The sequence below is a fragment of the Bacteroides sp. 2_2_4 genome (assembly GCF_000157055.1).
Lineage (GTDB): Bacteria > Bacteroidota > Bacteroidia > Bacteroidales > Bacteroidaceae > Bacteroides > Bacteroides ovatus.
The window spans coordinates 291818-375251 of the sequence record NZ_EQ973362.1 but is presented as its reverse complement, the minus strand read 5'-3'; the positions used below and the strand labels follow the sequence as shown (position 1 = coordinate 375251).

Annotated in this window: 53 protein-coding genes, 1 tRNA gene and 2 pseudogenes; 20 read left to right on the top strand and 36 right to left on the bottom strand. The window is 42.8% G+C overall.

Annotated elements, in window-relative coordinates; all coding sequences use genetic code 11:
• Positions 1-306: 306 nt before the first annotated feature.
• The 19 genes and pseudogenes from BSCG_RS09705 to BSCG_RS09790 all read right to left on the bottom strand — a co-directional run bounded on the left by BSCG_RS09705 (position 307) and on the right by BSCG_RS09790 (position 24467).
• Positions 307-576, bottom strand: coding sequence for a hypothetical protein (locus tag BSCG_RS09705; protein ID WP_004313893.1), 270 nt, complete (start codon positions 574-576; stop codon positions 307-309).
• A complete protein-coding gene (locus tag BSCG_RS09710) occupies positions 573-854 on the bottom strand; it encodes a hypothetical protein (RefSeq protein ID WP_004313895.1) in 282 nt (93 codons plus the stop codon). The genes BSCG_RS09705 and BSCG_RS09710 overlap by 4 nt, the downstream gene beginning before the upstream one ends.
• 20 nt (positions 855-874) lie before the next feature.
• Positions 875-1918, bottom strand: coding sequence for a DUF4373 domain-containing protein (locus BSCG_RS09715; RefSeq protein WP_004313897.1), 1044 nt, complete (start codon positions 1916-1918; stop codon positions 875-877).
• Positions 1915-2229, bottom strand: a complete 315-nt coding sequence (locus tag BSCG_RS09720; protein ID WP_008776523.1) for a helix-turn-helix domain-containing protein — start codon at positions 2227-2229, stop codon at positions 1915-1917. Before BSCG_RS09720 ends, BSCG_RS09715 begins: the two co-directional genes overlap by 4 nt.
• Before the next feature lie 38 nt (positions 2230-2267).
• Positions 2268-2525 (bottom strand): hypothetical protein, encoded by a 258-nt coding sequence (locus tag BSCG_RS09725; RefSeq protein WP_008776522.1) that lies wholly within the window; start codon positions 2523-2525, stop codon positions 2268-2270.
• A complete protein-coding gene (locus BSCG_RS09730; protein WP_032849599.1) occupies positions 2522-3784 on the bottom strand; it encodes a site-specific integrase in 1263 nt (420 codons plus the stop codon). Before BSCG_RS09730 ends, BSCG_RS09725 begins: the two co-directional genes overlap by 4 nt.
• 184 nt (positions 3785-3968) lie before the next feature.
• A tRNA-Leu gene (locus BSCG_RS09735) sits at positions 3969-4050 on the bottom strand.
• 73 nt (positions 4051-4123) lie between these two features.
• Positions 4124-5158, bottom strand: a complete 1035-nt coding sequence (locus tag BSCG_RS09740; protein WP_008649432.1) for a S41 family peptidase — start codon at positions 5156-5158, stop codon at positions 4124-4126.
• Positions 5159-5203: 45 nt separating this feature from the next.
• A complete protein-coding gene (locus tag BSCG_RS09745; RefSeq protein WP_008642868.1) occupies positions 5204-6064 on the bottom strand; it encodes a DUF3316 domain-containing protein in 861 nt (286 codons plus the stop codon).
• Positions 6064-8709: a DNA gyrase/topoisomerase IV subunit A gene (locus BSCG_RS09750; protein WP_008776520.1), complete on the bottom strand. Its 2646-nt coding sequence runs from the start codon at positions 8707-8709 to the stop codon at positions 6064-6066. The genes BSCG_RS09745 and BSCG_RS09750 overlap by 1 nt, the downstream gene beginning before the upstream one ends.
• A gap of 135 nt (positions 8710-8844) precedes the next feature.
• Positions 8845-10172, bottom strand: a pseudogene (locus tag BSCG_RS09755) (MFS transporter).
• A 101-nt stretch (positions 10173-10273) separates the two neighbouring features.
• Positions 10274-12025 carry a RagB/SusD family nutrient uptake outer membrane protein gene (locus tag BSCG_RS09760; protein WP_004309594.1) on the bottom strand — a complete coding sequence of 584 codons (1752 nt, stop codon included), beginning with the start codon at positions 12023-12025 and terminating at the stop codon, positions 10274-10276.
• A gap of 22 nt (positions 12026-12047) precedes the next feature.
• Positions 12048-15590 carry a TonB-dependent receptor gene (locus tag BSCG_RS09765; protein ID WP_004309595.1) on the bottom strand — a complete coding sequence of 1181 codons (3543 nt, stop codon included), beginning with the start codon at positions 15588-15590 and terminating at the stop codon, positions 12048-12050.
• Between the two features lie 23 nt (positions 15591-15613).
• Positions 15614-16600: a FecR family protein gene (locus BSCG_RS09770; RefSeq protein ID WP_004309596.1), complete on the bottom strand. Its 987-nt coding sequence runs from the start codon at positions 16598-16600 to the stop codon at positions 15614-15616.
• 224 nt (positions 16601-16824) lie between these two features.
• Positions 16825-17763: a glycerophosphodiester phosphodiesterase family protein gene (locus tag BSCG_RS09775; protein WP_004309597.1), complete on the bottom strand. Its 939-nt coding sequence runs from the start codon at positions 17761-17763 to the stop codon at positions 16825-16827.
• A gap of 13 nt (positions 17764-17776) precedes the next feature.
• Entirely contained in the window at positions 17777-18658 is an 882-nt protein-coding gene (locus tag BSCG_RS09780) for a PL29 family lyase N-terminal domain-containing protein (protein WP_004309598.1), read from the bottom strand.
• Between the two features lie 12 nt (positions 18659-18670).
• The gene (locus tag BSCG_RS09785; RefSeq protein ID WP_225483921.1) at positions 18671-21091 is read right to left on the bottom strand and encodes a PL29 family lyase N-terminal domain-containing protein; all 2421 of its coding nucleotides are present in this window, start codon (positions 21089-21091) and stop codon (positions 18671-18673) included.
• 30 nt (positions 21092-21121) lie between these two features.
• On the bottom strand, positions 21122-21445 hold the full coding sequence (locus BSCG_RS30495) for a phosphodiester glycosidase family protein (protein ID WP_008776514.1): 324 nt from the start codon (positions 21443-21445) through the stop codon (positions 21122-21124).
• Positions 21435-24467 carry a PL29 family lyase N-terminal domain-containing protein gene (locus BSCG_RS09790; protein ID WP_008776513.1) on the bottom strand — a complete coding sequence of 1011 codons (3033 nt, stop codon included), beginning with the start codon at positions 24465-24467 and terminating at the stop codon, positions 21435-21437. Before BSCG_RS09790 ends, BSCG_RS30495 begins: the two co-directional genes overlap by 11 nt.
• 301 nt (positions 24468-24768) lie before the next feature.
• Between BSCG_RS09790 and BSCG_RS09795 the strand changes: the two genes are divergently transcribed.
• Positions 24769-25356, top strand: a complete 588-nt coding sequence (locus BSCG_RS09795; RefSeq protein ID WP_004309601.1) for an RNA polymerase sigma-70 factor — start codon at positions 24769-24771, stop codon at positions 25354-25356.
• A 108-nt stretch (positions 25357-25464) separates the two neighbouring features.
• Here BSCG_RS09795 and BSCG_RS09800 read toward each other — a convergent pair whose 3' ends face one another.
• From BSCG_RS09800 to BSCG_RS09875, 16 genes are all read right to left on the bottom strand, one after another.
• Positions 25465-26808 carry a Gfo/Idh/MocA family oxidoreductase gene (locus BSCG_RS09800; RefSeq protein WP_004309602.1) on the bottom strand — a complete coding sequence of 448 codons (1344 nt, stop codon included), beginning with the start codon at positions 26806-26808 and terminating at the stop codon, positions 25465-25467.
• A gap of 87 nt (positions 26809-26895) precedes the next feature.
• Positions 26896-27135: a hypothetical protein gene (locus tag BSCG_RS30905; protein WP_004309603.1), complete on the bottom strand. Its 240-nt coding sequence runs from the start codon at positions 27133-27135 to the stop codon at positions 26896-26898.
• Between the two features lie 3 nt (positions 27136-27138).
• Positions 27139-28464, bottom strand: a complete 1326-nt coding sequence (locus BSCG_RS09810; RefSeq protein WP_008649446.1) for a Gfo/Idh/MocA family protein — start codon at positions 28462-28464, stop codon at positions 27139-27141.
• A gap of 1 nt (position 28465) precedes the next feature.
• Positions 28466-29236, bottom strand: coding sequence for an FAD:protein FMN transferase (locus tag BSCG_RS09815; RefSeq protein ID WP_032849614.1), 771 nt, complete (start codon positions 29234-29236; stop codon positions 28466-28468).
• A 51-nt stretch (positions 29237-29287) separates the two neighbouring features.
• Positions 29288-30697 carry a putative oxidoreductase C-terminal domain-containing protein gene (locus BSCG_RS09820; RefSeq protein ID WP_008776510.1) on the bottom strand — a complete coding sequence of 470 codons (1410 nt, stop codon included), beginning with the start codon at positions 30695-30697 and terminating at the stop codon, positions 29288-29290.
• Between the two features lie 4 nt (positions 30698-30701).
• On the bottom strand, positions 30702-31706 hold the full coding sequence (locus tag BSCG_RS09825) for a Gfo/Idh/MocA family protein (protein WP_008776509.1): 1005 nt from the start codon (positions 31704-31706) through the stop codon (positions 30702-30704).
• 6 nt (positions 31707-31712) lie between these two features.
• On the bottom strand, positions 31713-32504 hold the full coding sequence (locus BSCG_RS09830) for a glucosamine-6-phosphate deaminase (RefSeq protein ID WP_004305159.1): 792 nt from the start codon (positions 32502-32504) through the stop codon (positions 31713-31715).
• Positions 32485-33672 (bottom strand): N-acetylglucosamine-6-phosphate deacetylase, encoded by a 1188-nt coding sequence (gene nagA, locus BSCG_RS09835; RefSeq protein ID WP_004305156.1) that lies wholly within the window; start codon positions 33670-33672, stop codon positions 32485-32487. The genes BSCG_RS09830 and nagA overlap by 20 nt, the downstream gene beginning before the upstream one ends.
• Before the next feature lie 17 nt (positions 33673-33689).
• Positions 33690-35006 carry a sugar MFS transporter gene (locus BSCG_RS09840; RefSeq protein ID WP_004305154.1) on the bottom strand — a complete coding sequence of 439 codons (1317 nt, stop codon included), beginning with the start codon at positions 35004-35006 and terminating at the stop codon, positions 33690-33692.
• 7 nt (positions 35007-35013) lie between these two features.
• The gene (locus tag BSCG_RS09845) at positions 35014-37218 is read right to left on the bottom strand and encodes a beta-glucosidase family protein (protein ID WP_008776508.1); all 2205 of its coding nucleotides are present in this window, start codon (positions 37216-37218) and stop codon (positions 35014-35016) included.
• A gap of 23 nt (positions 37219-37241) precedes the next feature.
• Positions 37242-38810: a glycoside hydrolase family 26 protein gene (locus BSCG_RS09850; RefSeq protein ID WP_008776507.1), complete on the bottom strand. Its 1569-nt coding sequence runs from the start codon at positions 38808-38810 to the stop codon at positions 37242-37244.
• Positions 38811-38851: 41 nt separating this feature from the next.
• Positions 38852-40549, bottom strand: coding sequence for a DUF5018 domain-containing protein (locus tag BSCG_RS09855; protein ID WP_008776506.1), 1698 nt, complete (start codon positions 40547-40549; stop codon positions 38852-38854).
• Between the two features lie 19 nt (positions 40550-40568).
• A complete protein-coding gene (locus BSCG_RS09860; protein ID WP_004299618.1) occupies positions 40569-42203 on the bottom strand; it encodes a RagB/SusD family nutrient uptake outer membrane protein in 1635 nt (544 codons plus the stop codon).
• A 12-nt stretch (positions 42204-42215) separates the two neighbouring features.
• Entirely contained in the window at positions 42216-45365 is a 3150-nt protein-coding gene (locus BSCG_RS09865) for a SusC/RagA family TonB-linked outer membrane protein (protein WP_004305146.1), read from the bottom strand.
• Positions 45366-45533: 168 nt separating this feature from the next.
• Positions 45534-46721 (bottom strand): alpha/beta hydrolase family protein, encoded by a 1188-nt coding sequence (locus BSCG_RS09870; protein ID WP_008776505.1) that lies wholly within the window; start codon positions 46719-46721, stop codon positions 45534-45536.
• 108 nt (positions 46722-46829) lie between these two features.
• A complete protein-coding gene (locus tag BSCG_RS09875) occupies positions 46830-47975 on the bottom strand; it encodes a xylose operon transcription regulator XylR (RefSeq protein WP_008642910.1) in 1146 nt (381 codons plus the stop codon).
• Positions 47976-48207: 232 nt separating this feature from the next.
• Here BSCG_RS09875 and BSCG_RS09880 point away from each other — a divergent pair, with 232 nt between their 5' ends.
• The 3 genes from BSCG_RS09880 to BSCG_RS09890 all read left to right on the top strand — a co-directional run bounded on the left by BSCG_RS09880 (position 48208) and on the right by BSCG_RS09890 (position 50985).
• Positions 48208-48714, top strand: coding sequence for an HU family DNA-binding protein (locus BSCG_RS09880; protein WP_004299627.1), 507 nt, complete (start codon positions 48208-48210; stop codon positions 48712-48714).
• A 103-nt stretch (positions 48715-48817) separates the two neighbouring features.
• On the top strand, positions 48818-50359 hold the full coding sequence (locus BSCG_RS09885; RefSeq protein WP_008776504.1) for a glycine--tRNA ligase: 1542 nt from the start codon (positions 48818-48820) through the stop codon (positions 50357-50359).
• Positions 50360-50370: 11 nt separating this feature from the next.
• The gene (locus tag BSCG_RS09890) at positions 50371-50985 is read left to right on the top strand and encodes an FKBP-type peptidyl-prolyl cis-trans isomerase (RefSeq protein ID WP_004299631.1); all 615 of its coding nucleotides are present in this window, start codon (positions 50371-50373) and stop codon (positions 50983-50985) included.
• A gap of 352 nt (positions 50986-51337) precedes the next feature.
• On the opposite strand, the gene BSCG_RS09895 is transcribed toward BSCG_RS09890, so the two are convergent.
• Positions 51338-52372 carry a LacI family DNA-binding transcriptional regulator gene (locus tag BSCG_RS09895; protein WP_008776503.1) on the bottom strand — a complete coding sequence of 345 codons (1035 nt, stop codon included), beginning with the start codon at positions 52370-52372 and terminating at the stop codon, positions 51338-51340.
• Between the two features lie 179 nt (positions 52373-52551).
• Here BSCG_RS09895 and BSCG_RS09900 point away from each other — a divergent pair, with 179 nt between their 5' ends.
• The 16 genes and pseudogenes from BSCG_RS09900 to BSCG_RS09975 form a co-directional block, all read left to right on the top strand.
• Positions 52552-53484: an aldo/keto reductase gene (locus tag BSCG_RS09900; protein WP_004309617.1), complete on the top strand. Its 933-nt coding sequence runs from the start codon at positions 52552-52554 to the stop codon at positions 53482-53484.
• Positions 53485-53499: 15 nt separating this feature from the next.
• Positions 53500-54423: an amidohydrolase family protein gene (locus BSCG_RS09905; RefSeq protein ID WP_008776502.1), complete on the top strand. Its 924-nt coding sequence runs from the start codon at positions 53500-53502 to the stop codon at positions 54421-54423.
• 38 nt (positions 54424-54461) lie between these two features.
• Positions 54462-55754 (top strand): L-fucose:H+ symporter permease, encoded by a 1293-nt coding sequence (gene fucP / locus BSCG_RS09910; RefSeq protein WP_032849598.1) that lies wholly within the window; start codon positions 54462-54464, stop codon positions 55752-55754.
• 25 nt (positions 55755-55779) lie between these two features.
• Positions 55780-56796 (top strand): zinc-binding alcohol dehydrogenase family protein, encoded by a 1017-nt coding sequence (locus tag BSCG_RS09915; RefSeq protein ID WP_008776500.1) that lies wholly within the window; start codon positions 55780-55782, stop codon positions 56794-56796.
• A 295-nt stretch (positions 56797-57091) separates the two neighbouring features.
• The gene (locus BSCG_RS09920) at positions 57092-58690 is read left to right on the top strand and encodes a glycoside hydrolase 43 family protein (RefSeq protein ID WP_032849613.1); all 1599 of its coding nucleotides are present in this window, start codon (positions 57092-57094) and stop codon (positions 58688-58690) included.
• 96 nt (positions 58691-58786) lie between these two features.
• Positions 58787-61372 carry a xylan 1,4-beta-xylosidase gene (gene xyl3A / locus BSCG_RS09925; RefSeq protein ID WP_008776498.1) on the top strand — a complete coding sequence of 862 codons (2586 nt, stop codon included), beginning with the start codon at positions 58787-58789 and terminating at the stop codon, positions 61370-61372.
• A gap of 432 nt (positions 61373-61804) precedes the next feature.
• Positions 61805-63531: pseudogene (locus BSCG_RS09930) on the top strand (glycoside hydrolase family 43 protein).
• A gap of 25 nt (positions 63532-63556) precedes the next feature.
• A complete protein-coding gene (locus BSCG_RS09935; protein ID WP_008776495.1) occupies positions 63557-66001 on the top strand; it encodes a TIM-barrel domain-containing protein in 2445 nt (814 codons plus the stop codon).
• 20 nt (positions 66002-66021) lie between these two features.
• Positions 66022-67998, top strand: coding sequence for a glycoside hydrolase family 97 protein (locus BSCG_RS09940; protein ID WP_032849597.1), 1977 nt, complete (start codon positions 66022-66024; stop codon positions 67996-67998).
• Between the two features lie 134 nt (positions 67999-68132).
• Positions 68133-70604 carry a TIM-barrel domain-containing protein gene (locus BSCG_RS09945; RefSeq protein WP_008776493.1) on the top strand — a complete coding sequence of 824 codons (2472 nt, stop codon included), beginning with the start codon at positions 68133-68135 and terminating at the stop codon, positions 70602-70604.
• Positions 70605-70640: 36 nt separating this feature from the next.
• Positions 70641-71972: a glycoside hydrolase family 43 protein gene (locus BSCG_RS09950; protein WP_008776492.1), complete on the top strand. Its 1332-nt coding sequence runs from the start codon at positions 70641-70643 to the stop codon at positions 71970-71972.
• A gap of 216 nt (positions 71973-72188) precedes the next feature.
• Positions 72189-73922 (top strand): glycoside hydrolase family 43 protein, encoded by a 1734-nt coding sequence (locus tag BSCG_RS09955; protein WP_008776491.1) that lies wholly within the window; start codon positions 72189-72191, stop codon positions 73920-73922.
• A gap of 119 nt (positions 73923-74041) precedes the next feature.
• On the top strand, positions 74042-77185 hold the full coding sequence (locus tag BSCG_RS09960) for a SusC/RagA family TonB-linked outer membrane protein (protein ID WP_004309630.1): 3144 nt from the start codon (positions 74042-74044) through the stop codon (positions 77183-77185).
• A 14-nt stretch (positions 77186-77199) separates the two neighbouring features.
• Positions 77200-79101, top strand: coding sequence for a RagB/SusD family nutrient uptake outer membrane protein (locus BSCG_RS09965; protein WP_004309631.1), 1902 nt, complete (start codon positions 77200-77202; stop codon positions 79099-79101).
• A 31-nt stretch (positions 79102-79132) separates the two neighbouring features.
• Positions 79133-81943, top strand: coding sequence for a SusC/RagA family TonB-linked outer membrane protein (locus BSCG_RS09970; protein ID WP_004309632.1), 2811 nt, complete (start codon positions 79133-79135; stop codon positions 81941-81943).
• A 44-nt stretch (positions 81944-81987) separates the two neighbouring features.
• Positions 81988-83434: RagB/SusD family nutrient uptake outer membrane protein (locus BSCG_RS09975; protein ID WP_008776488.1), on the top strand; the 1447-nt coding region annotated here is incomplete at its 3' end.

The window sequence follows — 83434 nt, the reverse complement described above, 5'->3', positions numbered from 1 at the left end:
TATTACCTTCACTTGCTATCACATACCTGTCGGGATCCCGGCTCCATCAACTTGATATCCCCGTTAATTGCTAGCAAATTAGTTGCTCCGGAACGAACCGGGAACAAGAATCCGCTAGCAGAATCCGGCAGCCGGATTCTTCCAGGATGAAACTGTTGCTAGCATTATTCCCGATCTGTAGCACACGATCCGGAAGAATCCGCTAGCACTTTTACGCAGCTCGAGCACACGATCCGGAAACATCTGCTAGCAAATATTTCATTGGCCAAGATCTTCCGGAGCGTATTTTGCTAGCAATCGTTTCCCCTACTCTTTCTCCCTGCCCGCTTTCTCCAACCTGTCGAGTGCCGACAGAAAACCCCGCACGGCTTCGCCTTGCTCCTGGTACCTTCGTTTCAGTTCTCCGTGTTCCTTCGCTTCCTGCTTGTAGTGGGTACAGAAACGGGGGTACTCCTGCACAACGTGTTTGATTGCTTCGCTGGCCGTTCGCTTTCCTGTAAGATTCTTCAAAATTTCAAGCTGCGTGACTTCCTCGGCAGTCAACCGTAGCGTGATGGTGCTTACTTTTTCGCTCATGATCGTTCACCCCCTTTCTCGCCATCGGAGGCGGACGGTTCCAGCGAACCGATGGTTTCTCCGACTTGTGTTCCTTCGCGCCCCGCTTCCGTTTCCACCTGTTGTTTCCGGTTCATCACTTCCGCCCGCCGGTATGCTTCCGCATACGTCTGGCAGTGTATTCCGTATCTCTCGATAGTGATGCCTGCGGCTGTCACTTCGTGCGCCACGCACCACCCTGTACGCATTTTGCGGGGGTAGTAGAGCGGCGTGTCGGTTGCTTTTTTGTTTTCGCTCATCGTTGTTGCTTTTTGTGAGGCTATGAAGCCGATTTGTTTTTTATTTCGTCATCTCCGTGACTGCTGTCCGCTATCACCCCCACGGCATCCCGTAGCCGCTTCAACAGGAACAACCGGGGCATCCGCAGGCGTTTGTTTCCATGCATTTCGCCTAGAATTTGCCATACGGGATTTCCTATTTCGCCGTGTCCGGACAGTTTGAGCACCTCCTCAAGTTCCCGGGGGGAAAGATTGTAAGGGCTTAGGGCCTCTATCAGCCCTTTGGGATTGCGTGGCTTTTGTTCGTGCGCCGCCGCCTCCACTTGTGGCGGGCGTTTCCCGGTAGTTGTGGAAGCAGTATTGCCACCTGTTGCAATGGTCGTTTCAGGCTTGTTTCTCCCCAACGGAGTGGAAGAAAGCAAAGCTCTCGCTTCCTCCTCCGTGAGTTCTCCGATAGTCGGTAGGGGGATAGAGGAGGACTTTTCTTTGTTTTCTTTTTCTTTGCTTTTCTTTTCTTTGTCGATTTTTTCCGGAAGGTTTCCAGAAGTTTCCGGAAAGTTCTGGAAATCTTCCGGAAGTTTCTCGAAAGTAGGTTCTACTGTTGTCGGTGACACCGACACGTCCGGTATGTTTTGCCCGGTCGGTTCCGCGGCTGTCGCAGCTTCAAACAGAGGCATAGTGACGGGTTCCTTTATGGGCTGCTCCGGTTCTACGAGAAGAATATCCAGCGGGATATACATTTTCTTCTTCGCCAGCTTGCAGATGTCTATATATCGGCTTTGAATGGCCCGGGAGGTGAGAATACATTTCATCTTCCACACGACGGGGTCAAACAGGCAGATTTCAGCGCAATAGTCTACGATCTCTTTCACCCGTTCCTCGTTCATGCCCCAATAGTCGGCACAGTCGAAAAGCTGATCTTCTGTCCAGCGGATATACGAACCGTCGACACGGTAGATTTCGTTCAATGCATATTGGTATACGGCATAGCCGTCGCACCCGTATTTCTTTTTCAGGCGTTTTATTTTGATGTCCTGAAAGCGGTCTGTTTCCGCTTTGTAATAGGAAAATCCGTTCTTGCTCATATTCTTCTGCTGTAATTAGATGCCAGGTAATTCATGATTTCTTCTTTGCTGTATAGGAAAGTCCCACCCAGTTTATAGAACGGGATAGCTCGCTCCGCGCGCAGGTTTCTCAATGTCGAGTTGCTGATGTTGAGCAGCTTGCATACATCGGCCGATCGGATGAATACAGCATCTTCGGGCACGGTGTCAAGCATAACGGGCGTAACGGGCTTGTATTTCGATTTTTCAGGGTCTTTTTCCTGTTGGGGAGTTCCGGCTGTATCTGTCTTTTCAGATTTCACGATTCTCATGCTGTTGGTTTCTGTTTTCATAATTCTGCTTTTTATATGGTTAATATTCATTCAAGTGATTAATGTTCATTCAGGTATTCAAAAGTAATCCGGTCGAGGTCCTTCAGTTGGTTACTGTCGAGAGCGTAGATCGTCTTTATAATCCACCCTTTCAGGACAATTTTCCGGTGTCCTTCCCTGCTGCCATAATGCCGCAACGCATCACTAACCGCCTTCTCCATTTCTGAATAGGTGATGAAGCTTTTCTCATACGCTATCATGCTGTCGATAGCTTTCAGTTCCAGTTCTTCCTGATTGATAATTACGGTTGCTTTCATTCGTTTGCGGCTTTATTATTGGGTGATTTATCTTCTTTATGTGAATACATATCTTTGAGTGTTGCCATATCGCGCATTACCTTCGTATCGACTACTCGTGCATATACCTGTGTCGTTGTGATTTTGGTATGTCCCAGCATTTTTGATACGGTTTCGAGTGGGATTTCATGTTGCAGGGTGATTGTCGTTGCGAACGTGTGGCGGGCAACGTGATACGTAACTCTGTCTTCTACTCCGGCGAGTTTGGCTACTTTTTTGAGATAACGGTTCATGATCTGATTGCTGACATATGGGAATAGCGGCTGGTTCTTTTTGCCGCCTTTGTGGTAGGTGTCATATCTATTGATAATTTCCAATGCAGGTTCTAGTAATGGCAATGATACACGGACACCTGTTTTGACCCGTTTGTAATGCAGCCACAGGCTTTTGTCTATGCCGATAACGATGTTCTTTTGCGTTAATCGTGTCATATCTTCGTATGAGACTCCGGTATACACGGCAAAAATGAACAAGTCTCTGACAATGCCCAGATTAGGAGGTAGTATTACAGTGGAAAGTCGTTTTACGGCTTCTTCGTCCAGTTCGTTGATGTCGGTTTTTTCTTTATGTGCTTTGAGTGCTTTTACCGGATTTCGATTTATCCATTCGTTATTGAACGCCATTTCCATGACTTTTTTGAAGCGTTCCATGTGTTTCAATGCTCCGTTAATATCGCATCGTTTCATGTTGTCCTGTCGCAAATAACCTTGCAGATAGGCGAAAAACTCATTGACAAAAGCTGCGTCGATGATACTTATATCGTAGTCGGCCACTTTGTGTTTGATTCGCACGTAGCTTAGTAGATATTTCAAGGTAACTCCGTATTGGTAGCATGTTGACTGGGAGAGTTTTTTCCCTTCCATAATCATGTGATATTCGAACAGCGTTTTAATGGTAGAATATTCGTTATCCTCTGATTGGAACATGAGTTTAAAGTTCTCGATGTTGAGGGGATAGTTCTTTTGCCGGAGCTTGTTACAGGTTTCTTCAATTTGCAGTTTTAAATCTTCGATATACCTGTTTGTTTCCTTGTCTACAGCTGTTTTTCCGAGTGACTTTTGGGCGACTGCCGACCATGAAGCGGGGGAGATATGACAATTCGTCGGAATTTCGTATCTTTGCCCCATGATTGTAACTCTGCAGAACAGAGGTGACAGACTTTCATTTGTTCGACTTTTCCGTAGCCAAAACAGAACGTTGAAAGTTTTTTTTCTTTCCATACTTGATTTTTTTTGGTGAATCCTACTTTGAATCCAAAAAATCAAGATAAAAAAAGGAATCCTGTCACCGAGAATGGCACCGAATTGTTGTTAGCATTTTTCGGATAACCAGCGAAGAGGACACAAAAAAGCCCCTAAAATGTCCGTTTTAGGGGCTTTTTAACTGTAAATACAGTGTAGTTTGTGCGGCTGATAGGACTCGAACCTACACGTCTCACGACACCAGATCCTAAGTCTGGCGCGGCTACCAATTACGCCACAGCCGCATGTGTAGCTTTTTTGTTTAGCGGTGCAAAGATAGGAAGATTTTCTGATTTGGCAAATAATTTGGCAATAAAGTTATTCACTTAAGATTTCGAATGCTTTTTCAATCAGAGTGTCTTTGTGCTTAAGTTGATCTGATTCAGACATATTGATGGCAATGTCCGGCTCAATACCTTCTTCCAAGGGTTGCTTGTTTTTGTCGAAATGCGGACTGGCGGAGAAACGGACGCTCCATCCATTAGGTAATTCCGATGAGAAGGGAAGTCCCGAACCACCTCCGGTCCAGTCACCTAACTGGATGATTCTTTTCTCTTCGTTGTCCTTGTTTAAGCTGCGCATCGCATTCACAAAATCATTGGTGGCACTATAACAACGACGATTGGTCAGAATGATTACTTTCTTCTGCCACCGGATGCTGTTGGATGGTTCCAGATAGATCGGCTCCATCTTGGAGAAATCATTATGTCCCGGTCCGGTTTTGTGCTGTATATATCCGGTAAGTGTTTTCTCGTTGGTAAACCGGGCGGCAATGCGGGTGGAGTTGGTCAGGTTTCCGCCTCCGTTATCACGTACATCGATGATTAATCCGTTGCAGGTGGCCAGGTAGAGGAGAACTTCATCCAAGTTGCCATCGCCCACTCCGGAACTGAAACTTTCATAACGAATATATCCTATATTATTATCGAATATTTTATACTTTAAACCGGCGGATGTATAGTATCCTGTGCTGGCACTGCCCAGATAAGTTTGATAGAGAATATCTTCCCGGTAGTTCCAGTCGTAACCCTGATACCATTCATCGTAGAAAGAAGTACGTTTGGCAGAGGATAGATTGACATGTCCGTCTTTTAAAATGTATAGCATCTGGCTTAGGATGTCGAACAGGTCGTCATTAGACATTGTCGGAATAATCAGTGGGCTATATTTGTCGTGAACGGCATCCCAGTCAATACCTTTTGCTTCCAGAAAACAATACTGTTCGTCGATGATCTTCCATAGTTGTTCGAAGTTTCCTACAGGATCATTGGCGTAGTCTTCTTCTCCGATGCAACCGGTCAATACCGGAAGACAGCAGAGCAGCCAAAGCATTTGTCTAATCTTATTTCTCATTCTTAATTGATCTCACTTGAAGTTTCAACATTAAATTTTGTTCTCTTAGTAGGCTCTGACCGATGAAGGCAAAGCTGTTCCTTTTTTGTTTCGGATACGGTATAGGTCTTTCACAAATCCTACCATGAATACGTGCGAGTAGGTATGTGTCTTGATATTGTTTACATTGGATTGTTGCAAATCAGCCAGATAGCTGAATCGCATTTTTGTATATCCTATCGGTAAGTCGACCGAGAGCATCTGCCGCAGTGAAGGCTGGTTGTGCAGGGAGGTGAACTTTATCACTCCACTCGAATTTCCCAGAGAGAATATCTCGTAGTAAGATTGTCCGTAGTGCGGTGAGAACATTACTCCCATCACCGGTAGATTGACTTGATAGCGTAATACCATCGGGTACCGTTTGATTTTCAAATGCCAGATAGCCATTCCGGAAGCATCCAAATTGACGTATGCCCGTGCGGATGCCGGATTGTTGGTGTTCCGGAGATTATAGACAAAGCCTCCGTTGGCATCTATCAATCCTCCGGCTAATAATTTGAAATTCTCCGTCAGTCGAAACTGGTAGTGTAATCCGTAATTCCAGTTGACTAATCCGGAGAAGGTGTTATTGTTATCGGCACGGTTATGGGTATAACCGATGTCTGCCTGAAAGAAATTCTGCACAGACACATTTCCATCGAATAACTTAGTCATCCGAATCGTCTCGCGGGAAATACGGAAGTCAATTCCTTTGTATTCCTGCGGTGAAAGATAGGTGTCGAATACGTTGGTAAATCCTACACCGTACATGGTGGCACGTGTTACATACCGATGGGTTTGCAGACTGTCAATCTGCGCTTGTAATCTGGTGCAAAGGGCGAACAGGATGCATCCTGTCAGCCCCAGATATATTAGTTTTTTCTTCATCAGAATAATTTCATCTGCCCGGTGATCTCATCAATAATATCGCCTTCGCTCTTATCACTGTCCGGGTCCAGATTTTCCGGTTCCTCTTCCGGGCTTTCCTGCTGCTCTTGTTCAGGTTCGGGGAAGCGGGTCGGTTCAAGTTCGTTGATCGTATCCACGGTATAGGTCGTGATGCGTTTTCCTTTGGCTTTGAACCCTTTGACAGCTATGAATTCATCTGCATCGATATCCAACGGATCACGGAAGCTGTCGTGTCCGCCAAATATAACTTCCAGACGCGGATAGTACTCATCGGTCAGCAAGATGAGACGGTTATTCTTATTCTCTCCCAGATAGTTCTGTTTGCGGTTGGAGGCCTCGAAGCAGAAACGTTTCAGGTACGGGTAATTCTGTTGATCGGCATCATAAAGTGCAGCGGTCCATACCTTATGGGGATCGAATTTCTCAACGATGCTCACATTGTCTTCGTAGTGATTGCTCAAATCGAAGTTGGTGGTGTAGAAATCACCATTGTTCAGTACAACCAGTATGGAGTCGTCACTTTGGAATTCTCCCAGGTATTCGCCGCGTCCATCATAGTTGAGGCGAAGTATGTCACGGTCGAACCAGACTTTACGTCCACCGAGAGTAGAGCCGCCTTTCTGTTTCAAGGATATTTTGTGTACCGGCAAGCGGGTGAGAATTATCCCCCGTGCCTGGCGTCCCTTGATACTGACTTCGCTGAAGTCATGCTCGAAGATGATGCGGCGTACACGCGGGTTCGGCTTCAATGTCACTTTGATAATTTCGGCTTCTCCGTTCGGGTTGGCACTGAAATAGGTAATTCGTGAATCGGGAGTTCCCAGTGTCACATCATATTCGCGGTCGCGGACCACGGAAGTTACGGCGAAACGTTTTACGTAGGTCGTTCCTTCTTTTCCGTCGCGGTAGGCTACGTTGTAGATTGTACGTTTATCGTTCTTCTTGAATACATTGACATAAAGAACGTTCTTACCGACAAATTTCTTATCGGCAACGGGGGTGACGATATATTTACCATCACGGAAGAAGATAATGACATCGTCGATATCCGAACAGCAGGCTACGAACTCATCTTTCTTCAAGGTCGTTCCGATAAATCCTTCTTCACGGTTGATATAGAGTTTCTCGTTTGCTTCTACTACTTTGGCTGCTTCGATGGTGTCGAAGTTTCGCAATTCCGTGTGGCGCGGGAAATTCTTGCCGTATTTGTTCTTCAGCATCTGATACCAGTTGACGGTATAATCCACGATGTGAGCCAGGTGGTTATCAATCTCGGCAATTTCCTCTTTCATCTTGGCGATCAGTTCATCTGCTTTGTCTGAGTTGAATTTCAGGATACGCCCCATTTTGATTTCCATCAACTTGAGAATATCTTCTTTCGTAACTTCACGGATAAATGTCGGATAGTAAGGTGTCAGACGTTCGTCGATATGTGCACAGGCTGCATCCATGTCTTTGGATTGCTCGAACTCTTTATCCTTATAGATGCGTTCTTCGATAAATATCTTTTCGAGAGAAGAGAAATGCAGGGATTCCAGAATTTCTCCTTTCTTGATTTCCAGCTCCTGCTTCAGCAAATCCATCGTATTGTCTGCCGACTTTTTCAGGACTTTGCTCACAGTGAGGAAATGTGGCTTACTGTCATCGATAATACAGCAGTTGGGCGAGATACTTACTTCACAGTCAGTGAAAGCGTACAGAGCATCAATCGTTTTATCTGATGAGGTGCCGGGTGCGAGGTGCACTAATATTTCTACGTTGGCAGCCGTATTGTCGTCTACCTTACGAATTTTGATCTTTCCTTTATCAACAGCTTTCAGGATAGAGTCGATCACTGTCGAAGTCGTCTTTCCGTATGGAATTTCTGTGATAGCAAGCGTTTTATTATCAATCTTGTTGATCTTGGCACGTACTTTCACGGCTCCGCCACGCTCTCCGTCGTTGTATTTGGCTACATCGATAGAGCCTCCTGTCTGGAAATCAGGATATAGTTGGAATTCCTCTCCGCGTAAATAGCTGATAGAGGCATCACAAAGTTCGTTGAAATTGTGTGGTAAAATTTTTGAAGAAAGTCCCACGGCGATACCTTCCACTCCCTGTGCTAATAATAACGGGAATTTCACAGGAAGAGTGACCGGTTCCTTGTTTCGTCCGTCATAAGAAAGTTTCCATTTGGTAGTTTTGGGATTGAAGACAACATCCAGCGCAAACTTGGACAAGCGTGCTTCGATATAACGGGGAGCAGCTGCGCCGTCTCCGGTGAGGATATTACCCCAGTTACCCTGACAATCGATCAACAGGTCTTTCTGTCCCAACTGTACCAGGGCATCTCCGATAGAAGCATCACCGTGAGGGTGGAACTGCATGGTGTGTCCCACAATGTTAGCCACTTTATTATACCGTCCGTCGTCCAGACGTTTCATTGAATGTAAAATACGTCGTTGCACAGGCTTTAAACCGTCATTGATATGAGGCACGGCACGTTCCAGTATAACGTATGAAGCATAGTCCAGAAACCAATTCTGGTACATGCCTGTTAACTGATGCTTTACGTTTTCGTCCCGCGTGTCCGCCGGTTTGTAGTCTGAATGTCCTTCCGTTATCTCGTTGATTTCGTCACTCATATATCAATCTTCGCTTTGCTTTAACAACAAATTATCTTCCTGAACATCAAAAAAGGGGATGTCCACGCAAAAATACGAAATAAATTCATATGAGGACGAAAAGAACTCACGTTTTTTATGATACTGACAGTTCTGTTAATCCTTTGATTTCACATTCCATACCAATAAAGCAAAAAAGACGGAGAGTAATGCGGCTCCGATCCAAAAAATATTGATATAAGAAAAGTCATAGATTTCTTTGCCATCGACAATGCTTTTATGCCCTCCTATGAGAATACCGCTCATAATATCCTGTATACCTGCCCCGATGTAACTGGCAATACCTACGATTCCTAATGCTGCACCTGAAGCGTTCCGGGGAGCAATGTCAACTGCCATCAATCCGCCCAAGAAACAGAGGAGTACTCCGATCGCAGTACCGAACAGTACCATGGATAACGCGTCTACCCAAAAGTGGACACCCGGAACTAATAGAAACAGACAAAGTGCCATTACATTCATCAGACCGAAGATGAGTGCAGGAGCATTTCTGCGCCCACTGAAAAACTTGTCGGAGATGACACCGGAAAACATTGTACCGATAATTCCACAAACCGAACCGATAGAAATGATAAAACTGGCGTCCAGTGTAGAATATCCTTTCTGGGTTTCCAGATAGAAGACTCCCCAGCTGTTTACGGCATAGCGGCTGACGTACATCAATGCACTCGAAATGGCAAGTATCCAAATTGCGGGCATCATTAGAGCTTGCCGTTGTGCCTTGTTGAAATCGGCAGCATCACCTGTTTCACTTTGCATTTGTGGATGATTGACGGCAGGCAGCCCTTCACTTTCCGGAGAATCATGAAAGAATCTCCAGACGATTAATGCCCCGATTATTCCGATACTTCCGGCTCCAATGAAACCGTATCTCCATCCTAAAGCACTGACAATGGAGGCGACAATAATGAAAGTCATTGCTTCCCCGATGTTGTGGCTTGCCGACCAGAAGCCATAGAACGATCCCCGTTTCTTATTTTCAAACCAACGGGATAATCCGACTACGCAAGAAGCAGTCCCATTGACTGAAACCATCCGCTGATTCCCCATAATATGGCGAATAGAATGAAAGAGTGGGTGAATCCTAGGCATAAGTTTGCCAGGGCTGTAATTAGCAGTCCGGTGGACATGAAACGCCTGATATTGCTGCGGTCTGCCAGAAATCCGTTAGTGAATTTTCCGATAGCATAGGTGAAAAATAACACTGCTCCGATAATACCGAGCTCTGTTTCTGAAAAGATTCCTTCTTCAACAATCGGTTTCTTTACTACATTCAGGCTTAGCCGACAGACATAATAAATACCATATCCGGCTGTGGCGGAAAGAAAGGTAGCCCACTGCAATCTTTTAAGTTTTTTCTTGTCTTTTTTAAGAGGAGTCGCAGGAGTGCTGATGTGATAAAATTTGATAAGTTGTTTTAACATGGTGGTAGGATTTGATAGCCTAGTGAAAGGCGATAGTAATGGGAAGGTGTATCGATTATCTTCCGATACACCTTCTGATGAAGAAATAAATAAAGAGTTAGTTAGTAGCTTAGTCCATCTTCCCAACCCGGATTTTGGGTTAGAATGCCTTGTGTAAGTACGCGCTGGTCAGCAGGGATAGGCCATAAGTAGTCTCTTTCCTCTTTCCAGTCTTTGCCATAAGTAACTTTGGGGAATCCGATAATATAACCGGATGTTCCGTTGGAGAGATAGATATCCTTATCCAGTTTCTTTTTATTATCACATTGGGAGGTCGCTGTGGTTTCGTAGATTTCCAGATCAGGCTTCCCGTCACCATCCATATCGTATGTTCCTACTCCGGGAACATAAATACCGTAGTAAGGTACGTAATGATTGAACATTTGTTTACCTTCTTTCCAACGGAATAAATCCCATTGTCTCAACCCTTCCATTACTAGTTCAATTGTACGTTCGCGACGGATTTCGAGAATGACGCCCTTATTCGTTCCCTGCTCAACATTCGGATAGCAAGCTGCCAGATAAGGATCAGGGTTACTGTTGGCATCCGTAAGATTCAGATCCGGCATTTTAGCCCGTTCTCGAATTTTATTGATAGAGATATCCAGGTCTTCTTGTTTGAGTGTTCCCAGTTCGGCTTTGGCTTCGGCATAATTCAGGTAGACTTCCGCTGCTCGCATCAAAGGCCAATCGGAGGTACTTTTAGCGGCTCCGTCATGATCTTTGGTACCTACAAATTTGATAGGTCTGTAGCCGCAATAAGCAGTTAAGTCATTGGCGGTCACGGTTGTTTCTCCTTTTTGGATATAGTTCGGACAAAGTACGGTTTGTTGCAGGCGTGGATCGCGGTTTTTCACCTCGTCTGTGTAAAACATTGTTTCATATCCTTGTTTATCAGTGAAACGTGTTCCGTCCGCCATCAGGTAGTGATTCATAAACCGGCGGGTAAATCCCATTTGCAGGTTAGCGATGCTGAATTGTACGGAGTGTGATAATTGCAAACCTTCGAAGTTATAAGCTCTTGCCAGTACGACTTCTGTGGTTTTGGCGTTGTCGGCACAGAACATATCTCTGTAAGGTTCCGTTCCTTCTTTATACAGGCTGAAGCCGCTTTCGTCAATAAACTGCCGGGCAGTGCTTGCTGCAATTTCCAGGTATTTCTCATAATTATCCAGTCCATGGTATTTCCGATAAGTCCCTTCATAAAGTGCAGCTTGACTGGCAAATGCCAATGCCGCCCATTTAGTGACTCTTGTGTTCCGAGTTTCTGTGCTTTTGGTCGGCAAACTGGTAGCGGCATCTTGGAAATCTTTGAGTACTTGATTCATCACAAACTCGCGGGAATCCCTGGCTTTGACTAATAATTCCTGATCTTCCGAACCCAGCACTTGATCGTACCAGGGTACATCTCCATAACGGCGTACCTTTACGAAATAGAAATAAGCTCTGAAGAATTGGGCCACTCCATTATATTGATTGCGGGCGGTTTCATCATCACAGTTGGAAGAATGTTGCAGGAAGTAATTAATGTGGCGGAGTTTGGTCCATGACCATCCGGTTTCGCTGGCAGCCGAACGGGTTCCTTCAATTACCTGTCCCATGCCTTTGTCGATCATATCATCTGCATTTGTACCGGCTGAAGCATCTGGCTCGTCCAGTAAGGTATAAAATTGATTGGTCCATAATTCCAGATCGGATTTGTTTTGAAAGTAATTCTCTGGTGTCACTGCATTTTCCGGTAGGAGTGTCAGGTCACAGCTATTGAATAGGGCTACGGCCATTCCCAGAATTATTATTTTGTTGATAGCTTTCATACTATATCTGATTAGTCATTAATTAAAAAGTTATATCTACTCCAACAGTGTAAACACGCGGGTAAGCATATCCCGAACCCGTGTTGGATGAGTAAGTGCTACTGGAGATTGCCAATTCCGGGTCGATAGTTTTGTTATGCTTCTTCAGAGGCGACCAATAGTATAGATTTTCTCCCGATACGTAAACACGAACCTTTTCAAAAATACGTTTACTGATAGGCAGTGTATATCCAATAGAGAGATTCTTGAAACGCAGATAAGCGATATTCTGTATATATCGGTCGTTTACGGTGCCGAGTGAACCGCCTGAATAGGATTGATAACCTCTGATACGTGGGAAGAAAGCATTTCTGTTGTCTTCTGTCCAGCAGTCTTCCGGAAATGATTTTTCTACAAATGAGGTAGAAGGGAAAGAATATGGTCCCCAGAATGAATTTGCTCCCTGTGAGGTGGTACTATAAGATGGGTACCAGTCTCTTTTACCAATTCCCTGGAAGAAAGCGGATACGTCGAAACCGTTCCAGCTCGCATCCAGACGGAAAGAATAACTGTATCTGGGAGTTGTGTTTCCAATGATTTGTTTATCACCAGGATCGTCTACTGTTCCAGCTCCGGCCCCAATCACATTGTCACCGTTTAAGTCAGCAAAGCGTACGTCACCGGCACGCAGATAACCGTCGACCTTACTGCTATAAACACGTCCGTTCACGACTTTGTCATTGATCTTTGCCTGATATTCTGCTGCTTCCTTATCTGTTTTGAACAATCCGTCTACATGGTATCCCCAGATTTCTCCCATCTTCTTGCCTACATAATGGTCGGAGATCAGTTTGTCCGGATTATTGTATTTGGTGATTGTCCGTTGGTAATCTCCCAATGTAGCTTGTATTCCATACCTGAAAGGTTTATTGGCCACTTTGAACGAGTCGTTCCATGAAACGGATAATTCCCATCCGTTTGTCCGTAAGTCGGCACAGTTGGCTTTTGGGGTGGAAGCACCGTATACATCCGGTAACGTCAATGAAGTAGTTAGCATATCTGTTGTTTTACGAACGTAATAGTCGGCACTCATACTTAAACGGTTTCTAAGGAATGACATATCCAATCCGACATTGTAGGTTGTAACGGTTTCCCAAGTCAGTCCGGAAGAAATCGGGTTGGAAATCTTTGCGTAATATGCTTTGCCTTCTCCGTCGAAAGTATAGCTGAACTGATTGTCCGAAGTGATTGTCTGCAGATAAGCGTAATAATCTACCTGCTGGTTCCCCAGGCTACCGACGGATGCGCGTAACTTCAGGCTGCTCCACCAGTCGCTTACCGGTTTGAAAAAGTTCTCTTCGGAGATTCTCCATCCGGCAGATACTGAAGGGAAAACTCCCCATCTGTCTCCTTCTGCGAACCGGGAAGAACCATCGGCACGACAGGATACTTCGAGCAGGTATTTACCCATGTAATCATAATTGATACGGCCGAAGAAACCAAGCGTTTTATAGGCGCTGATATCTTGTGATACGGTAAGTACACTTTCAGGAGTTACTGCCGAGAAGGAGTCGAGGTTATCATTGGACAGGTTAGTCATAGAAGTGTTTTTGTTGACATTGCGGTAAGTCTCATACTGGCTACCTGCCACTATTTTAAGATTGTGTTTCTTTGCCCATGAATGTTCAAATGTTGCATAATAGTTCAACATGTGAGTAACAGGGAAAGATTCGTCTTCCTCATAATTATTAAAGATACTTCCGGAAGTGAAAGTTTGTGTCACTCCCTGACTGCGTGAATACTCAAATGAATTGTTGCGATAACGGTACAATTGCTTTCTTTGTTGGTAACTGTAGTTGGCGGTCAGAGTCAGTCCCTGTAGTAACGTAATGTCAATCTGATTGACAACGGACAAGAGTGTTCTGGATTTGCTGTTATGACCTCTTCGTGACGTTAGGTATCCGCCGTCACCGGCTCCCAAGGGAGAGTTGGCATAAAGTTGGTTGGTATATTGCACAATCGTTCCATCCGGATTGAAGGGGACGAATGAGGGACTGATATTTGATTCTAGGCGGGCAATAGTCATTGCGTAGTTGGAAGTACCGTTATAATTGTAATTGTTATTATCCAGTCCGATATTTGTCGACCATTTGATCCATTTGTTTAGTTGAGCATCCATTTTGGCACGGAACGAATAATCCTTATAAAGGTCTTTGTCGATGTTGAACATACCATATTGCTGGTAGTAACGTCCACTGATATAGTAATTCACCTTTTCGCCACCTCCGGTGATAGAGACATTGTGTTCCATCTGTGGGCGGGTACGATTGTAGAAGTATCCATACCAGTCCGTATTTCCATAATAATAATATTTCCCGTCTTCTCCGATTTCCACCCATGGACGTTCCGGATTCTCAGTCATATCATTCCGGCGGTCATAGAGTTTCTGGAGCTCTTCATCTTCGTACAAGTACATATTCACGCCATTGTATGCATGGTAGAACTTGTTGGCGAAAGTGACATAATCGTATCCGGTACGGATAAAATCAGTGGAAGTCGTGTTCTGTGTCCATCCAAATCGACCGTTGTAGCTGATTTTGGCTTTTCCTTTTGTTGCAGCACTTCCCGATTTGGTGGTGATAAGTACCACACCTGCAGAGGCCTTTGCTCCATAAATGGCACATGAAGATGCATCTTTCAATACGGAAATCGACTCGATGTCATTTGCATTGACTTGGTTCAGTGGAACTTCTACACCGTCGCAAAGTACTAATGGCGTACCGCCATTGACAGAGATCCCTCCGCGAATGTTTAATGAATAGCCGGACTCGGGAGAACCGGTGCCGAAAGTCAGATTTACAGACGGATCGGCTCCTTGTAATGCATTGGCGGCAGATACTACCGGGCGGTTGTTCAGTTCTTTGCTTGAAATGGTGGATACAGCACCTGTCAGATTACTTCTGCGTTGGCTACCATAGCCCACTACAACTACTTCGTCAATCATCAGACTGGAAGGTACCAGACGGATTGTCTTAGTCTGACCGTCTTTTACATGAACTGTCGCTACCTCATAGCCTACATACGAAATATCAATAGTCGAAGGAATGGAAGTCTCCAGAGAGAACTTTCCATCCAAGTCGGTAATTGCTCCCTGTGCGGTTTCTTTGTTCATCACCGAAGCACCGATAACGGGATTTCCTTCTTCGTCATAGACAACCCCGGTGATTGTCTGCTTCTTTTTCTCATCGGACTTTTGCTGGCTGGTATCGGACTTTTTACTGATGATGATGCTATGTCTGTTGATGGTATAGCTAACATTCTGTCCCACGAATATCTGATCCAAAACGACCTTGATAGGCGCATTATTGGCATTGATTGACACCTTCTTACTCATGTTGATCTCGGAAGATTTGATTACAACTGAATAATTCTTGGTCTTATGTAAAGCTTCTATCGCTTCTTTTACAGTAACATTCTTTAATTGTAAGGTTATGTCTTGTGCTAGAATAGGTTGAGAGAAAAATATCATCACACAAGCAAACCAGATTGTCGATATATATTTTTTATAAATATTAGTTTGCTTCATATCAGGTTATACTACTGCTAAATTTATGGAGTTGCAGAAGTAATCATGATTACTTCCTGACTCCGGGTTATGGACATTTGTCCGTCTGTATTGAGATTGGATAAAATCTCGTCAAGAGTTTCCCCGTTAGTGAAATAAGCAATGTACGTGTTGTCGCTTAACTTTTGATCTAATATGATGATTCTGGTATCGAAATAATATTCCAGTTCCTTCACAATATCACTAAGGGGAAGATTACTGAAATAGAATCCTTCGCTTTTTGACGGACACTTGTACAGATTGGCAAGGAATGTTTCACGAACAATTTTCTGTGAGGCACGGTTGTACTGGATCATTTCTCCTTTTTTCAGAATCTCATTAGGATGAGTCGGAGTTTTGAACAGTACCGAACCTTCTACGAGTGCGACTTCTACCGTCTCAATATTCTCGTAGGCACGGAGATTGAACTTTGTACCCAGTACCTGCACATGGACGTCACCGGCAGAAATGATAAAAGCCTTGTCCGGGTCCTTTGCCACATCGGCAAAGAGCTCTCCACTGACAAAGATTTCTCTTTTATCTTCTGTGAAGTCGGAAGGATAAATAACCCGCGTGCCTGAATTGACGTGGAGCTTCGTTCCATCCGAAAGAGTGAGTGTTTGATGCATACCGTGTGGTACGGTGATATCATTCCAGTGTGTATTTGCCTTCTTGTCAAGAAGTAAATATCCGGCTAAAAACAAAAGTGGTATAAAAAGGACGGCTGCTACACGCTGCATCCAGCGGATTGAGTGCTGAAGCCTTGGGCGTAGTATGCGAACCTGTTTGGGTTGAATAGCTTTTTGAAATTTCTGAAAGGCTTTTTGAGATAACTCATGGTCCTCTATTTGAATTTCAGAGATAATCTCACGGAAACTCTGGTCCATCAGGTTATTGTCATTTTCTGTCAACCACTTTTGGATTTCTATTTCTTCCTCGTGAGAACACTTATCGTAGAAATAATCTTTTAATATGTCGTTAGTTATCTTCATAGCGTATTTGTTTAAAGTACAAAAATGCATTTTTTTTCTTTATCTGTGAGTATATTATGTTGATTATTTCTGAATAAGATATTCTATTGGGGATAGATTCGTATTCTTAATCTGATCTCATATTCATAAGCACTTGTTTTTATTTAATATAGTGAAGTCAGAAGGAGCAATATAAAATTTCTCATGTTTCTTTATCTGATAAATAGAGTAATAACTTCGAGAGGCTAATCGTGGCGTCCGATTTTCTTCAGGTAGCTGATTAATAACTCTGGTCGGTCCGTTTGTATGATGGATGTACCGAAATCTAGCACCTTTTGGTAAACTTCTGCCCCGTGTTCAAAAGCGTAGTCATCGTATATACCAGCTTCTTCACCTCCGCAGAGCGAGGCCCAAAGGGTGTTTACCCAGATTTTGGAACCTTGGGCAAGGATATCCTTCATACATTTTCTTACTTCCGGAGTTTCTTGTTGCCAGCATACTTCATAAGCCAAAGGGACGATTTTTTTGTCCATATATTGGCGGAATAATTCCTGTCCGCTTGGTTTGTTAATATCAATAATGGGCATGTACATCATAGCGTGCTTATACTTCTTTGCCTGTGCATCTACAAAATCTACCGGTTTTTTGCCTTTAATCAGGATTTGTTCTGTGACTCCCAGTTCTTCTGTAATAGCCATCACTAAATCATAATATTGATACCCTTGGTCTATATTAACCACTATACGGTCTTTGCAAACAGCCAATGCTTCTTTTAAAGTCGGCATCTTGTATTTGGTAGGGCAGTTATGTCCAGTTTTCAGGAAACAGTTTTTGATATAATCGTAAGTTACGTCGCTGACTCTGCCTTTTCCTGTAGTAGTCCGGTCAATGGTACCGTCGTGGCAGAGGACAAGTACACTGTCGGCTGTTAGCTTCAGATCCAGTTCCATAACATCAACTCCCATTCGGATAATTGATTCAATGGCGGGGATCGAGTTTTCCGGGTAATCTCTCCAGTCTCCCCGGTGAGACACTACTACTACATAGTCTGTTTTCGGGTTGTGGATGGCTTCTACTATCTTTTGCGCATTTGTCTTGCCCGAAGTGACAGGAGTGGCTGCAAAAGTGCTTAGAGTCAGCAAGAGCAGAAGTCCGGCGAATAAAATTCTTTTTTTCATATTCATATCATTTTAAGGATTAATTCTTTTTGAATAAAAGAGGGCGAAGCACAAGATGTTGAAGATCGTAGGCTGTGATGATGACATGGCCTTCGTCAAAATCATTCTCGAATGTCACTGTAAGAGTATGAGTCTCTTTGTCGAGTGTTGCTTTAACGTTTACTGCCTGAGCAATAGTAATTATCGCGTCTCCTGCTGATGTTCCCGTCACTTCATATTCAATTTTCAGAGGACTGGCAAGGTCAGTCACCTTGGTAACCGCTTCAGCTTTCAACTTGAGATTCAGTGAATTGAATACTTCCAATGTAAGGGTTTCTCCGTTACCCAATGTGATATTGAGATATCCATCGTCAGTTTTGGATATATTCTTAAAAATGGCAGTCGCGTCGGTGGTAGCTGTAATAGGAGTGCCTTTGCTATCTTTAAGGACTTCACCGTTGACTGTCCAGTAACCGTCGGCGTTTACCCCCATTTCGGGGGTATAGCCGCAGACTGGGACTTTTTTCCCGGCATCATCAGTGAGCCAGTTTGTTTCATTGTCAATGGTTGTAGTCCAATAATACAATTGGTCATCATCGCTGAGGCGTACACCTAGTATCGGAGCTTCTATTACATCTTCCTGGGTTGCTACGACGACTGCTTTTTCTTCATTATTGCTATCTTTGTAGGTAATGACATATTGTCCATCCGAGTTCCGGGTAACGGAGGTGATAACATTTCCTTCCGTCAGATAGCTCAGCTTTGAAATATCTTCGTTGAGTTTATTCGCTTTTGTTTGAAGAGCAGTTATTCGCTCTTTGAAATCATTGAGCTTATTCTGAATCGCGGAGTCGTCATAATCCCCACAACTGGTTAGCAGGAGGGAAAGAAGCAACGAACAGAAAAAATATATTCTTTTCATATCTTGTGTCTTTTAGAAATTAATACTGGGATCGAAATTCTGGTTTGCATGGCAGAATGCATTCTCGTTGGTGGCATCCGGTGCAGAAGTGGGATCGTCCTTATACTTGCTGTAATCACCGACATAACCTCCGCATACACAAGCTTTGCAATTAGTCCAGGTTGCAGTAGAAGCACCCGAATAACCACATAACCACCCCGGACCATGTCTGTTGGTTCCATTTCCTTCGGTAAATACATCTCCCAGAACAGCCCCTTTGTTTACACAGCCGATAATCTGTATGTTGGAGTGACCGATGATACCTCCGGTGCGGACACTTAGGTGAGTCATGACATTTCCATAATTTGTGCAGGACTCTACTGTACATTCTGGTTTCGTTTTCAGGTCATCCGTACCTCCCACAATTCCACCCATACGTTTGTAATTGTAGGTTATGCTCGCTTCTTTACCTTCGAATTGTCCTACCTTATCATCTTCGATGGTTCCTCTATTGTCGCAGTTGTAAATGTTGCCATACATCAGTGTTGCTACAATTCCGCCTGTTCTTCCACTCGGACAACTAATATCACCATAGTTAGTACAGTAATTCAGTTTGCCACCTTCTGCTTTAGCCATGAAGGCGCAGATTCCGGCAGTCTGCATGCCCGTACCTCCATTGCCTGTATTACTGATGTGTCCTGTGCGGACAAATCCTCTGTTGGCACAACCTTGTGCTTTGGATTCTCCTCCGATCGTCGTATTTATAATAGCACCTACCAGACCGGAAAGTGCGTTAAATTCTCCAGATTTATTATCGGCTGTGAAGTCGATATTATAATAGTTAGTACAGCCCTCTATTACTGAATTTTTGGCGAAGCAAACAAGAGGAGCGATAACAGTATATTTAGGTGCTGTTCCGCTCATGATCCAAATAGTAGTGGTACCAGCATCTCCTAAAGCCAAATTCTTGACCGTTGCGTTTTCTATTGAACCGAACAGGCCGTATGCCAGCCCTCCGTTCGTTATATCTGCACTGCAATTCAGATTCTTGATGGCGTAACCTTGTCCGTTGAAGGTTCCGGTAAACGGATGTACGGAAACGTAAGGTTCGGCAGTTGTATAGTTGGAAGCATCTATGTCGCCTATCGGTGTCCAGCTGGTCACGGATGACATATCAATGTCATTCAGCAAAACTACTTCTCCGGCATCATTCTGCCAACGGGAAGTATTTGTTCCATTATTAACGGCTTTCGCAAAGTTAACCAAATCAGTGGCCGTACTGATTCCTCCCTTAGCTTCCACTTCTTTTGCTTCCTGTATCACATCAATGCTTGAAGAAATATTATACAGCGAGTTGGAGAATGTTATTTTTCCGGTACGTTCGTCGCCTGTTTCATTGGCCAGAATGGTGAAAGCGTGTGTGGTTGTAACCAGTGCGCGGGTCCCGTTGTAGGTGATCCACTCATTTTCTGTATTGACTTGATAGGATATGTTCGCAGATATTTGCATCTCAATATTCATTTGTGTACCTTTAAGTTGGATAGGTCCTACATGACCTTGATATATTGGTTCGTCCAGAATAGCAGTACCATATGTGAAGTATATCGGTTTCAATACGGTATTATTACCAGCACTTGCCAGTAACAGGATATTCCCTTCAGTTGCCCCTTCTTTCATGGTGGCGATAAGGGTGGAAGAGATCTTGTCTATTTTGACTTCCATATTGTAGGCAGTAAACAAGTCTACATATGCATTTTCCGACTGTGTACCATATATTTCGTATGGGATACTTACGGGAGTGGTATAGTCTGTTACTGCGTTGTATACCGGACTGTTGAAGCGGATGCTGAGTGCTTCCTGCAAACTCATCCGCAATTCCTGACCGTCTGCCAGAATAAATACGGCTTCTCCTGTTTTATCATCGATATAGGCTGATTTGAATAACATATTACTTAAATCATTAGCCAATACACCGGTACTACTACCGTTCACACTCCAGTAACCATTCTCGTTTATTTTAACGTCAGGCATCGTTCCGCCAATCGGGAATTTCTTTCCGTCACCGTCAAGGATGAATGTGTAAGTCTTCCCCTTATCAGTAGTCTGTGCCCAGTAGAATTTACCGTCACTATCTTGCTTTGCTGTGATGATTGGGAATTTGATAACATCTCCTTGGGTGGCGATGGTAACGGTGTGGGTTTCCCCACCACCGTCGCTGTAAGATATTATGTAGTTACCATCAGCATCCTGACTGATTAAAGTGATAAACGAACTTCCGAGCACTTTGGACAGTGAGGCCATTTGTGCAGTCAATGTTTCGGTTTGAGCTTCATAATCTCCAATCGTTTTTTCTATTTCGTTGAGGTCCTGCCAAATTCGTTCGTCGTCGTAAGAACTACAACTTCCTAGAAAGCAGGCAGATATAAATAATGATATACTTATAAACTTTTTCATATATTCAGTGATTAACATTCGTTTGATTCATTATTCAAGTACTCTGACATGCAGATAGTTCATGCAGCTTCTTTCACCATTCGCATCCGACACATGATTGATTACATTTCCGATACCATTTTCATAAGTCCACATTACCGTAGAACCTCCTCCATCGAAACGGATTACATCATATAACCCCAACTTTTTGCAGACACGATAAGCTTCATAAAAATCAAGTCCTCTGTCGTTATCTGTTCTTCCGTCTACACAGAATATAATTACCTTCGATTTATCTTGTGTCATTCCAAGATTAGTAGTCGGGTTGATTGTCTCTGCATCTTCTTTCTTGGGAGGAGCGGAGTTATATACCATTGTATACGTAGCGATACATGCTGGAATTATGTACTTTAATCGGATCGGTAGAACTACCTATTTTAAGTTCGGCACTAATTTGTACTTTATCTCCTGTTTTCAGACTTTGAGCCAGTTCATTGGCTTTGTCACCTGTCACTTGCAACACCCATTCATTTTTATCTATTACGTATGGAGCTTCTACAGTAGTGCTTCGCCCGTCAATGATTTGGGTAATTGTAGCTTCAAAATCACCGGAATTAACCTTCAATGGTTGGTTATTTTTGCCTATGATAAACAAAGCTTTGGTTCCTATTGGGTTGGTCAACCCCGGATGAGGCTCTTTCACATATCTGAAAGTATATAAATTTGCATCGTATGATGGCTTGCCATTCAAGCGGACAATGGTGTCATTGACTGAATAATATTCATATTCTTTGGTTCCGACTTTCAATTTACCAGTAAAGTCTCTCTTTTCGAAACTGATGGAACGGTTATCAAAGAAGGTGAATCCCCAGACATGATTGGTCAAAGTGGAACGCACATACGGATTATTGACGAATACAGGTTCTCCTTCTTCAATATGCATTCCTCTGGGGAAACCGTCGTGAGAATTGAAAAAGCCGGTATTGATACCTACGACGATATTTCTTCCTTCTCCTCTTCGTCTGACACAAGTCTCTGACAATGTTTCGCGAAGAATTTTACCATTATTAGAGTTGTTGTTACCATTAGGATTCGGGCAGATCTCATCTGCCATGACTGTTTCGAACGTCACTTTCGGATTGTTCATATCAATCTCGATAGCATAGATATTCTGATTGAAATTGGTGAAAGAATAGTGTTTGTATACGATACCCGATGCCAATTCGCGGTCTTCGGTCACCTGCCAGTCATAGTATGCTTCATCCTGATTAGAGAAGTTATTAGCTTCTTTGGAGAAAGCTCCGTGGCGGACGGCATTGCTGTAAGTGGCAACCGGAGCATCTTCCGGATTGTTCTTGTAAACACTGTAATCTCCGATTTTGCCTCCGATGTGGCAGTCTGTGATATAGTCTGTGCCAGTTTTTGTACCGCTATAGCCACAAGCCCATCCGGCTCCATGTTTGTTGGCTCCGTCTGCGGTTGCATCCGACAGAATGATTCCGTTGTTTGTACATGATTGAACAAATCCGGCGTTGTGTCCGACGAATCCGCCTGCACGACTTCCATTTTGAGAGTAGACGTTTCCGTTGTTAATACAATTCTTGAGGTATTTATCTGTGTTGATTCCCCCTGCAAGTCCTCCGATACGTTTCACATTATATCGTTTGGAGTTTGAGGCAAATACATCGTTCACGTCATCCTGAATAAGTCCTTCGTTAGTGCTGTTTTCAATCGTTCCTTCCTGTAAAGTTCCTACGATTCCTCCGCCACGTCCGGAAGGTGCACTGATATTTCCTTTGTTGATTGCATATCCGATATAGGCTTCATCAATTTCTATATATCCCGCAATTCCTCCTTGGTTGAAAGCGGAATAGGCCCCGGAGCCCGTGTTGACAATATTGCCGCAAGTCAGGTTGCCTTCATTTATACAGCCATTTGTTTGTGTTGTGTCGCCTATTTTATTTCCATACAGTACACCAGCCAAACCTCCCATTCGAACACCGATATTAGCGGCGTTTGTTCCTTCAAAGGATAAGTTTATTTTATTGGTGCATGCCAGTATGCTTCCTTCACAATAGCCTACCAATCCGCCAATAGCTGCCCCTTGCGGAGCTTTACCTGTAATGGTGGCATTACCGGAAACCACTAAATTTCTGATAATTCCCGAACTGCCGAGTGAATTAAATAATCCGTGGGCGATATTGCCGTCTTCAAGATTATACGTACAAGTTAGGTTGTTAATTGAATGTCCTTTACCGTCAAATACCCCGTTGAAGGTTTGCTCGCCGATTGTATAAACTACTTTTGTATTAGCACTGGTAGTATTACTTGTAACTTTACTTCCTACACCGCTCGTCAGTGTAATATCTTTCATATCGATATCATTCAGTAGGATTACGTTTCCTTCTGTGTCTTTGAATTTACGTAAACTACCTCCATTCGTGACCGCATCTATAAATGCTTTAAAGTCTGTTGCAGTAGCAATGCCTCCGTTTTCGACGATTGGTAGAGTAAAGCGTACCGGCTTGATTAATACATTATCTTCAGTATCATAGAGCATAATCATGGTTACTCCCTCTTCAAAATCATCGGTAAAGGTAATAGCCAGTGTTTTATTGCTGCTATTCAACTTGACTTCTACTCCATCGTCGCTACGTGTGATGAGCACCAGTGTTTGTGCTGCCTTTTTCCCGATAATATTATAATTTAAGGTAAGGCTTTTCGTTCCTTCCTCTATAATAATAGGAGAAATGGCAGGTTGACCTGCATTTTTAAATTCTACATTAAATAGCGTAAAGGTACTGACCGATAGAATTTCTCCGTTGCCTAGTGTTATTGAGGCAGTTCCGTTATCGTTCATTTCCACTTTAGTAATCAGTGAAGCCGTTTTACCTTCGGCCTTAATCGGCTTTTGGTTACTGTCGAGAATCTGCTGGCCATTGATAACCCAATATCCATTCTCATCCACTCGTATTTGAGGAGCGCTACCCGATACTGGGATTTTTTGTTTGTTGGTATCCAACAGGAAAGTTGTTTGTCCTTTGGTGGTAGTAGTCCAGTAATAAGTTCCGGCTTCTTCTTGTATTCCGATAATCGGACTGGAAACCATTTGATCGGTGGTAGCGATGGTGAAGCTATGCTCTACATTGTCACTTCCTTTATAAGAAATGACATAACCGCCATTAGCAGCTTCTGTGACAGAGGTGATTGCTCCTCCTTTCACAATTTGGCTCAACGCATTCGCTTGTAGTTGCAAACTGTTTAGCTTCTCTTTCAGTTGATCGAGATCTTTGTAGATTCCATCAATGTCCTTCCAGGCAGCCGAGTCATCATAGTCATCGGTGCAACTGCCAATCACAGGCATGAGTAGCAAGAATAAAAGTAGAAAATTTCTCATGTTTTTTAAATAATTTGATTCAATGGTTAATAGCGCGCTATTTATAACTCGTTTCTATAATGAAGAACACATCACTTGGAGGGGGTACGTAATCGGATTTGAACTTTTTTTTTAATCATCACTATTTTCAATAAGACTTGAATTTTTCATATTAATTTCATAGTTTTGTCATCAGAAGCATACTATTTCCTGTTTACTCCTCCCTTACATATTACAATATGATGTGATTTTAAATAGGGTTTGGTATATCTTCTATATTATTTATAGCTTTGTTGCCTAGAAATCTTTTTCGGAATAAACGATGAATAAAACTGATTTATCTTCTGTTACTGAAGAACAACTGTTGTTACGGCAGTTGAGAGAAGGGGATATGGGGAGCTATGAGACCCTTTTTCATCGTTATTATCCCACCTTTTTTGCTTTTGCCAGAGGTATGCTGAAGGATGCAGGGGCAGCAGAAGATATTATCCAGAATGTATTTATGAAGATCTGGATACATCGTGAAGCTTTGGATGAAACGATGTCAATCAAGAACTATATTTATGTACTTTCCAAACGGGAGGTTTTCAATTATCTTCGGGCCAAATACAATACCCATGTTGTGTTAACGGAAGACATGATGACATTGGAGCAATCTTCAAGTACGGATGAGCCAACTACAGACTATCGTGAATTGCGTGAAGCAGTACAAAGTGTGATTGATACGATGCCGCCTAAACGTAGGAGTGTGTTTTGTCTTAGCCGTTTCAAATCCCTGACTAACCAAGAGATTGCTGATAAACTCGGTATTTCTATTCGTACCGTTGAGAAGCATATAGAATTGGCTCTTCGCACTTTTAAAGAACAGTTGGGGAGTTTCTTTGCTCTTTTTGTGGGGTGGTTCCTTTGAATGAGGCTGTAGCGACTGCAGGGGGGCTACTTGTATAACAGAAAGAGATATGGTATTTGAACACCATATCTCTAAATAACTTATTAAAAGTGAGAGGAATAAGCTGAATTAAACTCGTATTTCCCATCCTTTTTCATACTCTCTTCCCCAGAGCTTATTAGCCTCCAAATCGTTGAGAATACGGCCGCTTCCCGGATCGATTTGTAATGAATGACCGACGCGCTGAGCGATATTACCCAATTGTACTAGCTGGGTACTGATACAGGCATCTACAATTCCGGAGTTTAACTTAGTACCTTTGCGGATAGCATCAAACCAGTTCCGGAAGTGGAAAGAGTCCAGCTTTTCTGAAGGATTCAGGAGATTTCCGGTTTCAAACTTCAAATCACTCTTTACCTCCTTGATCGTTTTGCCTTTGATATCTGCTATCTTATATTCGTTACCACCACCAATAAAAAGAGTGCCCGTATCTCCATAGAATGCAGTACCGACTCCATATCCGTCTACCGGCATCGTATTGCAACTACGTCCCTCCCAGGAGAAAGATGCTTCGTCGCCAAACTGGAAAGTGATAAGCTGTGTATCCGGCGTCTGCCAATCATCCTGAAAACGATAACGTCCTCCGATTGAATCTACTTTGGTTGGATAATCCACACCTAGTCCCCAGCGAAGCATGTCGACAAAGTGAGTACCGTTATTTAAAGCTTCTCCAGTTCCCCAGTTCCAGAACCAGTGCCAGTTGTAATGAATGAAGTTATCCTTGAAATCGGGTACACGAGGGGCAGGGCCTTGCCACAAATCCCAGTCCAGATAATCCGGTACGGGAATGACTTTACCTGTTCCGATAGAAGGACGGTTGTTGACATACCATGATTTGGCATATCTCACTTTTCCGATGGTGCCGGACTTGATTTCCTCCATCGCTTTGATTACATTCGGGAATGATCTGCGTTGATTGCCAACCTGAACGATTCGATTGTATTTTAAAGTGGCTCTAACCAACATTTCATTTTCTGCCGGATTGTGGCTAGTTGGTTTTTCCAGATAAACGTGTTTGCCGGCTTGCATAGCCATAATGGCTGCTTTGGCATGCCAATGGTCCGGAGTGGCGATTACTACTGCCTCAAACTCATTGGATTCTAACATTTTGCGTATGTCTTTTTCTCCTTTAGGAGTCCGTCCGGTCAGTTTGTGAATCACAGCCTGGCATTTTTCAAGTGCTCTTGAGTCTACATCGCAAATGTAAGTTACTTCACAATCGGGTTGTTTGGCAAATCCTTGCGCGAGAGCACTGCCTCTGGAATTTACGCCAATAACTCCGATACGTATTTTCTCATTAGCTCCCAGAATATCTTGATATCGGCTGGAACCAAACCCTGGAAGTATGCTTCCTAAAGAAAGTGCAGCTGTACCTGCTACTGTTTTTTTGATGAAATCTCTTCTTGTTGTCATAGTATCTATTTTTCTCCAAAATTAGGTTGTTATTAGGATATGTGAATGAGTATTTCCGCCAATTCTCCCTCAAAAAACGTAAATTTCTTATTTTTTTCTTCGGAAAAGACGGATCAGGACGCTAAGAATTCCCCGGGGAATCCATAGGATGAAATAAATGAAAATGCTGATGACAATCACATATCCGATTTGAGAAATTACTTCGATCCATGGTCGGGAATAGACAATGATTGCAATAACATTGACGATAAACGCAAGTATGAAACTTAGAAGATAGATATTTCTTTCTCGTTTCAGCTTTTGGGATGTGATGATAATATCTTTCATGGTTTAGAATTTCATATAAGGTATTTTATATTCGTCAGGAAAGAATATGTGGCGTTGTTCTTCCATGGCCTGATTTCCAAGTAAACAAAGAACCGTTGAACAATATGCTTCTTCAACTATATTCTGTGCTTTCTCTCCGGTGATACATGACTGGCAGAAAGAAGACAGGATAATGTCCGAACCGTCTTTGTCTGCTCCGATCATACTCAATCCACTGTTTACGTGGATATCTCCATCAATGATAAAGTGTGGTGTGTACTCCATTTTTGTTTCTGGTCTCCAACTAGGACCTGCTGTCGGGATGGCGGCAAAGACCTTGTCTTTTACCTGGTCAATCAGTTGCCGGATACCCGAAGTTGAATGATCTTCTTCCAGATAATAAATACCTTTTGCCATTTCCATGGTTCCTTTACTTCCCAGAATCTGGTCTTCCATTCCGTTGAACTTGTTGGAAATCAATGATTCGTATGCGATCTTAACTCCATCCGAGTATCTGTAAGTGACATTGACGCTATCATAAACTTCTCGTCCGTCTTTCCAGTATACAATGTCACCCATTCCCATAATGGATTCCGGCATTTTTTGGGCTGCCCAGTTACAAACTTCCAACTGATGGCATGCTAATTCCGTCATTAATCCTCCGGAGCTCTCTTTGTATAATCTCCAATTAATTTTGCGTTCCAGCTCTGGTGAAGGAACCGGACGACGCCAGTCTGCATTACGGAACCAGTGACAGCGAAGACCTACTACATCTCCGATGAGACCGGAATGGATCATCTGCATTCCCTTGATGTACTTCTCGTCATACATTCGCTGCATACAAAAGTAGAGGACTTTGTCTGACTGGTTGTAAGTGTCATAGATAGCCTTGCACTCGTCAAGGGTACGTGCCATTGCTTTCTCGCAAAAGACATGTTTGCCGGCAGCTAATGCGTCCAATACAATAGGTGCATGCCAGTTTAGTGGTGTGGATATGATGACTCCATCGATGTCCTTCGATTCCAGTAGTTTGCGGTAATCCGTATATGGCTTTGCATCCGGACAAAGTTCTAATGCTTGTTGAAGATTGGGGGCATAATTATCACATACGGCAACAATTTGTGCATGAGGTATTTCTTTGAGGTTATGGATGTGGTATTGTCCTCTGGACCCGGTACCAATCAAAGCGATTCGTGCTTTCTCATGCTTGATCTCTTGTAGTTTCTCCGGAGTACAGGAAGTCAGCCAAGGAGTGGTCGCCAATAATGCGGTTCCTCCGGCAACATATCCCAGGCTTTTGATGAATTGTCTGAGTCCTAAGTCTACTCCTTTTTCTTTATGTTCTTTCATATCATAAATTGTATAGGGTTGCTTGTATATTATTGAACTTTTCTGAAATCTCTTTTTGTTCCTGTTCATTGGCAATCATCCAGACCGTACTAAGAATTTCGGCTTCCAACGGGTCGGGGGACAGGATAGAACTTGCTTTTCGTTGTTTATTAAATATGCCTGTAAGCGGATTCATAATGTGTCCGGTATATTGTAACGTATTGCCGGAAGTGGATAATGCTGTATCCTGCAGATCGAATTCTTTTAGAAGAGACTGATTGTACGGGTTCAGAAAACTGACTTTCCAACAATCTCCATAAGGATGATGTCCTATACCCAGGATCGAACTGTTTCCAAAATTAGCAAATGCATCACTAATATTCTCCTGTTCAATGAATTTTCTTATTTTCTTCAAAGCATATCCTTTGGCAAAACCTCCAAAATCAAGTGAAATATCAGGAGATGTAAAGGAGATATATGAATGTTCATGAAGTTGTATTTGGGAGAAATCTTTTAATGTAATGTCGAATAAGTGTGAAGTGGTCTCATAATAGTATGAGCAAAGCTGTAAGATTGATTTCATCTCTTTACTGATTTGAATCTTGCTTTGAGAAGCATGATTATTAATCTTGGAAACTTCACTATGAGGATCAAAACGATTTAATATTTTATCCAATCGCTCCAGCTCATAGGCGATATCTGCCCAAAGTGTATTCAATCGGTCGATATCGGAATGAATGAGCAGGATATCGAATCGGGTCCCCATGATATGAGGAATGAAGCCATGAAACATGGCTTCATTTTCATAATATTTGCATCTTGTTTCTAACACCTATTGTTTTGTTTATTTGTTTCCTTTCTTTGCCATTTCTACAGCAGTAGTAGTAATGTAATATTTAGCTAGTGTATTTTCATTTTCCCATTCCGGCATATCCTGATTGTGTACATAATGCAGGAAAGCCTTTGCCACTTTGCTGAAATGTTCTTCGTGTCCTAATCGTTTTTCCTGTGGTATGTCAATCAGATAAGTTCCATTCTTTTTGTTTTTGACAGATAAGAACGGATAAGTTATTTGAAGCTGTTCCACTGTTTTTTGCAATTGAGCTTCAAATGTCCGATTGTCAATGTCCGGTTCTTTCTGTATATATAGCTCTTTTACAAATCCATTTTTTTCATCCTGAACGATTTTTAAAGTGGCTTTACTTCCTTTCTTTATGGAAGTAAATGTATCTCCTCCGTTAGTGGGTGGAGTATAATGCCATGTGACTTTTATTCCTATACAAATCCCTTTAACGGTATAGTTGAGACTTCCGTTTGCCATCACTTCCAATACATCGTTTTTTATGTATCGATTAAGATAAGCGGGAAAAGAATCGACTTGTGTCGATTGACTGAACTCTGCTAATGTAATTGGAGTTGCCCAGTGTTTGGCGGCATTCACGGTGACATCCGATTGATAATGAATCGTTTTATCAGGAAAACATTGCCAGTTGATAAGATCGATCAGATGTGTTGTAACATCTGCAATCCCTTCTCCTTGTTGCTCTACATCATAATACCATGCCGGGCGAATTAATGGCTTGCCAGAAACTGTCTTGAAAAAATGATGCACGCTTTCCATTATGACAGATGGATTGTCCGGTGAACCTTTTTGTAAATCTCCGAATAATTCCGTCTGATGCAAAAGCTCTTTTTCTATGATATTGAGGATATCATAACGTTCCGTCATCAGATCGTATAAAAGAAGATTCTTTTCTTTGGCGAGTTGATAGGCTTCTGTCAATAACTTGAAATCCTGTGGATTGATAGCCAGTGGCTTATCGGCAAGGACATGATATCCGGCTTTGATAGACTCCATGATATAGCGCGTCTTTTTCTGATTGTTTCCAGCCAATACTACTACATTACCTTTATGATCGGCAAGCATTTTCTGGAGATAATCATCTCCGGTATATACTTGTTTTTTCCATGTCGTAGGAGATTCCGCCCGCTGGTTATAAGAATCAATGCTTTCCAGATATTGATTGACGCCTGTTCCTTCGGGGGCATATATCCGGATGGTGTCACTGACATCTGTCAATTTCTCTTTTTGAAGCAGGCTGGCATGGAAATGTCCGGGATCGAGTACTACTATTTCCAATTGGGGTAGATCATTTGTCTCCATCCTATTCGCAGCTTGCTTTTTCGAGAAAGAACAAGAAACGACTATAAATAAAATTGCTATAATGGCAGTCCCTTTATATATAGATTTCATTCTCTTACTTTTTATAGGTTTTGATTAATTTCCGGGCGTCTTTCCATCCTTTTTGGTAAGCTTCTTCCAATGTGACAATTCTTCCATTCTCTTCTTTACTCATATTGGATGCTTTCATGAAAGTGAATATTTCAATTGTTTCTTCTCTGGAGATAGGAGAGATTCCTGTTTGAAAGTATTTAAGAATCTGTTCAAGAAGCGCTTTATAACCTTGGTAACCTCCTGCGGCTACTGCTCCTTTTGAAGTATAGGCAGTTCCACCATAAATTTGCGGTCCTTTTATAATCGCTCTGAAAGTTCCGATTCTACCATCTTTCCATCGTCCTACTACTACATCCCCTCTATCTGAAGACATCCGGTTGACTGATTCGCATCCTGTTCCCATAATTGTGTATAATGTTTCTACTCCATGAATGCCATAGAAACCGAAATCCGGATGCGTTGGCTCCACTTTGTGAGGAGAATAACAATCGGCTCCAAGGATTTTGCCAAATTCTCCATTTCTTAATTTCTGGTTTTGAGGAGTAAATCTAAGAGCAGAAGAGGAAAAAACAGGTGCATTGTATTTTTCTGCCATTTCATAAATAGCGATTGCATCTCCTAAAGTAGCTCCGACAGGTTTGTCAATATAGCATATCTTACCTGATTTGAATACCTCGACGGCTTGTTCCAAATGTAGTCTGCCGTCATTGGTTTCCAAAAGGACACAGTCTACTTTTTCCAGTAAATCTGCTATTGATGAGGTGATTTCCACGCCATTTGCTTTGACCTTTTCAATGTATCCGGGGATTCGTTCGTAACTGGATTGAATAGTCTTTGAACCGTACGGATACGCTGCTACTACCCTAAAACCTTTGGAAAAGGTCTCATCCGAACCACTATTAATCAATTCGGTGAAAGCGGTGGAATGGGATGTGTCCAGACCAATAATTCCGATCCGCATAACTTTTTGTGCGTGTATACTGAAGCTGATAGCCAGTAGTATAAGAAGTGAGATTCTGTTTTTCATAATCCTTTATAAATTAATTCTTTCTGCACTTTCCGGGTCCAAATATAACGAAGAATTTTCTTTTCTTCGCAATATGCTGGCCGGACATTTTTCTGAAACTTCACCATAAACAGTCTGATAGACTGCTTGAGCTTTATTTTTGAACGGGACGATACAAAACATCCATTCAGCTTTTAGCAAAGCCGGTATCGTGAGTGTTAAAGCTTCTTTGGGTACTAAGTCTAGTGTCTTGAAGCATTTTTCATTGACTTGCTGTTGGCGACATATTGGGTCCAGTTCAACTACTTTCACAAGTTTGGGATCATTAAAGTCTGCTACATCCGGATCATTGAAAGCAATATGCCCATTTTCTCCAATTCCCAAACAAACGATGTCAACCGGATGCTTAGTCAGCAAGTCTGCATATCGCTGACATTCCTCTTCAAGGTTTTCCGCCAGACCATTCAGATAGTTGACTTTCTTGAAAGGAACTTTGTCAAAGATACGAATTCTAAGGAAATGTCCAAAACTTTGTGGGGCTTCCGGATGTATACCGATGTATTCATCCATATGAAAAGCGTTTATTCTGGTCCAGTCGATGCGTTTGTCATGAATCAGATGACTCAAAAACTCATTTTGTGAGGGGGCAGCGGCGAAAATCATATTTATTTCCGGTTTGCTTTCCAATAAGCGACAAATTTGGTCGCCGACTTCTTTTGCGGCTACACTGCCCATCTCTTGAATGGACGGGAAAATTCGAACTGTTAATTGTTCCTGCTGAAAAACTTTGGTCTTAGTTTCATTTAGTATAGATAACATGGCCTTTTAATATTGTATTATTTATATTTATTTGATTATCAAAAATGACTATGTCGGCATCCTTACCGATTTCTAAAGAACCTTTTTCTTTGTCAATATGAAGAATACGGGCGGGCGTCAGGGTCATCATACGGACGGCGTCAATGAGAGGAACACCGGCTAAATATATCATGGTTCGAACCAGTCGGTCGGTTGTTGCAACACTACCGGCAAAAGCTTTCCGATCCGGCATTTTGGCCACTCCGTCTTCGATAATGACTTTCTGACCGTTGTTGAGGCTACCTAATATCGATTCACCGTCCGGCATACCCGCTCCTCTCATGGCATCAGTGCAGAGGGCTGTTTTATCAACTCCTTTGAACTTGTATACGAATTGGAGCAGGGGTTTCGGAAGATGTATGCCATCGGCAATAATCTCCACTGTCATATCTTCAATCAAGTAGGCGGCTTCTACTACTCCGGCATAGCGGAAAGCATTTTTGCGGGTCACTGATGACATGGCCGAATAAAGGTGGGTCACATGTGTATAACCTGCTGTAAAGGCTTTCTCAACTTCTTCATAAATCGCGTCGGTATGAGCGATGGAGGGCAGAATATGATGTTGTTGCAGAGTTTGCCCTAGTGCTAGAGCACCCTCCAACTCTGGAGCTACGCTCCAACGGATAATATCTTTTGAGGCTTCCAGAATGGCATTATATTCTTCTGCTTGCGGCTTTTTCAGGAAGTTCGGGTCTTGCGCACCACATTGTTTCGGTGAAAAGTAAGGTCCTTCCAAATGTAAACCGATAAACTGCGAACCATTGATATTCATTTCTTTGGCTTTCCGATATACGGTAAACGTCGTCATTAACTCCTCGTTAGTGCTAGTAAGTGTGGTGGGAACCATTGCGGTAGTACCATACTTGGCATGTGTCTCGGCCACTCCGAGAAAAGCTTCGATAGTACCATCCATGAAGTCATGTCCTCCTCCTCCATGGATATGCATGTCGATGAATCCTGGTGAAACATAATTCTGACGGGCGTCTATTACCTTGTCACCGACGAGCGGCTGATAGCTTCCATTGGGAATAATCTGCTCAATTTTTCCATTTTCGCATATCAATGTTTGCCCCATTTTTATGCCTGTTGGTAGAATGAGTTTTCCATTTGTTATGATGAGTCTTTCCATATTATTTCGTTTTTAATTTATTTCCAGGAGTCTATTTTATGACCTTTAACTGCAAAGAAAACCAAATATAAAAAACAGGGAATCAATACCCAATAACCGAAACGCAGACTATACATATCTGCCAGATGACCATATATCAGAGGCAGAATGGCATTGCCACATAATCCCATGATAAGAAGAGAGGAACCGGTTTTGGTGAATTTCCCCAGTCCATGAATGGAAAGTGGCCAGATACCTGCGTAGATTAAAGCATTTGGGAAACCCAATGCATTCAGAAAGAAAATGGAGGCATTGGCATGATGACCGAACAGAGTTACTTCAAAATCTGCAAATACAACTCCGAATGAAAGGAGTAATCCGATGATGGTACAACCTATAAGTGCATTTTTTTGTGAAACATATTTGGGTATTAACAGGATTCCTAGGAGGTAACCAATCATAGTACAGGCCAATGTATATGAGGGAAAAGTTTTAGCTTCAAGCAGGTCCATACCCATCGAATTGGCATAATTGATGATTGTATCAATTGCGATAACCTGTGTTCCTACATGAAGAAATATAGCCACTGCTCCTAAGATAAGGTAAGGAAAGTCGAAAATACTTTTTCTGGTGTGATGGTGGCTACCTGTATCTTCCGTGCTGTTTTCTTCGTCTGTATTGATTTCAGGCAGAATGGAGTAACGGATACCGATACCGGTAAGCAGTAAAATAACGCCTAGAACAGCATAAGGCACAATGACGCGTTGTATTAATTCGTCAAGCATAGCGTTCTTTGTGACTATGTCTAAAGTCCCCGATTCTATAGTGGCAAAAAGCTCCTTGTCGGTAACATTTAATATCAATGCAGCAAATATGAGCGGTGAGACGATACCTGCGAATTTATTGCATATTCCCATAATACTGATTCGTCTGGCGGCACTATCAATAGGACCGATAATAGTGACATAAGGATTAGCGGCAGTTTGCAATATGGCTAATCCGGTGCCGATGGAAAACAGACCGGCCAGAAATATCTCGAACTGACGGGCTAATGCTGCCGGAACAAATAAGAAAGCTCCTAAGGCGGTAAGCATAAAACCATACATAATACCTCGCTTGAATCCCACTTTCTTGAGAAGTACTCCCGAGGGGATAGCCATTACAAAGTAGGCGATGTAAAATGCAAAGGCGACAAAATAGGATTCGAAATGTGTCAGTTCACAGGATATGCGGAAGTATGGAATCAGTATGGCATTGACCCACGACACAAATCCGAAGATAAAGAACATCCCTGCCAGAATTGCAATTGATATGTAGTATGTCTTTTTGCTGCTTATAAGGTTATTGTTTCCCATGTGTTTTTTATTTTTTCAGTTCGAAATCTTTCTGTAATTTGATGTCCCGTGACGATGCGCCTATTAATACTGTAAACATACCTGGTTCGTCTTTCCAGCGTTTACTTTCAGTATCGTAGTATTGTAAGGCGCGGCGCGGTAACTTGATAGTGACTTGTTTGGATTCACCCGGTTTTAAGCCAACCTTAGTGAACCCTTTTAATTCTTTAAACGGGCGTTCTACAGAACATTTGTTTTGATGCAAATATAACTGTGCAATTTCCTGGCCATATCGTTTTCCCGTGTTAGTAATGGTGAATGATACGGCAAACTCTGTGTCCGAGTCTTTCCATACAGGTTTCATCTTTATGTCTGAATAAGTAAAAGTGGTATAGGATAATCCATAACCGAATTCAAATTGGGGGACTACACGGTAAGTATCGAAGTAGCGGTAGCCGACCATAAGCCCTTCCTTGAAACGGACGGTGTCGTTTATACCCGGATATTCTCCAAATACGTGATCAGGCATATCTTCCAGATGCTTACACCAGGTAGTAGTCAGTTTTCCCGAAGGATTGACTTCTCCAAACAATGTACGTGCCAGTGCATTTCCTCCTTCCATCCCTAGAAAACTGCCGTGCAGTAATGCCGTAGCATCATTATACCATTCTCCTATTTCGACGGGGCCACCGGAGATTAGTACCACTACAGTGTTGGGATTAACCTCCAGGATACCTTTTAATAATCTGTCCTGTTGGTAAGGAAGCTTTAAATTCGGCTTATCGTACCCTTCACAGTCAGAACCATGTTCGTGGGAGGTTCCACCTATATAGATAACCAATTCTGCTTGGGCAGCTGTATTGATTGCTTTCTTATATAGCTCTTCATCGGATTTATCAAATTCGTTCGTGAACCAATGACCAACCTTATACGCCTTTTTACTCAATTGATAACCGGGTGCATATTCGATCCGGGCTTTTCCATCTAAAAGATTTTGTAGCCCTTCCAAAGGAGTAACTTCATATTTAGCTTTAAGTTTTGTACTGCCACCTCCTGCTGCAAATACTTCGGTCGCATTTGCGCCAATCACTGCGACATTCTTGTATTGTGCAGGGTCTAGTGGTAGCATATCTTTGGAATTCTTCAATAATACCAATGATTCCTCCGCTATTTCTCTGGCAGCCTTAGTATGGGCAGGTATTGCAAGTTTGGCTGCCATACCTGTAGTGTCATAAGGAACTTGTCCTATTAAATCAAGTCGAATCATCAATTTCAGAATATTGCGTACTTTTTTGTTGACGGCTTCTTCCGGAATCTCTCCATTACGTACTTTCTTCAATAAAGGATCGGCTAAATAATATTTATTGAAAGCATATTTCCCATTTTCTTTGATGCTTGTTCCCATTTCGACATCCATACCGCACAGAGCTGTTCGCTCTGTGTTATGGACTGCATTCCAGTCCGATACGACTAATCCGTCAAATCCTAGTTCATCACGAAGTAAAGTATCAAGAAGATAAGGACTTTCCGTACACCACAACCCTCGAACCTTGTTATATGCCGCCATGGCTGCCATGGCTCCACCTCGTTGTATGGCAGCTTCAAAAGCCGGAAGATAAATTTCGTGTAAGGTGCGTTCGTCTACTTCTACACTCACTTTGTACTGGTTGTATGCCTGGCTATTCAGAGCAAAATGCTTCACACAAGAGGCTACTCCCTGTGACTGTACTCCTTGTATATATGGAACAGCCAGTTCACCGGAGAAGAAAGGATCCTCGCTGAAATATTCCCAATTACGTCCATTGAGTAAGGAACGGTGAATGTTGACTCCCGGAGCCAGGCTCACATGCTTACCGCGTGCTTTACATTCAGCTCCAAGAACTTCTCCATATAGCTGTGCCAGATCACGGTTCCAAGTAGATGCTAAGGCGCTTAATGCAGGTAGATAGCTACATGCGTCGTTATCCCATCGGGCGGATTCCCACCCATTGGCTACTCCCTCAAATCTTACTCCGTGAGGTCCGTCGGAGTAGTGCAGGTCGGGGATGCCAAGCCTTGGAACACCGGTACTTGAAAACATCGTGTTACTGTGCAACATTCCAATTTTCTCTTCCAAAGTCATTTGTGATAATAAACTTTCTATCTGTTTATCAGTACTTGCTACTTTATTACCAGTCAGACAGGAGGAGAATATAATCAGAATCAGCCAGCTATATGGAGTCAGTCTTTTCATACTAGAATACTTGTTGTCTTTGATTATTTTGAATTATTCTTTCTTGTTTCAATTTCACTGTACACAGCATCCGGGATCAAATCAAGCCAGTAAGGATCCTGGACGAGTTCCTTGTACAGTTCAAGTGCCAGAGGGTCACTTTGCAGACGGCGGTCACCATTCTCTGCATTTTCGTGATTCTCCCATACGACGGCCTTGACACGTGGCTCTTCATCCTTCAGCTTAAACCATTCTCTTACCCATCTCTGGTGGTCGCATGTGCTGGAGTATCCTCCTTCACTAATCATGATAGGCTTGTCTGCCGATACCTGCTTGATTCCTTGCATCAGTGTGAGCGGATATCTTCTTTCTTCCGGATAAGTAGCACTAAGCGATGGTGGATAACAGCTTACTCCCAGCCAATCTACATACATATCTCCTGGATAATAGTTTTTCATTGCGTTTGCTTCTGTACCTGGCATGCTTACACTGTTGGGTGACCATACGAAGACATTGTAGGCAGTGACACCCAACTGTTCTGCAATGTTATACATACGTCTCCAAGCCTTGACATAGTTTGTGGGATCTCCGTAATACGGAGTCCAGCTTCCATTCATTTCGTTGGCTGGTCTGAACCAGATAGGTCCCATGTCACGTACTTTTTGGGCAGCTACTTCGGCGAAGTATGATTTGTGAAAATCGTCGAGTTCGCCATTTGCCATTTGTTGGGTGGGAATGACGGGCAGCCATCCGTAAAGGAAGAATCGGTATTTGCCCTGATAGTTTTTTCCCCAGTATTTCTCACGTACTGTTTGCATTTCGCTGAAATTTCGTCCCGGTTCCATATTCTGATACCATAAGATCATAGATAGTTGCTTTCCCACCAATTTTTCAAATAAGGCAACGGCACACTGGTCAGTACTTCCTTCGCGGTCTTCCGGATCGAATCCGTATAATGGTGGGAATGCTCCATGATAACACCCTTTTTCGGGGACGTACTTCATGTCATTATGAAATTCTCCCATTACCTTGATTTCGTCGATGAGCATCATCGTACTGGTGGAAGCTGAAGATTTGAGAGTCGCTTTCACATATCTGCATGCTACATTACTAATGTCTGTTTTTCCCCAAGCGTCCGACTTTCCGTTGCTGTCGGAATAGGTAATTGGTGAGGCTGCTTTTTCCCATTGGCTTTTGTCCTTGCTGGTTGATACTTCTATTTGAGCAGGGAATACAATTTGTGATGTCGGATCGGAAATAGCATGTACTGATACTTCTGTGATATTGCGTAATGATCCCAAATCAATTATTACTTCTACAGTTTGTGCATCCCAACCGACTCCTCTGTTTTTAGTCGAGAGGGTACCGGTCTCCTCATCCGTCAGTTTGGTGCCGGATGTCCAGGGATCGAGAGGGGCTTTATCAGCATAGGCACTGTTGGCTACAACATTCATTTTATAGAATTTGCCTGCCGCCACATTAATAATGCTTTGTTCATTTGGATCTTTGGGCTTATTTGGATCAAAAGTAACTTCCCATGATCTCGTTTCTTCTGCATTGCAAGCGTATATGAGTATTGCAACTGCTATTAACCATAAATTTTTTAATTTCATATTTAGTGGTATATTATAAGGTTGATTACTGGTTGTTTGTATTACATATCAATACAGTCATATTGGTAGCAGGCGATGCCTCCATTAGAGAATACGAGATAAACGTATAGATAATAACCATTTTTGGCAACTTTAAATACGACATCTCCGGTTCCTTCGGTGTTTTGACCGGAATTCTCGAGACCTCCATATATCTTGTCCGGACATACTATTATTTGGTTGTCGAACGAGCCGCTACTAAGATCATACATACGGACAGCATCAGAACCAGTTACGGCATAGTTGAAACTATTTACATGATTGTAAATGATATAAGGTACTTTGTTGAACACGGCATAGTCTACGGCATTGATAATTGTGTTACCCGGAGCACCCGTATTTGCCGCTTTTATGCTATTGTCTGTTCCTTTAAACCAGTAGAAATAGCGTTTGGCAGAAGTATCTGTGACATGGCTGGCCAAGAAATAGTCACTTTGAGTATCAGTGTCATCAGCATAAATCACATCCGCCCATTTAATCCAGTTTGAAGTCAGTAGAGAGGAACTCATAATGACAAATTCCGGACTTTGTGATTGTAAAGTACCATTTATGACACGCCAACGGGCGAATTGCACTTTACTATCCTTTTGGAATACCGGAGTTGTGATAAGGGCATTGGCATCCAAATCTCCTTGGATAGAGATCTTCCAACCAAATCTTATGTTAGTGCCAGTTTTATATTCAATATATTTCTGTGGTTTCTCATTCACTCCATTAGCTTTCCATACAGTGAAAGTACCTCCTGATGGAGTATAGCTGCAGAATAAAATATTATTTCCCCGATCTGCTGTTGCATGGAAGTTTGAATTATCACCGGCAAATTGGCTGATATCCATAGAACCTGCTATTTCTCCGGTCTGGCTATTTAAGTAAATGGCACGATCATTGGCACGTTCGTTGATGACAACATATTTGTCGACTACTGCAAGTCCGGTTACTTTACCCGGTAGCAGAATACCGCTTATTTCAGATAGTCTTTTAGACCATAATAGCTTACCGCTTCCTTGGCGAATACCTGCAACAGTTTTTTGCGGAATATCTTTTTTTACCGTATATGTTGCTTTATCTATACCATTCTGTGCTGTGACAACAATGGTCTGTTCTTGTTCATAGTCTAGTGCTTCTGTTTCGGGGTTGGGACTGCATGTTGCTCCATGTGAGATATCAATGTTAGCTATCTGCTCCCCTACATTATCTATGGTTACTAATGAAATTGTTTTTTCGTTTTCATTAATGACTCCCAATAGCCCTATGGCAGGAATATCGAATTTGGTGATACTACATTCGTTGCTCTTACGGATTTCACCTATTACTTTGAATTCGGTACTAGTCCCGGAGGTCTGATCTTTCACTGTGATATAGTTGTCTTGGGTAAGATCCATATAAAGTAATGGTGGAGTTACACTGACATTATTCGCTAAACTGGCACTCAATCTTACCCGTTTTAGTGCAGAGGTCGGCAATACATTATCCGACAATTTGGGATAATTGTATGGGAAAACAAATGTGATTGAATGATTGGTATAATCTATCTCACCTTTGAAACTATTTTCGCTGCTGTCATCGTTCGGAAACGATGCAGTGATGCTGTTGATACCTTCGCGTTGAATGTCAGAACCCAACTCTTCAGGACTGTGACAACTAGTTACTCCCCATAGAAGAACTAATGCCTGGATGATTGATATAATTTTGTTTTTCATTGTTCTAAGAGTTTTATTGTTATTTCCATTCATCATATTGCTCAATCAATGAGTTATTCTTCAATTCTTCAGACGGTACAGGAAGGACATATAATTTCTTTATAAACTTGCGGTCCTGCCCGTCGCAATCAACATATTCGTATGTATTGGTAGCGCCAATGATTTTGAAGCCATGTGTGCGATAGTTGTTGTATTCAATATGGGCTAATTCCCAACGACGCATATCCCAGAATAAATGACCTTCATAGGCTAGTTCAACCTTTCTTTCATTTCTGTAATCTTTGAACCAAGCCTCGCCTGTAGAGGATTTACCCGGTAAATTCACTTTTACTCTGGCGCGTACCTCATTCATTGCACTTTGGGCTTCCCCGATCTTATTGAGTCGATAAGCTGCTTCTGCTTTGTTCAATAAAACTTCTGCATAGCGAATTTCAACCCACGGTTGGGCGCTTTTCCCATTTTTGACGTCTGTTAGCGTTTCATCTAACAATTTCCTTAAAAAATAACCGGTTGTGGTTTTGCCGTATGAAGTACCCTGTTCCCGGTAAGGCATAAACACACCATTCTTTCCGTCAAGGCTGCAATCCATCTTTTTCCCTTTCCAGGTACATCCTCTATAGATTACAGTTGCGGCGAAGCGAGGTTCCAGTTGGTCGTATGGAGGAGTTTCATCAGTAATGCCATGCCAGGGTGTCCAGTCTATCTTTTCTCCATTTTTGCTTTCATAACATTCTACCATTTCCTGGGTAGGAGTTCCTGTTGAACCATTGTCATAACCATCACATTGTGGTACATAATACCGGTCGAAAAGATGATTAGGCCCGTTGGCAGCATCATAATCAAACTCCAGAATCGCTTCTTTATTATTCCCTTTCCATGCATCTTCATATTTGTCCGTCAGACCATATAGTTTGAGTGCAATTACATTATTAGCAGCATCATAGGCATCCTGCCAACGTTTGGCATATAACATAGCTCTTGATTTCAGTGCATAGGCTGCTCCTTTGGTGATACGCCCTTTATTTGCCGCATCCCATTCCTTGGGTAAATTATTGGCTGCAAAATCAAGATCGTCAGCTATGAATTGCCAGGTTTCTTCAGCACTGCTGCGGGCTTTATTAGTTGATACCGGCAGATCGTCATACAAGATGACACCTCCATGTCTTTTGGCTAACTGGAAATATACAAATGCACGGAAAAAGCGTACTTGAGCTTCCCAAAGCTTATTTCTGTCTGCTGAAAATTCGGAATATTTTCTTTGTAGAGATAGAAATTGGTTTGTTTCTCGGATCTGTTTGTATGCTGTTGAACGTAGCCAGATACTGTATAGACAGTTATCCGGAGAGATAGCATCCGGTGTAAGTACATAAAGATTAGGATGGCCGGCTCTGTGTCCCAGCGTATATGAACCATACTTAAATGCGTCAGTCAGACTTTCTGTAAAACTTCCGTAGAATTGGGCCTCCCCGAATTGACCGTAATCATGCAGGAGGGGATAGAAACTATTCACATATTTGTCAACCTGGGTTTCATCTTGCCAGATGATTTCATCACTAACGGTAGTCGTTTGTTTTACTTCATCCAGCCAGTCGTTGCACGAACTTAAAGTCAGCAACATAAAGAAGAGTGATATATTAATACATAACTTTTTCATATAGCGTATATTTTAGAATGTGATTTTAGCTCCAAGTGTATAAGTCCTTTGTTGCGGATAATATCCATTGTTTACAGCTGGAGATTCCGGGTCGATGTTGTACTTGGACACAGCGCTGAAAGTCAGAAGGTTGTATCCCTCAACATAGAGGCGAAGAGCTTCCACTCCCAATGGACTCAACCATTTTTTAGGGAAATTGTATCCTATTTGCGCTGTTTTTATTCTCAAATAGTTTCCGTTACGATACCAGAATGTGGAGGCCAGCCCGTTATTCAAACTTCTCGGATTGATTTCCAGACAAGGGAACTCTGCATTTGTATTTTCGGGTGTCCAGGAGTTTGCCACCAGATAGACTGGTGCATTGCCATTCTGATAGAATGGACGCGTGAAGGCCGTAGCGCTTTGGATTCCGGATGAACCGGTTGCCGTATATACTCCGGTTAATGCAACATCGCTGCCAAGCCCCCATGATGCTAAAATATCAAAATCGAATCCTTTCCAGTTACCAAATAAATTGAAAGAACCTGTGTGGGTCGGCCTTGAACTTTTACCTACATACCCCTGATCTTGATTGACGGTTATAATACCGTCTCCATTTCTATCCATATACTTGATATATCCGGGATAAGCCGGTCGGTCGGGCATGGTAGCGGAGTTGGCTATCTCTTCCTCACTCTGGAACAATCCCTGGGCAATGAATCCCATTTTCGAACCGATTTGCTTTCCGGTCAGTCGTCTGTATTCCGGTGTGTTTTCAGAGTCACCTGCATATTTGAGCCACCTTCCGTATGCGTATGACCAGATTAATTTGGCTCCATAGCTGAAACTTCCGATTCTGTTCTGATGTGTAAAGGTGACATCAAAACCCTTATAATCTGCTTTATTAACGTTGGCAGTTGAAAAATAATAGCCTCCCATGGAAGGAGTGTGCGAACCGGTTACAGAAGATAATTTGTCATATTCATATTTATAAAAAGCATCCAGTTCCATTCCTAATAATCCATTCCATAAAGTTACATCTATTCCGATATTATAGTTGAGGCATTGCGCCCATGTCAAATTGGGATTTCCCAATACGGACGGATAGATAGCAGTTTGACTGGCTCCGCCTATTACTACAGAATTGGGGGATGTGCTCATCGTATTTCTCCATTGGAAAGGCTGGATACCGCTGGTTGCAGTTTTTCCAATACCTGCTCTTAATTTCAGATTGTCTACCCAAGTAGCATGAAACCATTTTTCATTATTGATTCTCCAGGCAAGAGAGAGACCGGGCAGGGTGACCCAGCGTTTGTTCATACCACCAAACAGATAACTACCATCGTGGCGTAGTGAAGCCTCCAAATAATATTTGTCAGCGTAATTGTAGTTCAAACGACCTACAAAACCGGCTACACGTGTCTGGCTGCTGCTACCCGAAGGTATAGCAGGTTGCTCTTTCCCCTCTTTGGTGAATCCTGTGATTTGGTTCAACTCATCCAACTGAATGAAATCTAATCCGGTTCCCGTTACACCGAGATTGTTGCTATTACGTTCCCGTGTTTCAGCCAGCAATAATATTCCGATCGAGTGATCTCCAAATTTGTTATCATATGTGATACTGGTTTGCGTAGTGAACTCTTGGGCGCGTGATGCCGATTCGGATAATATAGGTGTATCTTTCAAAACACTGTAGTCCTTATGGTAGGTGAGTGTGGTAGTGGCTGCATTAGGTAAATCCATAATCATGACTTCATTCGGCTTGGTCAACTGTTTAGTCATCCCATGAACTAAGTCGTACGCTCCCTGGAATTTTAAACTTAATCCTTTAAGCCAAGGTGTGTCGTATTTCAGACTGAAATTAGACTGCATATATGATTGGTTGGACCTGTTATATCCTGAATCGTATATGGATGCGATAGGAGCTACCGGAGAACCGGAAGTCGGGGTTGAAACATCGTATATTTTCCCATTATATTCATAAGTATCCTGTACATATGGCAAAGCGTAGCATACCTGTTGGGGAATATTCATCCAATCGTCCGGATCGGCAGAAAATTTGGGAGCATCCCGTTTTTCTATACGCCCCGAAACACCTAATGACAGACTAAGTCCTTTAGCCAGCTGTGCGTCGATATTAGAACGAAGATTCATTCGACGGTATTTGAACTTATCTATATTTCCTTTTTCCTCCAGATAACCGATAGATGTGAAGAAACGAATCTTTTCACTTCCTCCTGATGCTGAAATATTATGATGTTGGCGAACACCGGTTCCATATACTTTATCGTACCAATTGGTATTTCCCCATCCGTCGACACCCTCGCGCATTTTGCGCACCATGTCGACAGTAAACACTTCCGTATCACCTTGTAGAAGACGGGCTTTATTGTACCAATAAGCATATCCCGGTCCGTCGAGCCATTCTTGTTCTTCTGCATTCTGGCTGATGCCCACAGTACCTGTATAGCTAATGGTGACTTTATCTGTTTGTCCCTTTTTGGTTGTGACAATGAATGCTCCATTTGCGTCCAGACCATAAACGGCTACGGCTGATGCATCCTTTAATACAGACACAGATTCTATTTCATTCGGATCGAGTCCGTTGAAGTCACTTGCGCTTCTTCTGATGCCGTCAATAACATAGATAATACCACTTTGCCCGCGTATGGATAAGGAGGCATTATCCGCACCGGGTTGTCCACTGGCTTGTACGGCGGAAATACCGGCAACACGTGCACCGATGATATTACTGATTCCCATGGTTGGGGCTTTAAGGATTTCTTTATCGGAGACAGTAGATATGGCGGCGGTCAGACTACCGCGCTTTTGAGTTCCATAGCCTACCACTACGATTTCATCCAGCGAGGAAACATCTTCTTTAAGAGTGATATTGATATTCGTCTTATTACCTACTTTGACTTCCTGGCTGACCATTCCGATATAGGAGAATACCAATACGTCATTCTTATGGGCATTAATGCTATATTTGCCGTCAACATTTGTAATGGTACCGACATTCGTTGCACCCTTGACAGCTACAGATACGCCAGGTAATGGTTCATCATTACCATCTTTCACAAACCCTTTTATTACTTCTTGTGCAAGACAATCGAGAGTGCACATTAAAAGAGTAATAAACAACGAGGTTACTAACCTTGGATTCCATCTGATTTTCTTCATTGCATGATAAGTTTTTAAATATTAGATCGTCGATTTGAAATTTTAATTTCTAACAATAGTCTCTTTAGACCGGTTAACTAGTTAATGATACAAAAGTATTCTGTTTCAAAGACATGTGCGGTGGCAAAAACGAAAAACTATCTTCAAAAAACGAAGAATAATGCATTGTTAATCTTCTTTTGGCGTTTTTCTTTTTAAGAACCATTCGAAGAACTTATATATAGTTTCGTTTGATTCGGGAGTAGGATCATGTTTGGGCCTGTTCGTCATTGCTACTCGATGATGATAACCCAAAAGTCGGTTGACTGCGACAGAGTGATTTAATGGAATCCATCTGTCTACATTATCAGAATAACCTCCTGATACGAGAAATGGGCGAGGAGCCAATAAAGAATGGAGTTCATGTAAATCATGCCCCTCTTTACATAGTCTGGCATAGACACTTGTTGAAGAGTTATTGCCGTTGTTGCTCCAGATCTTTTTCCAGGGTGGGGGATAATACCCCAAGTACCAAGGTTCCCAATAATTGATATAATTATCTTTGGTTTCATCAAAGACGATACCCGGATCACTCCAGGCGGTGCAGGCAAACTTTTCATATAAACAAGAAGCAAACATAGCCCATTTAGCACCGTAAGAGTGTCCCATGATACCAATTCGGGTAGAGTCGACACTTTCGACTCTGGCTAATACTTCCCATGCATTGGCTGCCGCATAAGCAAGTACTGAAAGAGGTTGCATAGTGGAGTTGTTAATAGTCGGGTAATAGAGAGAGTAAGTCTTATCTTTGGTGGTCTGTCTAGTTCCTAATGAGAGAGTAACGAATCCTCTTTTGGTTAATTGGTAGGCGAAATCTCTATTAGCTTTTCCTCCCCATCCGATAGCTGTTTCCGGTTCGTAGAATACTGTGATAACGGCAGGATGTTTCCCTTTCTTATTTGGTTCCAGTAAATAGCCGTAAGTCTGTTCCAGAGGAGTCCAATAAAAACGCACTAAATGTTGTTTGAAATCTTCGCGTTCTGTGGTTTTTATAATCTCCAGTTTTTGATTGGTGATGATAGCCGGCCAATGACCGATCAGGTTCAACCATTTGTCTTTTATTTCTTTTCTTCGTTTTAGCCAGTCGTCTGCGTTTTTGACTGTATCTCCATTGTAAAATAAAAGAGGGTTGCGGTAAGTTCCAAATTTCTCCTGATACAGTGGTGGTGGGGTAAAGTAGGCGGATAGCTTCTCCCAGTTTCTTTTTGTTTGGTTAATCTCTAATCTTTTGCACCCCATTATTGAGGTGATCCCCAAATAAATAATAATAGGATAGATAATCGTTCTTGTTTTTCCTCTTATGGTATGTCTTTGCATAGTATTAATATCTAAAATGTATTTCGAAAAGTATGAAAACAAAGGTAGGTCATTCTCATGAATGATCTTAATGTCAAAACGAAAAACAGTCTTCAGAAAGCGTTTATTTTATCTTTGTCTAGTCTTTTTCTGCCGGTATTCAATAGGTGAACATCCTTTGAATTTTTTGAAAATCCGGGCAATGTTATTATAGTCTGTAAAGCCTACTTCCATTGCTAAATCGGCCAATGGACGGTCGGTTGTGAGCAGTAGATCTGCAAGATGATTACACCGGCAATTCAGAATATATTGGTATATAGAGGTATTCAGTGCGTTTTTGAATTTCACTTCGAAGTTTCTGCGGGATAGCGGAATGTTTGCAAGCAGAGACTCTATGGTCAAATCGGAACTGTAATGAGACTCTATATACTTCACTACTTCCAGAATATAAGGGTCTTTGATATTGTGTTTCTCCGTAGATTGCCGTAATTCGATGCGGATAGGATTGATAACAATATTGAAAGTACCTTCGTGTTCCTTTTTTATTTGTTGATGAATAAGTCTGCCGATAGAATATCCGCCTCTTTCTACTTCGAGCTCTATGGATGAAATGGGAGGGTCGGAAATATTACACATCAGTTCGTCATTGTCCACGCCTAATAAAGCAATTTCTTCCGGAATAGGAATATTCGTCATTTTGCAAGTTTCAGAAATGAATAGGGCGTGCGCATCATCACAGCAAAATAGGGCGACTGGCTTGGGGAGTTGCTGCAACCACTGGCTCGCCTCCATTCTTATCTCGTCTTCCTGCTTATCCGATTCGAAACTGAAAAATTCGCCTCCGATACGTTTCACTTCCTGCCGATACCCTTCGCAGCGTTCGTCAGACCAAACCACCCCTTTAACGCCGAAATAAGCAAAGTTTCGAAACATCCGTTTGGCAAAAAACTGGGCTGCCATTCTTCCCGTACCTTTATAATCACCTGTCAGATTAGAGTAAGTGACGCTCCGGTGATGGTAGTTTTGTAGTACTACCGGAATATTCAGCTCCTTCTGCAAATCGATCGTATCGTTATTCCACTGACCGATAATGGCGTCGGCTTTCCATTCTTTCGCCCATTTCAAAATGCCTTGTTCGCCATGCATTGTGCTATAATAAGAAGGCAGCCGGTAAAAGAGCCAGGGACCGTTTTCTTTGGAGTATTGGACAAGTCCCCGTAGCAGTTTCCTGTCAAATTCGCTTGAATAGTCTATCAATAGAAGAATCTTAATCATAGTTCTATGTTTTTCTTTAGTATAATGTAGGGATGCACAAATATAGAAGAATTCTTTTGTTCTCTCGCAATAAAGACTTAATTTTGTTGCAGCCAACACTTATCTGACACCCGGGTCTCATGAGCACTGACACCCGGGTGTTGGTATGCTTGACACCCGGGTCTCAATGGTGTTGACACCCGGGTGTCAGATAGAACGCGAGTATAAACGAAAAAAGAAAGGAGTATAAACGATGGCAGTGCCTTATGTAGTGAGAAAAAAAGCCGATTTAACATCGGGAGAAAGAAAAGAATTATGGTATGGTGTACCCAAAAAACTGATAGATCCGATTCGGAATAGAGAATTTGCCGAGTACATGGAAAAACGGAGTGGATTTCATCGCGGGCAGATAGATGGTATATTGACGGAAATGGTTGATGCTATCCGTAGTCTGTTGTCTATCGGACAGCCGGTTACTATCGAAGGACTTGGCACATTCCATACGTCACTGACCAGTCCGGGATTTGAACGCCCCGAACAGGTAACTCCGGGAAAGGTGTCCGTTTCACGTGTCTATTTCGTGGCTTGTCCTGAATTTAGCCGGGAAGTGAAAAAAATGAAATGCATGCGTATTCCTTTTAATCTGTATATGCCCGAAGAGATGCTGACCAAAGAAATGAAGAAAGCGGACCGGGAGCAGGAGCGGGAAGAATATGACCGTATGGTGGCACCGGAAATCGATGAAGAAGTTCAGGAATAAGATAAATTAATACCCTCCCTGTCTTATTTATGAGATAAATCCCTATCTTTGTGGCACTTTTTACGAAAAAAGCAAATTCAAATTAATAGATATAGAAAAGAAAATGGCACAAGAAGACGTTTTTAAGAAGCTTGTATCGCATTGCAAAGAGTATGGTTTCGTATTCCCTTCGAGCGATATCTACGACGGACTAGGCGCTGTGTATGACTACGGTCAGATGGGCGTTGAATTGAAAAATAACATCAAGAAATACTGGTGGGACAGCATGGTGCTGTTGCACGAGAACATTGTCGGTATCGACTCTGCCATCTTTATGCATCCTACTATCTGGAAGGCTTCCGGACACGTAGACGCATTCAATGACCCTTTGATTGACAATAAAGACTCTAAGAAACGTTATCGTGCTGACGTGTTGATCGAAGATCAGCTGGCTAAGTATGACGATAAAATCAATAAAGAAGTAGCGAAAGCTGCCAAGAGATTCGGCGAATCTTTTGATGAGGCTCAATTCCGTTCTACCAACGGACGTGTATTGGAGCATCAGGCAAAACGTGACGCACTTCACACTCGCTTTGCTAAAGCTCTGAACGACGGTAATCTGGAAGAATTGCGTCAGATCATTATTGATGAAGAAATCGTATGCCCGATCTCCGGTACAAAGAACTGGACAGAAGTTCGTCAGTTTAATCTGATGTTCTCTACTGAAATGGGTTCTACTTCCGAAGGAGCCATGAAGATTTATCTTCGTCCGGAAACTGCACAGGGTATTTTTGTAAACTACCTCAATGTACAGAAGACGGGGCGTATGAAAGTACCTTTCGGTATCGCACAGATTGGTAAGGCTTTCCGTAACGAGATCGTTGCCCGTCAGTTCATCTTCCGTATGCGTGAGTTCGAACAGATGGAAATGCAGTTCTTTGTAAAACCGGGAACTGAACTTGACTGGTTCAAGAAATGGAAAGAAATCCGTTTGAAATGGCATAAAGCTCTTGGATTCGGCGATGCAAGCTATCGTTATCACGATCACGATAAACTGGCTCACTACGCAAATGCCGCTACTGATATTGAATTCCTGATGCCGTTCGGATTCAAAGAAGTGGAAGGTATCCACTCTCGTACTAACTTCGACTTGTCTCAACATGAGAAGTTCTCCGGCAAGAGCATCAAATACTTCGATCCGGAACTGAACGAGTCTTATACTCCGTACGTAATCGAAACTTCTATCGGTGTTGACCGTATGTTCCTTAGCATCATGAGCGCATCTTATTGTGAAGAACAACTGGAGAATGGTGAAAGCCGTGTGGTTCTGAAATTGCCTGCTGCTCTGGCTCCGGTGAAACTGGCAGTTATGCCGTTGGTAAAGAAAGACAGCCTGCCTGAAAAAGCCCGTGAGGTTATTGACAGCCTGAAGTTCCACTTCCATTGCCAATATGACGAAAAGGATAGTATCGGTAAGCGTTATCGCCGTCAGGATGCTATTGGTACTCCGTACTGTGTAACAGTCGATCATCAGACATTAGAAGATAACTGCGTGACATTGCGTAATCGCGATACCATGCAACAAGAGCGTGTAGCTATCTCTGAACTGAATAATATCATCGCAGACAGAGTAAGCATCACTTCTCTATTGAAAACATTACAATAAACCTTTGACGAATGAGTAAAAAGATCTATTTATTCTCCTTAGTATTGCTGGCTCTTGCATTCACTGCTTGCAGTGAAACGGAAGAGACGGGCAAATATGATAACTGGCAGGCACGTAATGAAGCTTTTATAGATTCAATAGCCAATGCTCATGCAAATACCGCTACACGTGGTCAGTTGGATTCTATTCATATGATTGCATATCCTGGAGTTCCTATCTATTTTAAAAAGAAAACTCCTGTGGGAGATGGGGTGATTCAAAATATTATCCCGCGGGCAACAGATGAGGTTACTGTATATTATAAAGGTTCTTATATCATTTGGGGTAATACTGGTGGTTATGTTGATAAACAAGATAACTTTATAGGGGAAGCGTTTGATGGCTCTTTTACTGAAGCGAATCCTAGCATTGATTTTTCAAGAACTGCGAACTTAACAATTAATGGGCTTGTGACTGGTTTGTCAGAGGTATTGCAACGAAGAAAAATTGGTGAACGTTTGGAAGTGTATGTTCCATGGAAATATGGTTATGGTAGTAGTGATTATACTCCAAAAGGTTCTTCGATTACTATTTTAGGTTATTCAACTTTAGTATTTGATATTCAAATGTTAAAGTGCGAAAAATAATCACTTATTATCATTTGGAATTTATTAAAATAAAGTTCCCTTATTCTAATCCTATTTCATCTATGGCAAAGGATAGAATAAGGGAGCTTATTATTAATATAGCATTGGTTTAGATATGATTTTTATTCTATGAATTATTTCTAAAACTGAAGTATTTCATATATTGTATTTCTACCAGGAGTAATACCATGGAAATTCTTATCTGCAGGTAAGTCATATCCTATAGGATTGTTCCATTTATCCCATACAATAGCTTGATTTGCATTCTTTTCATTTTCATCATCAATCCATAATCCTCATTGTCATGATGTCGTTTGACTACTCCTTATGTTTTTGTTCCTTCTTGCTTATATTACAGAAGATTACATTTTTGATTTTTTATACTACTCTCCCTAATCTGCAAATGTGTTGGAATCGTCACCTGCTTGATAGTCTTATCTCCTTTTATCTGATCGATAAGTAGTTGGCAGGCAGTTTCTCCCATTTTATAGGTCTGATGTGATACTGCTGATAATTTCGGTTCCACATAATTAGCATGCTGCTCGTCTGTATACCCGATGATTGCCACATCATTCGGAATCCGGAGGCCATGGTTTTTGATAACTTCCATTGCTGCGAAAGCCAATGTATCATTCATGGCAAGAATAGCATCCGGAGGCTGTGGAAGTGACAGTAAAGTTTCTGTGGCAATCTTGCCTTCCTCATAATCAATCTTCCGGCAGACTACCAGCTCTTTTTCGATGGGAATACGATTCTCACGCAAGGCTTCCAGATAGCCGTGCTTTCTTCTCTTTACAATATCCAGATGATTGGCCCCTCCGATAAAAGCTACCCGCTCGCTTCCATTATCCAGGAGATGTTGTGTAGCCATCTGTGCGGATTGTGCCCCGTCTGCTATCACCGATGAAAATTGGTCGGTCAGGCAAACACGGTCGAACAGGATAAGTGGCATATTAATGTCTTTCAAGGCGGAGATGTGGGAGAAATCGGTTGTTTCTTGAGACAGACAGGCGATGATGCCTTCCACGCGCATATTGACCAGATTCTCAATGTTTCTTTTTTCGTGCTCGTAAGACTCATGCGAGGTCGTGATAATCACGAAATATCCGTTGGCAATAGCCATATTCTCTATTCCATTCAGAATTGATGCAAAGAAATGAGTGACAATATCCGGAACGATCACTCCGATGATACGTGGTGCATTTTTCCGCAGGCTCATGGCAAAAGGATTGGGGCGGTAGTTCATCTCTTTAGCCAGTGCCTTTGCTTTGGCGCAAAGTTCACGGCTGATTTCCGGACTATCTTTTAGTGCCCTGGATACAGTAGGAATCGATACCCCCAATGCTTGGGCGAGATCTTTGAGTGAAGTATGTTTCCGGTTTTCCATTTGAAAGTCTGCAACTTAGATTCTTTTTACAAAGAAAGCACATTCCCGGAAAATTAAAAGCATCTGAAGCAATATTTTTTACGTAAACCGTTACGTTGGTTTTTCGACCGCTCTCTGCTGCACTGAAACTATTACTGACCTATTTTTGTCGCATACAAAATGATTTAAAACCTAAAAGTATGCAATACCATGAAATCGGAAAGACAGGGATGAAAGTATCATCTCTTAGTTTTGGAGCTTCTTCTTTGGGAGGAGTTTTCCATGATTTGAAAGAAAAAGAAGGCATTCAGGCTGTGTTTACCGCTGTTGAGGCAGGAATGAACTTTATCGATGTGTCTCCTTATTACGGACATTATAAAGCGGAAACAGTTTTAGGGAAGGCGCTAAAAGATCTTCCTCGCGACCGTTATTACCTTTCTACCAAAGTGGGACGTTATGGAAAAGATGGAGTGAACCTGTGGGATTACTCTGCAAAACGTGCGACGGAAAGTGTGTATGAGAGCATGGAACGTTTGAATATAGATTTTATCGATCTGATAAATGTACACGATGTGGAGTTTGCCGATTTGAATCAGGTAGTTAATGAGACTCTGCCTGCTTTGGTTGAGTTGCGTGAAAAAGGAGTGGTAGGACATGTTGGAATTACCGACTTGCAACTCGAAAACTTGAAATGGGTAATCGACCATTCACCAAGCGGTACGATTGAATCTGTGCTTAGCTTCTGCCATTATTGCTTGTGTGATGATAAATTAGCAGACTTCCTGGACTACTTCGAATCCAAAGAAATCGGCGTGATTAATGCTTCTCCGCTTTCAATGGGACTGTTGAGTGAACGTGGTGTTCCTGCCTGGCATCCGGCTCCCAAACCCTTGGTAGAGGCTTGCCGTAAAGCAATGGAACATTGCAAAGCTAAGAATTATCCGATTGAGAAACTGGCTATGCAGTTCTCCGTCAGCAATCCTCGTATAGCAACGACTTTATTTAGTACAACTAATCCGGAGAATGTGAAAAAGAACATCGCTTTCATCGAAGAACCTATTGACTGGGAACTCGTTCGAGAAGTACAGGAGATTATCGGAGAGCAGAAACGTGTAAGTTGGGCAAACTCATAAAACAGCGTCATTCGTATGGACTATACAATTATTGATGCGCACGCCCATCTGTGGTTACGGCAGGATACTGTTGTGGACGGATTGCCTATCCGGACTTTGGAAAATGGCCGTTCGGAATTTATGGGAGAAATCCGGCAAATGGTTCCGCCCTTTATGATAGACGGAGTGAATAGCGCGGAAGTTTTTCTTTCGAATATGGACTATGCGCAAGTGGCTGCGGCTGTCATTACCCAAGAGTTTATTGACGGTATTCAGAATGATTATTTGTCGGAAGTCGTTTCCCATTATCCCAACCGTTTCTTTGTTTGCGGAATGTGTGAGTTCCGCAAACCTGGATTTCTGGAGCAGGCGAAAGAGCTTATAGCCAAAGGTTTTAAGGCTATAAAAATACCTGCCCAACGCTTGTTGTTAAAAGAGGGACGGGTAATGCTGAATAATGAGGAAATGATGCAGATGTTTCATTCTATGGAAGAACGGAATGTCATGCTCTCCATCGATTTGGCTGACGGAGCAACACAGGTTCCCGAAGTGGAAGAGATTATTCAGGAATGTCCCCGCCTAAAAATAGCTGTCGGGCACTTCGGAATGGTGACACGTCCGGACTGGAAAGAACAAATCCGCCTGGCACGTCATCCCAATGTGATGATTGAATCCGGCGGAATCACCTGGCTTTTCAATGATGAATTTTATCCTTTCAAAGGAGCAGTGAAAGCCATTCGGGAAGCGGCGGATTTAGTTGGCATGGAGAAACTGATGTGGGGATCGGACTATCCGCGCACCATTACAGCAATCACTTACAAGATGTCATACGATTTTGTGGTGAAGTATTCCGAGTTGACGGAAGAGGACAAAAGACTCTTTTTGGGAGAAAATGCCCGGAACTTCTATGGATTCACGGATCTCCCCGTACTTCCTTACATCAAGAACATGTCCGAATGATGGAGAAAACATCCTTATCGTAAAACTAGATTTATACCATGAAAAAGAATACATATACAATACCTTTAGCGTTAGTTTTCTGCCTTTTCTTTCTGTGGGCGATAAGCAGCAATCTGCTTCCCACAATGATCCGGCAATTGATGAAGACATGTGAACTGAATACCTTTGAAGCCTCCTTTACCGAGACTGCCTACTGGTTGGCTTATTTTATTTTCCCCATCCCCATAGCGATGTTTATGAAACGTTACAGCTATAAGGCGGGGATTATTTTCGGACTGGTATTAGCAGCAATCGGAGGCCTGCTTTTCTTTCCTGCCGCCATTTTAAAAGAATATTGGGCTTACCTCTGTATCTTCTTTATTATCGCTACGGGAATGTGCTTTCTGGAGACAGCTGCCAATCCGTATGTGACGGTTTTAGGAGCCCCCGAAACAGCTCCCCGCCGATTGAACCTAGCGCAGTCTTTCAATGGACTCGGAGCTTTTATCGCTGCCATGTTTTTGAGTAAGCTCATCCTTAGCGGAGCTCATTACACGCGAGAGACCCTTCCTGTAGATTATCCGGGAGGCTGGCAGGCCTATATCCAATTGGAAACGGATGCCATGAAACTTCCTTATCTGATATTGGCTATATTGTTGATTGCCATAGCTGTCGTCTTCGTCTTTTCAAAATTGCCGAAGATTGGGGACGAAGGAGAAACGGCTTCTTCTGATAAAACGACTTCTTTGGGTAAAACGAAAGAGGGCAGCCAGAAAGAAAAACTGATAGACTTCGGTGTATTGAAGCATTCACACTTGCGGTGGGGAGTGATTGCGCAATTCTTCTATAACGGCGGACAGACGGCGATAAACAGTTTGTTCCTGGTTTACTGTTGCACTTATGCCGGATTGCCGGAAGATACAGCGACTACCTTCTTCGGATTGTATATGCTTGCATTTCTTTTGGGGCGTTGGATCGGTACCGGATTGATGGTGAAATTCCGTCCACAGGATATGCTACTGGTTTATGCCTTGATGAATATTCTTTTGTGCGGGGCAGTGATGATATGGGGAGGTATGATCGGGTTATACGCAATGTTGGCTATCTCTTTCTTTATGTCTATAATGTATCCCACGCAGTTCTCATTGGCGCTAAAAGGACTGGGGAATCAGACAAAGAGCGGTTCGGCATTTCTGGTAATGGCTATTGTCGGCAATGCCTGCCTGCCACAGTTGACGGCTTATTTCATGCATGCCAATGAGCATATCTATTATATGGCCTATTGTGTACCGATGATTTGTTTTGTCTTCTGTGCATATTACGGCTGGAAAGGTTATAAAGTAATCGATTAATAAATTTATTTATCAAACATATCCAATGAAAGCAGTTCAAATTGTCAATCCCTCCGAAATGAAGGTGGTTGAACTGGAAAAACCGACCGTTGGTGCCGGTGAAGTATTAGTAAGAATCAAGTATGTGGGTTTCTGTGGCTCCGACCTGAATACCTTTTTAGGACGTAACCCAATGGTGAAGTTACCGGTAATCCCGGGACATGAGGTAGGAGCGGTGATTGAGGAGGTTGGTCCGAATGTTCCGGCCGGCTTTGAAAAAGGGATGAACGTGACATTGAATCCATACACCAATTGTGGTAAATGTGCTTCTTGTCGTAATGGTCGTGTCAATGCTTGTGAGCATAATGAAACGTTAGGAGTGCAACGCAATGGAGTGATGTGCGAATATGCAGTTTTACCTTGGACAAAGATTATTCCGGCTGGTAATATCTCTCCTCGCGATTGTGCGTTGATTGAGCCGATGAGTGTCGGATTCCATGCGGTATCTCGTGCGCAGGTGATCGATAATGAATATGTGATGGTTATTGGCTGCGGTATGATTGGTATCGGTGCCATTGTACGTGCTGCTTTGAGAGGGGCAACGGTCATTGCTGTCGACTTGGATGACGAGAAACTGGAACTGGCGAAAAAGGTAGGTGCTTCTTATGTGATTAACTCCAAAACAGAAAATGTACACGAACGGATGCAACAGATAACGGAGGGCTTCGGTGCCGATGTCGTGATTGAAGCTGTCGGCAGTCCGATCACTTATGTAATGGCAGTGGATGAAGTCGGTTTTACAGGACGGGTCGTTTGCATCGGTTATGCCAAGAGTGAAGTAGCTTTCCAAACGAAATATTTCGTTCAGAAAGAACTGGATATCCGTGGTTCCAGAAATGCGTTACCTGCCGATTTCCGTGCCGTAATCAATTATATGAAAGAAGGGAATTGTCCGATAGAAGAACTGATTTCGAAGATAGCAAAACCGGAAGGGGCTTTGGAAGCTATGCAGGAATGGACGGCGAATCCGGGAAAGGTGTTCCGTATACTGGTTGAGTTCTGATAAGTTCTTGTAATAAGAATAGTTGTTGATACCTGTTGTTCGGGTATGTAATAAGTGAGAGGAGGCTGAATACAGTCTCCTTTCTTTGGGAGATAGGGTGATGTAACATGAGTAAATATAGATGTAACATTCTTCATTCGATATGTAGCATCACAAAGAAATCATGTAGCATGCTTTTAGCACTAGTTCTGTTTTCATTTCCTATTTTTGTGATGTAGAAGATAACAAGGAACATTTTAAATAATTAGCTTTCAAATAATAGATAATGTAGCCAGTTAATAAAAAAACGATGATTATGCTGAAAACAAAAATCAACACTATTCTGCTGTGTACTCTTTTTACATTGTTCTTCCCGCTATCAGCCGGAGCACAATACCGTAATCCTATTCTTTATGCTGACGTGCCCGATATGTCGGTGTGTCGCGCAGGCGATTACTTTTACATGGTTTCCACTACTATGCATCTGATGCCGGGAGCACCTATCATGCGTTCGCCGGACATGAAACATTGGGAAACTATCAGCTACGTATTTTCTCGCATTGACGATGGTCCTCGTTATGATTTGCTCGAAGGCACTGCTTACGGGCAAGGACAATGGGCATCATCTATCCGCTATCATGACGGTAAATTCTATGTCTGGTTTACAGCCAATGGCGCGCCCGGACGTGGGTTTGTCTATACTGCGACAGATCCGGCCGGTCCCTGGAAACTTCTTTCGCGTCCTCCGCATTTCCATGACGGTTCGCTTCTGTTTGATGATGACGGGCGGGTGTATCTCTTTCACAGTACGGGACAGCTTACGGAGTTGAAAACCGATTTGACCGATGTACTTCCCGGTGGCATCAATCAGCAAATATTTGAACGGGATGCTGACGAACAAGGGCTGTTGGAAGGTAGTTCCGTCATCAAGTATAATGGGAAATATTACTTGCTGATGATTTCTATGGATTGGAGTATTCCCGGCCGTCTGCGTCGTGAAGTATGCTATCGTGCCGATAAGATTACCGGACCTTACGAAAAGCGTGTCATTCTTGAAACGGAGTTTGACGGGCATGGCGGTGTTGGTCAAGGATGTATCGTAGACGGGAAAAACGGTGAATGGTACGGACTGATTTTTCAGGATCGTGGTGGCGTAGGGCGTGTGCCGTGTCTCATGCCTTGTACATGGACGGAAGATGGTTGGCCTATGCTGGGAGACAAGGATGGGCACATTCCGAATGATACCACTTTATCGTATATGTCAATGGATGGTATCTGCGGTTCGGATGATTTTTCCGCTTCCGGGCTTTCCCTCTATTGGCAGTGGAATCATAACCCCGTCGATCAGGCATGGAGTCTTACCGACCGTCCCGGATTTCTGCGTTTGAAAACCTCCCGTGTGGTAGATAACCTGTTTGTTGCTCCCAATACGTTGACCCAACGTATGGTAGGACCGAAATGTATGGGCACTGTCAGTCTCTCTCTGGGGGGGATGAAAGATGGTGACCGTGCAGGATTATCGGCTTTTAATGGTGACAGCGGTGTGCTTACGATTGAAAAGAACGGAAATAAACTGTCTCTTGTGATGAGTGAACAGAAAAGCGTGTTTGAGAAAACGAAGCGTGCCATTAGCCGTGTGGATATGACCGAACAAGCCCGTATACCTCTTAACAAAGAGCTTGTCTACTTGCGTGTGGAAGGTGACTTTACCAATGGACGGGATGAGGCTCGTTTTTCTTATAGTCTTGATGGGAAAGCATGGATACCTGTTGGTCTGCCTGTCAAGATGAAATTTGACTACACCCGTATGTTTATGGGCAGTAAGTTTGCCATATTTAACTATGCTACACGTTCTGTAGGCGGTTATGTAGATGTGGACTCTTTTGATTATTCGTTCTGTGATGCGTCAATGTAACAAACAAATATGTATTTGTAACCAATGAAACATTGTTTTATTGGAAAATAGGCTATTTTTGTTTCCAAATTAATCATAACTAATAAGTATAATATTATGAAAAGAGGTTGGATACCGATTATGGGTGTTTGTTTGGTGTTATCGTTTTCGGCATGTAAGCAATTGCTGCCTTACCAGGACACTTCTTTAACGGCGGAACAACGGGCGGAGGATTTGTTGCCCCGGTTGACTTTGGAAGAAAAAGTATCATTAATGCAAAATGCGTCACCTGCTATCCCTCGACTGGGAATTAAAGAATATGAGTGGTGGAATGAGGCGTTGCACGGTGTGGGACGTGCCGGATTGGCTACTGTTTTTCCCCAGTCTATCGGTATGGGAGCTTCTTTTAATGATTCATTATTATATGAAGTGTTCAATGCCACTTCCGATGAGGCTCGCGTAAAATCGCGTATTTTCGGTGAAAGCGGCGTGCTGAAACGCTATCAGGGATTAACATTCTGGACACCGAATGTCAATATATTCCGTGACCCTCGTTGGGGACGCGGTCAGGAAACTTATGGTGAAGACCCTTATCTGACAGGACAAATGGGAATGGCTGTAGTCCGTGGTTTGCAAGGACCGGAAGATGCCAGGTATGATAAGCTGCACGCATGTGCCAAGCACTTTGCCGTTCATTCAGGACCGGAGTGGAACCGGCATAGTTTTGATGCGGAGAATATAGATCCCCGGGATTTATGGGAAACCTATCTGCCTGCTTTTAAAGATTTGGTACAGAAAGCGCATGTAAAGGAAGTGATGTGTGCCTATAATCGTTTTGAGGGAGAGCCTTGTTGTGGCAGTAATCGCCTGTTGATGCAAATATTGCGGGATGAATGGGGATACAAAGGCATTGTAGTCTCTGACTGTGGAGCGATTTCCGATTTCTATAGACCGGGAACGCATGAGACTTACCCGGATAAGGAACACGCCTCGGCTGGTGCCGTGCGGGCAGGTACAGACCTTGAATGTGGAAGTGAATATGCTTCACTGGCGGATGCTGTAAAAGCCGGTTTGATTGACGAAAAAGAAATAGATATTTCATTGAAACGTTTGTTGACGGCACGTTTTGAACTGGGAGAAATGGACGAACAATCGGCTTGGTCGGAAATTCCAACCTCTGTCTTGAATAGTAAGGAACATCAGGCATTGGCTTTGCGTATGGCCCGTGAATCATTGGTGCTCTTGCAGAATAAAAACAACATCTTGCCTCTGAATACCCATCTGAAAGTAGCTGTTATGGGACCTAATGCCAATGACTCCGTGATGCAGTGGGGAAATTATAACGGTATTCCGGCACATACGGTTACCTTATTGGAAGCTGTCCGTGCCAAACTACCGGAAGGACAAATCATATACGAACCGGGTTGTGACCGTGTGGACGGAAAGACACTCCAAAGCCTGTTTGATGAATGTAGCATAAATGGTAAACCCGGTTTCTTGGCAGAATACTGGAATAATCGTAATCGTGAAGGGGAGGTCGTTGCCACCGATCAGATTTCAACTCCGTTCCATTTTGCAACGACAGGGGCTACTACCTTTGCTCCTGGGGTGGAGATAACAGATTTCTCGGCTCGTTATGAATCTGTCTTTCGTCCTTCGCAGTCGGGTGATGTTGCTTTCCGTTTCCAACTGGATGGTGAAGTGACTCTTATTATAGATAGTGAGCAAGTGGCTCGGAAAATATATGTTAAGAATCCGACGAACCTCTATACGTTACAGGCGAAAGCTGGAAAAGAGTATCATATCGAGATTTTATTCAAACAACGGAATGAAAGGGCTACACTTGATTTTGATTTGGGCAAAGAGGTAGGGATTGACTTGAACCTCGCAGTGAAGAAAGTAATGGATGCTGATGTGATTCTTTTTGCAGGTGGAATTTCTCCAAGTCTGGAAGGTGAGGAAATGCCGGTAGAAGTTCCCGGATTTAAGGGTGGTGACCGTACGGATATTGAACTTCCGGACGTTCAACGTGATTTGTTGAAAGCTTTGAAGAAGGCTGGTAAAAAGGTTGTCTTTATCAATTATTCCGGTTCAGCTATCGGATTAGTGCCCGAAACGACTACTTGTGAAGCGATTCTGCAGGCATGGTATCCGGGACAGGCGGGTGGTACAGCTATCGTTGATGCTCTTTGGGGAGAGTATAATCCCGGTGGACGCCTGCCGGTCACTTTCTATAAGGATGTGAATCAATTGCCGGACTTTGAAGACTATTCCATGAAGGGGCGTACCTATCGATATATGCAACAGCAACCACTTTTCCCATTCGGTCATGGGTTGAGTTATACTGACTTTACTTATGGAGAAGCTAAATTGAGCAAGAATACAATCGCCAAAGGTGAAAATGTAGTATTGACTATTCCGGTAAGTAATGTCGGGCAACGTGATGGAGAAGAGGTGGTTCAGGTTTATTTGAGACGTCCGGGTGATAAGGAAGGTCCCCGTTATACCTTGCGTGCTTTCAAACGCGTTCATATTCCGGCAGGGAAAACTGAATCAGTAGCTATTCCTCTTACCGGTGAGAACTTTGAATGGTTTGATGTAGAGTCGAATACGATGTGTCCGTTGGAAGGTACTTATGAATTACTGTATGGAGGAACTTCTGATAGAAATAAGTTGAAAACGATTGTAATGAACGTACAGTAATACCGCTTTGGAATTTTGTTTATTTTTACAGATAGACAATCCGGATTTATTTATTGAATGAATAAAGAAAGAACGACCTTGTTCCTTTAAAAGGAACGGGTCGTTTCTTTTAAACCAAGCCCCCGTTTCTTTTAAACCAATGGGGGCTTTCTTTTAAAGGAAAATGAATATTTGCTAATTATTGATATTCAGCATTTTATATGATGGAAGATAAAAGTGCTGAAATAATAGGTAATGTAGTTATTTATCTTACCATTTTTCTGTTTTTGGGCTTTTTGTTACATCAGAAAAGAATCATGTTACATGTCTGTGATAAATGTAACCTGTATATAGATGCCTGTATCATGATTGTACATATATGATAAAACCGAATCGATACATTTGCAAACACTACTATGGAACAGGAAATTATAGAAAATAAAAAGTGATAATATGAGAACATTAAAATTGATTTTGTCGAGCTGGCAATCCGTGGGGCTTGTCGTATTTATTATGTTGTTTTTTAATATGGAGGTGAGTGGCAAGGGTAAAATAACAAAAAATGCTCCTGTCTTTACGCAATTTATTTATCAGGGGGAGGATGCTATTTATCAAAACAATCCTTTAAAGCCGGGTGAGTTCTATAATCCTATTTTGCAGGGTTGCTATCCCGATCCGAGTATAACGCGGAAAGGTAATGATTATTATTTAGTGTGCTCATCTTTTGCTATGTTTCCCGGGGTGCCTATTTTCCATTCTAATGATCTGGTCAACTGGAAGCAAATCGGTCATGTGCTGGACAGAACGTCACAATTAAAGGTTGAAGATTGTGGTATTAGTGCTGGTGTATATGCTCCTGCTATAAGATATAATCCCAATAATGATACGTTTTATATGATAACCACTCAATTTTCCGGCGGCTTTGGAAATATGGTGGTAAAGACAAAGAATCCGGAGAATGGCTGGAGTGATCCGATCAAACTTCAATTTGAAGGCATTGATCCTTCTCTTTTCTTTGATGATAATGGCAAGGCATACGTGGTACATAATGATGCTCCTGCTAAAGCAAACGAGCGTTACTCGGGACACCGTGTCATAAAAATATGGGATTATGATGTGGAAAATGATAAAGTGGTTCCGGGAACGGACCGGATCATAGTAAACGGTGGCGTCAATATAGAAGAAAAGCCGATATGGATTGAAGCTCCTCATATCTATAAGAAAGATGGACGTTATTACTTAATGTGTGCGGAAGGAGGAACCGGAGGCTGGCATAGCGAAGTCATTTTTGTAAGTGATCATCCGAAAGGACCTTATCTTCCGGCAAATAATAATCCTATTTTGACTCAACGTTATTTTCCTGCAAATCGGGCGAATAAAGTAGACTGGGCTGGTCATGCAGACTTAGTGGAGGGACCCGACGGAAAATATTATGGTGTATTTTTAGGAATACGCCCCAATGAGAAGAACAGAGTGAATACCGGACGCGAAACTTTTATTCTTCCGGTGGACTGGAGCGGAACATTTCCCGTTTTCGAGAATGGGCTTATCCCTATGAAACCTACATTGAAGATGCCTTCGGGAGTAGAGAACCAAACAGGAAAAACGGTTATTTGCCTAGTGGCAACTTTGTCTTTAAGGATGATTTCTCCGATAAGACATTAGACTTTAGATGGATTGGTCTTAGAGGTCCTCGTGAAGAATTCGTTGATATGACCGATAAAGGATTGCGGATCGTCCCTTTTACCTCAAATATCAATGAAGTGAAACCTACTTCTACCTTGTTCTACCGTCAGCAGCATAATCAATTTACAGCGGCAGCAACCATGGAGTACAAACCGAAAAATGAGAAAGATTTTGCCGGTATAACATGTTATCAGAATGAAAGATATCACTATGTTTTCGGTATCACTAAAAAGGGAAAAGACTATTACCTGATGCTGCAAAGAACCGAAAAAGGACAAGCGAGTGTCCTGGGTGAGATGAAAATAGAAACAGAGAAACCTGTGACACTGCAAGTAACAGCCAATGGAGATGATTATCGTTTTAATTATTCGATTGATGGAAAGGTATTTATGAATTTAGGAGGAACCGTTTCCGGCGATATTCTTTCTACTAATGAGGCTGGTGGCTTTACAGGAGCAATGATTGGACTGTATGCAACATCTGTTGGTAATTAATTAGAAACCTTATTATTCTATAATTATGAAAATACATCATCTATTTTGGGGTATATGTTTATGCTTCAGTACAAATGTTTTATTCGCACAAAATTATCAGAAAACATCGTCGGGTATCAAGACCACAGTGAATGCAGTGGATATAGAAGTACAATTTTTTGCGCCTGCTGTGGCGAGGATAATAAAGTCTCCGGAAGGTGTTGCCTATGAAAAAGAGAGTCTTTCTGTAATTGCAAAACCTGAAAAGGTAAGTTTCAAAGCTGATATAAAAGATAATAAGATTGTATTGAATACCAGTGAACTAAGTGTCAGTGTGGACACCGGGACGGGAATTGTTTCTTATTTCTCAAAGGATGGCAAAGTATTATTGGCAGAGAAATCCGGTATGCAGTTTATCGATTTCGATGATGCCGGGACAAAAACTTATCAGGTTTATCAACCTTTTATATTAGATAAGGAAGAAGCCATTTATGGTTTGGGACAATTGCAAAATGGAAAGATGATTCAGCGGAACATGACTAAAAATCTGCTACAGGGTAACGTTGAAGATGTGTCACCTTTCTTCCAGTCCACCAAAGGATATGGTGTGTTTTGGGATAACTATTCGCCGACTCTTTTTACGGATAACGAAGTTGAAACATCTTTCCGTTCTGAAGTAGGTGACTGTGTGGATTATTACTTCATGTATGGGAAAAATGCCGACGGTGTTATAGCACAGGTACGCAACCTGACCGGGCAAGCGCCGATGTTTCCTTTATGGACTTATGGTTACTGGCAAAGTAAGGAAAGATATAAGAGTCAGGAGGAAGTGGTAGACGTTGTTCGTAAATATCGTGAATTGGGTATTCCTTTGGATGGCATTATTCAGGATTGGCAATATTGGGGGCATAACTATTTGTGGAATGCGATGGATTTTCAGAATCCGACTTTCAATAATCCTCAAAAGATGATTGAGGATGTCCATGCGATGAACGCACACATGGCTATATCTATCTGGTCGTCATTCGGACCGATGACTAAACCTTATAGAGAATTGGACAAAAAAGGGATGTTGTTTAACTTCACTACCTGGCCGCAATCGGGATTGGAGTCATGGCCCCCCAATATGGAATATCCTTCCGGTGTAAGAGTGTATGATGCTTACAATCCCGAAGCGCGTGATATTTATTGGAAATATCTGAATGATGGAATTTTCAAGTTGGGAATGGATGCCTGGTGGATGGACTCTACCGAACCCGACCATTTGGACTGGAAGCCGGAGGATATGGATACCAAAACCTATCTGGGTTCGTTCCGTAAGGTGCGCAATGCTTATCCGTTGATGACTGTCGGAGGGGTTTACGACCATCAGCGTGCAGTGACTTCGGACAAACGCGTGTTTATTTTAACCCGTTCCGGATTCTTGGGGCAGCAACGTTATGGTGCAAATGTATGGAGTGGTGATGTCGCTTCCACATGGGAGAGTTTTAGAAATCAGATTCCTGCCGGATTAAACTTTTCTTTGTGTGGTATGCCTCACTGGAATAGTGATATTGGTGGCTTTTTTGCAGGACATTATAATAAAAGCTGGAATGATGATAGTGCTTCAAAAAATCCATTGTATCAGGAGCTTTATGTGCGTTGGTTGCAGTTTGGAACGTTCAATCCGATGATGCGTTCGCACGGGACGGATGTTTATAGGGAAATCTATAAGTTCGGAAAGAAAGGCGAGCCTGTATATGATGCTATCGAGAAGATGATAGGTTTACGTTACTCTCTGTTGCCTTATATTTATTCTACTTCTTGGGAGGTAAGCAATCGTCAATCGAGTTTTATGCGCGCTTTGATGATGGATTTTGTAGATGACAGAAAGGTGTGGGATATCAATGACGAATATATGTTTGGAAAATCGATCCTTGTGGCTCCGATTACTCATGCACAATATACACCGGAAGCTGTGGTAAAAGTCTCCGAAGAAGAAGGATGGAACAGAAATGGAGCGAAAAAAACAAAAACTGACGCTGCTGTGGATTTCATGGAAACGAAATCTACTAACATATACTTACCGGCAGGAACGCTATGGTATGACTTCTGGACAAACGAGAAACATGAAGGCGGAAAGGAAATTACCAAAGAGACTACACTTGATGTTATTCCATTGTATGTAAAAGCGGGTAGTATTATTCCTGTCGGTCCACAAGTTCAGTATGCAACTGAAAAACCGTGGGATCATCTTGAATTGAAGGTGTATGCGGGTGCGAATGGAAACTTCATTTTATATGAAGATGAATTTGATAATTACAATTATGAAAAAGGAGCTTATACGGAAATTCCAATCTCTTGGAATAATATATCTCGTAAATTGACGATAGGGGCAAGAAAAGGTGCGTATGGGGGAATGTTGAAGAACCGTAAATTTACTGTAACTCTTCAGGACGGGACTCAAAAAAACGTCGATTATAATGGGAAAGCGATTTCTGTAAAGTTTTGATTGTAATAGAATGTGTGATTATGTCAGTAGAAAAGAATCTAAAAAGTAGAAATATGATGAAGTTTTTTATAGTAATGGCTATGCTATTGGGTAGTAGTATTGTAAGTGCAGAAGATAAACAGATAGCAAGTCCTGATGGAAAGTTGGTAGTAACAGTCGCAGATATGGATGGAAGACCCTCTTATTCTGTTAGTTATGACAATGTTCTTTTTTTGAAGCCATCTCCATTGGGAATTATTGCAAATATAGGAGATTTTTCATCGGGGATGTCGCTGGAGAAGAATGTTTCAACCAATAAAATAGATGAAACATACGAGTTGGCTTCTATTAAAAAGAGCAAGGTACATTATGTGGCGAATGAAGCTGTATTTTCGTTTACGCAACAAGGGAAAACAATTTATGATGTTATATTCCGCATAAGTAATAACGATGTTGCTTTTAAATATAAGATGTATCCGCAAGGTGAGACACTAAGTTGCGTGGTTAAGCAAGAAGTCACAGGATTTGTGTTTCCTGACGGAACCACCACTTTCCTTTGTCCGCAAAGTAAACCGATGGGAGGATTTGCCCGTACTTCTCCAAGTTATGAGACGTCTTATACGGCAGATGATGTCGCAGGCAAAAATGGCTGGGGAGAAGGATACACATTTCCCTGTCTGTTCCGTAATGGAGATAACGGTTGGGTGCTTGTTTCCGAAACGGGAGTAAATGGTGGATATTGTGCGAGCCGTCTGTTGGGACACAAAGAAGGGGTGTATACCATTGGATTTCCGCAAGAAGGTGAAGCAAATGGGAATGGTACGGTTTCTCCAGGGATAGCATTACCGGGCGAGACGCCTTGGCGTACTATTACTGTGGGCAAGACTTTGGCTCCAATAGTGGAGACAACGGTTCCTTTTGATGTTGTAAAACCGCTTTATCCGGCAAAAGGAGAGTATACGTATGGACGGGGTTCATGGAGCTGGATTATCGGTATGGATGGAAGTACTAATTATAAAGAGCAACTCCGGTATATTGATTTTTCGGCAGCAATGGGGTATCAATCTGTGTTAGTGGATGCCTTGTGGGATAAACAAATAGGACGTGATAAAATTGAAGAATTGGCTAAATATGGGAAGGACAAAGGGGTAGCTCTTTATTTGTGGTATAATTCGAATGGGTATTGGAATGATGCTCCGCAAACTCCGAGAGGTATTATGGATAATGCGATAGCCAGACGTAAGGAGATGAAATGGATGCAAAGCATTGGTATTCGTGGAATAAAAGTTGACTTTTTCGGAGGTGACAAGCAAATGACTATGCAGTTGTATGAGGATATCTTGTCGGATGCAAACGAGTACGGTCTTTTAGTTATTTTCCATGGATGTACTTTGCCTCGTGGCTGGGAACGTATGTATCCTAACTTCGCATCGAGTGAGGCTGTATTGGCTAGTGAAAATCTTCATTTCTCTCAAGGCAGTTGTGATAATGAGGCCTTTAATGCTACCTTGCACCCGTTTATTCGTAATACTGTGGGTAGCATGGATTTTGGAGGTAGTGCATTGAACAAATATTATAATGCGGATAATGCTCCACGGGGAAGCCGGCGGGTGACATCAGATGTCTACGCACTGGCTACGGCGGTGCTATTTCAGAGTCCGGTACAGCATTTCGCTTTGGCACCGAATAACCTGACCGATGCTCCTGCATGGGCTATTGATTTTATGAAAGAGGTTCCAACGACTTGGGATGAGGTACGTTTCATTGACGGTTATCCTGGTAAATACGTTATTCTTGCCCGTCGTCATGGAGACAAATGGTATATTGCCGGAGTAAATGCGCAGAAGGAAACACTGCAACTTAAAGTTAATTTGCCGATGTTCTCTAATGGAGAAAAGGTGAGACTTTTTAGTGATGATAAGGTATTGCAGGGCGGTGTGAAACAAATAGGAATAGGAAAGAAACAAGAATTGCAACTATCTATTCCTTGCAATGGCGGAATTTTGATTGTTAAATAGTTTGCTGTGAAGAGGATATGGAAGCATATCTTTGATATTTATGTTTCGCAAAAGATAGATTTATAACAGTGTTGTTTATGAAAAAAGAGCATAGGTCAGAAAGTTTTGGTGTGGTATGGTTAATAATATTGTTGATGGCTTTAGCGAATACTTTCACAGCTTTTGCACAGGTTAAGCAGGCTACTGTTCTTGTAAATGGTATTTCTTGTGATTTGGAACAAGGCATATTAAAAGTAGAGTTTGTGACTCCGGATGTGGTAAGAGTTCAATATACGGGGGAAAATACGTTTATAGGAAACGGAACGGATGTTTGTTTGCCACGTGCAGTTGATAATCCTGTTCGTTGGGTATATACCCCAAATCCGGATTGTTATTTATTAAAATCGGATAGCTTGATAGTCAGAGTTGATTTAAGTACTGCTTCTATCACTTATTTGGATAAAGAGGGGGGATTATTATTGCAGGAAGATCAAAATATACCTCGAATCAGTGAAAAGAGAGTGACGAAGCAAGTCATATATGATGAACATTCAAAACATATAGAGAAAACTGCGGATGGTGATAAAGAAATAAAAAATGTTTTGCGTTATGATACCATAGGGCACACCTGGAAATATAGGATCAATTTTAAATGGCAACCGTTGGAAGCTTTATATGGGTGGGGATCTCACATGGAAGACTATATGAATTTGCGTGGTAAGGAACTTTATCTGTGCCAGCATAATTTGAAAGCTATGGTACCGGTGCTAAATTCAACAGCCGGTTATGGATTACTGTTTGATGCGGGATGTGCCATGATGTTTAAGGATAACTCGGAAGGGAGTTTTGTCGAACTTGAGGCAGCTAAACAGATTGATTATTACTTTATGAAAGGTAAGACAATGGATGCTGTGGTTGCTAATTATCGTATGTTGACAGGCAATTCTCCAATGATGCCTCTCTATCTTTTTGGATATATTCAATCTAAAGAACGCTATGTCAGTTCCGATGATTTAATTAATACCTTAAAAGAGTATCGCCAAAGGCAAATTCCGATCGATATGATTGTACAGGATTGGAACTATTGGCCGGAAGGCCAATGGGGGAATATGAGTATGAATCCTAAATTCTATCCTGACAAAAGAAAACTGGCAGATGAAATTCATTCTCTGCATGCTAAATTAATGATATCAATATGGCCGAATGCCATGAACTGTCCTCAACATGAGGAATTTAAACGAAAGGGATGGTTGTTAAGCGGCACCTCTGTCTATGATGCTTTTAATCCGTTGGCAAGAAAATTATACTGGAACTATGCGAATAATGAGTTTTTTGATAACGGTTTTGATGCCTGGTGGTGTGACGCTTCAGAACCATTAGATGCTGATTGGACTTTTATGAAGGATGGTTATGGAGCGGATAATCATCGGCAACGTTGGGAGTTAAACACGAATTTGCAGAATAGTGTATTGGGGGCAGAGCGAAGCCAGTTGTATTCATTATATCATGCGAAGGGAATTTATGAGAACCAACGTTCTACAAATGAAGATAAGCGTGTTGTAAATCTTACCCGTTCTAGTTACGCAGGTCAACAACGTTATTCTACAATAACGTGGAACGGTGATACTTATGCAACTTGGCAATCTTTTGCTCAAATGATTCCTGCCGGGTTAAATTTTATGGCTACAGGCTGCCCTTATTGGACAGTCGATATTGGGGCCTTTTTTACAAAAAATGGACCTCAATGGTTTTGGAAAGGCGACTATGATAAAGGAGTGGCTGATATGGCTTATCGGGAATTATACACTCGTATGTTTCAATATGGAGCGTTCTTGCCGGTGTTTCGAAGTCATGGTTCCGATACTCCTCGTGAAGTATGGCGTTTTGGTAAACCGGGTGAGCCTTTTTATGATAGTTTGATTAAAGTGATTCATTTAAGGTATCGCTTACTTCCTTATATCTATTCTTTAGCAGGCAAGGTTCACCGTGAAAATTATACAATGACCAGAACACTTGCGTTTGACTTTGCCAAGGATATGCAGGTCGCTGATTTAAAAGATGAATTTATGTTTGGACCAGCTCTATTGGTTGCTCCTGTCACCAATCCTATGTATTATTCGGTGGATTCCCATCCTTTGGAAAATGTAGATAAGGTGCGTCGTGTGTATTTGCCGGATGGAGCCGATTGGATTGACTTTTGGACCGGAAAAAAATATAAGGGCGGACAATGGATTGTCGCTGAAGCAACGATAAATAAAATTCCTCTATTGGTGCGTCAAGGATCTATCATTCCAATGGGGCCGGTTATGCAATATACCTCGGAAAAAACAGATGCAGAGTGGGAGATACGGGTTTATCCGGGAGCCGATTCTTCATTTACGGTCTATGAAGATGAAGGCGACAATTACAATTATGAGAAGGGGGACTCTTCAAGTTTTGAAATAATTTGGAATGATAAAAATAACACATTGACAATCTCTGACCGGAAAGGTGGATATTCCGGTATGACTGTATCTCGCAAACTGAAGTTGGTAAAAGTTGATAGAAAGTCGGGAATAGATGTGACAGAAAGTATCAATGGAAAGACCATAGAGTATAGAGGAAAACAGCTGAAAATAAAAATGTAAAGTAGTAGAATCTAAAACCATTTAAAATAAAAGAATATGAGAAACTTTAAATTTTTAGGCGTGTCGTTTTTGTTGGCAATGACTGTCGCTACTTTAGGAGTGGCACAAAATCCTATTATCCAGACAAAATATACCGCTGATCCGGCTCCGATGGTATATAATGATACCGTTTTCCTTTATACAACTCATGATGAGGATGATGCCGAAGGATTCAAAATGTTGGACTGGTTACTTTATACTTCCACCGATATGGTGAATTGGACCGATCACGGAGCGGTCGCTTCTCTGAAGAGTTTTGATTGGGTGAAACGTGATAATGGTGCCTGGGCAGAACAGGTCATCGAACGTAATGGCAAGTTTTACATGTATTGCCCGATTCACGGTAATGGTATTGGCGTATTGATATCCGACTCTCCTTACGGTCCTTTTAAAGACCCTTTGAATAAACCATTAGTTTGGCAAAAAGAGCATTGGGATGATATTGACCCTACCGTATTTATTGATGATGACGGACAAGCGTATATGTATTGGGGCAATCCGAATGTTTATTATGTGAAACTGAATGAGGATATGGTTTCATATTCGGGGGAAATTGTACAAGTGGAAAATAAACCGGAGCATTATCAGGAAGGACCGTGGGTGTATAAACGGAACGGGCATTATTACATGGCTTTCGCTTCAACTTGTTGCCCGGAAGGGATTGGCTATGCTATGAGCGACAAAGCTACCGGACCATGGAGTACAAAAGGATATATTATGCGTCCAACAGAGCGGAGTAGAGGAAATCATCCTGGAATTATCGATTATAAAGGTAGCTCTTATGTATTTGGCTTAAATTATGATTTGCTTCATTTGGAAACATTGGATCATAAGGAACGTCGTTCCACGTCTGTTGCAAAAATGCATTATAATCCGGATGGAACTATTCAGGAAGTTCCTTATTGGCAGGAGACGAAACTGGAACAGATTGAAAACTTTAATCCTTACCGTAGAGTGGAAGCTGAAACGATGGCTTGGGGATATGGTCTTAAAGCTGAAAATCATGAGAATGGTGGTTTGTATATAACCGATATCGATAATAATGAATATCTGTGTGTGCGTGGTGTCGACTTTGGCAAGAAAGGAGCAAAGAAATTCAGTGTAAGCGCAGCTTGTGTTGAAAAAGGCGGAATGATAGAAATTCGTCTGGATAGCACTGAAGGGCCGGTAATAGGTAGTGTCAGTATATCACCGACAGGAGGACTGGATATATATAAACAGATGTCATGCCGGATAAAGAATGCAAAGGGTGTACATGATCTTTATTTCTGCTTTAAAGGAGAGAAAGGAAACAAACTTTTCAATCTGGATTATTGGGAATTTGAATAGCTTTTATTCAAAAAAAATAAGATTGTAATGTGCTTATAATCAGTGTAATTGTTTGGGCGTGCTACAAGGGGAAAGATAGATGTAACATTGAAAATGAAGATGTTATTTAGGAAAAGAAGCCCGTAACATAATTATGTTTGTAGTTTTATGAACTGGCATATCTTTGCAGAAAAGATCAGTAATTCATATTTGATTATAAAGAAAATAAGAAGTATTATGAAGAATACACAGGTAATACAATTAATGTCAATCGTCCGGCTCTCCATATTTATGTTGGGGATAACAATGATGTCATGTAACTCAAAGAAAGAACAACAATTACCGGCTATTGGAAAATCTGTGGCTCTCTTTGATTATTTTTCTTATAAGGGAAATGATGATTTTTATATTTCCAATCCTCTGTCAGGTGAAGACTATTTCTATAATCCTATTTTGCCGGGATGGTATTCTGATCCTAATGTTTGTACAAATGGAGAAGGTGATTATTTCCTAGTAACATCTACATTCACTTATTTCCCCGGTGTTCCTATTTTTCACAGCAAAGACTTGGTGAATTGGAAACAGATAGGGCATGTGTTGAACCGTGCTTCGCAATTAGTGAATATGGAAGGACAGAAAGTGAGTGGCGGTATTTTTGCTCCGGCTATTTCTTATAATCCGTATAACAAGACATATTATATGGTAACAACCAATGTCGGAGCCGGAAATTTCTTTGTTAAGACGCAAGACCCGTTTGGTGAATGGTCGGAACCCGTCATGTTGCCGGAGGTCGGAGGTATTGATCCTTCTTTCTTTTTTGATGAAGATGGTAAGGCATATATTGTTAATAATGATGAGGCTCCGGATAATAAACCTGAATATAGCGGCCACCGTACTATACGCATACAAGAGTTTGATGTGAAAACAGATAAGACGATCGGTCCTCGTAAGATTCTTGTAAACAAAGGAGCTCAACCGGCAGACAAACCAATTTGGATAGAAGGTCCTCATTTATATAAAATAAATGGAAAGTATTTCTTGATGTCCGCCGAAGGTGGAACGGGTAACTGGCATTCGGAAGTGATTTTCCGTGGTGATTCTCCGATGGGTAAATTTCTTCCATGGAAAAACAATCCGATTCTGACGCAAAGACATTTGAATTCTGACCGTCCTAATTCGGTAACCTGTGCTGGTCATGCAGACTTGATTCAAACAAAAGAGGGAGATTGGTGGGCTGTTTTTCTGGCTTGTCGCCCTATTAATAATCAGTTTGAGAATTTGGGACGTGAAACATTTATGATGCCGGTGAAATGGAGTGAAGATGGATTCCCGTACATGACACAAGGAGATGATTTAGTACCTATGATTGTAAAACGTGAAGGTGCGAAACGCGATACGATAGTTACTTATGGTAACTTCGAGTTAATAGAGAACTTTGATTCTCCTGTACTTGATATGACTTGGATGACTTTGAGAGCTTCTGCTTCCGATTTATATTCATTGACGGAAACACCCGGATACCTGACCTTGAAGTGTGCAGATATTAGCTCTACGGAAAAGAAAACTCCGGCATTTGTCTGCCGTCGGTTACAACATCATAAATTTGAATGTGCTACCCGTATGTTGTTCAATCCTTCTAACGATAAGGAAACAGCCGGAATGTTATTGTTTAAAGATGAGGCGCATCAATATTTCTTCTGCTTGAATAAAGTGGGTGAGAATAAAAATATTTCTCTGAAACAAATCGGTGAAAAGGAACAGACATTGGCTTCAGATGAAATATACGCAGATACAAATGAGGTATATTTGAAATTAGTATCTCAAGGAATTGGTTACGACTTCTATTATTCTATTGATGGTGAAAAAAACTGGAAACTGCTTTGTAAAGATGTAGATTCCAGTTATCTCTCTACTACAACGGCTGGTGGATTTACCGGTACTACAATTGGATTATACGCTACTTGCAAATAATTATTTTTTTTATATAAATCTAATACTAGCAACTATGGGTGATATTTATAATGATAGCTAATGCAATTAAAAAAGAATGATGATTAGAAAACAATGTAGTTAATTAACATCTTAAACTAATGGTAATGAAAAATGTAACGAAGAAAATTCAAAAAATTCCTTACCTGTTTCTCCTTATGTTGTTTAGTTTTGTAACAGCATCAGCACAGAAAGGGATAACGGTGAGGGGAACGGTTCTTGACAGTAATGGTGAGACAATCATTGGAGCCTCAGTAACTTTAAAAGGTAATAGTTCAATAGGTACAATCACAGATATAGATGGCAATTTTGTATTGACTGTGCCCGGTGAGAAGTCTGTCCTTATTGTTTCGTATGTAGGAATGAAACCGCAGGAAGTAAAAGTGGTTTCTAAAGGTCTTATTAAAGTAACATTGGAAGATGACACCAAGCAACTGGAAGAAGTGGTTGTGGTGGGTTACGGACAACAAAAGAAAGCGTCTGTGGTAGGTGCTATTGCACAAACCACTGGTGAGACATTACAGCGTGCAGGTGGTGTGTCGAATGTGGGTGCGGCATTGACGGGTAATTTGCCGGGTGTGGTGACTTCTGCCTCTACTGGTATGCCGGGTGACGAAGACCCGAAAATTGTAATTCGTAGCGTTAGCTCGTGGAATAATAGCGAACCGCTTATCCTTGTGGACGGTATCGAACGTCCGATGAGCAGTGTGGACATGAGTTCTGTACAGTCTATATCTGTATTGAAGGATGCGTCGGCAACTGCTGTTTATGGTGTGAAGGGTGCCAATGGTGTCATTCTTGTAACCACTAAGCGCGGTAACGAAGGTCGGGCCAAGATTGACGTAAGTATGAACATGACGGCTAAAGTGGTTTCTGCTCTGCCGGGAAGAATGGAGTCGGCGGATGCGTTGTATGTGCGTAATCAGGCTGCCGAATATGAGTTAGGCTTGAATCCTGCTTCTTGGAATAAAATATTGCCGATGGAGACGATTGACAAATATCGCCATCCTGCTAATTTGGAAGAGGCCGAACGTTATCCGAACGTTGACTGGCAGAAAGAGCTTTTCAAAGATTATGCCATGTCATACAATCCGAGCATCAACCTGTCGGGTGGTACACGCCACGTCAAATATTTCGCTGCGGTAGACTTTCTGCATGAAGGTGACTTGTTCCGCGAATGGGACAATAACCGTGGTTATCAGGCAGGTTACGGATTCAACCGTATTAATGCACGTAGTAATTTGGACTTCAAGATTACCAAAACTACCGTATTGAAAGCCAATATTTTCGGTTCTTACGGTGTGAAGAAATCACCGTGGGGAGTTGCCGACGATTCATTTGGTGCCTCGCAGTTGTGGCAGGCTGCCTACAGTTCTCCGTCAGACGCTTTCTTGCCCCGTTATTCCGACGGTACGTGGGGATACTACAAGCCCAATTCGCAAGGTGCGCCGAACTCTGTGTTGAATCTCGCCAATGCAGGCTATGAAATGCTTACTACTACCCGCGTCAATACTGACTTTGTATTGGAACAGGATTTGAGTTTCCTCGTAAAAGGATTACGTGCAAGTGCCATGATTTCGTGGGACAACGTGTTTGTGGAAGCCGGTCGTGGTGTCAATGACTTGAATCACGGGACGCAGACCAAATGGATAGATCCGGAAACAGGCGAGGTGCATTATAGCAACGCGCAAACCGACTCTAAAACCGGACTCGATTTTCAGGAAGGTATCTTGTGGTCTACAGCAGGTGGTGCTGTGCGGGACTGGTCTACTCAACGCAATCTTTTTTATCAAGGACAATTGTCATGGAGCGGCAAGTTCGGTGACCACGATGTCAGCGCCATGGGAGTGTTCAACCGTACCGAACGAAGCACTGGTAGCGAATTCCCTCACTATCGTGAAGACTGGGCGTTCCGCGCCACTTATAGTTATGGCAACCGTTATTTCTTGGAATACAACGGTGCATACAACGGTTCCGAGAAGTTTAGTCCCGACTATCGTTTCGAGTTGTTTAACTCAGGTGCGTTGGGCTGGATGATAAGCGAAGAAAGATTCTTCAAGCCTCTCCGTAAGTGGGTAGATATGTTGAAAGTACGTTATTCTATCGGTGAGGTAGGTGACGATAATCTTGGTATTCGTTTTCTATATGCTACACAGTGGGCTTACGGAGGTAAGTCTTTCCACGGTTTGAACAATCGAACCGAGTCTCCTTACACTTGGTACAAGGAAGCTACGGTAGGTAATCCCGATGTACATTGGGAAACAGCTTTGAAGCAGAATATCGGTGTTGATTACGCTTTCTTCGATGGTTTGCTTGCCGGTAGTTTGGAATTTTTCTATGACAAGCGTTCGGACATTCTTGTAGCCGGCGACAAACGTGCCACTCCCGGTTATTTAGGAATTTCCGCCCCGGCTGCCAACTTAGGACGCGTGCGTACGAAAGGATACGAATTGGAACTTCGTGTAAATAAAACATTGAACAACGGTCTTCGTCTGTGGGGTAACTTCAATATGACTCATGCTGAAAACAAGATTCTCAAATACGATGACCCTGTGTTGCGTCCCGCATACCAGAAGTCGGAAGGATTTGCCATCGGACAAGACCACGCTCATCTTACGGCAGGATTTGCCAACACGTGGGACGAAGTATTCGCCATGCCTACACACAATACGATGAACGATCAGAAATTGCCCGGACAGTATATCACTATGGACTATAATGGTGATGGCGTGATAGATGCCAACGACAGCGCTCCTTACGGCTATACGGGTACTCCCGAAAATACGTACAACGCTACTATCGGATTCGATTACAAGGGATTCAGCTGCTTTGTACAGTTCTATGGAGTGACCAACGTCAACCGTTATGTGGGTTTTACTTCCTTGCACAATAACGTGAATACTGTATTCGACGAAGGAGTATTCTGGTCGAAAGATCGTTTTGATGCAGATGCTCCCATGCCTCGTATCAATTCTACTCCGAGTTATTATGAAGGTACTCGCTTCCATTACGACGGTTCGTTTATTCGTCTGAAGAATGCTGAAGTGGCTTACACTTTTACACAACCTTGGGTAAAGAAAATTGGATTGAACAGATTTAAAATATTCCTGAACGGAAACAACCTTTGGGTATGGTCGCGTATGCCGGATGACCGCGAATCGAACTTTGCAGGTACGGGATTGGCTTCGCAAGGTGCTTATCCTACTGTACGTCGTTTCAATCTGGGTATTAAATTTGACCTTTAAAACATCATCGAATTATGAAAAAATACATTATAAAATATGCTGTAATGGCTTGTTTGAGTCTCGGATTGACGGGTACGACTGCTTCGTGTACCGACTATCTGGACAAGGCACCCGAATCGGATGTCACTCCGGAAAATGCCTTTAAGGACTTCCACAATTTTCAGGGATTTGTAGAAGAGCTTTATGCTTGTATTCCCGACATGGCCAAACAATACTGGTCAAACTCTTGGAACTGGGGTGAAGACGAAGTGATTGGTGTAGACTGCAATTATCACATGGGCTATAAAGTGGACCAAGGCGACTTTTGGGGGTGGCAGGCTGAACACGACGGCTGGGGGGCCGGATTTATGGATTGCAAAACTCTGAATCTGGACTTTACTACTCCGAACGACGGATTCAGATGGAACCGCGACTTGTGGCCCGCTTCTTGGTACGGAATCCGTAAATGTAATACGGGATTAGCAAATCTGGACCTGCTTACCGATGCAACGCAGGAACAGAAGAACGCCATTGCCGGACAGCTTTATTTCTTCCGCGGGTGGTTTCATTTCATGCTGATACAATATTTCGGCGGATTGCCTTATATAGATAAGGTGTTGCCTCCCAACGAAACATTCAACGAGCCGCGACTCAGCTATCACGAATGTGCCGACAAGGCTGCCGATGATTTCCGGATGGCTGCCGATCTGCTGCCTATTGATTGGGACAAGACATCTATCAGCCCGAGCACGAAAGGATACAACCAACTGCGCATCAACAAAATCATGGCACTGGGCTATTTAGGTAAAAACTACTTGTGGGCAGGAAGTCCGTTGATGAACAAGGTGTCCACAGGAAGTGAATCCTACAATCAGGAATATTGCCGGAAGGCTGCCGAAGCGTTCGGGGAGTTGCTTACGCTGGTAGAGAACCGACAGACGCAATATAGCTTGGTGGACTTTGAGGACTATTCCGACCTCTTCTACACATACGGAAAGAATGCCCAAATGCCGGGTTCTACAGAAGCATTGTTCAGAGGATTGGTGGCAGATGGCTGGCAAAACTCAACTTTTGGTTTAGCTCTTCAGTTTGTGCCTGCCAGCTATAAGAAAGATAACAATCCGCAACTCTCGCCCACAGCCAACTATGTACACTATTACGGTATGGCAAATGGATTGCCGCTCGACGACCAGGAATCCAAGTGGGACAAGACTCATCCTTGGAAAGGACGCGACCCACGTTTCTATCATGATATTCGCTTCGACGGTTCGCCTATGGTATCTGATGCAAAAAAAGATTCGGAGGAGGTCGGTGACTTAGCCGTTGCATCCCTCTACACAGGCGGAAACGCCCGTGACGACCAGTTCGGAAGCCGTACCGGATTCCTGCTTGGCAAGTTTATTCCGGTGACAGCCAATAAATGGGATGATGGCTGGGGATGGAGTCCGCAGATGCATATCTATTGCAGCTATATGCGTCTGGCAGACATTTATCTGATGTATGCTGAAGCTGCGGCAAATGCTACCGGCTCGTCTACAGGAAAGTCAACCAACTGTACACTTACGGCACTGGCCGCAGTCAACACCATCCGCAAACGTGCGAGAGTAGAAGGTGTCAATGCCAAATATACCGGTTCAATCGATCTGTTCAACAGTGAGATTCGCCGCGAACGTGCGGTAGAACTTGCATACGAAGGACACCGTTTCACTGACTTGCGTCGCTGGTTGCTTATCGACAAGAAACCTTATACCGAAAAGACTGCTGTCGATTTCCAACGGGTAGGCGACCTTGCCGAGAACCCTCAGGAAACAGCTGTAAGCGGCTATACATATCGGGTAATCGTGACGCGTAATTTCACGGAGAAGCATTACTGGTTGCCTCTGAAATTGTCTGACGTGACCTTGTATCCGGAGTTCTATCAGAATCCGGGATGGTAAACAAGTGACTTATTAAACGAAATAGAATATCATGAAACAAATTCATAAAAATATAATTCTTAGCGCCGGACTATTGTTTGCTTCTGCCGGGCTGATGGCTCAGACGGATGTGGAGAAGACTGATACATTGGCTCAGAAAGTGAATGTGGCTTTCCGCACAGTGGACCGGGCGGATTTGATGGGTGGTGTCTCGTCCGTCAATGTAGAGGAACTGACTAATAAAAGTTATTCGCTGTACAGTCTCGACAATATGCAATCTTTAGTGGGAGGTTACAACGGACAATTATGGAACATGGGCGAAGCGTTGGTATTGGTAGACGGAGTCCCTCGTGAGGCAAACAACATTCGTCCTACCGAAATAGCCCAAATCACATTCCTCAAGGCAGCGCAAGCCGTGGTGCTTTACGGCAGCCGTGGTGCGAAGGGAGTCATTCTTATCACCACGAAGCGCGGATGCGATAAAGACTTGCGGGTGAGTGCGCGTGCCAATGCCGGTATCAATGTGCCTAAAAGCTATCCTAAATATCTGGCTTCTGCCGAATACATGACGTTGTATAACGAGGCGTTGCGTAACGACGGGTTGGATCCCGCTTTCTCGGATGAGCAGATTTACAACTATGCAAGCGGAAGTAACCCTTACCGTTATCCGAACATCAACTTCTTTTCCGATGACTATATTCGGAAGACAAGTCAGGACTATAACGGAGTGGCCGAGTTTTCGGGCGGCGGACGCTACGCCAACTTCTATACGAACATCGGTTACGAGAGTTCCAACGACTTGCTCAACTTCGGTGAAAGTAAGAACAACCGCAATTCGCGCCTGAATATCCGCGGTAATGTGGATTTGCGTATGAACGATTGGATCAGCGGTTGGGTAAATGCAAATGCTATCTTCTACGATTCCCGTCACGATAAGGCAGACTACTGGGCTAACTCGGCTACGTTACGTCCGACTGCTCCCGGTTCGGCGCCTCTTGTACCTTTCATTCCCATTGAGTTTGTCGATAAAAACGATGCTGCTTCGTGGACGTTGATCAATAATAGCAATTACCTTATTGACGGCAAATATCTATTGGGAGGTACGCAGTTGAACATGACTAATCCTTTTGCTGCCATGTATGCGTCCGGTTATCAGAAAGCTACTTCACGTCGTTTCCAGTTTGATGCGGGAATCAACCTCGATTTGTATAAAGTACTGAAAGGATTGTCATTCCGTACACAGTTCTCCGTAGACTACGGAACTTCTTACATCACTTCTATCGACGACGACTATGCAGTGTATGAAGCCTCTTGGAACAATGCTTTCGGAGGCGACCGTATTACTTCATTGACTAAGTACAATATGGACAAGCATACCGGTACGCAAAACGTATCGGGCAGTACGGCGTATCAGACCATTTATTTCTCTGCACAGTTCGGCTATCAGAACACTTTTGCCGACAATCATCATGTGAATGCATTGTTGTTGGCTCAAGGCAGCCAGCAGACCTATTCGGGTACCTACCATCGCACTAGCAATTCCAACTTGGGTTTGCAACTCGATTATAACTATGCCGGTAAGTATTACGCCGATTTCAGCATGGCAGCGGTTCATTCCGCCAAATTGCCCGAAGGCAACCGGATAGGGCTTTCGCCTTCGTTTACGTTGGGATGGCGTCTTTCCGAAGAGGGTTTCCTCAAAGATGCCGATTGGCTCGATAACCTGAAACTGATGGCAGGCTATAGTGTGCTCAATCAGGATTTGGATATCAGTGATTACTACATGTATGCTACCAAGTTTACACAGGCAGGTACGTGGTGGGGATGGAGCGAGGTAAACAACTCGATGCAGACCACCGACTTCCTGCAAGGTGGAAACCCCGACCTCGGCTACATCAAGCGTAAGGAATTTACGGTAGGATTGGACGCTTCTCTTTGGAAGGGATTGGTGAGACTCAATGCCAATTACTTCGTAACCAATACCGAAGGATTGCTGGCGCAGCCCCAAAATTATCCGTCTTATTTCCAGACTTATTATCCGAAGTCCGATATGCGTCCTTATATTAACATGAACAACCAACGTCGTACGGGTGTGGACTTGAGTGTAAATGTGGGCAAAAAGCACGGTGACTTTGAATGGAATGTGGGGCTTGTGGGTATGTACTACACCTCCAAGAACACCAAATGGGACGAGAATGTGAAATATGACTGGCTGAAAGCCGAAGGTGAGGCGATTGATGCTTTGCGCGGATATCAATGCATCGGATTCTTCAAAGACGCTGCCGATGTGGAAAGCTCGGCAAAGGTGAATGCTAATACCAAACCCGGTGATTTGAAGTATGTAGACCAAAACAACGACGGTGTCATCAATGAGCAAGACCAGGTGGTATTGGGCAAGTGGGGTGCTTCCTGGGTGATGGGTCTCAACCTGACTGCCAAGTACAAAGGCTTCACATTGTTTGTGGCAGGCACCGGATCGTTTGGTGGCAAAGGACTGAAGAATAATAGTTATATGCACGTGTATGGCGATCGCAAATATTCTGAAGTGGTTCGCGGACGCTGGACGGAAGAGACGGCAGATATCGCCACATACCCGCGTCTCACAACACAAGGTGGCGACCTGAACTTTGTGGCTTCCGACTTCTGGTTGTACGACACTTCACGTTTCGATTTGAACCGTGTTCAATTGTCTTACGACTTCCCGGCTGCTATGCTGAAAGGCAAACTTGTGAAAGGTTTACAAATCTATGCCAACGGAACAAGCCTGTTGACCTTGGCGAAGGAGCGTAAATATATGGAGATGAATGTAGGGACTTCTCCCCAATGCCGTTCGTACGCACTGGGTGTAAAGGTAGACTTTTGATGGGTCTCTCGTTGTAGAATATAAAAATATAGAATAAATAAGTCATGAAGAAAATTATAACAATATGTGCCTTTGCCGCTTGTCTGACCGGATGCGATGACTTGTTCGAACCGGCTATCGAGAACAACCTCGGACTGGAATATATGTACGAGAATTCGCAATATGCCGAAGGAATACTGGCAAATGCCTATACACGCATACCCTGCGCAGGCTATTCTTTCAACGACGTGGCTACCGATGACGCTGTGAGCAATGATGCGGAAAACAGCTGGCGTAAAATAGCCTCCGGCATGTGGACGGCAAACAACAATCCTGCCGACCGTTGGACTTCCTGCCGTTCCGCCATACAGTATATCAATCTTTTCCTTGCCAATGCCGACAAGGTGAAATGGGCGAAAGACGAAGTGGTGGCGCAGATGTTCTGCGACCGTGAGAAAGCGGAAGCCTATGGCTTGCGTGCCATGTATATGTATTACCTCCTCGAAGCCCATGCGGGCTATACCGAAGACGGTGTGTTGATGGGGGTGCCCATCCTGACCGAACCGGAAGCAGCCGGATCCAATTTCAATGTGCCCCGCAGCACATTTGTAGATTGCATGAAGGCGTTGAAAGAAGACGCCCGGTTGGCACTCGAAGGATTGCCTTGGGAATATGGTGACGCAGCGGAAATGCAACGCTTGTCTGCTAAATATGCAGGAGCAGACCAAGGCAAAGTCACCCGTGTGTTTGGCGCAAACTTTATCGGCCGTATGTCTGGAAAGGTGGTGGAAGCGTTTGTGTCAAAAGCGGATTTGCTTGCTGCCAGTCCGGCATATAGTGACCAGTCAGGCGTTGATTGGAAAACGGCTGCTGCTAGTGCTGCAAAGGTACTGAATCATATCGGAGGGGTAGACGGTATGGATCCTACCGGATGGACATGGTATTGCAATGTAGATGATATTGAAAAACTTAGCCCAACCGAATCACCTGCTGAAATTCTGTGGCGTGGTGAACGTGCCAAATCCCTCTCGCTCGAAGAAGATAACTTCCCGCCCACACTCTACGGTAACGGACGTATCAACCCAACTCAAAATCTGGTGGATGCATTCCCGATGCTGAACGGTTATCCGGTGTCTCATCTGTCCGGCGAATATGATGAAAATCTTCCGTATGCCAACCGTGACCCGCGCTTGGAAGCATACATTCTCTATAATGGTTGTAAGGCAGGCAATACGAATAAGGAAATCTTTACGGCAGCCGACGGAACTACCAATGATGCACTGAACAAGGTGGTAGGACGTTCTACCCGTACCGGATACTATCTGCGCAAACTGTTGCGTCAGGACATCAGCCTCGACCCGAATGCGAAAGCCGACCAGTATCATTACACACCGCGCATCCGCTATACCGAGATATTCTTGGCGTATGCCGAGGCGGCAAATCAGGCGTACGGTCCGCAAGATAAAGGAGGCAACGGCTATTCTGCTTATGATGTGGTGAAAAAGTTGCGCC

What these genes read in the sequence shown, in the direction of transcription:
- BSCG_RS09705 (WP_004313893.1), bottom strand. Translation starts at nt 576, where the DNA reads ATGAGCGAAAAAGTAAGCACCATCACGCTACGGTTGACTGCCGAGGAA.
- BSCG_RS09710 (WP_004313895.1), bottom strand. Translation starts at nt 854, where the DNA reads ATGAGCGAAAACAAAAAAGCAACCGACACGCCGCTCTACTACCCCCGC.
- BSCG_RS09715 (WP_004313897.1), bottom strand. Translation starts at nt 1,918, where the DNA reads ATGAGCAAGAACGGATTTTCCTATTACAAAGCGGAAACAGACCGCTTT.
- BSCG_RS09720 (WP_008776523.1), bottom strand. Translation starts at nt 2,229, where the DNA reads ATGAAAACAGAAACCAACAGCATGAGAATCGTGAAATCTGAAAAGACA.
- BSCG_RS09725 (WP_008776522.1), bottom strand. Translation starts at nt 2,525, where the DNA reads ATGAAAGCAACCGTAATTATCAATCAGGAAGAACTGGAACTGAAAGCT.
- BSCG_RS09730 (WP_032849599.1), bottom strand. Translation starts at nt 3,784, where the DNA reads ATGGAAAGAAAAAAAACTTTCAACGTTCTGTTTTGGCTACGGAAAAGT.
- BSCG_RS09740 (WP_008649432.1), bottom strand. Translation starts at nt 5,158, where the DNA reads ATGAGAAATAAGATTAGACAAATGCTTTGGCTGCTCTGCTGTCTTCCG.
- BSCG_RS09745 (WP_008642868.1), bottom strand. Translation starts at nt 6,064, where the DNA reads ATGAAGAAAAAACTAATATATCTGGGGCTGACAGGATGCATCCTGTTC.
- BSCG_RS09750 (WP_008776520.1), bottom strand. Translation starts at nt 8,709, where the DNA reads ATGAGTGACGAAATCAACGAGATAACGGAAGGACATTCAGACTACAAA.
- BSCG_RS09760 (WP_004309594.1), bottom strand. Translation starts at nt 12,025, where the DNA reads ATGAAAGCTATCAACAAAATAATAATTCTGGGAATGGCCGTAGCCCTA.
- BSCG_RS09765 (WP_004309595.1), bottom strand. Translation starts at nt 15,590, where the DNA reads ATGAAGCAAACTAATATTTATAAAAAATATATATCGACAATCTGGTTT.
- BSCG_RS09770 (WP_004309596.1), bottom strand. Translation starts at nt 16,600, where the DNA reads ATGAAGATAACTAACGACATATTAAAAGATTATTTCTACGATAAGTGT.
- BSCG_RS09775 (WP_004309597.1), bottom strand. Translation starts at nt 17,763, where the DNA reads ATGAATATGAAAAAAAGAATTTTATTCGCCGGACTTCTGCTCTTGCTG.
- BSCG_RS09780 (WP_004309598.1), bottom strand. Translation starts at nt 18,658, where the DNA reads ATGAAAAGAATATATTTTTTCTGTTCGTTGCTTCTTTCCCTCCTGCTA.
- BSCG_RS09785 (WP_225483921.1), bottom strand. Translation starts at nt 21,091, where the DNA reads ATGAAAAAGTTTATAAGTATATCATTATTTATATCTGCCTGCTTTCTA.
- BSCG_RS30495 (WP_008776514.1), bottom strand. Translation starts at nt 21,445, where the DNA reads ATGGTATATAACTCCGCTCCTCCCAAGAAAGAAGATGCAGAGACAATC.
- BSCG_RS09790 (WP_008776513.1), bottom strand. Translation starts at nt 24,467, where the DNA reads ATGAGAAATTTTCTACTTTTATTCTTGCTACTCATGCCTGTGATTGGC.
- BSCG_RS09795 (WP_004309601.1), top strand. Translation starts at nt 24,769, where the DNA reads ATGAATAAAACTGATTTATCTTCTGTTACTGAAGAACAACTGTTGTTA.
- BSCG_RS09800 (WP_004309602.1), bottom strand. Translation starts at nt 26,808, where the DNA reads ATGACAACAAGAAGAGATTTCATCAAAAAAACAGTAGCAGGTACAGCT.
- BSCG_RS30905 (WP_004309603.1), bottom strand. Translation starts at nt 27,135, where the DNA reads ATGAAAGATATTATCATCACATCCCAAAAGCTGAAACGAGAAAGAAAT.
- BSCG_RS09810 (WP_008649446.1), bottom strand. Translation starts at nt 28,464, where the DNA reads ATGAAAGAACATAAAGAAAAAGGAGTAGACTTAGGACTCAGACAATTC.
- BSCG_RS09815 (WP_032849614.1), bottom strand. Translation starts at nt 29,236, where the DNA reads ATGTTTCATGGCTTCATTCCTCATATCATGGGGACCCGATTCGATATC.
- BSCG_RS09820 (WP_008776510.1), bottom strand. Translation starts at nt 30,697, where the DNA reads ATGAAATCTATATATAAAGGGACTGCCATTATAGCAATTTTATTTATA.
- BSCG_RS09825 (WP_008776509.1), bottom strand. Translation starts at nt 31,706, where the DNA reads ATGAAAAACAGAATCTCACTTCTTATACTACTGGCTATCAGCTTCAGT.
- BSCG_RS09830 (WP_004305159.1), bottom strand. Translation starts at nt 32,504, where the DNA reads ATGTTATCTATACTAAATGAAACTAAGACCAAAGTTTTTCAGCAGGAA.
- nagA (WP_004305156.1), bottom strand. Translation starts at nt 33,672, where the DNA reads ATGGAAAGACTCATCATAACAAATGGAAAACTCATTCTACCAACAGGC.
- BSCG_RS09840 (WP_004305154.1), bottom strand. Translation starts at nt 35,006, where the DNA reads ATGGGAAACAATAACCTTATAAGCAGCAAAAAGACATACTACATATCA.
- BSCG_RS09845 (WP_008776508.1), bottom strand. Translation starts at nt 37,218, where the DNA reads ATGAAAAGACTGACTCCATATAGCTGGCTGATTCTGATTATATTCTCC.
- BSCG_RS09850 (WP_008776507.1), bottom strand. Translation starts at nt 38,810, where the DNA reads ATGAAATTAAAAAATTTATGGTTAATAGCAGTTGCAATACTCATATAC.
- BSCG_RS09855 (WP_008776506.1), bottom strand. Translation starts at nt 40,549, where the DNA reads ATGAAAAACAAAATTATATCAATCATCCAGGCATTAGTTCTTCTATGG.
- BSCG_RS09860 (WP_004299618.1), bottom strand. Translation starts at nt 42,203, where the DNA reads ATGAAAAAGTTATGTATTAATATATCACTCTTCTTTATGTTGCTGACT.
- BSCG_RS09865 (WP_004305146.1), bottom strand. Translation starts at nt 45,365, where the DNA reads ATGAAGAAAATCAGATGGAATCCAAGGTTAGTAACCTCGTTGTTTATT.
- BSCG_RS09870 (WP_008776505.1), bottom strand. Translation starts at nt 46,721, where the DNA reads ATGCAAAGACATACCATAAGAGGAAAAACAAGAACGATTATCTATCCT.
- BSCG_RS09875 (WP_008642910.1), bottom strand. Translation starts at nt 47,975, where the DNA reads ATGATTAAGATTCTTCTATTGATAGACTATTCAAGCGAATTTGACAGG.
- BSCG_RS09880 (WP_004299627.1), top strand. Translation starts at nt 48,208, where the DNA reads ATGGCAGTGCCTTATGTAGTGAGAAAAAAAGCCGATTTAACATCGGGA.
- BSCG_RS09885 (WP_008776504.1), top strand. Translation starts at nt 48,818, where the DNA reads ATGGCACAAGAAGACGTTTTTAAGAAGCTTGTATCGCATTGCAAAGAG.
- BSCG_RS09890 (WP_004299631.1), top strand. Translation starts at nt 50,371, where the DNA reads ATGAGTAAAAAGATCTATTTATTCTCCTTAGTATTGCTGGCTCTTGCA.
- BSCG_RS09895 (WP_008776503.1), bottom strand. Translation starts at nt 52,372, where the DNA reads ATGGAAAACCGGAAACATACTTCACTCAAAGATCTCGCCCAAGCATTG.
- BSCG_RS09900 (WP_004309617.1), top strand. Translation starts at nt 52,552, where the DNA reads ATGCAATACCATGAAATCGGAAAGACAGGGATGAAAGTATCATCTCTT.
- BSCG_RS09905 (WP_008776502.1), top strand. Translation starts at nt 53,500, where the DNA reads ATGGACTATACAATTATTGATGCGCACGCCCATCTGTGGTTACGGCAG.
- fucP (WP_032849598.1), top strand. Translation starts at nt 54,462, where the DNA reads ATGAAAAAGAATACATATACAATACCTTTAGCGTTAGTTTTCTGCCTT.
- BSCG_RS09915 (WP_008776500.1), top strand. Translation starts at nt 55,780, where the DNA reads ATGAAAGCAGTTCAAATTGTCAATCCCTCCGAAATGAAGGTGGTTGAA.
- BSCG_RS09920 (WP_032849613.1), top strand. Translation starts at nt 57,092, where the DNA reads ATGCTGAAAACAAAAATCAACACTATTCTGCTGTGTACTCTTTTTACA.
- xyl3A (WP_008776498.1), top strand. Translation starts at nt 58,787, where the DNA reads ATGAAAAGAGGTTGGATACCGATTATGGGTGTTTGTTTGGTGTTATCG.
- BSCG_RS09935 (WP_008776495.1), top strand. Translation starts at nt 63,557, where the DNA reads ATGAAAATACATCATCTATTTTGGGGTATATGTTTATGCTTCAGTACA.
- BSCG_RS09940 (WP_032849597.1), top strand. Translation starts at nt 66,022, where the DNA reads ATGTCAGTAGAAAAGAATCTAAAAAGTAGAAATATGATGAAGTTTTTT.
- BSCG_RS09945 (WP_008776493.1), top strand. Translation starts at nt 68,133, where the DNA reads ATGGCTTTAGCGAATACTTTCACAGCTTTTGCACAGGTTAAGCAGGCT.
- BSCG_RS09950 (WP_008776492.1), top strand. Translation starts at nt 70,641, where the DNA reads ATGAGAAACTTTAAATTTTTAGGCGTGTCGTTTTTGTTGGCAATGACT.
- BSCG_RS09955 (WP_008776491.1), top strand. Translation starts at nt 72,189, where the DNA reads ATGAAGAATACACAGGTAATACAATTAATGTCAATCGTCCGGCTCTCC.
- BSCG_RS09960 (WP_004309630.1), top strand. Translation starts at nt 74,042, where the DNA reads ATGGTAATGAAAAATGTAACGAAGAAAATTCAAAAAATTCCTTACCTG.
- BSCG_RS09965 (WP_004309631.1), top strand. Translation starts at nt 77,200, where the DNA reads ATGAAAAAATACATTATAAAATATGCTGTAATGGCTTGTTTGAGTCTC.
- BSCG_RS09970 (WP_004309632.1), top strand. Translation starts at nt 79,133, where the DNA reads ATGAAACAAATTCATAAAAATATAATTCTTAGCGCCGGACTATTGTTT.